Origin of the sequence: Massilia sp. W12 (assembly GCF_037300705.1) — a bacterium.
In the GTDB taxonomy this organism is placed as follows: Bacteria; Pseudomonadota; Gammaproteobacteria; order Burkholderiales; family Burkholderiaceae_D; genus JACPVY01.
In genome coordinates, this window is sequence record NZ_CP147776.1 from 575696 (window position 1) to 691038 (window position 115343).

At 57.5% G+C, this 115343-nt stretch carries 94 protein-coding genes and 6 tRNA genes (2 of these 100 running past the window's edge); 68 read left to right on the forward strand and 32 right to left on the reverse strand.

The features are described 5' to 3' along the window. The 4 genes from V8J88_RS02255 to V8J88_RS02270 all read right to left on the reverse strand — a co-directional run. Positions 1-67, reverse strand: partial view of an aspartate aminotransferase family protein gene (locus V8J88_RS02255; protein ID WP_338847518.1) — the start only. Its footprint begins 1322 nt before the window's first position; 67 of the gene's 1389 nt are visible here — the first part of the coding sequence; it begins with the start codon at positions 65-67; its stop codon lies beyond the left edge, outside the window. A gap of 215 nt (positions 68-282) precedes the next feature. Further along, entirely contained in the window at positions 283-1653 is a 1371-nt protein-coding gene (locus V8J88_RS02260; RefSeq protein WP_338847519.1) for a glutamine synthetase family protein, read from the reverse strand. A 231-nt stretch (positions 1654-1884) separates the two neighbouring features. Beyond that, on the reverse strand, positions 1885-2685 hold the full coding sequence (locus V8J88_RS02265; RefSeq protein ID WP_338847520.1) for a gamma-glutamyl-gamma-aminobutyrate hydrolase family protein: 801 nt from the start codon (positions 2683-2685) through the stop codon (positions 1885-1887). Positions 2686-2857: 172 nt separating this feature from the next. Next, on the reverse strand, positions 2858-4279 hold the full coding sequence (locus V8J88_RS02270; protein WP_338847522.1) for a metallophosphoesterase: 1422 nt from the start codon (positions 4277-4279) through the stop codon (positions 2858-2860). Between the two features lie 298 nt (positions 4280-4577). On the opposite strand from V8J88_RS02270, the gene V8J88_RS02275 reads away from it, so the two are divergent. The 5 genes from V8J88_RS02275 (at position 4578) to apaG (ending at position 8949) form a co-directional block, all read left to right on the forward strand. Then, positions 4578-6263, forward strand: coding sequence for a methyl-accepting chemotaxis protein (locus V8J88_RS02275; protein ID WP_338847523.1), 1686 nt, complete (start codon positions 4578-4580; stop codon positions 6261-6263). 72 nt (positions 6264-6335) lie between these two features. After that, complete coding sequence (locus V8J88_RS02280; protein WP_338847525.1) at positions 6336-7574, forward strand: hypothetical protein; 1239 nt, start codon at positions 6336-6338, stop codon at positions 7572-7574. Between the two features lie 179 nt (positions 7575-7753). Next, positions 7754-7963 (forward strand): YgaP-like transmembrane domain, encoded by a 210-nt coding sequence (locus V8J88_RS02285; RefSeq protein ID WP_338847526.1) that lies wholly within the window; start codon positions 7754-7756, stop codon positions 7961-7963. 107 nt (positions 7964-8070) lie between these two features. Beyond that, on the forward strand, positions 8071-8493 hold the full coding sequence (gene trxC, locus V8J88_RS02290) for a thioredoxin TrxC (RefSeq protein ID WP_338847527.1): 423 nt from the start codon (positions 8071-8073) through the stop codon (positions 8491-8493). An 81-nt stretch (positions 8494-8574) separates the two neighbouring features. Further along, positions 8575-8949: a Co2+/Mg2+ efflux protein ApaG gene (apaG, locus tag V8J88_RS02295; protein ID WP_338847528.1), complete on the forward strand. Its 375-nt coding sequence runs from the start codon at positions 8575-8577 to the stop codon at positions 8947-8949. A 7-nt stretch (positions 8950-8956) separates the two neighbouring features. Here apaG and V8J88_RS02300 read toward each other — a convergent pair whose 3' ends face one another. Next, positions 8957-9112 (reverse strand): hypothetical protein, encoded by a 156-nt coding sequence (locus V8J88_RS02300; protein ID WP_338847529.1) that lies wholly within the window; start codon positions 9110-9112, stop codon positions 8957-8959. 21 nt (positions 9113-9133) lie between these two features. Here V8J88_RS02300 and V8J88_RS02305 point away from each other — a divergent pair, with 21 nt between their 5' ends. Genes V8J88_RS02305 through V8J88_RS02315 form a run of 3 tightly spaced genes read left to right on the forward strand, consistent with a single transcriptional unit; the run spans position 9134 to position 11748 of the window. Beyond that, positions 9134-10375: a murein transglycosylase A gene (locus V8J88_RS02305; protein ID WP_338847530.1), complete on the forward strand. Its 1242-nt coding sequence runs from the start codon at positions 9134-9136 to the stop codon at positions 10373-10375. A 4-nt stretch (positions 10376-10379) separates the two neighbouring features. Beyond that, positions 10380-11186, forward strand: coding sequence for a potassium channel family protein (locus tag V8J88_RS02310; protein ID WP_338847532.1), 807 nt, complete (start codon positions 10380-10382; stop codon positions 11184-11186). A 46-nt stretch (positions 11187-11232) separates the two neighbouring features. Beyond that, positions 11233-11748 carry a GNAT family N-acetyltransferase gene (locus V8J88_RS02315; protein WP_338847533.1) on the forward strand — a complete coding sequence of 172 codons (516 nt, stop codon included), beginning with the start codon at positions 11233-11235 and terminating at the stop codon, positions 11746-11748. An 8-nt stretch (positions 11749-11756) separates the two neighbouring features. On the opposite strand, the gene V8J88_RS02320 is transcribed toward V8J88_RS02315, so the two are convergent. Next, positions 11757-12413, reverse strand: coding sequence for a hypothetical protein (locus V8J88_RS02320; RefSeq protein WP_338847534.1), 657 nt, complete (start codon positions 12411-12413; stop codon positions 11757-11759). Positions 12414-12771: 358 nt separating this feature from the next. Between V8J88_RS02320 and V8J88_RS02325 the strand changes: the two genes are divergently transcribed. Continuing rightward, positions 12772-13188 (forward strand): hypothetical protein, encoded by a 417-nt coding sequence (locus V8J88_RS02325; RefSeq protein WP_338847536.1) that lies wholly within the window; start codon positions 12772-12774, stop codon positions 13186-13188. A gap of 88 nt (positions 13189-13276) precedes the next feature. Here V8J88_RS02325 and V8J88_RS02330 read toward each other — a convergent pair whose 3' ends face one another. Both V8J88_RS02330 and V8J88_RS02335 read right to left on the reverse strand, forming a co-directional pair. Continuing rightward, complete coding sequence (locus V8J88_RS02330) at positions 13277-21403, reverse strand: putative Ig domain-containing protein (RefSeq protein WP_338847538.1); 8127 nt, start codon at positions 21401-21403, stop codon at positions 13277-13279. Between the two features lie 452 nt (positions 21404-21855). Next, positions 21856-22572, reverse strand: a complete 717-nt coding sequence (locus V8J88_RS02335; protein ID WP_338847539.1) for a hypothetical protein — start codon at positions 22570-22572, stop codon at positions 21856-21858. Between the two features lie 566 nt (positions 22573-23138). On the opposite strand from V8J88_RS02335, the gene V8J88_RS02340 reads away from it, so the two are divergent. Further along, entirely contained in the window at positions 23139-23486 is a 348-nt protein-coding gene (locus V8J88_RS02340) for a DUF6444 domain-containing protein (protein ID WP_338847541.1), read from the forward strand. 368 nt (positions 23487-23854) lie between these two features. Here V8J88_RS02340 and V8J88_RS02345 read toward each other — a convergent pair whose 3' ends face one another. Then, positions 23855-33661, reverse strand: a complete 9807-nt coding sequence (locus V8J88_RS02345) for a putative Ig domain-containing protein (RefSeq protein ID WP_338847542.1) — start codon at positions 33659-33661, stop codon at positions 23855-23857. Positions 33662-33939: 278 nt separating this feature from the next. After that, entirely contained in the window at positions 33940-34374 is a 435-nt protein-coding gene (locus V8J88_RS02350; RefSeq protein WP_338847544.1) for a hypothetical protein, read from the reverse strand. Between the two features lie 185 nt (positions 34375-34559). Between V8J88_RS02350 and V8J88_RS02355 the strand changes: the two genes are divergently transcribed. Further along, positions 34560-34757: a hypothetical protein gene (locus V8J88_RS02355; protein WP_338847545.1), complete on the forward strand. Its 198-nt coding sequence runs from the start codon at positions 34560-34562 to the stop codon at positions 34755-34757. Between the two features lie 534 nt (positions 34758-35291). On the opposite strand, the gene uvrB is transcribed toward V8J88_RS02355, so the two are convergent. Then, the gene (gene uvrB, locus V8J88_RS02360; protein ID WP_338847547.1) at positions 35292-37370 is read right to left on the reverse strand and encodes an excinuclease ABC subunit UvrB; all 2079 of its coding nucleotides are present in this window, start codon (positions 37368-37370) and stop codon (positions 35292-35294) included. Positions 37371-37529: 159 nt separating this feature from the next. Between uvrB and V8J88_RS02365 the strand changes: the two genes are divergently transcribed. From V8J88_RS02365 to V8J88_RS02380, 4 genes are all read left to right on the forward strand, one after another. Beyond that, positions 37530-38741 carry an amino acid aminotransferase gene (locus V8J88_RS02365; RefSeq protein WP_338847549.1) on the forward strand — a complete coding sequence of 404 codons (1212 nt, stop codon included), beginning with the start codon at positions 37530-37532 and terminating at the stop codon, positions 38739-38741. Between the two features lie 113 nt (positions 38742-38854). After that, positions 38855-38930 (forward strand) — tRNA-Asn (locus tag V8J88_RS02370). A 49-nt stretch (positions 38931-38979) separates the two neighbouring features. Continuing rightward, positions 38980-39055 (forward strand) — tRNA-Asn (locus V8J88_RS02375). Between the two features lie 132 nt (positions 39056-39187). After that, a complete protein-coding gene (locus V8J88_RS02380; RefSeq protein ID WP_338847551.1) occupies positions 39188-39934 on the forward strand; it encodes a CPBP family intramembrane glutamic endopeptidase in 747 nt (248 codons plus the stop codon). Between the two features lie 36 nt (positions 39935-39970). On the opposite strand, the gene V8J88_RS02385 is transcribed toward V8J88_RS02380, so the two are convergent. From V8J88_RS02385 to V8J88_RS02405, 5 genes are all read right to left on the reverse strand, one after another. Further along, the gene (locus tag V8J88_RS02385; protein WP_338847553.1) at positions 39971-40129 is read right to left on the reverse strand and encodes a hypothetical protein; all 159 of its coding nucleotides are present in this window, start codon (positions 40127-40129) and stop codon (positions 39971-39973) included. Between the two features lie 117 nt (positions 40130-40246). Beyond that, entirely contained in the window at positions 40247-41026 is a 780-nt protein-coding gene (locus V8J88_RS02390) for a hypothetical protein (RefSeq protein WP_338847555.1), read from the reverse strand. Then, complete coding sequence (locus tag V8J88_RS02395) at positions 41019-41189, reverse strand: hypothetical protein (RefSeq protein WP_338847556.1); 171 nt, start codon at positions 41187-41189, stop codon at positions 41019-41021. Before V8J88_RS02395 ends, V8J88_RS02390 begins: the two co-directional genes overlap by 8 nt. Before the next feature lie 3 nt (positions 41190-41192). After that, entirely contained in the window at positions 41193-42401 is a 1209-nt protein-coding gene (locus tag V8J88_RS02400; RefSeq protein ID WP_338847557.1) for an RtcB family protein, read from the reverse strand. A 243-nt stretch (positions 42402-42644) separates the two neighbouring features. Then, complete coding sequence (locus V8J88_RS02405; RefSeq protein ID WP_338847558.1) at positions 42645-42824, reverse strand: hypothetical protein; 180 nt, start codon at positions 42822-42824, stop codon at positions 42645-42647. A 57-nt stretch (positions 42825-42881) separates the two neighbouring features. Between V8J88_RS02405 and V8J88_RS02410 the strand changes: the two genes are divergently transcribed. Then, positions 42882-43436 carry a gamma-glutamylcyclotransferase gene (locus tag V8J88_RS02410; protein ID WP_338847559.1) on the forward strand — a complete coding sequence of 185 codons (555 nt, stop codon included), beginning with the start codon at positions 42882-42884 and terminating at the stop codon, positions 43434-43436. Here V8J88_RS02410 and V8J88_RS02415 read toward each other — a convergent pair. After that, positions 43416-43985 (reverse strand): protein tyrosine phosphatase family protein, encoded by a 570-nt coding sequence (locus V8J88_RS02415; protein ID WP_338847561.1) that lies wholly within the window; start codon positions 43983-43985, stop codon positions 43416-43418. The two genes, V8J88_RS02410 and V8J88_RS02415, sit on opposite strands and share 21 nt — an antisense overlap. 158 nt (positions 43986-44143) lie before the next feature. Between V8J88_RS02415 and V8J88_RS02420 the strand changes: the two genes are divergently transcribed. From V8J88_RS02420 to V8J88_RS02450, 7 genes are all read left to right on the forward strand, one after another. After that, complete coding sequence (locus V8J88_RS02420) at positions 44144-45958, forward strand: ABC transporter substrate-binding protein (RefSeq protein ID WP_338847562.1); 1815 nt, start codon at positions 44144-44146, stop codon at positions 45956-45958. A 103-nt stretch (positions 45959-46061) separates the two neighbouring features. Then, a complete protein-coding gene (locus V8J88_RS02425) occupies positions 46062-46451 on the forward strand; it encodes a response regulator transcription factor (protein ID WP_338847564.1) in 390 nt (129 codons plus the stop codon). A gap of 26 nt (positions 46452-46477) precedes the next feature. Further along, on the forward strand, positions 46478-47182 hold the full coding sequence (locus tag V8J88_RS02430) for a YaiO family outer membrane beta-barrel protein (RefSeq protein WP_338847565.1): 705 nt from the start codon (positions 46478-46480) through the stop codon (positions 47180-47182). Next, the gene (locus V8J88_RS02435; RefSeq protein ID WP_338847566.1) at positions 47148-48212 is read left to right on the forward strand and encodes a HEAT repeat domain-containing protein; all 1065 of its coding nucleotides are present in this window, start codon (positions 47148-47150) and stop codon (positions 48210-48212) included. Before V8J88_RS02430 ends, V8J88_RS02435 begins: the two co-directional genes overlap by 35 nt. Continuing rightward, positions 48209-49606, forward strand: coding sequence for a glycosyltransferase family 2 protein (locus V8J88_RS02440; RefSeq protein ID WP_338847568.1), 1398 nt, complete (start codon positions 48209-48211; stop codon positions 49604-49606). The genes V8J88_RS02435 and V8J88_RS02440 overlap by 4 nt, the downstream gene beginning before the upstream one ends. A 105-nt stretch (positions 49607-49711) precedes the next feature. Continuing rightward, positions 49712-52042 (forward strand): SUMF1/EgtB/PvdO family nonheme iron enzyme, encoded by a 2331-nt coding sequence (locus V8J88_RS02445; RefSeq protein ID WP_338847569.1) that lies wholly within the window; start codon positions 49712-49714, stop codon positions 52040-52042. Positions 52043-52258: 216 nt separating this feature from the next. Next, positions 52259-52813, forward strand: coding sequence for a PEP-CTERM sorting domain-containing protein (locus tag V8J88_RS02450; RefSeq protein ID WP_338847571.1), 555 nt, complete (start codon positions 52259-52261; stop codon positions 52811-52813). An 87-nt stretch (positions 52814-52900) separates the two neighbouring features. On the opposite strand, the gene V8J88_RS02455 is transcribed toward V8J88_RS02450, so the two are convergent. Beyond that, on the reverse strand, positions 52901-53509 hold the full coding sequence (locus V8J88_RS02455; RefSeq protein WP_338847572.1) for a LysE/ArgO family amino acid transporter: 609 nt from the start codon (positions 53507-53509) through the stop codon (positions 52901-52903). A 116-nt stretch (positions 53510-53625) separates the two neighbouring features. Here V8J88_RS02455 and V8J88_RS02460 point away from each other — a divergent pair, with 116 nt between their 5' ends. Then, on the forward strand, positions 53626-54531 hold the full coding sequence (locus tag V8J88_RS02460) for a LysR family transcriptional regulator ArgP (protein WP_338847573.1): 906 nt from the start codon (positions 53626-53628) through the stop codon (positions 54529-54531). Positions 54532-54539: 8 nt separating this feature from the next. Here the strand turns inward: V8J88_RS02460 and V8J88_RS02465 are convergent, their stop codons facing one another. The 9 genes from V8J88_RS02465 to V8J88_RS02505 form a co-directional block, all read right to left on the reverse strand. Further along, the gene (locus V8J88_RS02465; RefSeq protein WP_338847575.1) at positions 54540-55988 is read right to left on the reverse strand and encodes a hypothetical protein; all 1449 of its coding nucleotides are present in this window, start codon (positions 55986-55988) and stop codon (positions 54540-54542) included. An 88-nt stretch (positions 55989-56076) separates the two neighbouring features. Next, a complete protein-coding gene (locus V8J88_RS02470; protein WP_338847577.1) occupies positions 56077-56343 on the reverse strand; it encodes an ATP-binding protein in 267 nt (88 codons plus the stop codon). Then, entirely contained in the window at positions 56288-56524 is a 237-nt protein-coding gene (locus V8J88_RS02475) for a hypothetical protein (RefSeq protein WP_338847579.1), read from the reverse strand. Before V8J88_RS02475 ends, V8J88_RS02470 begins: the two co-directional genes overlap by 56 nt. Continuing rightward, positions 56503-56727 carry a hypothetical protein gene (locus V8J88_RS02480; protein ID WP_338847581.1) on the reverse strand — a complete coding sequence of 75 codons (225 nt, stop codon included), beginning with the start codon at positions 56725-56727 and terminating at the stop codon, positions 56503-56505. The genes V8J88_RS02475 and V8J88_RS02480 overlap by 22 nt, the downstream gene beginning before the upstream one ends. Positions 56728-57067: 340 nt before the next feature. Then, complete coding sequence (locus tag V8J88_RS02485) at positions 57068-57598, reverse strand: metal-dependent hydrolase (RefSeq protein WP_338847582.1); 531 nt, start codon at positions 57596-57598, stop codon at positions 57068-57070. Between the two features lie 3 nt (positions 57599-57601). Then, on the reverse strand, positions 57602-58999 hold the full coding sequence (locus tag V8J88_RS02490) for a hypothetical protein (RefSeq protein ID WP_338847583.1): 1398 nt from the start codon (positions 58997-58999) through the stop codon (positions 57602-57604). Then, positions 58996-61146 carry an AAA family ATPase gene (locus V8J88_RS02495; protein ID WP_338847584.1) on the reverse strand — a complete coding sequence of 717 codons (2151 nt, stop codon included), beginning with the start codon at positions 61144-61146 and terminating at the stop codon, positions 58996-58998. The genes V8J88_RS02490 and V8J88_RS02495 overlap by 4 nt, the downstream gene beginning before the upstream one ends. Beyond that, positions 61143-61793, reverse strand: coding sequence for a hypothetical protein (locus tag V8J88_RS02500; RefSeq protein ID WP_338847585.1), 651 nt, complete (start codon positions 61791-61793; stop codon positions 61143-61145). The genes V8J88_RS02495 and V8J88_RS02500 overlap by 4 nt, the downstream gene beginning before the upstream one ends. 240 nt (positions 61794-62033) lie before the next feature. After that, complete coding sequence (locus V8J88_RS02505; RefSeq protein WP_338847586.1) at positions 62034-62714, reverse strand: glycine zipper 2TM domain-containing protein; 681 nt, start codon at positions 62712-62714, stop codon at positions 62034-62036. Positions 62715-63084: 370 nt separating this feature from the next. Between V8J88_RS02505 and V8J88_RS02510 the strand changes: the two genes are divergently transcribed. From V8J88_RS02510 to V8J88_RS02555, 10 genes are all read left to right on the forward strand, one after another. Beyond that, positions 63085-63762, forward strand: coding sequence for a GNAT family N-acetyltransferase (locus V8J88_RS02510; RefSeq protein WP_338847587.1), 678 nt, complete (start codon positions 63085-63087; stop codon positions 63760-63762). A 90-nt stretch (positions 63763-63852) separates the two neighbouring features. Then, the gene (rlmJ, locus tag V8J88_RS02515; protein WP_338847588.1) at positions 63853-65031 is read left to right on the forward strand and encodes a 23S rRNA (adenine(2030)-N(6))-methyltransferase RlmJ; all 1179 of its coding nucleotides are present in this window, start codon (positions 63853-63855) and stop codon (positions 65029-65031) included. A gap of 98 nt (positions 65032-65129) precedes the next feature. Further along, a complete protein-coding gene (locus V8J88_RS02520) occupies positions 65130-66407 on the forward strand; it encodes an EAL domain-containing protein (protein ID WP_338847589.1) in 1278 nt (425 codons plus the stop codon). Between the two features lie 178 nt (positions 66408-66585). Beyond that, positions 66586-67851 carry an EAL domain-containing protein gene (locus tag V8J88_RS02525; RefSeq protein WP_338847590.1) on the forward strand — a complete coding sequence of 422 codons (1266 nt, stop codon included), beginning with the start codon at positions 66586-66588 and terminating at the stop codon, positions 67849-67851. Between the two features lie 9 nt (positions 67852-67860). Next, entirely contained in the window at positions 67861-69207 is a 1347-nt protein-coding gene (locus tag V8J88_RS02530) for an SWIM zinc finger family protein (protein WP_338847591.1), read from the forward strand. Beyond that, positions 69207-70937 (forward strand): DUF5691 domain-containing protein, encoded by a 1731-nt coding sequence (locus tag V8J88_RS02535; RefSeq protein WP_338847593.1) that lies wholly within the window; start codon positions 69207-69209, stop codon positions 70935-70937. The genes V8J88_RS02530 and V8J88_RS02535 overlap by 1 nt, the downstream gene beginning before the upstream one ends. Continuing rightward, complete coding sequence (locus tag V8J88_RS02540) at positions 70934-72013, forward strand: AAA family ATPase (protein ID WP_338847594.1); 1080 nt, start codon at positions 70934-70936, stop codon at positions 72011-72013. Before V8J88_RS02535 ends, V8J88_RS02540 begins: the two co-directional genes overlap by 4 nt. 1 nt (position 72014) lies before the next feature. Then, positions 72015-74270 (forward strand): DUF5682 family protein, encoded by a 2256-nt coding sequence (locus tag V8J88_RS02545; protein WP_338847595.1) that lies wholly within the window; start codon positions 72015-72017, stop codon positions 74268-74270. Continuing rightward, complete coding sequence (locus V8J88_RS02550) at positions 74267-75451, forward strand: VWA domain-containing protein (protein ID WP_338847596.1); 1185 nt, start codon at positions 74267-74269, stop codon at positions 75449-75451. Before V8J88_RS02545 ends, V8J88_RS02550 begins: the two co-directional genes overlap by 4 nt. A 169-nt stretch (positions 75452-75620) precedes the next feature. Continuing rightward, entirely contained in the window at positions 75621-76829 is a 1209-nt protein-coding gene (locus V8J88_RS02555) for an MFS transporter (protein WP_338847597.1), read from the forward strand. A 13-nt stretch (positions 76830-76842) separates the two neighbouring features. Here V8J88_RS02555 and V8J88_RS02560 read toward each other — a convergent pair whose 3' ends face one another. The 3 genes from V8J88_RS02560 to V8J88_RS02570 form a co-directional block, all read right to left on the reverse strand. Next, positions 76843-77322 carry a hypothetical protein gene (locus V8J88_RS02560; RefSeq protein ID WP_338847598.1) on the reverse strand — a complete coding sequence of 160 codons (480 nt, stop codon included), beginning with the start codon at positions 77320-77322 and terminating at the stop codon, positions 76843-76845. Positions 77323-77448: 126 nt separating this feature from the next. Then, positions 77449-78189, reverse strand: coding sequence for an SAM-dependent methyltransferase (locus tag V8J88_RS02565; RefSeq protein WP_338849985.1), 741 nt, complete (start codon positions 78187-78189; stop codon positions 77449-77451). Positions 78190-78426: 237 nt separating this feature from the next. After that, complete coding sequence (locus V8J88_RS02570) at positions 78427-79041, reverse strand: Maf family nucleotide pyrophosphatase (RefSeq protein WP_338847599.1); 615 nt, start codon at positions 79039-79041, stop codon at positions 78427-78429. A gap of 143 nt (positions 79042-79184) precedes the next feature. Here V8J88_RS02570 and V8J88_RS02575 point away from each other — a divergent pair, with 143 nt between their 5' ends. The 30 genes from V8J88_RS02575 to rfaE2 all read left to right on the forward strand — a co-directional run bounded on the left by V8J88_RS02575 (position 79185) and on the right by rfaE2 (position 102140). Then, positions 79185-79694 carry a YceD family protein gene (locus V8J88_RS02575; RefSeq protein ID WP_338847600.1) on the forward strand — a complete coding sequence of 170 codons (510 nt, stop codon included), beginning with the start codon at positions 79185-79187 and terminating at the stop codon, positions 79692-79694. Between the two features lie 174 nt (positions 79695-79868). Beyond that, positions 79869-80051, forward strand: a complete 183-nt coding sequence (gene rpmF, locus V8J88_RS02580; RefSeq protein WP_338847601.1) for a 50S ribosomal protein L32 — start codon at positions 79869-79871, stop codon at positions 80049-80051. A gap of 162 nt (positions 80052-80213) precedes the next feature. Beyond that, a complete protein-coding gene (gene plsX, locus V8J88_RS02585) occupies positions 80214-81275 on the forward strand; it encodes a phosphate acyltransferase PlsX (protein WP_338847602.1) in 1062 nt (353 codons plus the stop codon). A gap of 27 nt (positions 81276-81302) precedes the next feature. After that, complete coding sequence (locus V8J88_RS02590; protein WP_338847603.1) at positions 81303-82289, forward strand: beta-ketoacyl-ACP synthase III; 987 nt, start codon at positions 81303-81305, stop codon at positions 82287-82289. Between the two features lie 39 nt (positions 82290-82328). Then, positions 82329-83273, forward strand: coding sequence for an ACP S-malonyltransferase (fabD, locus tag V8J88_RS02595; RefSeq protein WP_338847604.1), 945 nt, complete (start codon positions 82329-82331; stop codon positions 83271-83273). A gap of 16 nt (positions 83274-83289) precedes the next feature. Beyond that, a complete protein-coding gene (gene fabG, locus V8J88_RS02600) occupies positions 83290-84036 on the forward strand; it encodes a 3-oxoacyl-ACP reductase FabG (RefSeq protein ID WP_338847606.1) in 747 nt (248 codons plus the stop codon). Between the two features lie 158 nt (positions 84037-84194). Beyond that, a complete protein-coding gene (gene acpP, locus V8J88_RS02605; protein ID WP_338847607.1) occupies positions 84195-84437 on the forward strand; it encodes an acyl carrier protein in 243 nt (80 codons plus the stop codon). Between the two features lie 50 nt (positions 84438-84487). Next, positions 84488-85726 (forward strand): beta-ketoacyl-ACP synthase II, encoded by a 1239-nt coding sequence (fabF, locus tag V8J88_RS02610; RefSeq protein ID WP_338849986.1) that lies wholly within the window; start codon positions 84488-84490, stop codon positions 85724-85726. Positions 85727-85810: 84 nt separating this feature from the next. Beyond that, positions 85811-86236 carry a protein YgfX gene (locus V8J88_RS02615; protein ID WP_338847608.1) on the forward strand — a complete coding sequence of 142 codons (426 nt, stop codon included), beginning with the start codon at positions 85811-85813 and terminating at the stop codon, positions 86234-86236. 80 nt (positions 86237-86316) lie between these two features. After that, positions 86317-86949: an RNA polymerase sigma factor RpoE gene (gene rpoE, locus V8J88_RS02620; RefSeq protein WP_338847609.1), complete on the forward strand. Its 633-nt coding sequence runs from the start codon at positions 86317-86319 to the stop codon at positions 86947-86949. 15 nt (positions 86950-86964) lie between these two features. Beyond that, positions 86965-87666, forward strand: coding sequence for a sigma-E factor negative regulatory protein (locus tag V8J88_RS02625; RefSeq protein ID WP_338847610.1), 702 nt, complete (start codon positions 86965-86967; stop codon positions 87664-87666). 20 nt (positions 87667-87686) lie between these two features. Further along, the gene (locus tag V8J88_RS02630; protein ID WP_338847611.1) at positions 87687-88676 is read left to right on the forward strand and encodes a MucB/RseB C-terminal domain-containing protein; all 990 of its coding nucleotides are present in this window, start codon (positions 87687-87689) and stop codon (positions 88674-88676) included. Positions 88677-88690: 14 nt separating this feature from the next. Further along, entirely contained in the window at positions 88691-90175 is a 1485-nt protein-coding gene (locus V8J88_RS02635) for a DegQ family serine endoprotease (protein ID WP_338847612.1), read from the forward strand. 67 nt (positions 90176-90242) lie between these two features. Next, a complete protein-coding gene (locus V8J88_RS02640) occupies positions 90243-90494 on the forward strand; it encodes a glutaredoxin family protein (protein ID WP_338847613.1) in 252 nt (83 codons plus the stop codon). A 204-nt stretch (positions 90495-90698) separates the two neighbouring features. Further along, positions 90699-92492, forward strand: a complete 1794-nt coding sequence (lepA, locus tag V8J88_RS02645) for a translation elongation factor 4 (protein WP_338847615.1) — start codon at positions 90699-90701, stop codon at positions 92490-92492. Then, on the forward strand, positions 92489-93415 hold the full coding sequence (gene lepB / locus V8J88_RS02650) for a signal peptidase I (RefSeq protein WP_338847616.1): 927 nt from the start codon (positions 92489-92491) through the stop codon (positions 93413-93415). Before lepA ends, lepB begins: the two co-directional genes overlap by 4 nt. A gap of 100 nt (positions 93416-93515) precedes the next feature. After that, on the forward strand, positions 93516-93914 hold the full coding sequence (locus V8J88_RS02655) for a DUF4845 domain-containing protein (protein WP_338847617.1): 399 nt from the start codon (positions 93516-93518) through the stop codon (positions 93912-93914). Positions 93915-93923: 9 nt separating this feature from the next. Next, on the forward strand, positions 93924-94709 hold the full coding sequence (gene rnc / locus V8J88_RS02660; protein ID WP_338847618.1) for a ribonuclease III: 786 nt from the start codon (positions 93924-93926) through the stop codon (positions 94707-94709). Between the two features lie 10 nt (positions 94710-94719). Then, positions 94720-95622: a GTPase Era gene (gene era, locus V8J88_RS02665; RefSeq protein ID WP_338847619.1), complete on the forward strand. Its 903-nt coding sequence runs from the start codon at positions 94720-94722 to the stop codon at positions 95620-95622. A gap of 5 nt (positions 95623-95627) precedes the next feature. Beyond that, positions 95628-96425 carry a DNA repair protein RecO gene (gene recO, locus V8J88_RS02670; protein WP_338847620.1) on the forward strand — a complete coding sequence of 266 codons (798 nt, stop codon included), beginning with the start codon at positions 95628-95630 and terminating at the stop codon, positions 96423-96425. A gap of 5 nt (positions 96426-96430) precedes the next feature. Continuing rightward, a complete protein-coding gene (pdxJ, locus tag V8J88_RS02675) occupies positions 96431-97195 on the forward strand; it encodes a pyridoxine 5'-phosphate synthase (RefSeq protein ID WP_338847621.1) in 765 nt (254 codons plus the stop codon). Positions 97196-97206: 11 nt separating this feature from the next. After that, complete coding sequence (gene uvrC, locus V8J88_RS02680) at positions 97207-99129, forward strand: excinuclease ABC subunit UvrC (RefSeq protein WP_338847622.1); 1923 nt, start codon at positions 97207-97209, stop codon at positions 99127-99129. 23 nt (positions 99130-99152) lie between these two features. Continuing rightward, complete coding sequence (gene pgsA, locus V8J88_RS02685; RefSeq protein WP_338847624.1) at positions 99153-99734, forward strand: CDP-diacylglycerol--glycerol-3-phosphate 3-phosphatidyltransferase; 582 nt, start codon at positions 99153-99155, stop codon at positions 99732-99734. A 173-nt stretch (positions 99735-99907) separates the two neighbouring features. Beyond that, positions 99908-99983 (forward strand) — tRNA-Gly (locus V8J88_RS02690). A gap of 64 nt (positions 99984-100047) precedes the next feature. Beyond that, positions 100048-100123: transfer RNA gene (locus tag V8J88_RS02695), tRNA-Gly, on the forward strand. Between the two features lie 54 nt (positions 100124-100177). Next, positions 100178-100251 (forward strand) — tRNA-Cys (locus tag V8J88_RS02700). 32 nt (positions 100252-100283) lie between these two features. Continuing rightward, positions 100284-100359: transfer RNA gene (locus V8J88_RS02705), tRNA-Gly, on the forward strand. A gap of 142 nt (positions 100360-100501) precedes the next feature. Beyond that, a complete protein-coding gene (locus tag V8J88_RS02710) occupies positions 100502-100714 on the forward strand; it encodes a DUF3717 domain-containing protein (RefSeq protein ID WP_338847626.1) in 213 nt (70 codons plus the stop codon). Positions 100715-100794: 80 nt separating this feature from the next. Continuing rightward, on the forward strand, positions 100795-101661 hold the full coding sequence (locus V8J88_RS02715) for a ferritin-like domain-containing protein (protein ID WP_338849987.1): 867 nt from the start codon (positions 100795-100797) through the stop codon (positions 101659-101661). Further along, the gene (gene rfaE2, locus V8J88_RS02720) at positions 101658-102140 is read left to right on the forward strand and encodes a D-glycero-beta-D-manno-heptose 1-phosphate adenylyltransferase (protein WP_338847627.1); all 483 of its coding nucleotides are present in this window, start codon (positions 101658-101660) and stop codon (positions 102138-102140) included. Before V8J88_RS02715 ends, rfaE2 begins: the two co-directional genes overlap by 4 nt. 4 nt (positions 102141-102144) lie before the next feature. Here the strand turns inward: rfaE2 and V8J88_RS02725 are convergent, their stop codons facing one another. Further along, positions 102145-106464 (reverse strand): response regulator, encoded by a 4320-nt coding sequence (locus V8J88_RS02725; protein WP_338847629.1) that lies wholly within the window; start codon positions 106462-106464, stop codon positions 102145-102147. A gap of 485 nt (positions 106465-106949) precedes the next feature. Then, positions 106950-109091, reverse strand: a complete 2142-nt coding sequence (locus V8J88_RS02730; RefSeq protein WP_338847630.1) for a DUF4214 domain-containing protein — start codon at positions 109089-109091, stop codon at positions 106950-106952. A gap of 271 nt (positions 109092-109362) precedes the next feature. Here V8J88_RS02730 and V8J88_RS02735 point away from each other — a divergent pair, with 271 nt between their 5' ends. From V8J88_RS02735 to V8J88_RS02750, 4 genes are all read left to right on the forward strand, one after another. Further along, a complete protein-coding gene (locus V8J88_RS02735; RefSeq protein WP_338847632.1) occupies positions 109363-111645 on the forward strand; it encodes a UvrD-helicase domain-containing protein in 2283 nt (760 codons plus the stop codon). Positions 111646-111770: 125 nt separating this feature from the next. Then, a complete protein-coding gene (locus V8J88_RS02740; protein ID WP_338847633.1) occupies positions 111771-113042 on the forward strand; it encodes an NHLP bacteriocin system secretion protein in 1272 nt (423 codons plus the stop codon). After that, the gene (locus V8J88_RS02745; RefSeq protein WP_338847635.1) at positions 113039-115231 is read left to right on the forward strand and encodes an NHLP family bacteriocin export ABC transporter peptidase/permease/ATPase subunit; all 2193 of its coding nucleotides are present in this window, start codon (positions 113039-113041) and stop codon (positions 115229-115231) included. The genes V8J88_RS02740 and V8J88_RS02745 overlap by 4 nt, the downstream gene beginning before the upstream one ends. Then, positions 115228-115343: the 5' end (the start) of an ATP-binding cassette domain-containing protein gene (locus V8J88_RS02750; RefSeq protein WP_338847636.1), read on the forward strand. It continues 3157 nt past the right edge of the window; 116 of the gene's 3273 nt are visible here — the first part of the coding sequence; its start codon is at positions 115228-115230; the stop codon falls past the right edge of the window. The genes V8J88_RS02745 and V8J88_RS02750 overlap by 4 nt, the downstream gene beginning before the upstream one ends.

Below are 115343 nucleotides of genomic sequence, written 5' to 3' on the forward strand. Positions count from 1 at the left end.
CGGTGAAGGGGTGCATATAGTGCGCGCTGTCGTCTTGCTGGATGCTGCGGGTATCGTATTGACTCATATTCTTTCCTCTTGCCGGCCGGCGGCGTTATTCATTCGGCTTCCTTTTGCTTGACGCAAAGCATACGTATGGGTTTGATTTTGCCATCCCCGGCAAAATCCATGCGCTGCCTCAGCCCTTGAGTTTGTTGCGGGCGCGCCTTCAGTCGCGAATGCCTGCCCTCGCAAGGGGACAGCCTGGTTCGAGGCTAAAGCCGCTCCTATCCTCATTTTTTCTCACACATGCAGCAGCAAATGTTCGCGCTCCCAGGGGCTGATAACCGTCATGAATTCGGCATGCTCCAAATCTTTAATCGCCGCATACACATCAATGAAACGGTCGCCCAGCACCTGGCGCAAGCGGGTTTCGCTGCGCAAGAGTTGCAGCGCTTGCGGCAAGCCTTGCGGCAATTCATATTTCATGTCGTAGGCGCAACCGGTTGTGATCGGGGTCGGCGTCAAGCCTTCGCTCATGCCCAGATAACCGCAGGCCAGCGTCACCGCCAGCGCCAGATAAGGATTGGCGTCGGCGCCGATGATGCGGTTTTCAATACGGCGGTCTTGCGGCCCGGAATGCGGCACGCGGAAACCCACGGTGCGGTTATCCGTGCCCCATTGCAAATTAATCGGCGCGGCGGAATGCCGCACCAGGCGGCGGTAGGAATTCACATACGGCGCCACAATCGCCATCGCCGCCGGCATATAGCGCTGCAAGCCGCCGATGTAATTCATAAAGGCGTCAGACGGGCTGCCATTTTGATTGCTGAAAATATTCTGTCCGGTTTTGGCATCCAGCACGCTTTGATGAATATGCATGGCCGATCCCGGTTCGCCGCTCATTGGCTTGGCCATGAAGGTGGCGTACATATCGTGTTTCAAGGCGGCTTCGCGCAGCGTGCGTTTGAAGAAAAACACTTTGTCGGCCAGGCCCAGCGGCTCGCCGTGCAGAAAGTTGATTTCCATCTGCCCGGCGCCGATTTCATGAATCAGGGTATCGACATCGAGCTGCATCATCTCGCAGTAATCGTAAATGTCTTCAAACAGGGGATCGAATTCATTCACCGCGTCGATGCTGTAAATCTGGCGGCTGGTTTCCGCGCGGCCGCTGCGGCCAATCGGCGGGCGCAAGGGCAGGTCGGGGTCGCTGTTTTTCGCCGTCAGATAAAATTCCAGCTCCGGCGCCACCACCGGCAGCCAGCCTTTTTCCTCATACAGCTTGAGCACCCGCCGCAGCACTGAGCGCGGGGCGAAATCGACCAGCGAGCCGTCGGCAAAGAAGCAGTCGTGAATCACTTGCGCGGTGGGATCGACCGCCCATGGCACCAGGGCGATGGTTTGCGGATCGGCTTTTAAAATCATGTCGCGGTCGGTGGCGGAGATGGCGCGGTCATAATCCGGGTCATCGGTCGGATAATTGCCGGTCACGGTCATGCCCAGCACGGCCTCCGGCAGGCGCATGCCGCGTTCCTCGCTGAATTTGGTGCGCGGCAAAATCTTGCCGCGCGCCACGCCGGTCAAGTCCGGCACCAGGCATTCGATTTCACTGACGCGGTTTTCATTCAACCACTGATCCATATCTTGATAACTGAAATTTGCACGGATAGCCATCTTGCTCTCTCTTTCTTGCTTGTTACAGGAGTGGGTTGGGGCATGGCGCGCAAGCGCCATGACGGCGGCAGGCGGCAAGCCAGCTAACCGACTCCACGGGCATACGGGTAATATTGATCTGCATCCATACATCCACCTTCTACAGTGTTGCATTTGTTCTGGCCGGCACGCCGGTCACAGGAGCGCAGGAGCGCGGGCGCAGCATCGTTGACGCGGGCGCCCGGCGGGGATTCAACTTGGATTGCTGTGTTGCTGGCCCGGATCGGGCGCTGCGCTGTGCAGTTTGGCGGCCTGGCGCGCGCGGCAAGCCTGGCCGAAGGCGGCGTAGATTTTTTGAGAAACCGGATTTTCGGTGGCGCGCCATTCCGGGTGCCATTGGAAAGCCATGGCGAAGCTGGCCGCGCCTTCGACCGAAAACGCTTCGATCAAGCCATCCGGCGCATGCGCTTCAGCGCGCAAGCCTTGCGCCAGCCGGTTGACGCCCTGGCCGTGCAGGGAATTCACCATGATTTCCGGCGTATGGTTCAAAATCGCCGCCAGCGCGCCGCCGGCGACCAGCCGCACCGGGTGCGCCGGCCCGTATTGCTCTTCAAGCGGGGCGTTATCGTCATCGCGGTGGTCTTGCATGCCCGGCACTTCCTGCACCGCCTGATGCAAGCTGCCGCCCAAAGCCACATTGATTTCCTGAAAACCCCGGCAAATCGCAAACAGCGGCAAGCCGCGTTCAATCGCCATGCGGATCAAGGGCAGGGTGGTGGCGTCGCGTTGCGGATCGAGCGGCAAGGCCGGGTTGTGCACTTCTTCGCCGAAATGCGAAGGATGCACATTGGCCGGCGCGCCGGTCAGCATCACGCCATCCGCCACCGCCAGCACCGCCTCCCAATCGGTGCGCGCGCCAAACGCCGGCAGGATCAAAGGCATGCAATCAGCGGCTTCCAGCACCGCATTCACATATTTCATTTGCACTGTATGGTAGGGATGCGCGCCAAGCTGGCGCGTACAGGCAGGAACGAGAACAATGGGCTTGTGCATGATGCGTATCTGGCTGAATTCATGGCCGGCGGCACGACGCCCCCGGCATGGGGATGACTCTAGCATAAAGTCGGGACTTGCAGCCAGCAGGTGTAGCTGAGTATGTATGCATGGCATGCTTGACGCTGGCGCCAGCCGGAATTCTCCCCGGCGGGCGCAGCGCCTGCCGGGACTACGGCGCACACGTCGAACTGCGATTCTCCATCACGCAAGTGCGCTGCAATTTACCTTCATAGTCATACACCCCGATTTTCCAGCGGTCGGCGCCTTCGCGTTCCATGGTCATGAAGCCATAGCCGCCGTAGGAAGCGTGGCTGTGCACGGCGGCTTCCGGGGCCGGGCGGGTATCTGCCGGCAGCACATTCGGCAGATGCAATTCATCAATCATGCTGCCGCTGTGGCCGGCGATGAAGTGGCTGGGATGGCCGCTGGAGAATGACAGCTGTTGCCAGGTATGCACATGGCCGGCCAGCAGCGCTTGTACGCGCGGCGGCGTCAGCATATACGGATTGTGTTGGCGGAATACTTGCTGCAACAGAGGATTGCCGGGCTGGATCTGGCTCTTGCCGCCGGCTTTTGGTTCAACATAAAAGCCCAGCAGCGGGTGGTGGCTGAGCATGAAGTTATACGTCGCCTGATTCGACAATTTATCCAGCTGGCGATAGTTTTCGGCATAACGCGCGTGGCGCGGATCGGCGGAGGGCGGCAAACCATGCGGCGCGGCGGAAGAATCCCACACCAGCACTTGCGCATCGCCGCCCAGCGGAGTCGCGTACACCGGGCTGAAATCGCCCTGCGCATCGTCTGCGGGACGGATGCAGTCGCGTCCCGGCAACAGCGGGCGCGGGTCAAGCAGACGCCACCAGCCTTGCCCGCCGCGCATGCAGGATTCATGATTGCCGCGCACCATTACCCAGGGCGCGGCCGCCAGCAGCGGGCGGGCCGGGTGCAAAAAGTCAGCGCGCCACACATCTTCGCCAAAGCCATACGGCGAATCCTTGCAACCGGCGCGGCCCTCGGGGCAGGGTGTTTCGCGGTAGTGGTAGTCGCCCACATGCAAGACCAGATCCGGTTTCCATTGCGCCGCCGCTTTCGCCACCAGGGCGAAGGGCCAGGCGGTGGCGTCATTGCAATCCTGCACCGCCGCGCCGCGCAGCCGGCAGCCGGTGTCGCCCAGCACCACAATCCGTTTGACTTCCTGCGGCGGCAGCGGCAATGCGGCCCCATGTAAGCGCACTTGTCTGACGCCAGGCGCTAAGCGTAATTCGCACACATTGGAAGGGAAGGCCGCTGCTTTGTTGTGCGCATCCGGCACACTGGTGTTGCGCAAGGGCAGCACGCCGGCGGCGGCGCGCATTTGCATGGGCTGGCTTTGTCCATCCACGTCCAGCGCAGGACAGGGGCCGGCGCTGAGCGTGCGCGCCACCCGTTCGCCTTGTTCGCCCAGCACCACATACGCCAGATCGGGGCCGGCGCTGGCCGGCGCGGGCGGCGCTGCTTGCCAGCTGGCGCAGGCGGAGAGAGCGAGAGCGCCGCCAAGCAGGCAGCTGAGATGAAGGGCGCGGGGCCGGCGGGGCGGGGGCAAAGTAGGCATGGCTGGCGGATTTTGCAGGTAAAAAAAGCATTGTGCCAGATTCCCGCCGGCGGGCGCGCTTTTGCATGCATTCTGCCGCCGCGCCGCTGGTCGGCGCGCTGCTTGCCCGGCCTTGATATGCAGCAAGACTGATGATCTGGCTTGTCTTGTCCCTCCGCCTGTCACATCGCAGAATGATTGCCGTAAAAAAACTTTTGCTGCGCTGTGCTGGTGCTATCATGAACAACAGCCGCACATTCCGGGGCTAAGCTGTGCGGCGCATATTCAGGGTCAAGCCCCCCACTTGCCAGGGTGCGCAATGAAGAATTTCGCCATCAAATCATTATTGGTGTTTGTGATCGGGTTTATGTCTTTGCTGCTGGTGATGATAGGCGGGCTGGGGCTGTATGGGCAAAGCAGCGCGAATGACGCCTTGAAATCCGTGTATGACGAACGCACCGTCGCCATCGGCAAACTCGACAATATGGTGCGCGCGCTGCTGAATCTGCAATTGGCGGCGGCGTATGCGGTCGGTGCGGATCAGGACATGATCAAGACCAGCCTGTCAGACATCAAAAAATATCAAGACGAAGCTGAAAAAACCTGGGCTCAGATTGCCGCGCGTCCGATGAACGCAAAGGAAAAAGAGCTGGGCCAGCGCTTCACCGCCCACCGCGAGCGTTTTTACAATGAGGGCTTGAAGCCGGCCGTGGCTGCGCTCACCAATGACTATGCGCAGCAGGCCATGGATTTGATCCGGGGGCCGATGAAAACCCTGTTCGCACCGCTGATTCAAGATGTGAATCAAATGATTGAGCTGCAATTGCAGGCGGCGCAGCAGGAATATACGCAGTCGCAGTCGCGCTATGAGGTGGTGCGCAATATTTCCCTGCTCTCGATCACGCTGGGCGTGGCGCTGGCCGGCGTGCTTGGCTGGCTGTTGGTGAATGGCATCACGCGTCCGCTGGCGCAGGCGGCGCGTCTGGCGGAAAGCGTGGCGGCGGGGGATTTGAGCCATGAAATCGAAGTCGATTCCGACAATGAAATGGGCAAGTTGCTGACCGGCTTGAAGCATATGAATGACAGTCTGGTGAAGATTGTCAGCGAAGTGCGGCAGGGCACCGATTCGATGGCGCAATCCTCCAGTGAAATCGCGCGCGGCAATATGGATTTGTCGCAACGCACCGAGGCGCAAGCCGGTTCGCTGGAAGAAACCTCGTCATCCATGGAAGAGCTGACCGCCACAGTGAAGCAAAACGCCGACAATGCGCGTCAGGCGAATCAGTTGGCGGCTTCCGCGTCCGATGTCGCCGTGCGCGGCGGTTCGGTGTTTTCGCATGTGGTTGACACCATGAATTCGATCAGCGATTCCTCCAAGAAAATTGTCGATATCATCGCAGTGATTGACGGCATCGCTTTCCAAACCAATATTCTGGCCTTGAATGCGGCGGTGGAAGCAGCGCGCGCCGGCGAGCAGGGGCGCGGTTTTGCGGTGGTGGCGGGCGAGGTGCGCAGCTTGGCCCAGCGCAGCGCGGCGGCGGCCAAGGAAATCAAGGGCTTGATCAACGATTCGGTGGAAAAAGTCGAAACCGGCAGCCGTCTGGTGCATGAATCGCGCGCCACGATGGATGAAATCGTCGCCAGCGTGCGCCGGGTGACAGACATCATGGGAGAGATTTCCGCCGCCAGCCAGGAGCAGACCGCCGGGATTGAGCAGATTTCCGATGCTGTGCTGGAAATGGATGAGGCGACCCAGCAAAACGCCGCATTGGTGGAGCAGGCGGCGGCGGCGGCGCAAGCGCTGCAAGAGCAATCCGACCGTCTGGCGCGCCTGGTCAGCGTATTTAAATTGAAAGACGGGATGTTGCGCGCACAGGCGCGTCCGGCTGCTGCGGCAGCGCGTCCGCCCAGCAAACCGGCTGCGCGCGCGCTGCCCAAACCGCGTCCGGCCCCGGCTGCACGCCCTGCCGCCAAAGCGGCGGAGGATGGCTGGGAAGAGTTTTAAGGCCGGAACTCGCGTCAACGGGTGTTATGCTCCAGCCGTTGCTGGCAAAGAATCCCACTGATGGAGGCCTTGATGTCTTTCCTTTCTTATTTCCGTTCTTACAGCGCGGCGCTGCTTGCCGGCGCGATTTCCTGTCTGAGCCTGCCGGCGCAGGCGCAATTGCAAGTACACTCGGCGCGCTGGGAAGTTCTGGCTGGCGGCAATGAAAGTTGTGACGCCAGCGCGCAATTGCAGCGCATCTGCAATGGCCGCCGCTTTTGCCAGGTGGCGGTGACGCCGGAAAACCTGTGCCATGGCGATCCGGCCTATGGCAAGCAAAAAGTGTTGGAAATTCAATATTCTTGTGATGGCGTGCGCCAGCAGCACAGCGGTTTCCCGGATGGCGCGATTGCTGCGCTGCGTTGTGAGCGCGGCGGCAATCTGCCACGCATCACCATCAATTCCGCGCGTTGGGAAGCGCCCGGCGCCGGCTCCTGCGATGCGCTCAGGCAAATCGGCCGCGCGTGCAATGGCAAAGATATCTGCGATGTGTTTGTCGATCAGCGTTATGTATGCGGCTCCGATCCGGCGTATGGCGTGGCGAAGCAACTCAATATTCAATATTCCTGTAATGGCCGGCAGCAATCGATGCTGAGTTTTGGCGATGGCCAGCTGGGGCAAATCAATTGCCGCAATTCCCAACGCGCCCCATCCAGCCCGGTGGTCAGCAATCCGCCGCCGAATCGCGCGCCAGTTCATGGCGGTCGCCTGCAGGTGCAAGAAGCGCGCTGGGAAGTGGTGGGCGGCGGCTCCTGGTGCGACGCCACGCGCCAGATGTCAGCCGCATGCGATGGCAAATCGGAGTGCGATGTGCCGGTGGCGGCGAATTATCTGTGCAATGGCGATCCGGCGTATGGCAAGCAAAAACGGCTGGATGTGAAATTCACCTGCAATGGCGTGCAAATGCCGCAATTGGGTTTCTTTGATGGCGGCATTGCGCAATTGCGTTGCAGCGGCTCGGTTTCCAACCCGACCGGCGTGCAGCGCGGCAGCCACAGCGGCGGCAGCCATCACGGCAGCGGTTTGTACATCACCGGCGCACGCTGGGAAGTGAATGGCGGCGGCGCCTGGTGCGACGCCACCCCGCAAATGGGCGTCGCATGCAATGGCCGCCGCTATTGCGAACTGCGGGTGGAGCCGCGCAATCTGTGCGACGGCGATCCGGCCCCGGGGCGCTATAAAACCCTGGAAGTGCGCTACAACTGCAATGGGCGACAGCAGTCTGCGGTGGGGTTCCCGGATGGCAGTATGGCGGCGCTGCGTTGCGAATAAACGGGTGTTGCAGCAATAAAAAAGGCGGCTTTGCCGCCTTTTTTATTTTTAAAAACGCAAGGAGAAAATTAGAATTTTCATTCATTTAAGCATTTAATATAATGAATCGGGCGCAACAGATGTGCCGCCGGTGTTGGCGGCGCCACCCAGCGCTGCCCTTGGTTTTAAGGAGAATACTGATGAAATCCTGGCAAATTGTCCGCATTGTCGCCGCCTGCATGATCTTGCTCAGTCTCTTGCTGGGCGTGCCCGGCAGCCCTTTGTTTCACGCGCAAGCCTGGCTGGCTTTGTCCGCCTTTGTCGCGCTGAATCTCTTGCAAAGCGGCTTCAGTCGCTGGTGTTTGATGGAAAGTCTGTTGCGCCGTCTCGGCGTGCGCGGCGGCTGTTGAGCGCAGAATGCAGCCGCCGGCCTCTTGTCGGCGCTGCGTTTCATCCCCATCTGCCAGCGCATTCGCACACCAATTGAATGTGCGCCGATCCAAACAAGGAGAATCTCATGTTGCTCGCCTGCCCTCAATGCTTAGCCGCCAACCGCGTGCCCGATGAGCGTTTAACTGATGCCCCGGTGTGTGGCAAATGCGGGGCCGAATTGACGCCGGCCCACCCGGTTGAGTTGGGCGACGCCCAGCTGGCGCGCTATCTGGCGAATACGGAAATGCCGGTCTTGATTGATTTTTGGGCCGCCTGGTGCGGGCCATGCCGGCAAATGGCGCCGCATTTCGCCGCTGCCGCAGAGCAAGCGCCGGGTATGCGCTTTGTCAAAGTGGATTCTGATGCGGCCCAGGTGGCGGCGGGGCATTTCCAGATCCGCAGCATTCCCACCATTGTGCTGTGGCATCAAGGGCGCGAAGTGGCGCGGCACAGCGGGGCCATCAGCGCGCCGCAGATATTGCAATGGGCGCAGGCGCAACTGGCTTGAACGCGGGCGCAGCGTCAAACAGGGCGGGGCGGCAGGATGCTATAGAATGTCGCCACCTGCATTCCCGCACAAAGGAAGTCCATGTCGCAATATGAATTGGAAATTACGGTGGAAACCGCTTATTTGCCCGAGCAATCGAAGCCGGCGGAAAACCACTATGTGTTCGCCTACACCATCACGATTAAAAACACCGGCCAGATCGGGGTGCAACTGATTTCACGCCATTGGGTGATTACCGATGCCAATGGGGAAACCATGGAAGTGCGCGGCCTGGGTTTGGTCGGGCATCAGCCCTTATTGCAGCCGGGCCAGCAATTCCAGTACACCAGCGGCAGCAATCTGCCGACGCCGCAAGGATCGATGCGCGGCGAATATTTCTGCGTGGCGGAAGACGGCTACCGTTTTGAGGCGGAAATCCCGGAGTTTGCGCTGGGCTTGCCGCGCACCCTGCATTGAGGCAGACTCATTCCTGTTTGCCGTCAGGGCGCTTGCTTTCTTCTTCTGTTTTGGGCGGTTCTTGCAATTCAGCGCGCGAACCCATCGTCCACCAGACGATAAACACCAGCAGACCCAGCGCCAGGCCGGCTTCCAGAAAAAATACCCATGCTGCATCACCCATGCCATTACCCTGCTTGTGTATATGAAGTTAAATCATTCTTTGCCGCGTACGGCGGCCTTCCTGGCCTGTATTGTATTGGCTGGCTGCCAAAGCACCAAACCGGATGTGCAGGCTAAACCTGCGCCGGCCATCACACCCGCGCCAGCGCCCCTTGCGAATAACGTAAAACCGGCGCCGGCCCCGAATAATGCCACAGTCATCCCGGCGGATCTGCTCAAACCCGCCAGTTTTGCGCAATTGCCCGGATGGGGGCGTGATGATTTGCGCGAAGCCTGGCCGGCGTTTCTGGCCTCCTGCCAGGCTTTGAACAAGAAAAGCGAGTGGAGCGAGGTGTGCGCCATCGCGCGCCAGGTCGATGCCGCCAGCAACAGCGCGATTCGGAATTATTTTGAGACCTTTTTCACGCCGCATCAGGTGAATAACCCGGACGCCACTGATGTCGGCCTGGTCACCGGCTACTATGAGCCGCTGTTGCGCGGCGCGCGCAAGCGCGGCGGGCCGTATCAGGTGCCGCTGTATAAGGCGCCGGATGATTTGATTACGGTCGAGCTGGGCAGCGTGTATCCCGAATTGAAAAATATGCGTCTGCGTGGCCGTCTGGTCGGCAATAAACTCCTGCCGTATCCCTCGCGCGCAGAAATCGATGGCGCGAATCTGCTGGCCGGCCATGAATTGCTGTGGGTGGATGATGCCGCCGAGGCATTCTTTTTGCAGGTGCAAGGCTCGGGCCGGGTCACGCTGGAAGGCGAGAAAAAAGGCGGCAAGCCGGAAGTGGTGCGGGTCGCATATGCGGATCAAAATGGCCATCCGTATAAATCAATAGGCCGCTGGCTGGTTGATAAGGGCGAGTTGAAGCTGGAACAGGCGTCAATGCAGGGCATTCGCGCCTGGGCGCTGGCGAATCCGGGACGGGCGCAGGAAATGTATAACGCCAATCCCAGCTATGTCTTTTTCAAAGAGGAAAAACTGCCCGACCCGAAAGTCGGCCCGAAGGGCGCGCTTGGCGTGCCCTTGCATGCGCAGCGCTCGATTGCGGTTGATCCCACCATGTTGCCGCTGGGCGCGCCGGTGTATCTGGCCACCACCCAGCCGAATGCGGAAACGCCTTTGCAGCGCTTGATGATGGCGCAAGACACCGGCGGCGCGATTCGTGGCGCGGTGCGCGCTGATTTCTTCTGGGGCTTCGGGGCTGAGGCCGCTGATAAAGCCGGCAAGATGAAGCAGCGCGGTCAGATGTGGGTCTTATTGCCAAAGCAGGTGTGAGTCTATGCGCCAGCACGAACCTGGCTTGGCGCAAGACCTGGAGCGGCGCATCCGCCGCGCCCGGCCATTGTTATTGTTAGCCTTGGCGCTCTCGATTCCAGCGTTTTATCTGGAATTGAGCGCTTCAGGCGGCGCTTTGCGCCATGTCGGTCGCGGTTTATACGTGTTGGTGGCGCTGCTGACTGCGTATGAGCTGGGAACCCAGATGCGGCGCGGCGGGCGCTGGTTCGGCGCCTGGCGCAATGTCGAGCAATGGCGCCGTCATTGGCTGGAAGGTTTGATCATCGGCGGCGCACTGTTGAGCGCCTGGCATGCGAATAGCGCCTGGTCGCAATTGGAATGGCTGTTGCGTCTGGGGTATTGCGCATTTGTGTTTGCACGCCTGTGCGCGCTCAGTCTGCGCTTGATCGCGCCCAAGCGCTTATCTCACATTTTGCTGCTGGGCTTGGTGATGCTGGCATTGGCCGGCCTCGGCTTTTATATGCTGGAGCCGAGTGTGGAATCGATTGCCGACGGCGCCTGGCTGGCTTTCACCACCCTTTCCACGGTGGGCTATGGCGATTTATATCCCACCACCCCGCCTTCGCGCGTGTTTGCGGTTTTCACGGTGTTATTGGGGTACGCCCTGTTTTCTCTGGTGACGGCCTCGATTGCCGCCTTGTTTGTGGGCGAAGATGAAAAACGCCTGGAACGTGAGCTGCATGCCGATATCCGCGCGCTGCGTGCTGAAGTGGCCGCCTTGCGCGCCGATTTGCAGCAGGGCCGCTTGGCGCCGCCGCCAGCCGCCACAAGCGAGCTGCCGCCTGATTGAGGGCTCTGCTAGAATTCCTCAGTCTGTCACTATTTTGGGGGATGCGATGCCGGTTTTACAAAGCGCCAGATTGGATTTTGAATTGCTGCAAGAAAGCGATGCAGCGTTTTTCTTTGAATTGGTGGGCGAACCGGGCTGGATCGCCGGGATTGGCGATAAAGGTTTTCGCGATCTGGACGATGCGCGCCGCGAGATTCGCGAAAAATACATCGCCAAGCAAGCTGAGCAGGGTTTTTCACTGTATCGCATCAGCTTGCGTGCGGACGGCAGCCCGATCGGATTATGCGGTCTGGTCAGCCGCCCCAGCTTGCCGCATGTGGATTTGGGCTATGCCTTGCTCAGCCGTTACACCGGCCAGGGGTATGCGCAAGAGGCGGCGCTGGCAGTGCGCGATTTTGCGCGCGATGTCTTGCAATTGCCGGCTTTGATGGGCATCGTCAATCCAGAAAACCGCGCCTCGCAAAAAGTGCTGGAAAAAACCGGCATGCGCTGCATCAGCCGGGCAGAGGTGGATGGCAAACCGACCTGGACGTATTTGCTCGAATTCAGCACTCCGGCCTGAGCCGGTTTTTATTGCGGCGATGGCTGGCGCAATACGTGCAGGCCGATCCAGGCAAACCATACAATCTGACTTAAGCCAAACAGGATCACGCTGTCTTTGAGCGGTGGAATCGCACTCAGTAAGCCACAGACGCCGACAAAAACACCGAGGTAAAGCAGACCTGCCGGCAAGGCTTTGCTGCGCCATGCGGCGGCGCTCAACAGCAGCACCCAGAGCGCGCCGACGATTTCATTGCCGCCGCCTATGCCATCCGCCACCACTTGAATGGTGCGCCAGACGATCACAGCCTGGGACGGGTCTTTGGTTTGCAGCGTGGCGACTGCCTGCAGCCCGATATTGGCGATCATCCCGCTGGCGATCACCAGGCCGGCCCAGATCAGGCCGAAGGGGGTAGCCAGTTTCATCCATTGCGGCGAGCGTTCGCGCCAGCGCTCGTGCAGCGCAACCGCCAGCACTGTCAGCAGCACGCCGAACAAAACGTAAATCACAAAATTCACGCCCATGAACATGGCTTTGCGTTCCAAAATAAAAGCCAGTTTTTGCTGTGCGCTCCAGTCTTGCGCTGCGCCCGGGTTGAGCACCGTGGCCATGGCGGCAAAGCCCAGCACATAAATCAGGGCTTGCAGCAAGGCGGCCAGCCCGCCGGCTTTTTGTAAATCAGTCATGCTGTGATCTCCTGTGATTTGGATATGCAGTATGTTGTGTCTCGTATGCGCAGACTATACGGGAAAACAGCGTTTCCGGCATGTGTAATCTTAAGAAATCTGCAAGTTTTGCATTTGCTCAGCATGACAAAGCCGCGCCCGGCGGCATTGCCGGGTTACAATTGATGCAGCTGCCGCACTGGATTTCCATTGCGGCTCGCAGGGCGCATGCCAGCAGTCCTTCGGGGCCGGTGATGCGCTGCGGAACATCGGCAGCAGCAGAGCGGGCTTGCCGGCTGCAATAGGCCTGGTTTCGCAGCAGATTTTTTCTAAATCCGACAGGCTGCCAAGATGGCGCCCCATTATGTGAGGATGAAAAATGGCAAGTTTTAAACAGGGGGCTTCAGAACTGGCGATCACCTTGCTGGAATATGGCCAGACCGGCAGTCATGCCGACGCCAGATTGCAGGTGCGGGCCACGGCGCACGGTTTTTCCGGCAGCTGTGAAGCGCAATTTCTGTTGCCGGATCTGCTTCATTTCGCCCGCAGTTTGCAAACCATGCAGCGCAGCGGGCAGGGCGAAGCGAGTTTATATTCACTTTCGCCGCATGAAGTCGAATTGCATATCGCCTATAACGATGCGGGTTTGGCGGTGCGCGGCAGTTTCGGCAATCCGGTCGATGGCAGCGCAGGGCGGCAATATTGGCATGCGCTGAGTTTTGGCTTTGATTGCGCGCGAAGCGAGTTGAGCAATGCGCTGGACACGGATTGGTTGCGGGATTTATTGCAGGGTTGAACCGTGGGCGCCATCTCTGAGGCGCATGCAAACGGCATAAAAAAACGGCGGCATCGTGAAGATGCCGCCGTTTTCACATCAGCAGAAATCAGCCAAGACGCGGGCTGCTGTCTTGCAGATTGGCGCTTGCTTGCAAGGCCTGTGCGCTCAAACCAAACTGGCTGTTGCTCAGCAGGGTATGCGCCGGGGTCATCGACAGCGCCGCCAAATTGCCGCTGCCGGCATATTGGTAAGCGAGGTCGCCGCCCAAGGCTGCGCCATCATTGCCGGCCACATGCTGCGCCAGCAAAGCAGTCGAGAGCGCCCAGCTGCTCAGGCTCGGATTGGCGCTGCGGGCTTGATCAAAAGCGGCCACCAGACCATCAAAGTTGAATTGCTGCACCTTCTTATTATTCAACTTATTGGTCGAACTGCTGTTGTAGTCGCTTGTGCCTTCGATCACCACTTGCAGATTGGCCACGCTGCGGTTGGTGCTGCTGGCATACCAATCTTTGAAAGTGATTTGCTCAGTGGCGCCGGTGACCAGGATCAAATCATTGCTGCTCTTCTTGAACAGAAGATCGGCATATTTGATGCCTTTGCCCAGGGACACTGTGTTGTCTTTGCCGCTGCTGGCGGCAATCGTATCCTGGCCATCGCCCTGATTGAACAGGATCACATCCGCACCGCTGCCGGTGTTGATGGTGTCATTGCCGCTGCCGCCAAGCAACAGCTCATTGCCGCTGCCGCCCGTGATGCTGTCATTGCCGGCCCCGCCATCGAACAGATTATTGCCGGCGTTGTCGCTCAGGATGTCATTGCCGGCAAAGCCTTGCAGAATGTCATGTCCGGCGGCGCCGTTCAAGGTGTTCACCGCGCCATTGCCCCACAGCAGATTGTTGAGCGTATTGCCCGTGCCATTGACCGCGTTGGAACCGCTCAGCCACAGCGCCTCCACATTCGCCGCCAGGGTATGCGTGAGCGCGGTGCGCACCTGATCAATGCCTTCCGCACTGTTTTCTGTCACCACATCGCCAGTATTGTCGAGCAGATACACATCGTTGCCCGCGCCGCCAGCCAATTTATCGGCGCCGGCGCCGCCATCCAGCGTGTCGTTGCCAGCTGCGCCGTTCAAGCTGTTGATGGCGCTGTTGCCAATCAGCAGATTGTTTTGCGCATTGCCTGTGCCATTGATGGCGCTGCTGCCGCTGAGTGTCAGATTTTCCAGATTGGCGCCAAGCGTGTAAGTGATGCCTGCTTGCACCAGATCCGTCCCTTCATCCAGGTTTTCGGTAATCACATCCATTGCGTTATCGACCACATAGCTGTCATTGCCGGCGCCGCCGGCCATGCTGTCGTTGCCTGCGCCGCCATCCAGCAGATTCGCTGCGCTGTTGCCGCTGATCTGATTATGCAGGCTGTTGCCTGTGCCGTTGATGGCGTTGCTGCCGCTCAAGCTCAGATTTTCCAGATTCGCCGGCAGCGTGTAGCTGACCGAAGCTTGCACCAGATCCGTTCCTTCCGAGGCGTTTTCGATGATGCCGTCCAGGCTGCTATCGACCACATAAGTATCATTGCCGGCGCCGCCGGCCATGGTGTCGTTGCCTAAACCGCCATCCAGCAGATTGGCTGCGCTGTTGCCGCTTAACTGATTATTCAAGGCGTTGCCGGCGCCGTTGATGGGGTTGCTGCCGGTCAGGAACAGGTTTTCCAGATTCGCTCCCAGCGTCAAGCTGATGCTGCTTTGCACCTGGTCTGTGCCTTCGCCCGCATTTTCGGTGATCTGATCCTGCGCGCTGTCCACCACATACACATCATTGCCCAAGCCGCCGGCCATGCTGTCATTGCCGGCGCCGCCGTCGATGAAGTTGGCGGCGCTGTTGCCGCTGATCTGATTATTCAGCGCATTCCCGGCGCCATTGATGGCGTTGCTGCCGCTTAAGCTCAGATTTTCCAGATTGGCGGACAGCGCAAAGCTGGCGCTGGCTTGCACCGTATCCACGCCTTCATTGGCGTTTTCGCCAATCGCATCCTGGCTGCTGTCAACGATGTACAGATCATCGCCGGCGCCGCCGAGCAGGCTGTCATTGCCGGCGCCGCCGTCCAGCACATCGTTGCCGGCGAAACCGAGCAGGCTGTCGTTGCCGGCCAGACCGCTGATGGTGTCATTGCCGGCCCCGCCTTGCAGGGTGTCGCTGCCGCTGGTCCCTTGCAAGTTCAGATTTTGCAATTTGACGGCAATCTCAAACACATCCGAGACGCTCAAATTGCCAGTGTCTTTCGCCGTCAGTTTGACGCTGACATTGCCAATCGCGCTCGGCGTGCCGCTGAAGGTGCGGGTGGCCGGGTTGAAATTGAGCCAGGCAGGCAGCGGGCTGCCGTCGGCCTGGGTGGCGCTATAGCTCAAGCTGTCGCCGGCGTCCGGGTCGGTGAAGGTTTTGGACGGTGCGGCAAAGCTGAACAAGGCGCCCACATTCGCGGTTTGATCCGCCAGCGGTGTGCTCAAGACCGGCGCATTATTCGGCGCGCCGACTGTCAGACGCACCCCGGCGCCGGCGGAATAGCCGTAGTTATCCGTGCCCCACAACACAAATTGCAGCACGCCAACGTCAGCTGTCCCCGGCGTGCCGCTGAAAGTGCGGCTGGCGGCGTCAAACTGCAGCCAGGCCGGCAGTGCGCTGCCATCGCTCATTTTGGCGCTGTAGCTGACCGAGTCCCAGCTGTCCGGGTCTGTCACGGTGTTTTGCGGTACGACATAAGTGAAGGCCGTGCCGGCGCGAGCGGTCAGCGCAGGCGGGTAGTTGGTGACGGTTGGCGGATGGTTGTTCAAGGCGCGATCCACCACAGTTTGGATCATGCTTTGATCCCACACCGCGCCATTGGCGAATTCGATGCGGTCGATTTTCTGATCCGCTGCCTGTCCATCGATATCTTCGGTGGCGCCGAAGTAATTCAGGAAGGCCACTTGATCTGTCCCGCCTTTTAACAAGATAAACAGATTATTGTCTTGGCGGCGCGCCGAGACATCGTTTTCGGAAATGCCGGCGCCGAAACGCAAGATGTCCACGGCGCTGCTCAAGTCGGTATTGTCAATGGTTTCTTTGCCATCGCCCTTATTGAACAGATACACGTCATCGCCCAGGCCGCCTTCCATATAGTCATTGCCCAGACCGCCGGCCAGCATATTATTACCGGCATTGCCCCACAGGCCATTGTTCAGGGCGTTACCGTTCGCGTTCAGGTGTTCTTCCCCATCCAGCGCCAGGCGTTCCAGATTGTCGCCCAGCGTCCAGCTGACGGTGGAGCGCACCATTTCATAGCCTTCGTTGGCCAGTTCCACAATCACATCGCCGGCGTCGTCGATTTCATAATAATCGTCGCCAGCGCCGCCGACCATGCTGTCAGCGCCTTCGCGCCCGAACATCGAGTCTTTGCCCAAGCCGCCGATCAGGGTGTCATTGCCGCCCAAACCAAGCAGGGAGTTGTCGGCATCGTTGCCGGTGATCAGATTGTCCAGTTCATTGCCGTTGCCATGCTGCACATCACCGGCCAGGGTCAGGTTTTCCACATTGTCATTGAGCACCAGCAAGGTGTCGAAACTGCGCACGATGGTGTCGATGCCTTCGTCGCTGGATTCGGAGATGCGGTCTTCCTCATTGTCGCTGAAGTAAATATCGTCACCCGCGCCGCCGCGCATATTGTCCGCGCCAGTCAAGCCATCAAGAATGTTATTGCCGCGATTGCCTTGCAGCGTATTATTCTGCGCATTCCCGGTGGCGTTGCTGTTGCCTTCGCCCGCCAGGGTCAGGTTTTCCAAGGTTTCGATGCGCAACACATAGCTGTCCGGGGCGACCACTGTATCCCGGCCTTGTTCCTCTGCTTCAATGATGGTTTCCTGCCCACTGTTCAAGACATAGGTGTCATCCCCCGCGCCGCCATCCAGTGTGTCCTGGCCGCCAGCGCCTTCGAGGGTGTTGCCTGAACTGTTGCCGCGCAGCAGGTTGTCCATGCTGTTGCCCTTGATGTTGGCGGAATAGGCGTCTTCTTCCAGCTGCAAATCTTCAATGTGCTGTGGCAAGGTGTAGTTGCTGCGTGCGCGCACCAGCTCATGCCCTTCATCAGCCGCTTCGAGGATTTGATCTTCCAGATTGTCCACCACGTATTCATCATTACCGGCGCCGCCGCTCAGTGTATCGATGCCGCCCGCACCATCCAGCGTATCGTTACCCAAGCCGCCAGTCATATTGTCATTCGTGGCATAGCCGGTCAGCATATCGCTGCTGGCGCCGCCATGCAGCAAGGCTTGCCGCACTTGCTCCAGATCGACGGTGGCGCCGCCGGCGATGCCATATTGGAAACGGTAATTACGGAACAGGCCATCGTTGATCATCACGCCTTTAAAGCGGATGCTGTCGCTGCTGCCCTTGATTTGGAAAATCACATCCACGCCTTCGCGCCGCATTTCGATATTTTCCAGGCCGATTGCAGCCGGGATCAATACCGTGTCTTTGGCTTCCAGCCAATCTTCCAGATTGCGCGTGACCACATCCTGGCCGCCGCCCTGATCCAGAATATAGAAGTTATTGCCGGCCCCGCCAGAGAGCATATCGTTGCCAGCGCCGCCATCGAGCTGGTCATCGCCAGCGCCGCCGCTTAATTGATCCTCACCGGCGTTGCCTTGCAGCACGTCGGCGCCGGCATGGCCGATCAGTGTGTCATTGCCGCCATTGCCCGCCAGTTGATCCGGCGTGGCGTAACCTTCCAGCAAATCATTGCTATCCGAGCTGCTGATCAGGCGCGCTTTGAGATCTGCAAATGACCATTCAACGCCATTATCAAACACCACCCGTTCAATGATGTAAGCATTGTCGCCGCCATTATCGAGTGCGTTTTGCAAACGTATGCTGTCATACACATATTCCTGGCCAACGTTTTTGCCAGGCAGCGAGAGAATAATATCGGTCCGATCGCGTGCAATTTTCACCTGCGCCGGGTCAATCGGGCCTTTAATAAACAGTGTGTCATTGCCGCCAGCATCCGAGGTCTTAATCAAACCACCTTCCCTGATCACATCATGGCCATCGTTCAGGCCAAATTGATAGCTGTCGTCGCCAGCGCCGCCATCCAGATAGTCATGGCCGGCGCCGCCAATCATGGTGTCGTTGCCTTCGCCACCGGAGACGACGTCATCGCCACCTTCGCCTTCCAACACGTCATTGCCAGCAGAACCTTGCGCAGTGTCATTGCCCCCTTTGAGTTTGAATGTATCGTCGCGGCGTGAACCAAGGATTTGATCAGCGCCATCAGTGATGACATAGCTGCGTGAAATCAAATGATCGGCATCCCACACGGTTCGATCCGCAAACTGTACGGAGTCAATCTGCGCAAATTCATCGCCAAGTTGAAAGAAATTGCTGACGGTTATGCGGTCTGCGCTATCGCGAATGATCAGTTGCAAATCATTGCCGCTGCGCACCACATCCACATCCGCCGGAGTGACGCTGGCGTCGTAGACGATGCTATCTGGGTAATGCCCGCTATCCCGGTCATAGTTGTCCACTGTATCCTGTCCATGACCACGGGCAAACAAGTACTGATCAGAACCCGCATTGCCGTACAAGGTGTCGTTGCCTGCCCCGCCATTTATGATGTCATGGCCACTGTTGCCAACCAGACTGTCATTGCCAGCCAGGCCGGTCAGGGTGTCATCTGAATTACCGCCGACCAGGGTGTCGTCGCCAACCAAACCGATCAGCGTTACGTTGACAAGGTACCATGGGTCAAGTCCATAGCCGGTAGTGTTGTTGGCTTGCAATATTTGTGAAATTTCCGGGAGAATGTCTTGCAAACCATTGATCAAAGCACCATACACTGCGCTGTCGAGTTGTTCGAAGGCGCGCAAGGCCCGCACACTGTTCTTGACCAGTTGCAAACCGTTTCCCGGATTCTCCAACAGGGCTTGACGCAGGAAGGCTGTGCTGGCGCTGGCATCCAGGTCAAAGATTTTCCAAACCGGATTCCAGGTCGCTTGCAAACCATCAAACATCGGCTTCAGAAAAGTTTCCGCAGCCAGACGGGCGTAAAACACTTCATAGATGCGTTTGCTGATTTGATTGATATTCTCGGCTGCCATCGGCCCGGGGTTGGGCGTGCCGGCATTGGTGCCGGCGTATTGTATAAATTGCTTACCTTGTAGTGCTTCCACCATATACAGCCAGCGCGCATCGTTGATGAAGGAACCTCGACTGGAGGGGGATTGCTGATCCGCTCCAGTCCAGCGCCACAAAATATCGCGCATGCGGTCATTGCGAATCACGTCGCTGGTCGTTTGCACGAACTCTCTGACCAGGGTTTTCAATACAGGGTCACGTTGCATTGCTTGATGCAATGAGGGCAATTGGCCATAGCCTTCCAGGTTGGGCAGGGCTTGTACTTCCAGACTCAGGCTGGCAGCTTCCACGGTTGAAAATGTATCAGCCGGGTCTGTCACAAACCAAATATCGGCTGCACTGCGTGCGCCGCCGTCAATAGCGGCAAAACTGCCGCGTTGGCGATGTTGATTGCCATATTGGTCAACCACATTGCTGTTGGTGAAAGCCAGATCAACCGAGTGCACTCCGGCTTCTTGCAAGGTGAACAATTCGCCTTCATCGCTGACACCGTTTTGATTCAGGTCGCGCCAAACACGCAATTTTGCAAACGCCGCATCCTGTGCGTCGATTTGCTTGCTCAGATTACTGTCAAGCTCGGCTAAAGCAGTGAAGCCGTGCTCAGCTTTGGCGCCATTCTTGAGCATGGTTTCTGAGCCAAACAATTCCTTGCCGGAATTGATGCGGCCATCTTCGTTCAAATCCAAGGCCAGCAGACCATCGTCGGATTTGACCCAGCCACTTGCTTCCGCAAAGCCATCGCCACTGTGGTCAAAATGTGCGCCAGCTTCAATCCCGACCGTCTCCAGACCATCATTATCCAAATCAAGCACAATCGGCGACGTGAGCGGCGGCGGTTTGGGGTTATCTTCTTTCAGGGTGATGCCCAGCTGACCATTGCCCCAACCTTTAATCGTGATAGCGCTGCTGCCGCGCACGACTTTCAGTGTGCTGCCGCTCCATAGATAATAGGTGTCGAAACCTTTGTCGTAATAGTAAGACTTACCCTCTTCGCGTTTGCCGCCGCGCAGCGTCACGCCGCCCAATTGCACCGTACCGGCGCCATCGCTGTCTTGCAAGACGTCGCCATCTCCGCTCAGGTAGGTGTCAAATCCAGTATCGCCTGCCAATTGATTAGCGCCGAAGCCGCCATCCAGCCAGTCGTTGCCGGCGCCGCCTTCAAGCACATCATTGCCCATGCCGCCAATCAGGGTATCGTTATCGAGGCCGCCGGCAAGTTTGTCATCACCCGTGCCGCCTTCCATCGAGTCATTCCCAGCGTCGCCCTGCATCTGATCATTATCAATGCCGCCGCTCATGATGTCATCGCCTGCGCCACCCCCCAGGGTATCGTCGCCGCTGCCGCCATCAATCGAGTCGTTATCATTTTCACCTTGCAATTTGTCAGCGCCAAAGCTGCCGAGCAAGGTGTCATTGCCATCGCCGCCTTGCAATGTGTCGCCGCTTAAGCCTCCATCCAAGGAGTCATTACCTGCGCCTCCGAATAACTCATCGCTTAAAATATCGCCGCTCAAAGTGTCATTGCCGCCGCCGCCGATCAATGCAACCGAGCCATCGTACAATGTGCCGCGTCCTTGCACTTTGGGCAGTCCGTTCGCTGCGCTCAAATCTCCGTTATTGCTGGGCGATTCCCCGTCGTAATAAACAAAACGATCTTCCGGCGTTTTGTAATCAATGATGCCGGAAGCTGTTACTTGCATCATCAATATGCCAAATTCCATAATCGCGGCAGGGGTCAAGGAATATGAGGCCCATAAACCCAATTTGTCGAGCGAATTGGACAACTCCATGGCGTACCAATCTTCACCAGTCAAGACATCTGTTGACTTCACTTTACCGGTGAAAATGATGGGGACTGTACGACCGATTTTGGATGGATCAATCCGTGATTCTGTCATGAAATTGGTGATGCGCGCGGGCAGGGCATCGCTGGAAAAGTCAAAATTATCATTCACCGGGATAACCGCAATATCGTTGATTTCGCGGCTGCCATCTGGGTTGATGATGAATTTCGCTTCCGGGTTGATTTCAAATTCAGATGACCCGAATACATACGCACGGTTCATGTAGTCCGCATCAGTCATTCCTAAGAAATATTGACGGGCGCCGAGTATGCCTGAGCCGATGCCATATGCTTGTAGCAACTGGTCACGAGTATACGTGCCCTGCTTGAGCGGCTTATAGTCGTGCGCGCCAAGGAAATTGCGGACGTAATTAAAGTTTTCAACTTTAATGAAGCGCCCCCCTCCGCTGGTCATGTATTCGTCTGCGGAAACATACGCTGGCGCATTTCCTGTGCCGGGCGGGCGGATAAATTTATCCGATTTGAGGTCAGATGGTGGGCTTGCTTGTCCGTATAGGTATAAACATAAAATATCAATTGCGGTAGGCATGCTCATTTGCTGCTGTCTCCTGAATGGGACTGGGTGAATTGCTGAATGAAATATGAATTCGTGAATGATGCGTTGATCCCGTTTCAGTCCGGTTATGTCTGGGCTGGCATGGAATGAGGGGGCTTTCAAAACAGATAGAAAATTTCCCCGTTTACTTCTCTGCGCATAATTTCCCCGCAGGCATTGACGGCCATTTGCCGGGGGCGGCTGGAGCGCACGGCTTGCAAATTCGGTTTGATGAACCCGGCTTTGTTCAAACATTGCTGCGCCGGTAGTTGATCGGAGCAGGCCAGGTGAAGGTGACTGTAGGAGAGCAGGCTGAATCTGGCGTAATCAAAGCCCTGCAACCGTTCCAATGTGCTCAAGGATGATGCTGGGCTGGCTTGTTGCGCTTGATCTAGCTGCTGCAAACTGGCGCTTGGCGTAATTTGCACCGCTTGCGCTAAAGGTTTCCATGCCACGATGACCCAATTTTGTGAGAGTTGCTGCTCGCTTAATGCCGCAATGTCAGCCATATCCCGTAATTCGATCGAAGCTGATGCAAACCAATCCAACAAAGCACTTTGTCTTATCCGATCAGCCAACTGTTCTGTGCTCACATCTCCTGCGATCAATAGCAGACGGAAGCTGCTAGCTTTGTCGTGAAACGCTCGCGCGTCTTGCAACAGCATGGACAGGTAATTGCGCAGCACCTGTGTGTGCAGCAGCTTGTGTTCAGGACGCATGGCGCACAACGATGCACTGGCATAAGGTTTGCAAAGCCAGGCGGCAGCAAAAGCGAGAGTCGATCCCAGCAATGCGCGACGCTGCCAGAACTGTGCAGGTTTTGCTTGGTTTTGCATGTTTCACTAAATGTAAGTAATGTTGTTGCGGCTGACAGCGCTGACAGGCATCCCCGATTTGCATTACGTATGACAAGGCGCAAAGTGCGTACTTCGCATACGGGTTCAATCAAAAGAAATGACTTAAAGCGATCTGATCCGAAACAGGGTTGAGGTTTGCAAAAATGCAATGAAATATGTGAGATTAAGACTGATTTTGGCTGTTTTCAGCACGATATCCCACTGAACAAGATATTAGCACAGAAATGCTTGCAATGCTTGTAATGTATATTTGTTCATATATTGTTAAATTTGGTTTTTTTGGGGCGGCTTTGCAGTCGGCTCCTGACTGATGTCAAGCTGCGGTATTCTTCAATTGCCAAAGCATTTCCGCCTTGCCTTGTATGCAGCGCCGGGCGCATGCAAGATGTCTCGTAACCGTTCACTCCCCCACAAGAATTGAGGGAAGCGGCGGCAGATCAGCGCCGACCTGTGCAGCAGCAATAACCTCACTGTGTGACTATTCAGCCCCCAAAACTCTCAACAAGTGCTTGTAAACAAAGTCAAACTCGTGCATCCTGTCAGGCATGAAGAAAAAAGCCAATCCGCCAGAATTGAACAAGATGAGTCACGCAGAAAAAGATGCGTTGATACTGACATTGTTAGCGAGGTTGGAAGCCCTGGAGAACAGGGTGCCGAAGACGAGTCAAAATTCAAGCAAACCACCATCGTCAGATGGATTGCAAAAGAAAACGCGCTCGTTGCGGGAAGCCTCAGGAAAGGCGGCAGGAGGTCAAGCAGGGCATATTGGCAGCAAATTGGAACGGATGGCGCAGGTCACGGAAACTGTACGTAGCCCGCTGCCGCAATATTGCACACGTTGCCAGCAGAGTTTGGCGCATGAGCGGCGCAACTGCATGATAGTCGGCAAGTGATTGATATTCCACTGCTGCCACTGCAAGTGACGGAATACCAAAAAATGCGTGGTCAATTTTCAGTCGGCGCCAACAGCGGCTGCGTTTGATCCAATATTGCAGAACCGGCAGATTGATTTCATGCTGACGGGAATATGCGGTTTGCGTTTGCCCGCTCAAGCGCCACGCCCTTACGTGCGCGAGCCATTCTTCCCTGCGTTGTTTGCGTGATTTGCTGTGCATCGTATGCCTCCTTTTGATGGGCATAGCATGCGCGGGTTTTGATGGGCTGGGCGGTTGGGCGCTTACCCAGCTTCTGAAGCACAGTCAGACCCCATAAAAAAACGGCGGCATCGGAAACGATGCCGCCGTTTTTATTTCAGGCCAAATCAGCCAAGACGCGGGCTGCTGTCTTGCAGATTGGCGCTTGCTTGCAAGGCCTGTGCGCTCAAGCCAAACTGGCTGTTGCTCAGCAGGGTATGCGCCGGGGTCATCGACAGCGCCGCCAAATTGCCGCTGCCGGCATATTGGTAAGCGAGGTCGCCGCCCAAGGCTGCGCCATCATTGCCGGCCACATGCTGCGCCAGTAAAGCAGTCGAGAGCGCCCAGCTGCTCAGGCTCGGATTGGCGCTGCGCGCTTGATCAAAAGCGGCCACCAGACCGTCAAAGTTGAATTGCTGCACCTTCTTATTATTCAACTTATTGGTCGAGCTGCTGTTGTAGTCGCTTGTGCCTTCGATCACCACTTGCAGATTGGCCACGCTGCGGTTGGTGCTGCTGGCATACCAATCTTTGAAAGTGATTTGCTCAGTGGCGCCGGTGACCAGGATCAAATCATTGCTGCTCTTCTTGAACAGAAGATCGGCATATTTGATGCCTTTGCCCAGGGACACTGTGTTGTCTTTGCCGCTGCTGGCGGCAATCGTATCCTGGCCATCGCCCAGATTGAACAGAATCACATCCGCACCGCTGCCGGTGTTGATGGTGTCATTGCCACTGCCGCCAAGCAACAGCTCATTGCCGCTGCCGCCTGTGATACTGTCATTGCCGGCCCCGCCATCGAACAGATTATTGCCGGCGTTGTCGCTCAGGATGTCATTGCCGGCAAAGCCTTGCAGAATGTCATGTCCGGCGGCGCCGTTCAAGCTGTTCACCGCGCCATTGCCCCACAGCAGATTGTTGAGCGTATTGCCCGTGCCATTGACCGCGTTGGAACCGCTCAGCCACAGCGCTTCCACATTCGCCGCCAGGGTATGCGTGAGCGCGGTGCGCACCTGATCAATGCCTTCCGCACTGTTTTCTGTCACCACATCGCCAGTATTGTCGAGCAGATACACATCGTTGCCCGCGCCGCCAGCCAATTTATCGGCGCCGGCGCCGCCATCCAGCGTGTCGTTGCCAGCTGCGCCGTTCAAGCTGTTGATGGCGCTGTTGCCAATCAGCAGATTGTTTTGCGCATTGCCTGTGCCATTGATGGCGCTGCTGCCGCTGAGTGTCAGATTTTCCAGATTGGCGCCAAGCGTGTAAGTGATGCCTGCTTGCACCAGATCCGTCCCTTCATCCAGGTTTTCGGTAATCACATCCAGTGCGTTATCGACCACATAGCTGTCATTGCCGGCGCCGCCGGCCATGCTGTCGTTGCCTGCGCCGCCATCCAGCAGATTCGCTGCGCTGTTGCCGCTGATCTGATTATGCAGGCTGTTGCCTGTGCCGTTGATGGCGTTGCTGCCGCTCAAGCTCAGATTTTCCAGATTCGCCGGCAGCGTGTAGCTGACCGAGGCTTGCACCAGATCCGTTCCTTCCGAGGCGTTTTCGATGATGCCGTCCAGGCTGCTATCGACCACATAAGTATCATTGCCGGCGCCGCCGGCCATGGTGTCGTTGCCTAAACCGCCATCCAGCAGATTGGCTGCGCTGTTGCCGCTTAACTGATTATTCAAGGCGTTGCCGGCGCCGTTGATGGGGTTGCTGCCGGTCAGGAACAGGTTTTCCAGATTCGCTCCCAGCGTCAAGCTGATGCTGCTTTGCACCTGGTCTGTGCCTTCGCCCGCATTTTCGGTGATCTGATCCTGCGCGCTGTCCACCACATACACATCATTGCCCAAGCCGCCGGCCATGCTGTCATTGCCGGCGCCGCCGTCGATGAAGTTGGCGGCGCTGTTGCCGCTGATCTGATTATTCAGCGCATTCCCGGCGCCATTGATGGCGTTGCTGCCGCTTAAGCTCAGATTTTCCAGATTGGCGGACAGCGCAAAGCTGGCGCTGGCTTGCACCGTATCCACGCCTTCATTGGCGTTTTCGCCAATCGCATCCTGGCTGCTGTCAACGATGTACAGATCATCGCCGGCGCCGCCGAGCAGGCTGTCATTGCCGGCGCCGCCGTCCAGCACATCGTTGCCGGCGAAACCGAGCAGGCTGTCGTTGCCGGCCAGACCGCTGATGGTGTCATTGCCGGCCCCGCCTTGCAGGGTGTCGCTGCCGCTGGTCCCTTGCAAGTTCAGATTTTGCAATTTGACGGCAATCTCAAACACATCCGAGACGCTCAAATTGCCAGTGTCTTTCGCCGTCAGTTTGACGCTGACATTGCCAATCGCGCTCGGCGTGCCGCTGAAGGTGCGGGTGGCCGGGTTGAAATTGAGCCAGGCAGGCAGCGGGCTGCCGTCGGCCTGGGTGGCGCTATAGCTCAAGCTGTCGCCGGCGTCCGGGTCGGTGAAGGTTTTGGACGGTGCGGCAAAGCTGAACAAGGCGCCCACATTCGCGGTTTGATCCGCCAGCGGTGTGCTCAAGACCGGCGCATTATTCGGCGCGCCGACTGTCAGACGCACCCCGGCGCCGGCGGAATAGCCGTAGTTATCCGTGCCCCACAACACAAATTGCAGCACGCCAACGTCAGCTGTCCCCGGCGTGCCGCTGAAAGTGCGGCTGGCGGCGTCAAACTGCAGCCAGGCCGGCAGTGCGCTGCCATCGCTCATTTTGGCGCTGTAGCTGACCGAGTCCCAGCTGTCCGGGTCTGTCACGGTGTTTTGCGGTACGACATAAGTGAAGGCCGTGCCGGCGCGAGCGGTCAGCGCAGGCGGGTAGTTGGTGACGGTTGGCGGATGGTTGTTCAAGGCGCGATCCACCACAGTTTGGATCATGCTTTGATCCCACACCGCGCCATTGGCGAATTCGATGCGGTCGATTTTCTGATCCGCTGCCTGTCCATCGATATCTTCGGTGGCGCCGAAGTAATTCAGGAAGGCCACTTGATCTGTCCCGCCTTTTAACAAGATAAACAGATTATTGTCTTGGCGGCGCGCCGAGACATCGTTTTCGGAAATGCCGGCGCCGAAACGCAAGATGTCCACGGCGCTGCTCAAGTCGGTATTGTCAATGGTTTCTTTGCCATCGCCCTTATTGAACAGATACACGTCATCGCCCAGGCCGCCTTCCATATAGTCATTGCCCAGACCGCCGGCCAGCATATTATTACCGGCATTGCCCCACAGGCCATTGTTCAGGGCGTTACCATTCGCGTTCAGGTGTTCTTCCCCATCCAGCGCCAGGCGTTCCAGATTGTCGCCCAGCGTCCAGCTGACGGTGGAGCGCACCATTTCATAGCCTTCGTTGGCCAGCTCCACAATCACATCGCCGGCGTCGTCGATTTCATAATAATCGTCGCCAGCGCCGCCGACCATGCTGTCAGCACCTTCGCGCCCGAACATCGAGTCTTTGCCCAAGCCGCCGATCAGGGTGTCATTGCCGCCCAAACCGAGCAGGGAGTTGTCAGCATCGTTGCCGGTGATCAGATTGTCCAGCTCATTGCCGTTGCCATGCTGCACATCGCCGGCCAGGGTCAGGTTTTCCACATTGTCATTGAGCACCAGCAAGGTGTCGAAACTGCGCACGATGGTGTCGATGCCTTCGTCGCTGGATTCGGAGATGCGGTCGCCTTCCGAATCTGTGATGTAGGTGTCATTTCCAGCGCCGCCTTGCATCTGATCTGCGCCCGCGCCGCCATCCAGCAGATTATTGCCGGCATTGCCTTGCATCCGGTTATCCATGGCGTTACCGCTGCCATCTAAATCCGCATCGCCCAGCAGTTCCAGGTTCTCAATCTGCTCGCCAAGTTGATAATTGATCCAGGCTTGCACCTTGTCATCATCGCCTTCGCTGTCGATGACTTGATCAGCTGCATTATCAACCACATAGCTGTCGTTGCCGCCGCCGCCTTCCATGGTGTCCGCGCCTGCGCCACCGTCCAGCACATTGGCGACTTCATTGCCGCGCAGCAGATTGTCCAAGGAATTGCCGTTGGCGCTGGCGTAACCGGCATCGGGATTCAGGGTGAGCGCCTCCAGATGTTCGCTCAGGGTGTAGCTGACGCTGGCAAACACATGGTCATAGCCGTTGTCTGCGTTTTCCTGCAGCACATCCTGCATATCGTCAACATGGTATACATCATCCCCCGCGCCGCCGCGCAGCTGATCGCGGCCAGTGCCGCCATCCAGGCTGTCATTGCCGCTGCCGCCTTCCAGCGTGTCGCCGCCGGCGCCGCCTGCCATGCTGTCGTCGCCTGCCATGCCTTGCAGCAGATTGGCGCCGTGATTGCCTATCATGCCATTGTTCTGATCATTGCCGACGCCTTGCAAATTGGCGTCGCCGACCAGCAGCAGATTTTCCAGATTGGCGCCCAAAGTGAAGCTGATCCGGCTGTTGATGGTGTCCAGACCTTCGCCCGCAGCTTCCTGCGCCTGATCGCCGGCTTCATCAATCAGATAGGTGTCATCGCCTGCGCCGGCTTGCATGGTGTCATTGCCTTCGCCGCCATCCAGGAAGTCATCGCCAGCGCCGCCGATCAACAAGTCATTGCCTTCATCAGCTTGCAACAAATCATCGCCATCGCCGCCATGCAGGCTGTCATCGCCTTGTTCGCCGAACAGACGGTCGGCATCCGCGCCACCTTGGATGAGATCAGAGCCTTCGTCACCGTGCAGAATATCGACGCCGCTGCCGCCTTCCAGCGTGTCATTGCCGCCGCCGGCATGGATGCTGTCGTTGCCGGCTTCGCCGCTGAGCTGATTTGCGCCCGCATTGCCATGGATCGTATTGTCGCCGGCATTCCCGCTGGCATGTAATGCAGCGTCGCCGCTCAAGCTCAGATGCTCGATATTTGGCGCCAGCGCCAGGCTGATGCTGCTTTCCACGCTGTCAATCCCGCCAGCCGCATCTTCCATAATCACTTGGCTGCTGTCGTTGATGCGATAGCTGTCGTCGCCTGCGCCGCCTGCCATGGTGTCGCTGCCAAATCCTGGATCCAACACATCATTGCCGTCTCCGCCGCTGAGGTTGTCATCGCCTTCACCACCATACAAGGTGTCATTGCCAGCGTCGCCCGCCAACTTGTCAGCACCGCTATCGCCATACAATTTGTCATGATCGAGGCCGCCAGCGAGCTGATCATTGCCGTCGCCGCCGCGCAAATTGTCCTTGCCTGCCTGGCCATCGATCGTGTCATCGCCGCCACGGCCATACACCAGGTCATCGCCGTCCAGTGCAAAGACTTTATCGCCCAGGGATGAGCCGTGCAATACGTCGGCGTGCTCGGTCGGCAGCAAGGTGGCGATCAGCAGGTCATCCAGATTGACTTTTTGCCTGACCCCATTCGGTCTTTGCAAAATCAATCCGGCTTGCGGCACGCCATCTGCGAAGAAGTCGGCCAAAATTATCTGGTCTTTATCACTACTGGTGAAGTCAACTAACAGATTGGCGCCGGAACGGCTGAATTTAAGCTCATCAAGAGATAAATCGTCGATGATGATCAAGGTGTCGTCGCGATAATCTTCATGAATCGTGTCTTTACCGTCGCCGCGCGCAAAGTAGAAGCTGTCTTTGCCGGCGCCGCCATACAGGTGGTCATCGCCACGACCGCCCATCAGCATATCTTCACCGGCCCCGCCATGGATCATGTCATGATCCGCGCCGCCATCAATGGTGTCATTGCCAGCGCCGCCTTCGATTTGATCACTCCCGGACAAGCCTTGAATCAAGTCGCTGCCCAGGCCGCCTTTCAGATTGTCAGCGTATTCCGTTCCCTTGATGCCGCGTTGCGCATCCACCAGGATAGAGATATCGCCGCCCAGTGGCGCCAGTGCTTTGGAGAATGCCGCCAAATCAAATTTGGACAACTCATTCATGCCTTTCAGCGCGCGTATGAATTCGCCCAGGGTTTCCTTGCCTTTGCTGCGGTTATGAATGATTTGGCTGGTCAATTTTTCCGCCACCACGCTTAAGTCGCCGATGATCAAGCCGCTGGCCGGATCTTTGCGATAGCGGATTTGCTGCACCAAGGGTTTCAGCGTGCTCTGCACCACCAGCTGGCTGTAAATCATTTCCGACAACTGATTGAAAGCCTTCAGCAACACAGGTGCAGCGCGGCCGTGCGGATTAGGGTCGCGCGTGCGCCAGCACCACACGCCATACCATTCATTGCCCATGAATTCTTCCAGCGCTTCCAGTTTTCTGGCATCGCCTATCACATTGCCATAAATCTGGCTGGCGGCGCGGCTGGCCGGATCCACATTTTGCACGCCGGTCCAGTGGTAGATAATGTCTTGCACCAGGGCATTGCGCGCCTGCACCGATTCTTCCTGCATGAATTGCTGCACCAGTTGCTTCAATTTGCCGGAGGTGTCGCGCTGCATTGCCTGCTGTAAGTCATACACTTTGCCAAAGCCTTTGACGTCCGGCAGGGCAGCGATTTCCGGGCTGAGCGGCGCTTTGTTTTGCTGTACAGAGAAGGTTGGATTGGAGCGGAACCAAACGTCAGCTGCAGTGTGCATCACACCGCTGAGGTCGATATAACTGCCGATTTGCCGGTGTTCATTGCCGTGAATATCGATTTGTTTATCGTTGATATACGCCACGTTGATGGCCTTTACGCCGACAGATGGCAAATCAAACAATTCGCCTGCATCAGTTACGCCATCGCCATCCTTGTCTTTCCAGACTTTGAGGGAGTTGAAAATGCTGTCATTGGCGTCAATCAAACCGTCGCGGTTGAGGTCGAACTCAGCCAGGGCGTCAAAGCCATTGGCAGCTTTCTGTCCATTCGCCAACAGGGTTTCCGAGCCGAAGAGTTCACGTCCGCTGTCGATTTTGCCGTTTTCGTTCAAATCACGCACCAGCAAGCCATCGTCGGCCTGAATCCAGCCGCTTGCCTCGGCAAAACCATCCCCTCCGTGATCAAAGAAGGCGCCATTGTTGATGTCCACCGTCTTCAATCCATCTCCATTCAAGTCCAATGCTATTGGGGATGGCAGGGTTTCAGCATCATCAAAATCATCTTCGATATCTTCAATGATGTCGTCTTTGCGGGTCTCACCTTCATCATCATTGACGATCTCGCCGTTACGGTCTTCTTCGGGGCCTGTGACGTCATCATCCATCGGCTTGTTATCGAACGGGTCTTTGCTGCTGATGCTGGGATCCCACATTGAAGGAATATCGATCTGCGGCAGATCAGGGGTGCTGTCTTTCGGGCTATCAGGCTTGCTCAGCGGACTGAATGTGCCAGGCCCAAAGGACTGTTCTGTAGTGCCATTCTCAGTCGTGGTAGTGACTGTGCCACTGCCATCCGGGTTGTATTTGATGTTGGTGTTGGAGACGATGCCCTTGCCATCCGGCCCGAACACCGTGATGATGCGCGTGCCTTGACCGTCATCAAAAGTCTGTTTCACTGTGGTGTCGCGATTGACCACGTTAATCCGGGTCACGCCATTCGGTTGATACACCTCTTGCGTGCTGCCATCTTTGCCATAGTTGGCGTAAATGATCAGATTGCCGTGCTCATCGGTCATCTTGCCGCCAAACGCACCCGGTTTAGTCCATTGCGATGAAATGAAATTACCGTCTTTATCGTAGTTAACAGTGGTTGTGCTGCCATTGTTGTCATTGGTGTAGCGCACATATTGGCCATCCGGCTTGTACGCCACCCCGGTGACGCTCTTGTCCGGTGCAATGCTTTCCTGTCCGCGACTGCCGTCTGCACGCTGCCATTTAATGTCAGTGATTTGATTATTCTTGTCAATTTCGCGGATGATGGTATTGCCCTTGCCATCGTCTTGATACACCTGACTGCTCTTATCAGGACGCACAAAGATACCGCTGACAGCGCTGCCGTCATACACTTCGCGCGCCTTGCTGCCATCCGGCCAGCTCCAGTCGCGGCTGATCTTGGTGTTCCAGCTGGTGTAAGAGGTGGCGTCAAGCGAACCATCGGCGCCTTTGATGTATTTGGTGTAATAACCGTCCGGCTTAAAGGCGATGCCGGAACTGCTGCCATCCGGGTTGAAGGTGTCGCTGCCATGGCTGCCGTCTTTTTTATCCCAGGTCGCGCTTTCAAGGCGGCCTTGTGGATTGAACACGGAAATCTGATGATGGCCATCTTTGCCAAAGTATTCCGACGTTTTGACGCCATCGACAACTTTGTCATTACCATAGCTGCCGTCGGCTTTTTCCCAGCTGCGGCTTTGCATCTGGTTATTCGGATCAAATACCGCGCTTTCCTTATTCCCCTTGTTGTCATCGACATAGCGGGTGGAATTGCCCGCGGCGTCATAGCTGATGCCGGATTTTGAGCCATCTTCGGGATTGATTTTGTCCACCCCGCGCGAGCCGTCAAATTTCTCCCAGCGTGTTTCAGTCAGCGAGCCCTGGGTATTGTATTGGCGTAAATCTTTATTACCCATGCCGTCATCGTTCAAAACCTGGCGGCTGCCGTCAGATTGCGTCACATCGCTGGTGCGCCGCCCGGTCTCCGGGTCATATAGATTTTGGCCGAAGCTGCCATCGGCTTTTTTCCATTCTTCCACCAAATGATTGCCGTTGGCATCCATGCGCAGCAGGGTGGTGTTGTTGTTATGGTCATCGGTGGTGATAACCTGACGGCCATCCTTTTGCGTCACACTCTTTACCGTATTGGTCGGCGTGCCATCTTGCGCTGTGTGTTGAACCACTTGTGTGACGCGACCCAGATCGTGCTCAAAGGTGGTGACATCTGACTTCATGCCGCCATCGGCTTGCGGCGTATAAATGCTTTTGCTTTGCACCTGCGCGTTGTCGCCAGAGCCGGTGTAAATGGTGCGGGTTTGTTGTCCGCTGTTGGAGTTCAACTCAATATTGAGCGTGCTGCCATCGGTATTCGGAGCCGACCAGACATGGTCAATTCCGTTGCGCGTACTGCCGTCGAGAGATTCCGCATACAGGGCGCCGCCCGGATATTTCACATACTTCCAGCCATCTTTTTCAAATACCTGGGGCGTAGCGTCTGAACCACCGCTGAGGAAGGACTTGACCATGTCTTCGCCCTTGATGCCGGCGTAAATGCCCAAACCGGCCACCGCCACCAGACCAACCGCAATCCCGACCGGATTGGCCAGCGCCAAGCCGCTCAACACGCCCATGCCAAACGAGGTCACCGCGCCGCCAATCGCGATACCGGCAGCCAGGCTGGTGGTGTTGTCAATCGCCATCTTGATCGCGGCTTCATGGTTGCCGGTGTCATACACAGCCTGTGCTTCTTTGGCGATGTGATACAAGGAATAGCCAATCGCAATCGTGCCCAGCTTGGCGGCGAGGAAGCTCAAGGTGGTGAAGCCGGCTTGCTTCGCGGTGGAAATCACAGCGTTCTCACCTGCCCTGGCTTCCGCCAGCGCGGTCGGGGAGAGTTGGTTGCGCAATTCATACCACTCTTTGATCTTGACAGGGTCTTGCATGGCTTTGGCAAGATTGTCCGCGTTCATTGCGATATATTCAGCCACGCTGCCATTCTTTAAGCTGCCAAAATGAATTTCACGCGCAGCATTCTCAATCGCAATCAATTTGATTGTCTGCAACTCATTCTTGCCCAGCCTGTTCAGCTCTGCAATTGAAATGCCATTCAATAGTTTAGATTCGTGCTTGATTAATTCAGGAAGCTCGGATTGCACAAAAACGCTGAGATCATCCGCACCTTGCGCCACCAGGCGGAAATTACCATTCGCATCTCTGGTGAATGAGCGTGATGCAATATCCCAGAGCGAGTCAGCGTCTTTAATCCGTGGAGCATTCGGGCCAACGCCATTTTTACCATACAGCACTTCATTGAAACGCGCGTTGAGTGCTTCAACTTGCGCCGGGGTAGGTTTGACTGATGTGCTGCCAAGCACATCTAACATCAAGGCTTGTTTTAATGCACTATTAAAACGGGGATCTTTAAGCAAGGACCCCACTTCGCTGCTGACGACATCAACACCACCACCCGCTAATTTAATTTGCGACACCATTTGGCTGGCATATAAGCCATCATCCATCATCCCGGTGTATAAATAGAAAATAGTATCGGCCGTGGCGCCAGGGACAACGCCTGAAGTTTTTCTGACAATATCAAAAATTTCCGCCAAAGTTTTCCCGCTGGCTTCAATTGCGTCGATTGCTTGATTTAAATTGTATGACATTATTGCACCTCAACGAAATTGGGAAGCACAGCGTTTACTGCTATGCCATTGCTATCCAATGGGCCATTGCCGAACTGGCCGAAAACTTCAAACGCTGCTGTAATAGATTGTTGTAACTCAATGATATTTTCTATCTCAGTATCAAGCAGGGGGCGTGTGCTGATGTCCTGTGTGAACATGCCGGCAAGAGTGAGGGAATACCATTTTTTATTTTCAAAAAAAAGATACTCGAATGTGCCGCTAATGGGACGGGCAAGCACGGGGGCGCTTATTAAATAACTGGTTTGGTCTGCGTTGAGTGCAATATTCATGCCCTGGCTGTCCAGGAAATTTTCATGGCGCAAGGATGCGGAAAGCTCTGGTAAAACAGAAGCATCAGCCAAGATCCTGCTTTTGAGTATGGAATCGATTTTCTCTAGATGGTACTTCATCATATCTCCGGTGCGAAAGTTTTAGGTTTGCTTAGGTGCAGCCGTGCAGTTAATTGCCGGCTGTTCAGTTTTGTTGCATCCAAATGCGTTTGTATTAGAATGCAATGAAGATTGCTTTCCTGATATGCCGATGCGGGCGAAAGTCAGAGAAGCTATGAGTATTCTGCTAAACAAGCAGGGTTGATGATATGTCTCTGATGGGTGAGCTTGGCATATATCCGTTTTGGTTGAGTGACTGTTTTGTCTGTTGTTTTTTCCTCTTATCCTTGTTTCATGTGGCAATGGATATTGGTGTAACTGAAAATGTGGGTCATGCTGAAAAAGATTTGAATAATGCAGTTATGTTGCTTGCAATGGCTTTTTGGATGATTCAAATGAGATTGTAATGCAGATAAAGAAAAATAATATATCTGTATTATATAGGCAAGTAATCATCAGCATGTTTTTGAGTGTGAATCTGGATGCGCATTAAAGTTTCTTTGTGTGATGAAGCGAGGGGCAGCAATATTGTTGACGCTATTCTCAACAGGGAAGACCCAAGATGGCGATTGCATTAATAGTAGCTGAGCAATATTATAATTTATTATAAATAGTTAAAATTGAAGTCGATGCAAACCGGTTCACCATATTCAGGTAAAAGAACAAAAAAGGATAAACCTCGTACAGTGGCATTGCGTAAAAAGATGCGCACAGCCGACTGCAGGCGGGATGAAATATTTAAATATGAGGGTTGTTTCACTCAGGAAACATATGCGAGTTTAGCAATGATATTTTGTTCTGTCAATCCAGATGGATTTTTTGGATTTCATTGCTATAAATTCAATTAAAAGAATTTTTAGATTCTGCATTGATGCGTGGCAGCTGTTGATGCAAATACGAGCCCGGCAAGCAGCCGGGCCTGGCAGTGATAAAAAGCCAGCTTAAGCCTGCTGCTCATCCGCCGCCCCATCCGCGCCAAACACCATTTCCTTGAGCATGCGCAACTGGTCGCGCGCCTTGGCGGCTTTTTCAAATTCCAGATTCTTGGCGAAATCCATCATCTGTTTTTCCAGCTTCTTGATTTCCTTGCCCAGCTGTTTTTCCGACATTACCTGGTATTTGACTTCTTCCTGCGCCACCTTGAGCGATTTCTTATCCTGCTTGGCTTGCTGCGGATCGTACACGCCGTCAATCATCTCGCGGATGCTCTTCTTCACGCCCTTCGGAATAATGCCGTGCTCCAGGTTGAACGTGAGCTGCTTTTGGCGGCGGCGTTCGGTTTCATCCATCGCCCGCCGCATCGAATCGGTGATGTGGTCGGCGTATAAAATCGCCTTGCCGTTCAGATTGCGCGCCGCGCGCCCGATGGTCTGAATCAGGCTGCGCTCAGAACGCAAAAACCCTTCCTTATCCGCATCCAAAATCGCCACCAGCGACACTTCAGGAATATCCAAACCCTCGCGCAAGAGATTGATGCCGACCAGGACATCAAATGTGCCCAGTCGCAAATCACGCAAAATTTCGACCCGTTCCACAGTGTCGATATCGCTGTGCAGATAGCGCACCTTGATGCCGTGATCTGACAGAAATTCGGTGAGCTGTTCCGCCATGCGCTTGGTCAGGGTGGTGACTAATACGCGCTCGCCGGCGGCGATGCGCAAATTCGCCTCAGACAGCAAATCATCCACCTGGCTGCGCGCCGGGCGCACTTCCAGCACCGGATCAACCAGGCCGGTGGGACGCACCACCTGTTCCACCACCTGATCCGCATGCTTGCCTTCATAGTCCGCCGGGGTGGCCGAGACAAACACGGTTTGCCGCATCTTGCCTTCAAATTCATGAAACGCCAGCGGGCGGTTATCCAGCGCCGAGGGCAGGCGGAAGCCGTAATCCACCAGATTCACTTTGCGCGCGCGGTCGCCGTTGTACATGCCGTTCAATTGGCCCAGCATGACGTGCGATTCATCCAAAAACATCAGCGCATCGCGCGGCAGATAATCGACCAGGGTGGGCGGCGGTTCGCCCGGCTTGGCGCCGCTCAAATGGCGCGAATAGTTTTCAATCCCCTTGGTGAAGCCAACCTCGGTCAGCATTTCCAAATCGAAACGGGTGCGCTGCTCCAGGCGCTGGGCTTCGACCAGCTTGCCTTCGCGGTTGAAAAATTCCAGCCGCTCGCGCAATTCCTCTTTGATGGTTTCGATCGCGCCCAGCACTGTGGCGCGCGGGGTCACATAGTGCGAGCCGGGATAGACCGTGAAGCGCGGGATTTTCTGTTTCACGCGCCCGGTCAGCGGATCAAATAATTGCAGGCTGTCGATTTCATCGTCGAAGGTTTCCACCCGCAACGCCAGTTCCGCATGTTCTGCCGGGAAGATGTCGATGGTGTCGCCGCGCACGCGGAATGTGCCACGGGCGAAATCCATGTCGTTGCGCGTGTATTGCATCTGGATCAGGCGCGCAATGATGTCGCGCTGCTCTACCCGGTCTTTGTGGCGCAGCACCAGAATCATTTTGTGATATTGATCCGGGTTGCCGATACCGTAGATGGCGGAGACGGTGGCGACAATCACCACATCGCGCCGCTCCATCAGTGATTTGGTGCAGGACAGGCGCATTTGCTCAATGTGCTCATTGATCGCGGAATCTTTTTCAATAAACAGATCACGCTGCGGCACATATGCTTCCGGCTGGTAGTAGTCGTAGTAGGAAACGAAATACTCGACCGCGTTTTGCGGGAAGAATTCGCGGAACTCGCTGTACAGCTGCGCCGCCAGGGTTTTGTTGGGCGCAAAAATAATGGCTGGCCGCCCGGCACGCGCAATCACATTCGCCATCGTATAAGTTTTGCCTGAGCCGGTTACGCCGAGCAGGGTTTGAAACGAAAGACCGTCCTGCAAGCCCTGGCACAAAGAGGTGATGGCGGCGGGTTGGTCGCCGGCAGGCGGGAAGAGTTGATTCAGCTTGAAGGGCGAGCCGGGAAAGCTGATCAGCTTGGCCGCATCATATTCAACTTCATGCATGGGGAGAACAACCTTTCAGAAAAACGAACGGCAATGCTTTTTTGCCAAGGGGGCTTGGAGATTACCCGCATTCGATTACAATATAGTGCACTGCAATATAAATCATATACACAGGGCGAGATAATCCTTTTTGTCAGCAACCAACCGGATATTACCACGATGAACCCGACACAATCTGCCTCCTTCCTTTCCCACATCGAGATGGCCCCGCGTGACCCGATTCTGGGCATTACCGAAGCTTTTGCCGCTGACAAAAATCCGGACAAAGTGAATCTGGGCGTGGGTGTCTATTATGATGATCAGGGCAAGGTGCCGCTGCTGGCGTGCGTGCAAAAGGCGGCAGCGCAGTTGATGGAAAAAAATGCGCCGCGCAGTTATCTGCCTATCGACGGCCTGGCCGCTTACAACCAGGGCGTGCAAAACCTGGTGTTTGGCGCCGGCAGCGAGTTGCTGGAGCAAAAGCGGGTGGTGACGGTGCAGGCGGTGGGCGGCACCGGCGCGCTGAAACTGGGCGCGGATTTCATCAAACGCTTTTCGCCCGATTCCAAAGTGTATATCAGCGATCCGAGCTGGGAAAATCATCGCGCTCTGTTTGAATCGGCTGGTTTCGTGGTCGATCAATATCCTTATTTTGACGCCGCCAGCCATGGCGTGAATTTCGACGCGATGCTGAGCGCGCTGCAAGGCATGGCGGCCGGCTCGGTGGTCTTGCTGCACGCATGCTGCCACAACCCGACCGGCGCCGATCTGACACCGGCGCAATGGGAACAGGTGGTGGCTGCGGTGCGTGAGCGCGGCTTGATTCCTTTCCTGGATATGGCTTACCAGGGCTTTGGCGACGGCCTGTATGAAGATGGCATTGCGGTGCGCCTGTTCTCCGCCAGCGCCGGCCCCTTGCTGATTTCCACCTCTTTCTCCAAATCCTTCTCGCTGTATGGCGAACGGGTCGGCGCGCTGAGCGTGCTGGCGGCCTCGGCGGAAGAAGCGTCCCGCGTGCTGTCGCAAGTCAAGCGCGTGATCCGCACCAACTATTCCAATCCGCCGCTGCATGGCGCGCAATTGGTCTCGACCGTGCTGAATGCGCCGGAACTGCGTCAAATGTGGGAAGACGAGCTGGGCGCCATGCGTGTGCGCATCCGCGCCAACCGCGAAGCCATGGTTGCCGCGCTGAAAGAAAAAGCGGGCCGCGATTTTTCATTTGTCAGCGCGCAAAAGGGCATGTTCTCGTATTCCGGTTTGAGCAAGGCGCAAGTCGAGCGTTTGCGCAATGAGTTTTCAATCTATGCGATTGATACAGGCCGGATTTGCGTGGCTGCCTTGAATTCTCAAAACATGTCGAAAGTAATTGACGCGATTGTGAAAGTGCTTTAAAGTATTGTTCTTTCGCTGGTGGCTGCGGAAAACTTCAAAACTTCCCGCAGCACACCGAAATCCAGCGAAATCTTGACAGGATAAGAAGAGTGGTATAAAATCTTTTCCTCAATTCCCTGATAGCTCAGTCGGTAGAGCGACGGACTGTTAATCCGCAGGTCCCTGGTTCGAGCCCAGGTCGGGGAGCCAAGAATTCCAGCAGTTTGCCTTTGGCATGCTGCGCTGTTGTAAAGTTTATTCCCTGATAGCTCAGTCGGTAGAGCGACGGACTGTTAATCCGCAGGTCCCTGGTTCGAGCCCAGGTCGGGGAGCCAAATAAAAGAGGTTCACGAGAAATCGTGAGCCTCTTTTGCTATGCGCCCTATGAAAACATTCTCCCAGCTTTTGCGTTTATCCAGTGCTTGCGCGCGATTCGCTTGGCCGCTCTGTCTTGGGCGGGGCGCGCGATGAATTTTTTTTCCAATACACAGGAGCGTGACGCTGCCGTGGTCTTGCTGGTGGCGGCCTTGTGTCTGACCGGTTTGGAATATTTCACCCGGCCTGCCTGGCTCGCGCCGCAACTCGAATTTTTATTTGGAGCAACGGCGCGTCAGACCTTTGATGCCTGCTGCGGCACGAAGGCGCAGCCATTGGGGCGGCTGACGTATTGGGCTTTGGTGAATATCGCCTGTTATCTGACGCTTCCTCTGTTGACGATACGCTTTTATTTGCGCCGCCCCTTGCGTGAGTTTGGCGTGCGCACGGAAAACGCCTGGCTGGCCTGGCGCTGGTATGTGCTGATGCTGGGCGTGATGTTGCCGCTGGTGTGGCTGATGTCGGCGACCTCGGGCTTCTTGGCTCTCTATCCTTTTTTGCGCCTGCCGCCGGGCGCACCGTTATGGCCGACTTTTCTGTGGTGGGAATTGCTGTATTTCGCGCAGTTTTTCGCGCTCGAATTTTTCTTTCGCGGCTTTCTTCTGCATGGACTGGCCCCGCAACTGGGACGCCTGAGTATTTTGGTGATGATGTTGCCGTATTGCATGCTGCATTTCGGCAAACCGCTGCCGGAAACCCTGGCCTCGATTCTGGCCGGCATCGTGCTTGGGCACTTGAGTTTGAAGAGCGGCAGCATATGGCTCGGCGCCGTGATGCATTGCAGCGTCGCCCTGGCCATGGATGGCATGGCCCTGTGGCGTAAAGGTTTGTTGTTTTAAGTCCGCAGCGCGCCGTTGTGGCGCGCTGCGCAAGCCTTACAGCAGCTCACGATTGCTTTCGGCGGGTTTGTTTTGCTGTTGGCAGATGCTTGCCGCTTCCTTGACATTCATTTGCCCGGCTTGCAGTTCCGCCAGCCAACCATGGTAGAGCGCGGCGATCATCAGCCCGATGCTCAACAGATATTTATTCATCATTTCCTCCCTGTCCGCCACAGCGATGATTCGTATATGAGTTTGCCGTTTGGCAAGAGTTCACTGTGGCAATAAAAATAAAAAACTTGACGGCGGCGCAGGCGGCAGGCGGTATGCGCATCAGTGCATACGCTGGCCGGCAGGCCGGGGTTTGCCGCATATCGGGCAAATATTCCCAACCTTGGGTTTGCTCAACTGCGTGAGTTTTTGCATTTCCCTGGCGCTCACTTGCTGCTTGTGGGCGGCATAGCGGTACATCTGGTCATGCTTGCGGCTGACATGACGCCGTTGCAGTAAGTCATAACGTTCCTGATCAGCCCCCATTGGCAGTAAAGCAAAGCTGATGCGATACCAGATGCCGTCCAACAAATGCAGCTCAGTCATCTCATCCACAACGCAGATATGCGCACTGGCTTGCGCCAGTTGCTCCGCTTGCGTCTGGCGGCGCTTTTTTTGCGCTTGCCTGTGTTGGCGGTTTTCCAGCAATTGACGGCTGACAGGATGCACATACAGTTGATAGCGGCTGTCGGCCAGCTTGCCTGGTTTGCCGCTGCGCCCATCGGCCAACATGATGTCGCCTTGCTCCAGATACGTACTGCGGGCGACCAAATCATCCAGATGTTGCAACACATGTCTTTGCACGCTGGCGCCAGCATTGATTTGCGCACGGATTTCGGCATACACACGGTCCCAATGCTGGCCGCGCCGGCTCATCAGAAAACGCTCCAGCGGCGCCAGGTTTTCATTCGGGACTTTGCAGCCCCATTTGTAGCCGGCTTTCATGCCCAGGAAATTGCCTGCGTCCTCATCGTTGCGAAACAGCCGGCCTTCGAATTTGAAGTCTTTGCTTTGCCCCACGCGCGGGCGTTCCAGAATCACTTTGAACATATCTTTACGCATCTTTCCACTCCTTCGAGCCGCGCACTAAAGCGCACAATTGCTGTTTTTCGCTGCGGCGCTGTTGGCGCGCCAGATTGTCGGCGCGGTGTGCGCCGGCGTTGCGCTGTTTCGCCAGGGTGGCGAAAGGATTGCGCGGTTTTGCGGTTTTTAATTGAATCTTCATGGCTTATCCCTTGATGCACATCACTTGGCGCAAGGTGTGCACAACTTCGACCAGATCGGTTTGATGCGCCATCACCTGGTCTATGTCTTTGTAAGCGGCGGGCAATTCATCCAGCACGCCGGGGTCTTTGCGGCATTCGATGCCTGCGGTTTGCGCCGCCAGATCGAAGCGGGTGTACTGGCGCTTGGCTTCGCTGCGTGAAAGCCGCCGTCCGGCCCCGTGCGAGCATGAGCAAAATGAAGCCGGATTGCCCTTGCCGCGCACGATAAAGCTTTTCGCCCCCATGCTGCCGGGGATGATGCCAAGTTCGCCTTGCTGCGCCGAGATGGCGCCTTTGCGCGTGATGTACAGCTTTTCACCGCCGTGCACCTCTTGCGTGGCGTAGTTGTGATGGCAGTTAATCGCTTCGCCATCCAGGGCAAAGGGCGGCAGGGCCAGCTTCAACACTTCCAGCACACGCCGCATCATTTCACTGCGATTGAGCCGGGCATAATCCTGCGCCCAGTCCAAGGCTTCGCAATAATCGTCAAACAGCGTGCTGCCTTCGGACAAATACGCCAGGTCGCGATCCGGTAAATGGATCTGATGCCTTTGCATATCTTTTTTTGCAGCTTGAATGAAATAGCGGCCAATCACATTGCCGATGCCGCGTGAGCCGGAGTGCAACATCACCCACACCCGTTTTTCTTCATCCAGACACAGCTCAATGAAGTGATTGCCGCCGCCCAATGTTCCCAGCTGGCAAATCCAGGTGCGGTTGAATTGCTGTTGCATCTTCATGATGCCGCCATGTTTGCCGACGATTTTGTCTAAGCGGTCATTCAGCGGGCGGCCTGTGCGCACATGGGCTGAGCCGCGCACTTTGTCCCACTCGTGCTGGCCAAAGCCGACCGGCACCGCTGCTTCGATGGCGCTGCGCAAACGCGCCAGACTGTCCGGCAATTGTTCCGCCGTCAGCGTGGTGCGCACGGCATTCATGCCGCAACCGATATCCACCCCGACTGCCGCCGGGATGATTGCCTGTTTGGTCGGGATCACGCTGCCGACCGTGGCGCCGATGCCGACATGCACATCCGGCATGGCCGCGATATGGCCATGGGTGATGGGCAGCTGCGCAATATTCAACAATTGTTGCAGCGCATGCGGGTCGATCTCATCGGTGAAAATGTGCACAGGGACATGGCCCTTGCGCAGGGTTTGATAAATGGGCATAACGATTCCTTGATCATTATGCCGGGGCATGCGGGCGGCTTGAATGGCCCTGAAATGCAAAACCCCGGCGGATATACCAGCCGGGGTTGAGAAGAACGACCGGCCTGGTGCGCATTGGCCCCAGGCAGATGCCGGGGCGATTAGTTGAGAATATTGCCCTGACGCGGCATGGTCGCTCCTTTTAAGATAAGTGTTGATCGGATTCTGTGTTGCGCTGTTTGTGTAATGCAACGGATGCGAATTCTAAGTACCCAGCCATTTTCCTGTCAAGGGATGCGGGCCGAAATGTTGCGGAAAAGCCGCAAAAAAAAACAAAAGTCGCGCCAAAAACGACGCAAAGGCACATTTTTTTACAATTGAATCAGGCAATTTACGGCCTGGCAGCTTGTCAAAAAAACGGATGGCGGCAAAAATCAAGGGCATGATTGACTGCGCTGAAGATTGCATATGCAGGCTTGCACACTTTCCCAAAATCGCCAAATGACGGCCTTTGACGGCTGCGCCCAAGTCTGGCTGTTTGCCTACGGTTCGCTGATTTTCCGTCCCGATATCGACTATTTGGAAAGCCGGCGTGCGCGCCTGCCGGGATATGCCAGACGCTTTTGGCAAGCCTCAATCGACCATCGCGGCACGCCGCAGCAGCCGGGCAGGGTGGTCACGCTGGTGGAAGCGCCGGCGCAGGCGGTGGATGGCCTGGCCTACCTGATCACACCGGAAGTATTCGCCTATCTCGACGAACGCGAGCGTAACGGCTATTTACGTTTGGCGCTGCCGCTGCATTTGGAAGATGGGCGCGAAGTCAGCGGGCTGGTTTATGTGGCGCGGCAAGACAATGCCTCCTGGCTGGGGCCGGCGCCGCAAGAAGACATGGCGCGTCAAATCGCCCGCGCGCATGGCCCCAGCGGGCCGAATCACGAATATCTGTTGCGTCTGGCGCAAGCCCTGCGCGAATTGGGCTGCCATGATGCGCATGTGTTTGCGCTGGAACAAGCCGTACTGGGCGAGCTGGCCGCCTCACATCAATTGATAGGCTAAACCGTGGCGCTGTAATTGCGCCTCAATAAATTTGCGCCAGACGGCGTTTGGTTTCCACACCTGGTTGATGGCTTCCTGTGCTTGCTGCGGATCTTCTTTCAAAACAATGCTGCGATACAGGAAGGTGAAGCTGGAAGCGCGGAAATTGACCTGGCAATGCACCAGCACATTGCGCCGGTTTTTTTGCAAGCCCTGCAAGAGCGCGGCGAAAGCGTCAAAATCGGCGTCGCGCGGCTGATTGAAGTCCACAGGCAAATTGATGAACAGCGCGCCCTGTTTGGTGACGATGAGTTGCTCATCGCGCACCGCATCGCCGACCGTCGGCGGGGCCAGATAAATCACCGCATCCACTCCCAACTCTTTCAATTTGCCCAATTGCGCCGCATCGGGCTGGCCTGCGGTCAGCAGCAAGGGCGTGATGCGCACAGGATTCGGGGCGCTGAACGCGGAAGTTTCCACTTTGGGATTTTCATGAGCGGCTGCGGGCGCGAGTGGCAGAGCGGTGGCGCACAGCAAGGCAAGCAGATGTTGCAGACGGAAAGGGCGCATCAGATTCTCCGGAAACAGATGTTATGGATCATGCCATGCGCGCAGCGCAAATTCACAAAAAACTGTGTTTGACTGCGAAAAAATCGTAATCAGGACTGCACCCGGCATGCGCGCTCTGGGCTACAATCGCGCGCTGCACCCCACTTCACAAGCCGAAGATGAAAACACAGTCCCGACCCCGCTGGCTCCGTCCAGCCTGCCTGGCCGCAATCAGCCTGGCCTTTGCCAATTTGATTGCCGCGCCGGCCCTGGCCGCAGCCGATCCCGCCAAAGAATTGCACCTGTCTTTTGAAGCGGCCGATGATGGCTTTGATCTGGCGCGCTCCAACAGCGTCTATACCAACACCATCTCGGAAGCCATCTTTGAGAGTCTGTTGACGTATGACTATCTGGCGCGCCCGCCCAAGCTGATGCCAAACACCGCCGAAGCGATGCCGGAAATCAGCGAGGATGGCAAGACGCTCACCTTCAAAATCAAAAAAGGGATTTATTTCACGCCGCATCCCGCCTTCAAAGGCAAAAAGCGTGAATTGGTGGCGCAAGACTATATTTACACCATCATGCGGCATATGGACCCGGCCACGCGTTCAGTGCAATCCGGCAACTATGACAACAAGATTGTCGGCCTCGATGAGCTGGCCGAAGAAGCGCAAAAAAGCGGGAAATTTGATTACGATCGCAAAATCCCCGGCCTCGAAGCAGTTGATTCGCATACCCTGCGCATCCGTCTTAAAAAGCCGGATCATGTGATGTTGTACCATCTGGCGAAATCGCCCACTGGCGCGATGGCGCGCGAAGTGGTGGAGACCTATGGCGAGCAAGTCAGCTTGCATCCGGTCGGCACCGGCGCGTATATGCTGCATGAATATGTGCCGCGCAGCAAAATCGCCCTCAAAGCCAATCCCGATTACCGTGGTTTCACCTGGGATTTCAAAGGCGAAGACACCGAGTGGGATAAAAAAATTGTGGCCGAGATGAAGGGCAAACAAATGCCGCAAATCGGCAAAGTGGAAATCCGCATCATCGAAGAAGAGCAATCGCGCTGGCTGGCGTTTTCCAGCGGCCAGCTTGACTTTGAAATGCTGGTGCCGCATGCCGCCTCGAAAGCGCTGGACAAGCAAGGCAAACTCTTGCCGGCCTACACCGAAAAAGGTTTTCGCCTGTTCCGCTTTATTGATCCGGGCGTGACGCGCACTTTTTTCAATTTTGAAGACCCGATTGTCGGTGGTTACAGCAAGGAAAAAATCGCCCTGCGGCGCGCCATCGCCATGGCATACGACTTGCCGCGTGAAGTCGATTCGGTTTGGTATGGACAAGCCCAGATTGCGCAAGGCTATGTGCCGCCGGGCGTGATCGGGCATGATCCGTCCTTCCGCCGCACCATAGGCTATAACCCTGAGCTGGCCAATAAGCTGCTCGACCGGTTCGGCTACAAACGCGGCGCGGATGGCTTCCGCACCATGCCGGACGGCAAACCGCTGCTGCTCAAAATCCATTCCGCACCCAAATCACGCGATTATGCGCGTATGGAAATCTGGCGCCGTTCGCTGGGCAAAGTCGGCATCCGCGCCGAATTTCCCGTGGCCGGTTTCGCCGACAACCTGAAATCCGCTTATCAATGCAAGCTGATGATGTTTGGCCTGGGCGGCGTGGCCGGCGTGCCGGATGCGGTTGATTTTTATGACTCCTACTACGGCGCGAATGCCTTGCGCGGGAATATGGGTTGCTATAAATCCGCCGAATACGACAAAACCTATGATCTGGCGATGAGCACCCCGGATGGCCCGGAGCGGCAAAAACTGCTCAACCGCCTGCAGCTGATCATGGAAGCCGATACCGTGCATTCGATGGAACTCAACCGCATCCGCAACTGGATTATCCAGCCCTGGGTGCAAGGCTATAAAACCCATCCGGTGCTGCGCTCAGACTGGCGTTTTCTGGATGTGGATCTCAGCAAACAACCCAAGCGCTGATACATCTGCGTCAACGCGGGCAAAACGCGTTATGATGGGCTGACAGGCTGCGCCAGCGCCGGTCAGCCCAGATACTCCCCTCGCCAATGTTGTGGAGCGCCCTATGACAAAGCCGGAAATTTTCATCGTTGAAGACGATGAGTTGATGCGAGAGTTGTTAATTCATATGCTGCAGCGCGAAGGCTATCCGGTCAAAGCGTATGCCGATGGACGCCAAGCGCAGCAGGCCTTGCAACAGGCGCAGCAGGCCCCCGGCCTGTTCTTACTTGATGTGATGCTGCCGCATCATGACGGCTTTGCTATCGTCAACATGATACGCGAAGAAAAAAAATGGCAGCAACCAATCGTAATGCTGACCGCCAAATCGCAGGAAGCGGAAATCGTGCGCGCACTGGAAGCCGGCGCCAGCGATTACATCGTCAAACCATTTCAAGTCAATGAATTGATGGCGCGTCTGCGCCGTTTTTTGCGCGCCGCGCCGGGGGTGGCATGAGTGCGCGCCTGTGGTGTGGCGCAGGAATGATTTTGTGCAGCGTATGGGCGCAGGCCGGCTCTGGTTTGGAGCTCGGCGTGTCGCATGACAGCTTGAGCGGCGCATATGACGACTGGCGCGGCCTCAGTCTGCAATGGGATTGGCAAACCGCTTCCGGCCATGGCTTTGCCTTGGCGGCGGCGCGGCAGCAACGCTTTGCTTTGATTGATCAGGAATTACGCGCCGCCTGGACGCGTAAATTTGACCAGGCTGAGTTGCGAATTGAAATTGAACACAGCCCGCAACACCGGATTTTGCCGCGCCTGGGGACGCACGTGCATGCCAGCATGGCTGCCGGGCCGGGGCGTTTGTTGTTGGATGGCAGTTGGCGCGAATATCAAACCAGTCGCACCCGCAGCTTCAAAGCCGGCTACGAACAATACGCCGGCGCCTGGTATTGGCAGGGCGGCCTGCAGGTCAGCGATTTATCCGGCGTGCGCGGATATGGCTGGCAGGCGCGGGCTGATTACTATTATCAGGACAACAGCCGCATTGGCTTGCAATGGGGGCAGGGCGATGAAGCTGAGCAAAGCGGCGTCGCGTTGCGCCGCTACCGCGTCAGCACGCTCGGCCTGCAAGGCTTGCACAGTGTGAATCGGGAATGGAGTTTGCGTTGGCGCATAGAGCGGGCGCGCCAAGGCGATTTCTACTGGAAAAATGGAATCAATCTGGGCCTTCGGCGCCATTTCTGACCCGGTTTTGCGGCTCGCGCTGTGGTGTTGCGCCGGCGCTTTGCTGCTGTCAAGCCTGTTGCTGCTGGCGATCGTCGGATTGCGCCTGCACCTGTTGCGCAACCAGCGGCGCGAACAGCGCTTCGTATTGCGCTGGCGTCCCATATTGCTGGAGTGCCTGCTGGCCATGCAATTACCGGCGGCAGCGCCATCCCTGGCCGCCAATGAACAATATTTCTTCCTGCGCCTCTGGCTGCGCCTGCTGGAAACCGTGCGCGGCGACAATAAACAAATCCTGTTGCAGCTGGCGCGCAATGTAGGCTGCGTTGAATTTTCCATGCGCATGCTGGATGGGGCCAACCGTGGCCGGCAGTTATTGGCGATTATGGCGCTGGGCCATTTGCGTGAGCGCGCCGCCTGGGAACATCTGCGCCAACTGGCGCATGCGCCGGATGCGGGGCGCTCCTTTGCCGCTATGCGCGCCTTGATCCAGATCGCCCCCGGACATGCAGCGGAAATGGCCGAATTGCCCCTGTTGCGCGACGATTGGCCCCTGGCGCGCGTCACCGCCTTGCTGCAGCCGGTCAGCGCCGCCTTCAGCCCGGCCTTGCTGGCGGCCTTGCGGCAGCAGAATGATTTGAACAAAGTCGAAAAAAGTTTGCGCCTGCTGGAGCTGCTGCACATCACCCCGGGCCGTGCGGAATTGCTGCCCTGGCTGGCGGCGCGCAGCCCGGCCCATTTGCAGGTGCGCGCCTTGCGTGTGGCGCGCCATCCGCAATTTTTACCGCGCATCCGCGCCTTGTGTCAGCATCAGGATTGGCGGGTGCGGGTGCAAGCTGCGCATGCGCTAGGCGCCACCGGCGGCGAACAAGACCTGGCGTTGCTGGCAACGATGTTAAGCGATGCGCAATGGTGGGTGCGTTATCGCGCCGCATATGCCTTGTTGGAACATCCTGCAGGCGGCATGCCGCTGGCCGCACGCCTGCAAGAAGAATTGAGCGACCGTTATGCGGTCGATATTTTGAAACAGGCGATTGCGGAGCACGTATGAGTCAGACCTGGCTGGTGAACCTGATCTTATGGACAGTATTCATCTATTTCATCCTGCTCAATCTCGGCTATCTGATGTTGAATGTGTTAGCGCTGTGGAATTTGCGCCATCTAAGCGAAGATCTGGTCTTGGATGATTTGCCGCAAGCCTATACCGGGGCCGAATTGCCGATCAGCATCCTGGTTCCGGCCTATAACGAAGAAACCAATCTGGCGGCGGCAGTGCGCTCCATGCTGCAATTGTCGTATGCCGAGTTTGAAATCATCGTCATCAATGACGGTTCGCGCGACAACACCCTGCAAGTGCTGCAGCAGGAATTTGAGTTGCAACCTTTTCCCGAAGCATACCGGGTGCAATTGCCCAGCGCCCCGGTGCGCGCCATCTACCGCTCGCGCCGCTATCCGCAATTGCGCGTGATCGACAAAGAAAACGGCGGCAAGGCCGATGCCCTCAACGCCGGCATCAATGCCGCGCGCTACCCCCTGTTTTGCGGCGTCGATGCGGATTCCCTGTTAGAGCGCGACAGCTTGCGGCGGGTGGTCAAACCCTTCCTGCTGCATCCGCATGTGGTGGCCGCCGGCGGCACCGTGCGGGTGGCGAATGGATGTGAAGTCAGCGGCGGTTTTTTAACCCGCGTCAGCCTGCCGCGCAACTTCCTGGCTTTATTGCAAGTGCTGGAATACTTGCGCGCCTTTTTATTTGGCCGGCTCGGCTGGTCAAATATGAATGCCGTATTGATTATTTCCGGCGCATTTGGCCTGTTTCGCAAAGAAGCCGTGATCGCGGTCGGCGGTTATCGCCGCAACACGATAGGCGAAGACATGGAACTGGTGGTGCGCCTGCATCGCCGCCTGCCGGAAATGGGGCGGCCCTATCGCATCTGCTTTGAACCCTATCCGGTTTGCTGGACTGAAGCGCCGGAAGACTGGGGCACCCTGAAAAACCAGCGCGTGCGCTGGCAGCGCGGTTTAGCGGAAAGCCTGACTTACAACTGGGGTTTGCTGCGCCGCCCCTCTGCAGTCGGCTGGCTGGCCTTCCCATTCTTATTGATCTTTGAATTATTCGGCCCCCTGATCGAATTATTCGGCTATCTGTTCACCCTCTACGCCGCCTGGCATGGCTGGATTTCCTGGAGCGCCTTTGGCATCTTCATCATGACCGCCATCCTGCTCGGCATCCTGCTCTCGCTCTCCGGCCTGTTGCTGGAAGAACTGTCATTCCATATTTATGCGCGGCCACAGGAATTGGGCAAGCTGCTGTTGGCGGCCCTGTTGGAAAACCTGGGCTATCGTCAAATCAACAGCTGGTGGCGCATCATCGGCCTGTGGCGCTGGCTCACCCAGCGCCATGGGCAATGGGGCGAGATGCGGCGCAAAGGACATCAGCAAAGCTAAGCCGGGAGTACGCCCGGCTTTACCGTCCATTTCCACCTGTTCCCATCCAGCTTGCTCGCATACAATGAAACGGTTGTTATTCCGTCCATTTTGTCTGAGCTTGCGATGAGCCAATCCGCCCGCACCAAGATCCGTGAATTGCGCGCCCTGCTGGACGACGGTTTGCTCTCGCCGCAAGAATTTGAACAACGCAAAAACGCCATCCTCGATGCGCAACTCGCGCCCTGGAGTGAAATCAGCAGCGATGGCGGCGACGCCGGCCACCACGGCATGCCGGCGGCCAACCGCGCGCCGATGACTGAACTGGGCTTGCTGGCCGGCCAGCACATCGGCCCGCAGCATCGCCGCTACCGCCTCGAACGCCAGCTCGGCGAAGGCGGCATGGGCCAGGTCTGGGCCGCGCTTGATCTGGCCACCCATGCCGAACTGGGGCAACAGGAAAGAGTCGCCCTGAAAATCCTGTCGCCGCAATTCGGCCAGCAACCCTTGCATGTCAAACTCTTGATTGAAGAAGCGACGCGCGCGCGCAAATTGGCGCATGAAAACATCGTCAGAGTCTGGGAATGGGCGCAAGACCCGGCCACCAGCAGCTATTTCCTGACCATGGAATTATTGGAAGGCTGCGATTTGCACCAATATTTATGCGCGCGCGGCCTGTTAAGCTGGTCTGAAATTCACAGCCTGCTCACACCGGTTGCGCAAGCCCTGCGCTACGCCTGGGAGCGCCACAGCCTGGTGCACCGCGATTTAAAACCCGGCAATCTGTTTTTGACGCGCCAGCGCGAAGTCAAATTACTCGATTTCGGCATCGCCGCCGGGCACGCGCAAGCGCAACGCCTGCCCGGCAATGTCGGCACCAGCGGCTACCGCGCGCCGGAAGCCGCGCGCGCCGACGCCAAACCGGCCCCGCAGCAAGATGTGTATGCGGTGGCGGTCATGATTTATCAAATGCTGACGCAAAAACTGCCGGCTGGCGGCGCCAGCGCAGCCGCCGCCCCGCCCGCGCTCAGCGCCGCGCAATGGAAATGTCTGCAACAGGGCTTAAGCAGCCAGCCGCAACAACGTCCGGCCAGCGTGCTCGAATTATTGCAAAACATGGAAAAAGCGCTGCATGCCGCGCCTACCCTGGTGCTGGAGCACAGCGTGCCGCCGGGCGCGCCGGGCGGCCCCGCCGCAGCCCCGGCGCGCGCCGTGCAAACTGCAATCGCCCCGCGTCTGCCGCTGCGCAATGCGCAAGACAAGCAGCGCGAACAGGAAGAGCGCGTGCGCGCGCGCGAACAGGCGGCGCAAAAATTAAAACGCATCGCCGCGCGCCAGAAAGAGCAGGCCGCCGCCGAACAACAACGACCGGCAAACCGCAAAGCGGCCCCGGTGTTGCCCTTGCATATGAACAAAGGGCAAGCGCAGCCCCTCAGTCTGACCCCGGCGGCGGCGCCATTGCCGGCCTTTCCCATGAGCACGCCGCTGCCCTCGTTTTCACTGGAATTCGGCTTGCCGGCGGACAAATGGCCGGATAAAACCGGCATCGCCGGCTTTGCCGAAAGCCGCCCGCCGAGTGCGATTCCACCCGGGCGACTCAGCGGCCAAGCGTTTTGCGATGCGTTTTTGGATGGCGCGGGTTTTGGCCCGGCCTTGCTGGTGGCCCCGGCGGGGCGTTTTATCATGGGATCGAGCGAAGCCGAGCGCGCCCTGGCCCTGCGCGCCGGCGCACAGGCCAGCTGGCTGGCGCGCGAAACCCCGCAACGCCAAGTCTGCATCAACACCCCCTTTGCGATGGGCAAATATCCCGTCACTTGCGCCGAATGGGAGCGCTTTGCGCAAGCCACCGGCTGGCGCCAGGATGAAAACTGGAGCGCGCCCGATTTTCCGCAAAGCGGCGCTTACCCGGTGGTGGGCGTCAGCTGGCGCGACGCCTGCGCCTACCTGACCTGGCTGTCATTGCAAACCGGCCAGCGCTACCGCCTGCCCAGCGAAGCCGAATGGGAATACGCCTGCCGCGCCGGCAGCAGCAGCGCCTTTTCCTGCGGCGATAAAATCAGCGCGGAACAAGCCAATTTTGATGGCAATTTCACCTACAACGCCTCCGCGCGCGGCCCGTTTTTACGCGGCGCCAGCCCGGTCGGCAGCTACGCCCCGAACGCCTTCGGCCTGTACGATATGCATGGCAATGTGTGGGAATGGGTGTCTGACGCGGCGCATGAAAACTACCTCGGCGCACCCGGCGACGGGCGCAGTTGGGATGAAGGCGGCGACCCTTCGCGCCGCATGTTGCGCGGCGGCTGCTGGCTGTACAGCCCGCGCTATCTGCGCAGCGCGGCGCGCAATGTCTGCTGGATCGAAGGGCGCAATGACATCGTTGGCTTTCGCGTGCTGCGCGAACTGGATGAGCAGGAACTGGCGGCAGACCAGCTCGGCGCCGGCGTGAGCTTGCTGTAACACCGCTGGCGCACGCCGCACAATCTGATTTTTCCGCCATGCCGCGCCAGCCACGGCGACAGCGCCACGCGGCTGGCCGCACCGCATGCCTGAGCGGGCCGGCTTGCCCCTCTAAATTTTCTGTTGACAACTATGCACATGCTTGGAATACTCATGCGCCATAACAAAAACAAGCCATACCCCGCTTTATCAAAAACACTACAGGGATGCACAATTATGCAAATCAAGAAAATCATCGCAGCACTCGCACTCGCTTCCGCTTCTGCTTCCGCTTTCGCCTTCCCGATCGCCATCCCCGGCACGGAAGGGTTGAAAGTGTTCGCCACCGGCAACGGCCCGGTCATCGCCAAATATGAAGGCAATTCGGCTGGCTACAGCAACGACCTGTTCCTGGGCAGCCTGTTCATTTTCAACAACCACGCCAGCCCGGTCGGCTCCACCGTGAACCTGGGTTCTTTCACGCCGGGCACGGAATTGGTGTTCCGCCTGCATGTGAATAACACCGGCGACGATTTCTACACCGGCGACGCGAGCCGCAATATCGACAACCTGTTCCATGCCCGCGTGCAAGCCAACTGGCAGCCGGGCGTAACCCTGGTCAGCTTTGAAGACCTGCGCGGCACGCCGGAAGGCGCGAACGGCTTCAATGATCTGTCGTTCTCCTTCACCAACACCAATGTGACCCCGATCCCGGAAGCGGAAACCTGGGCCATGATGCTGGGCGGTCTGAGCGTGCTGGGCGCCATGGCGCGCCGCCGCAAAGCCAAGTAATACCGGCTTTGGCAAGATGAAAAAAACGGGAACCGCTTGGTTCCCGTTTTTTTGCCGCCTGCGACTTGCATCAAACAGCGTCCAGGCTCAGGCCCCAAACGCCAGCGCTCCCGCCAGACTGAACATCACCCCGCCGCTGGCCCCGTCTATCCATTTCCAGGCCACCGGCTTGGCAAACCATGGCGCCAGTTTGCGGGCGCCGAAACCGATAGCGCAAAACCATACGGTGGAGGCGCAAATTGCGCCCAGCGCAAAAGAAAAACGGTCTGGCGCATCGCTGCCCACCGCGCCCAGCAAGACCACCGTATCCAAATACACATGCGGATTCAGCCAGGACAGCGCGAGCACGCTGAATAAAGCCTGGCGCGCGCTTTGCACCGCAGGGCCGCTGGCGGCATCCAAATGATGCGCGCTGAATGCTGCGCGCAGGCTGCGCACCCCATACCACAGTAAAAAGGCGACCCCGCCCCATTTCGCCGCCGCCATCAAGAGCGGCGCATGCTGCAACATCGCGCCCAGTCCGCCCACGCCGGCGCTGATCAACAGCGCATCGGTCAGAATGCAGACCAGCACCGTCACCCCCACATGCCGTCCCAGCAAACCGGTCTTGATCACATGCGCATTTTGCGCCCCAATCGCCATGATCAAACCGCTGCCCAGGCCCAAACCCTGCCAAAAACTGATATTGCTCAACATCGCCCGCTCCTTGCAAAAACCGCCGCTGTGCGCGGCCTGATGCAATGCATTCTGCCTGCCGGAGAGAAATTGATGAAGTAAAATTAAATTAATTCAACTCACATTAAGAAAAATTAATGTTCGATTCCCGTAAAACTGAAGCCCTGCTGGCGGTGTTCGATACCGGCTCGTTTGAAATGGCGGCGCGCGAATTGCACCTCACCCCATCCGCCGTCTCGCAGCGCATCAGCGCGCTGGAGCAGGAATTGGGCGCGCCCCTGGTCTTGCGCGGCAAACCCTGCCGCCCCAGCGCCACCGGGCAGCGCGTGTTGCGCTATTTGCGCCAGCATCAAATGCTGGAAGCCGAGTTGCGCACAGAATTATTCCCGGCGGCAGAGCAGCCGACCCGCATCGCGCTGGCGCTGAATAATGACACCCTGGCGACCTGGCTGCTGCCGGCCCTGGCCGGTTTTTTACAGCGCGAAGCGATTTTGCTCGATATCTTGCTGGATGATCAGGAGCACACTTTCAAAGCCTTGGAGCAAGGGCTGGCCCTGGCCGGGGTGGCGGCGCGCGCGCAAGCCATGCGCGGCGGCATGGTGCAGCCGCTGGGACGCATGCGCTACCACTTGCTGGCCACTCCCGAATTCGCGGCGCGCTGGTTTGGCGCCGGCTTGCAACGTCAGGCATTACGCCAAGCGCCGTTGCTATCGTTTGACCGCAAAGACATGCTGCAAGCCGATTTTCTGCAACAGCATTTCGGCTTGGGGCAGGGCAGTTATCCGGTGCATTTCATCCCCGCATCCTCGGCCTATTTCCAAGCGCTGCGCTTAGGGCTGGGCTATGGCTTGATTCCGGAATTGCAATCCGGCCCGCTGCAGGAAAGCGGCTTGATTGATCTGGCGCCGGATAAAACGGTGGATGTGATGCTGTACTGGCATGCCTGGAAATTGCAATCGCCGCGCCTGCAAAATCTGGGCAATGCGATCTTGGACGCGGCGCGCCGCGTCTTGCTGCCGCCGCTTGCGCAAACTGAAGAATGATGCCGGGTTTACAGCGCGCTGACCTGGCGTCGTTGCAGTAAATGCGCCGCATGCAAGGCGTCGGCGCGCTGCTGGGTGACTTCATCATGGCGCGCCGCCAGCGCCGCCGCCAGCAATTGCGCGCTTTGCGCGGCGTCTGCGGTGCGTCCCTGTTGCAGATACGCTTGCTGCAAGGCGGCCAATAATTCCGGCGGCGCATGGCTTTGCCCGGCTTGGCGTGAGATGGCCAGGGCCTGTTCCAGACAATGCAAAGCCTGGCCGGCATCGTGTAATAAGGCTAAGCTGGTTTGCGCTTGCAATTGCCACGCCGCAATCTGATCCAATACGCGCCCTTGCGGGGCCGAGGTGGCGCGCAAAATGCAGGCATGCGCCGCTTCCAGTTCTTGCAACATCAGCTGCGCACGCGCCTGGCAGCACAGCGCATCATATAAAAGTTGCGGCGCGCCCAATTGCTTGGCGCTCTGCTCCAGTTCCTGCGCTGCGGCAAGCGCAGTCGCGGCATCGTTTAAGGCCAGGCAATTGCGGCACCAGGCGCCCAGGGTGATCGCATAGTTATAGGAAGATTTCAGCGCAGATTGCAACTGCAGTCCTTCTTGCAGCAAGGGGCGGGCTTGCGCATGTCTTTGCAAGCCGGACAGCACTTCGGCATTGCGCATCAGCGCCGCGCCCAGGGTTTCCGGCCAGGCATTGGGACGGGCCAGCGTCAGAGCGCGGCTGCTGGCGGCCAGCGCCTCCGGATAAGCTTGTAAATGCAGATAGGCATAAGATTGATTGCCGGCGGCGATAATCGCGCGCTGCAGCTGGCCGCTGGCCAGGCTGGCTTGATGCGCCGACTCCCACCACACAATCGCCTGCGGCAGCTGACCTTCCATTTCCGTCAAAATGCCCCAGAAAAACGCGACTCCGGATTGCAGACCCGGATGCAGACCGTCAATGCTGGCCGGCATGCGCAAACGCCAGATCTGGCGCGCCGCCTTGACATCCGCATATACATCGGCAATCGCCATATTGATTTCGGCAAACCGTTTGCGCAAAGGGTCCTGGGCATGTGCGGCGGCATCCGCAAACACCTGTTGCCGCGCCAGCGGGCGGCCGATGCTGCGATACAGATGCGCCAGCAAGAGATAGGCGTCGCATACGCCGTCATTGTCGCGCAGTGCTTGAAAGCCGGCCAGCGCTGCTTGCGCCGCTGCTTGCCCGGCGGCGGTATCGCCATGCAAAACCGCCAACTCGCCCTCAACCAGTAATAGGCGGGCGTGTGCGCAAGGCTGGGTGGCTTCCCCGCATTCACGCAAGCCGGCGCGCGCCTGATGCGCCAGGCTTTGCGCTTCGCTGCAGTTGCGCTGGCGCAGATGCCAGGCCAATTCAATTTGCCGCAAAAGCGCAGGCAAACCTTGCGCCGCCGCCAAGGCTTGGCGGCATGCCAGGATTTCATCTTCGAGCGCCAAAAAAAGCATGGCTCTTTCTCCGTATTGCGTGCGCAGCGCTAAATATTACTGTAAATCTGTCGATCAGCCCCGGCATTTATCGCGCGCCGGCGCCGGCTTACAGGCTGGCGGCGCTCTGAGGCAGCGGCAAATACAGTTGGAAACAACTGCCGGCCCCGGGGCTGGAGCGCACATTCAAACGCCCGCCATGTTTTTCAATAATCCCGAATGCAATCGACAAGCCCAGACCGCTGCCTTTGCCAACCTGTTTGGTGGTGAAAAACGGCTCCAGAATGCGCGCCCGCACCGTCTCGTCCATGCCGCAGCCATTATCCTCCACTTCTGCAAGTAATTCTGTCCCTTGTTGCCGCAAACGTAATTGCACCAGACCCGGCGCGCCGGGCCAGCGCGACTTTTAAATATTTCCCGTTCGGGCTTAACATTAAGAGGCTGAACAGATCCGCCTGCACCAGCGGAAACACATGTTCTTCAATACAGGCGTGAATGCGCGGTAAATCCAGCAGCGCGGTCATTTCCTGCCCGATCACCGCCAGATGTTCCAGCACGTCATTGGCGATTTGCTGGGCTTGCGCCTGCGCCGCCTGCGTGGCCAGGCTAAGCGCAGCATCTGTCCCTCTTCATCGACCAGCAGCAGGCCGAAGAAATTCGCATGCACCAGAGAAAATAAATGTTCTTCAATGCAGGCGAACACGCGCGGCAGTTCCAGCATGGCGGTCAGCTCCTGGCCGATTGCCGCCAGCTGCGCCATGATCTCGCCGCTTAAACCGTATGCCGGACTTGAACCTTGTGCGGGTCCAGATCATCCGGTTTGATGCGTTTGAAAATAGCCATGTTCAAACTCGATGTTGGTATGGGTTGGGCGCATAGCCAGTATTGATGAAAAAGACAGCTTCGTCAAACTGGAATGCGGTTATTTTTGTTGCTTGACGGTGGCGCGCCAGTGTCGCCATACGCGCCTGTTTTGTTGATGCTGTGTGCCGCTGGCTTGTGGCGCAGGGATGAGCGGGGAGGGGCGTTGCGGGGTTTTCTGTCTCAATAGTGCGCCGCCCGGGGAGGGCGGCAGCCGGATGCTGCGTCTTGTGTCGGCTTTACCCCGCTTGGCGCCGGCGCAGCAGATGCGCGCCGCCCCACAGCGCCAGCATGGGCAGCCAAATCCACAGGAATTCCGAGTACAGCGTCTGCACTCCGCGCCAGGACAGAAAACCGCGCCCGATTGGCGAGACTTCAATCGGCGTGACAGGCCAGAATAAACGTTCATGCAGCGCCGGCCACAGCAGCGCCACGCCTTCGCCGCCATTTGTGGCCATATCCAGCAAGCCATGCGAAGCCGCCGCCAGCGCGATAAATCCACCCCACAGCCAGGGGCGCTGCACTTGCTTCCAATACGCCGCACAGCAGCACAGCAAACCCAGCAGGGCGGCGAAGGCGAGCGAGTGGCTGGCGCCGCGATGGCCGAATTGATCGGTGTATGCGATGCCGAATTTGAACGCCAGCACATCCGCATCCGGCAAGATGGCGACTGCCATGCCGAGCATGGCGAGCGGGCGCGGAATCCATTTTTCGGTGGCGATCAAGGCCGCGAACATGGGTACGGCGGCGTGGCTGAAGATAGTGGGCATGGTTTAATTAAGCTTGGTTTGCATCCAGCTGGCGCTGTTCCAGATGAATGTTGCAGCTTGTGCAGCGTCGTTTGGCAATTTTACAGTGGTGCGGGCGCGCGCCTGATCGGGCGGCGTCGGATTTTTTGGGCATTGCAACAGGGCGCAATCTTTGGCGGAAGGCGGGGCCTCAGTCCCAAGAGCTAAACTGCTCAGCACCACAATGCGGGCTGCCGACACTTCAGATAAATTGAAGGCTTGCTGATGCGCCCAGCGCCCTGTATTTGCTTCTCTATCCAAAATCGGGATGAACAGCCAATCCGGTTGCCAGTCGGCGATTAAACTGGTCAAAAATTCCAGCTTGCAATCCTGGCAGATTAAAACCAGGCAACGGCCAAAGCCATCCAGATCGGCGATGGTGATCGCATCGCCGCCCGCATTGTGCTCATAGTGACCGTCTGAGGCCGCCAGCCAGATTTTGCGCTGTCGCCATAGGACTTTGCCGCGATGGTTTAAAACACGGGTTTCATTCCAATGCAAACCCTGCGCGTTTGGGGTTTCGCTATGACCGGAGCCAGCCACCAGCAGGCGCAACGGGGCCGGCGCGGCGCTGAGTTTGTTCTGTAAATCTTGCGCATGCGCCGCACTGACCAGTAATTCCGGCGCCATCGCCAAGTCGAGTTTTGCATGGCTGCGCAAGCCTTCTTGCAAGCCTTGCCAAATCAATTCCGCTGCATGCAGATGGGGGGCGAGGCGGTAATCCATGCTGGGCATCTCACCGATGGCGCCGGGCGTTTGCACTAAATCGCCAGCTTGGCGCGCCAGGGGCATCAAACACAGCACCGGCTGGGGGCTGATATCGAATACCCCGCTATCATTCATGCCATAACAGCATTGTTGCGTGGCAATCTTACGTTTTTGAAATGTATAAACACGCTCAGCCAGGCTCAGATGCGCAAAGCAGGCAGCGGAATCCACTGCGCAGGCATGTTCTTGCAAGCGGCTGTTTTTCAGCAATGGGCCGCGCGCAATCAAGCGATGTGCTTGGCTTTCTGCGTAGAAGCCGTGGTTTTCGCGTTGTTGTTTCATTTCTTTTAGCCAGGGCGCCAAGCTGCTGCGGCTGCGCCCGGCTTTGGTCATTGCATAGCGTGGATGAATGGCGGCGAATTGCGCATCCAATTCCAACAAAACTTCCCATAATGCTTTATCGCGCGCCTGCGCATCCGGCAAGGCTTGAATCCCCTGCCATGTCTTGTCCAGCATTTCAAGGGCTTGCGCGCTGTTGGCGTTTTTCAACTGGAGTTGCAGGCGATCCCGCCAGCCGCAGCAGCGCGTTTGCGCCGCCAGTTGCACGTCCGAACCGTGCTGGAAAAAACGCGCAAACAGTTGCAAGATGCATTGCGCAAGCAGGGGCTGGCTCATGCGCTGGCTTCCGGGGAAATGGGCGGGATGCTTAAGATAGCAGAAAGTTTTTGGCTTAGGGAGGTGTGGCCAAGGGTGAGTGCGATTTTTTGTAGTTTTTGAAAGCTTTCTATGCTATGTGAAACAGAGCGTTTGATATCCTCTTTTGATAGGATTTGAAAAAATGAGTCAAAATGATCAAGCCATTTGTTTGTCTCTTCAATATTGATGGTGTTTAATAAGTCTAAAAAGCCAACAAGAGATTGAAGGTTTTTAATTGCATATTCGGTTATTGAAAATATATTGCCCAATCCGGAGATGTGAGCTGCCTCATGGTAATTTTCTGAAAATTCCACTATCAATGCTTCATTATTTTCCTCTAATAATAAATCTAGGCATCGACTAAAGCTGTCGTCGGCGAAAAATAAAAGATGGTGTGGCGCTTTTATTGATGCAATAACTTTAATTTTTTCAAATGGGCTAATTTTTGTTAAGGAGAATATTTGTGTTAATAAATTCCATTGCTCAAAAATTGCTTCCTCGTCTGCTATGTGCAATTTTTTAATGGCTAATTTAATTATGGTTAATGCGGAAAATTCATTAATGTCTTTTTCTTTGATGAAATTTCTGGTTGCGGTGAATTGGATGGCGAAAATCCAATTACTGCTGTACATGGAGGGAAATTCCCTATTGCTAAGTTTTTCACAAAGTGAATTTAATAGAATTTCAGATGAAGGGTGTTTTTTAATAATTTCCAATGCGTAGAGCAATGAAAGGCAGGAGTATAAAATTGAATCACTTTCTTCTTTTATGCATTCTTTGATTGCACTGAAAATAATTTCTGCCGTACTGTCATTGTAAGAGAATTTGGAAATTTCCGAAAATGTTTGCCACCAAACTTCCGGAGCCTTTTTAACCAGCTCGCGGGCATGGTGAAGGATTTGGTATAACGCCTTCTCTTTAAAATGTGCATCACACCTGGATAGAAACTGGTCAGAAGGAATTTCTTTAATTGCTTTGCTCAAGGCTAGTAAGTATTCTGGGTTAATAAAATCGCTATTATCTTCATCGCAAGCGCTGAAGCTTAAATGTCTTAATTCTCGAATGGAGCGGCTGGTATTTTCCTTTTCCAGGTTTTTTAGATGTTCAATATCAACAAACTTTGCTTTGGCTCTGAGCTGAATTTGCTGCAAGGATTCGCGTGAAAATTCCGGCATCGCCAATGTCTTGTCCAGCAAGACCTGTGACAGCAAATGGTAGCGCAAGCTAAGCGAATCAAATTTGCAATCATCCACTTCCAGCAGCGCCAGGCTTTCCATGCAGGGCAGATGCAAAAATTCCGGTAAAGCATGGCTGCGCATTTGCTGCTGAATTTCCTCGCGGGATATATCCAGCTTGCGGAAAAACTGTGTTTCTGCAATTGCGCGTGCATTGCTGTATTGATCGCTCTCCACTGGCGGGGTGCGCATGGGCAGCAAGAAAAGTTTTGCTTGCGGCAGTTGTTGGCGGATTTGCTGCCCAACTTGCGCGATGCCCTCGATATTTTGCCGATTGTAAATAAAACAGAGTGCGACTTGATCCGGCAATTGCATGGTGCAGACCCCGGCGGCATCGGCCAGGCCGGTGCGGCTGTCGATTAAAATCTCATCATATTGATTGCGCGCCCAAGCTTGCAATTCCTGCAGTAAAAAACCGCCGGCATGTAAATCAAAAAAATCCTGCCAGGAAAATGCGGCTAATTTTTCCGCAAATGAGCGTCCTTGCGCATCTTGCGGCGCGCCCGCGCTGATTAAATCCAAACGGCCGGACATGCCAAGCAGACTTTTTGCATCATCATCAATCAGACTTTGCACGCAACTCGAAAAAATCGAGCCATCTTTGATTTGCTGGGCATATGCATCAAATTGATCCGCATGCTGTGTAAAATTTTCACTCCAGCCATGCAATACATCCAGCACGCCCGGCCTGTGTTGCATCTCTTTCCGGGTGGCCTGGCCATGCAGAAATTGGAAGTAACGGCCCAGGCCGGGCGCTTCCAAATCCCAGTCCATTAACAGCACTTTTTTGCCATTCATGGCGGCGATAAAGGCCAGATTGGTCAGCGCCATGGTGCGTCCGACGCCGCCTTTGTAGGAATAAAAACTGGTGATTTTGCCTGCTTGCGTCATGCTGGCGTCTTTTCGATGAAATTGGGCATGCGTTGGAATTGCGCTAATGTGGCCTGGCTGTATTGCGCACGCAAGGCTTCATGTGCAGCTTGTGGCCCCGGGTTGGCTTCCTGCCACAACTCCAGCGCCAGCGGCGTCATGCTGTTGATCACTTCTTTGCCGATGCGCTGAAAGCTGCATACCCCGGCTTCGCGCAAGTCGCGCAATTTCCGGCTGACGGTTTCCGGCTCATGACCGCTGCAATCTTTTAACTCGGCATTGCTTTTCCCGCCGCTGGCCATGGCTTGCAGATAAACTTGATTATGCGGCGCCTGCAGCGCATCAAGAAAGCTTTGATCGGCGCGCGCCGCCAAACCTTGCGCCGCGATGTGGCAGGCGAAATCGACCCGCGCTAAATTCCACGCCGCGCGCAATGCCGGGCTGGCTTCCGGATCAGCTGCAGTGCGCGCTTCCAGCGGGGCGCGCTGATACATGGCAGAGTACAGATGCGCCAAAGCCGGCGCCAGTGTTTCCAAATCGCTGCGTTTATTCGAGCAAAGGGCATGATCAAGCTCAGAAGCAAGCAAATTCACATCCCCATTCCCCAGCTCGGCGTTCTGCAGGGAGTCGGCAAGTGTGTACAGAATGGGCCAGTTATCCTTGCTCATGTGTACCTCTTTGAAAAGTCAATTGGTGATCAAGTGTTTTCACGCCACCTGGGTGGTTTTGCGGCGTTAAGTAAGATATAGCTCAACTATGCTTTGCAGTGTAGCTGATTTAAGCAAAGAATGCTTGATGTTCACTTGACTTAATTTTTGCCAGGGGATGTGGTTGTCAGTGTTGTGAAACTTGGCGCGCGCGAAAAAGCCGCAGACTCAGCTGCGGCTTTTCCCCATCATGCCAGCGGCTTATCCGCGTGCAGTGATCTGCCCGTTTTCCACCCGCACCGCGTCGCCGGCGCGCCAGGCGGGTTCGCTTTGAAACGGGATCGTGCGCACACTGCCGTCTTCCATCTTCACTTTCACATTCCAGGTGGTGTTGCTGCGGGTTTTCTTTTCGATTTCATTGCCGGCCAAACCGCCGCCAATCGCGCCGGCCACAGTGGCGATTTTTTTGCCATTGCCGCCGCCCACCTGATTCCCCAGCACCCCGCCCAGGACGGCGCCGGCGACTGCGCCCACGCCGCTGGTTTTTTCGATTTCATGCGTCACCGGGCTGATGCTTTGCACCGTGCCGCAGGAGTGGCAGATCTCCGCCTTGGTGATTTTGCCTTCGCTGTGCGAGGCGGTTTTCGGCTGATGCGCGCTGCTCTGGGTTTTACGCATTTGCGGCGGCACAATGCCGCTATTGTGTGCGGCGGAAGAGCCGGATGGCGCGGTTTGCGGGCTTGGCGTGGCCGCCGGCGCCAGGCTGGCGGGTGTGACGCTGGCAGCGGCGCTATGTTGGGCGAATTGGGAATTGACGGTATGCGGGTTGGGGCTGCTGTTGGAGCTGGGCAGAATGCCGGTGATGGCGGCGGCGCCGAGCAGAGAAACCAGGATCACGCTGGCGGCGGCAGCGGCGTGCAGCGGGTGCAGGCGGGAAGTCATATTTTGTCTCCTTGTGTGGTGTTGGTGATGGCGGCTTAACGGCGGCCCGGCAGCCAGCGCCTACGCAAGGAATGTGTCAGTGGCAAGGAATTGTAAAAATGGCATGTGTGATGGGTTTTCCTGTTCAGGTCAGCCGGGGAGTTGTCTGGATTGATTTGCCCCATGCGGTGTTTGGTGTGCGTCTGGCATAAAATTTGACGCGGTTGCTGGATTGCGCCCGCGCGGCAGGCAGAATCAGCGTATATGGCCAGCAGCGTCTGGCGCTATGCCACCGTTGCTGTCAGCGATAGGCAGGAAAAATGACATATGCTGTTCAATATTCCGCCGCAAGCAGCGCGGCTACAACCTTCAGCGCAAACAGGAGACGCGCATGCATCCGCTGGATATCCCGGTTTGGTCGGCCTTGAACACTTATCTGGCGCCGCTGGCAAGCGGCAACGACCGGGCGCTGCGCTTTGCGCCGCAAATCAATCTGTTCGCCGCCTGTCGCAGTGACAGTCCGGCCGATTTGCAAGCCTTGGCGGATTTGTTTGCGCCGGGCGAAACCATGCTCACGCTGCAAGCGCATCAGATGCCGCCAGTGCCCGGCATGGTCTTGCAAAGGGCCGGCCAGTGCGTGCAAATGCTGGCGCAGGATGTGCCTCAGGTGGATTCGTCTTTGCCGATGTACGCCTTGGGCGCGGCGGATGCGGCGGATATGCTGGCGCTGGCGGAATTGACGGAACCGGGGCCGTTTTTGCCGCAAACCTGGCGCATCGGCCAGTTTTATGGCGTGCGCCTGGATGGCCGGCTGGCGGCGATGGCTGGCATGCGGCATCATTTTCCCGGCTATTGCGAAGTCTCCGGCGTGTGCGTGCACCCGGACTTGCGTGGTCAGGGGCTGGCGCGCATGCTTTCGGCCAAGGTGGCGGCGCAAATCCTGGCGCGCGGCGAGCAGCCTTTTTTGCACGCCTGGGAGGACAATCAGGCGGCGCAAGCGCTGTATCACAGCCTCGGCTTTCATATACGCGGCAAAATGTGGGCCAGCGCTTTGCGCAAGGCGGATTGAAGCGGCTGGATCGGCGCGCGTAAGCAGGGCCGCCAAGTTATAATCCCACCTCAGCCGCCATTGGCGCGGCTTTTCTTCGCAGGGCCGCATATGTTCAGTTATCGTCACGCATTTCACGCCGGCAATCATGCCGATGTGCTCAAACACATGGTGTTGCAGCAAATCATCGGCTATATGATCCAAAAGCCGGCCCCGCTGACCTATATCGACACCCACGCCGGCGCCGGCATGTATCAACTGGATGGCGAACACGCCATGCGCAGCGGTGAGGCGAATTCCGGCGTGGCGCGCCTGTTTGCATTGCGCCGCGAGGGCCAGACCCTGCCGCCGATGTTGAATGAATATCTGGATCTGGTGCAAAGCATGAACCCGCCGGCGCGCCTGCGCTACTATCCCGGTTCGCCATTCTGGGCCGACCGCCTGCTGCGCGATGAAGATCGCTTGCGCCTGTTTGAATTGCACAATACCGATATCAAATTGCTGCTCGAAAATATGCAAAAAGCGCAGCAACATGCGCGCGCCCAGGGTGTGCACAGCCGTGGCAAACGCGTCATGGTGCATCAGGAAAACGGCTTTGACGGCGTCAAGGGACTCGTGCCGCCGCCTTCGCGCCGCGCACTGGTTTTAATCGATCCGCCATATGAAGATAAGCAGGATTACCGCTATTTGATGCGTTGCCTGCAAGAATGCGTGAAACGCTTTGCCGGCGGCACTTACGCCATCTGGTTCCCGCTCTTGCAGCGGCAGGAATCGCGCCAATTGGCCGCCAAAATGCAGCAATTGCCCGGCACGGAATGGTTATATGTCAGCTTGAACGTGGCCGCCCCGCGCGCAGACGGCAATGGTTTGACCGGCAGCGCCATGTTTATCATCAATCCCCCCTGGACCCTGGAAGCGGCTTTGCGCGCGCAAATGCCAGAGATCACGCGCTTGCTGGCGCAAGATGCCGGGGCCAGCTTTGAATTGCGCTCCGGCGTTGGCGCTTTTGCCGGCAAACGTCCGCCAGAAGATGAAGAAGTGCAGACAGCGCAGCCGCGCAGCGCTGCGCCGCTCAGACCGCGCCTGGCTGGCGGCGTGAAAGCGCAAGGCCCGCTTTCGCCCACTCTGCGCCGCGTGCGGCAAGCCCTGGGCGAAGGTGATAAGACGGAGCGCAAAACCGGGCCGCAACGCGGCTCCTTGCGTCAAACGGAAGACGCACAGAAGCGGCGGCGCGTTGCAGGCGGCCCGATGCCGGCAAAAGCGCCGGGGCGGGGGCCGCGCAAAGCATGATCCGGGCTTGAAGTGGAAAATCCTGCACAGGTTTTCCAGCTTCATGCTATCGTGTCCATACGGCAACTTTTGTACAGTGTTTGACTCCCCGGTGCGTCATGAATGAGCAAGCAATACAAGATCAGGTGCAGGGCATTACGCCATTGAAAAATTTTTTCCTTGGCCGGCAGCCGATTTTTGACCGTGGGCAAAACCTGTTTGCCTATGAGCTGCTGTTCCGGCGCAGCCAAAGCGCGCAAGCGGACATAAGCGATGATTTGTCCGCCACCGCCACCGTGATTTCCCATGCCGCCGAACTGGGCATGGAAAAAGTGGTGGGCGATGCGCTGGGTTTGATCAATGCTGACGCCGCCGTGCTGCAATCGGAATTCATCCGTATTTTGCCGCGCCAGAAAATTATTCTGGAAATCCTCGAATCGGTGCAAGCCGATGCGGCACTGCTGCAGCAGCTGGCCTTGTTGGGCCGCGCCGGTTTCCGTTTTGCGCTGGACGATGTGGTCAGCATCACACCCTGTGTGCAACAAATGCTGCCGCACGCCACCCTGGTCAAGCTCGACGTTTCACAAATCCCGCCTGAGCAACTCGCGCCCCTGGTGAACCAATTGCACGCCGCCGGCAAGCTGCTGGTGGCGGAAAAAGTGGAGCAGCTGGAACAATACGAGCGTTGCCATGCGCTGGGCTTTGATTATTTCCAAGGGTATTACTTCGCCCGTCCGGCGCTGCTGAGCGGGCGCAAACTGGCGCCTTCAGCACGCGCAGTGCTGGAGATTTTGAATTTGCTGAATGCGAATGCGGAAAACGCTGAAATTGAGCAAGCTATTAAACAGCATGTCAGCCTCGGCTTGCACCTGCTGCGCCTGGCCAATACGGCGGCATTTGGCTGTCAGATGCGCATTTCCTCCTTGTCGCAAGCGCTGATGTTAATGGGGCGGCGACAGTTGCAGCGCTGGTTGCAAGTGTTGCTGTATGCGCAATGCGGGCGCGATGGCTGTGGCAATCAACCTTTGCTGCGCCTGGCTTCCACGCGCGGCAAATTAATGGAATTGATGGTGCGCAAGATCTGGCCGCATGAAAGAGTGCTGGCCGATACCGCCTTCACTGTTGGCATCATGTCATTGATGGACGTGCTGTTTGGCGTGGCGATGGATGAAATTTTGACGCAGATGCGGGTGGTTGATGAGGTCGCCAGCGCGCTTTTATCGCGCCAGGGTGTTTTGGGTGAAATGCTGACCTTGACTGAATCTATAGAACATATAGAAGATGCGGTGCAGCAAGTCAGCACCGTGCTGTCTCATTTGCATTTAAGCGAAGAAGACTTTTATTTGCTGGAGTTGGATGCTTTTGACTGGGCGGACAGGCTATCCGCCCAAGCTTGAATCCGGGACGCATAAAGCGATAGACAGATCGGGCATGCAGGTTCAGAATCGCTGCATACGTCAGTCGCAACGCATCATCCGCTTTTTGTTATGCTGTCGTCTGCACGGCGTAAGGAAGCCGGGTTTTATTGACGCATCTGTGAGTGCAGCTTGAGCTGCTTTTGTCAGGTATGGAAAAATGATGAGCTCGATCCCTGATAGCGCCGCAGTGGCGGCGAAAGAATATTTTCTGGCGCGGCAGCCGATTTTGAACCGGGAACAGGGTTTGTCTGCCTATGAGCTGCTGTTTCGCAGCGCAGCCGGAGCCAGCGCTTCCGGCGTCACCGATGATCTGACCGCCACCGCCTCCCTGATCGCGCATGCTTCCGACCTTGGCATGGAACAGGTGGTGGGCGACAAACTCGGTTTTGTAAATGTTGATGCAGCCGTGCTGATGAGCGACTTTGTGCAGTTTTTACCGCGCAATAAAGTCGTGCTGGAAATTCTGGAGACAGTCAAAGCCACCCCGGAAATACTGGCGCGCGTGATGGAATTGCAAAAAGCCGGTTTTCATTTCGCCCTGGATGACGTGATTGCGGATAACGAAGACGTGCAAAAATTTCTGCCTTTGGTGGAAATCGTCAAAATCGACATCATGGGTATGGAGGCTGGCGCCCTGGCCAAACTGGCGCGCATGCTGCCCGGCAAGCGTCTGCTGGCGGAAAAAGTCGAAACCCAGGCTGAGTTTGAACGCTGTCTGGCGCTCGGTTTTGAATTCTTCCAGGGTTATTATTTCGCCCGTCCGGTGATTTTGAGCGGCAAAAAAATCGCACCTTCCGAATTATCGATTTTGCATTTGATGGGCTTGCTCAATTCCGATGCTGAAAATCATGAAATCGAAGTCAGCATCAAGCAGGATGTCACACTTGGCATCAATTTGCTCAAGCTGGTAAACACCCCCGCGATTGGCGCTAAAACCCGCATCGATTCGATTGCCCAGGCCCTGATGATTCTTGGCCGGCGCCAATTGCAGCGCTGGCTGCAGATTTTGCTGTACGCCAAGCCGGGCAAGGGCAGCCATGGCGCCACCCCTTTGCTGCAACTGGCCACCACGCGCGGCAAACTGCTCGAATTGCTGGCGCAAAAATGCCATCCGCAAAAAAGAAATATGGCCGATACCGCGTTTACAGTCGGCATCATGTCCCTCATGGATGCGCTGTTCAATTTACCCATGACTGAAATTCTGACCCAGGTTTCGGTGGCGGATGAGGTCGAAGATGCGCTGCTCAAACGCGGCGGCTTTTATGGCGAGTTGTTGAAATTGGCGGAAGCGATAGAACACCTTGACCAATCCCTTGACCGCCTTTTGCCCTCGCTCGATGAATTGGATTTGAGCGCGGAAGACTTGAATGAGTTGCAGCTGGAAGCCTTCGATTGGGTCAACAAAATCGCGCAGCAGGTGTGAGCACGCCGCATGCCGCAATACACATCCGAACAAGTGGCGCAATTTGCGCCGGACGCCGCCAGCGCGCAAGCCGGACGGGGCTTGGCGCGGCCTGATAAGTGGCAAAGTCTGCAGCGTAACGGCGCGATGCTGTGGGGCTTATGCAAAGGCAGCGGCAAAGAACCATACCGCACGCAATGTGACTTAAGCGCTCCGGCGTGGCGCTGTACCTGTCCCTCGCGTAAATTTCCCTGCAAACATGGGCTCGCCCTGTTGTTCATGTTCGCTGCGCAGGAAAGCGTTTTTAGCGAAGCGGCCTTGCCGGATTGGGTGCAAGCCTGGCAAGACGCGCGCGCACAGCGCAGCGCCGCCAAACAACAGCAGAGCACAAGCGTCGCGGAGCAGGCGCAGGCAGCCGCGCGCGCGGCGCAACGTGCGCAACAGCGCAATCAAGAGGTGGATGCCGGCTTGCAGGAATTTTCACGCTGGCTGCAAGACCTGATGCGGAATGGTTTGATCGTCGCCCGCAGCCAACCTTATGCCTATTGGGATCAGGCGGCGGCGCGCCTGGTGGACGCCAAAGCCGGCGCGCTGGCGCGCCGCGTGCGCAGCCTGCCGCGCGCGTTTGCCGGCGATGATTGGCAGCAGCGCGCCTTGTTTGAACTCGGCCTCTTGCAACTCATCATTCAAGCCTGGGGACAGTCAGCTGATTTGCCGCCGGCTTTGCAAGAAGATGTGCGCGGCGCGCTGGGCTGGAGTCAGGAGCAGGCGCGCCTGCAACAGCAGCAAGGCGTGGCCGGGCGTTGGCTGGCGTTGGGCTGGCGTGTGGTGGAAGAAGATGATCTGGCGCAGCGGCGTTGCTGGTTGCATGATCTGGACAGCGGACGTATGGCGCTGTTGCTGGATTTCAGCCCGCTGCGTATGCCATTCGCCAGTGCGGCCCCGCTGCCCGGCGTCTTGCATGAAGGCGAAATCGTGTATTACGCCTCGCATTGGCCGCAACGCGCGCTGTGGCGCGGCGCGGCGCCGGCGCCGGGACAGGCGTGGCGCGGACAGCTCACGCACGTCTTGCATGATATCGAACAATTATTGGCCGCCCACGCGCAGGCGCTGGCGCAATTGCCCTGGCTGGAACGGGCCTGCTATCTGCTAAACGATGTGTACGCCGCGCGCGCTGAATCCGGCTGGATGATTTGCGATGCGCAAGGACGCGCCTTGCCGCTGGCGTCTGCCTCCAGCGACGCCCTGTGGCGCGTGCTGGCGCTCAGTGGCGGCGCGGCGCTTTGCCTGGCCTTGGAATGGGACGGACAAAGCTTGTATCTGCTGGGGCTGGCGCACGATGCGGCCTGGCGCAGCTTAAGTCCGCTGGAGTGGTGATGAGTCTGCAGCGTTTTCAAGACGAATGGCGCGCCTTGGCGCAAGCCGCCCTGTCCGGCAGCGCACAGCGTCCGTGGCAAGTCGCCAGCAAGGAAGAGACGGCGCAATCCTGGTGCGGCTTGTTAGAGCAGATTGCGCAAAGCCCGCTCAGTATGGAGCAGCGTATGTTGCAAGCGGCTGCGCTATTGCGCTGGGTCGCCGCGTGCGCCGAGGGCGCGCCGAGTCCGCTTTTGCAATTGCCGCCCCGCGCCGGGGACGCACAAAAAGCCCCGGCCACGGCGCAACAATGCGCCTTGCTGCAGGAACTGTTCAGTCTGGAATTGCATGATTGCCTGGCGCATTGGCTGGCCGGCGCACAGGCCGCGCAAATTGCGATTCCGCCTGTCTTATTGCCGCGCATGCTGGATTGGGGGCGGCAGCACATTCCCTTGCGCCAAGCGATTGCCGCCGCACTGGATGTGCGCGGACAGTGGCTGGCGCGCTTGCATCCGGATTGGCGCTGGGCCTTGCGGGAAGAAAGCAGTGTTGCGCTGGATGCGCAAGTCTGGCTCACTGGCCGGCTGGAAGAGCGCGCCCAATATTTGCGCCAATGGCGTCAGCGCGATCCGGCGGCGGCGCGCGCAGCCCTGCAGGCAGTGTGGGGCGAAGAAAAAGCTCAGGGCCGGCAAACCTTGCTGGCGGCGCTGGAAAGCGCATTGTCGGAGCAGGACGCCGCCTGGCTGGACAGCATATTGCAAGACAAATCCAAGCCTGTGCGGCAGCAAGCTTTGCAGCTGTTGCGCTTGCTGCCGCACAGCAGCTGGCGCCGCCGTATGCGTGAACGCGCGCATGCCGCCTTGCGTCTGGAGCGCAGCAGCCCCAAGCATATACTGGGACGCATGGCGCAAGGCGTGCGCAATTTGATCGGCAGCGAGGCGGCGGCGGATTGGACCTGGCGGCTTGAGCTGCCGGCCAGCTTTACGCCGGACATGCTGCAAGACGGCATGGAGCAAAAGCCGGCGGTGGGCAAGGGCGAGCGCGCCTGGTGGCTGACGCAAATCCTGGCCGCTGTGCCGGCGCGTGACTGGTTTGCCGATGACTGTCCCTTGTTTGGCGATGACAGCGAGACCGCGCGCCAAGCCGCGTATCAAGTCTTGCTGCAATTGTGTCAGGGCCACGAATGGGAAAAATTATTGCGCCAAGCGCTGCAGGAAAACGCCAGCCTGTATCGCGAGCGCGCGCTGGCGCAAGCCTTGCTGGCCGGTAAAACGCTGATGCAATGGCGCGCCGAAACGCGCAGCGAAAGCCTGGACTTTGCCTTGCTGAAACTGTTGCCGCCGGCGCAGCTGCATGCCTTGCTGCGCCAGCATTTGGGCGAATTGTCGCAGGCGGCGCCGAACCGCATCGCGCTCATGCGCGACACTCTGTTCCCCCTGCTGGAAAGCTTGCAGCAGCAGAGCTGGGAATATGAGAGCAGCGCGGCCCTGCTGGAATTTGCCAACGCTGTCTTATTGCAGGAAAAGGAAATGCAAACCCACGCCTTGCGCCACTGGTTATGGCTGCTCGCGCCGCGTTTGGATTTGTCCGCCTTGCAGGCATGGTGGAGCGCCATGACGCCGGATGGGCGCGCCTTGCTGGGCGGTTTCGGCACCCCCTATATTCCGGACAAAATGCCGGTCTTAATCGATTTCCGCAGTCGGCTGGCGCAAGCCTTCGCCGCCGCGCTGCCTCAACCTGGAGAGCTTGCATGAGCGAAGTCTTGCGCCAGCATGGCGAACAACAATATGCCGAAGAATTGGCCGAATTGGCGCGCAGCGACCAGCGCGCCCGGCCTGCGCAATGGCGTCTGTCACCTTGGGCGGTGTGTGACTATTTGCTCGGCTGCACCCTGGAAAATGGTTTTGTGGTGCAGCCCAAATACATTGGCGCGCGCCGTCTGGTGGAAATCGCCGTCGCCACCCTGGCCACCGACCGCGCCTTGCTCTTGTATGGCGTGCCCGGCACAGCGAAAAGCTGGCTGTCTGAACATCTGGCGGCGGCCATCAGCGGCGATTCGACCCTGCTGGTGCAAGGCACTGCCGGGATTTCAGAAGAAGCGATGCGCTATGGCTGGAATTATGCGCGCCTGCTGGCGCAAGGCCCGAGTATGGAAGCGCTGGTGGAAAGTCCCTTGATGCGCGCCATGCGCCAGGGACAGTTATGCCGTGTCGAAGAATTGACCCGCATTCCGGGCGAAGTGCAAGACACCCTGATTACGGTCTTGTCGGAAAAAACCTTGCCGGTGCCGGAACTGAATCTGGAAGTGCAGGCGCGGCGCGGCTTTAATCTGATCGCCACCGCTAACAATAAAGATCGTGGCGTGAATGAATTGTCGTCCGCGCTGAAACGCCGTTTCAATACCGTGGTGCTGCCGCTGCCGGCGGATATTGACAGCGAAGTCGAGATCGTGCAGCGGCGTGTCAGCAGCCTGGCGCAGCAATTGCAGATTCCAGGCGAACTGGCGGCGCTGGAACAAATCCGCCGCGTGGTCACGATGTTCCGCGAATTGCGCGATGGCGTCACCGCAGACGGCAAAACCAAACTCAAAAGCCCCAGCGGCACATTGTCCACCGCCGAAGCGATTTCCGTGATTGGCCATGGTATGACGATGGCGGCCCATTTCGGCGACGGACTGGTGCAGGCGCAAGACCTGGCTGGCAGCGTGGTCGGGGCGATTGTCAAAGATCCGGTGCAAGACCGTCTGGTGCTGGCGGAATATCTGGAAACTGTGATCAAAGAGCGCGACGGCTGGAAAGACCTGTACCGCGCTTGCCGCGAAATGTGTTGATATGAAATCGGCTGCAGGCGCAGTACGCATCTACGGCATCCGGCATCATGGCCCGGGGTCGGCGCGCGCTTTGATGGCGGCGCTGGCGCAACAGCCGCCCGATATCTTGCTGGTCGAAGGGCCGCCCGAAGCTGATGCGCTGGTGGAATTGGCTGCGCATGCTGAGATGCAGCCGCCGGTCGCGCTTTTGCTGTATGCGGCGGAAGACAGTTCGCGCGCCGTGTTTTATCCCTTTGCCGAATTTTCACCGGAATGGCAGGCGCTGCAATACGCCAACCGCGCGGCGATTCCATTACGGTTTTTTGATTTGCCGGCGGCGGTCAATCTGGCAGCGCAGGAAGCGGCGGCCAACCCGGCGCAGCAGGACGAAGCCGGGCCGCCGCCTGCGCCAACTGATCCGCTGGATCATTATGCGCAACTGGCGGGATACCCGGATGGCGAGAGTTGGTGGGACGCGATGATCGAAAGCCGCCAGCATGCCCAAGCCTTGTTCGACACTGTGCTGGCAGCCATGCGCGACCTGCGCGAGCATGTCCCGCCTGCCAGCGGCGCGCGCGCCTTGCGTGAAGCGCGGCGCGAAGCCGCCATGCGGCAGCATATCCGCGCTGCGCAAAAAGAAGGCTTTCAGCAGATCGCCGTGGTGTGCGGCGCCTGGCATGCGCCGGCCTTGTGCGACTTGCCGCCGGCCAAACAGGATGCCGCCTTGCTCAAGGATTTGCCTAAGTGCAAAGTGATGGCGACCTGGATTCCCTGGAATTATCAGCGCTTGAGTATGGAAAGCGGTTATGGCGCCGGGATTGTGTCACCCGGCTGGTATGAATTTTTATTTGCGCAGCGCGCCAATCCGGCTGGCGAATATGCGCCGCAATTGGTGGAACGCTGGATGAGTCATGTGGCTGCGGTCTTGCGGCAGCATGATTTGCCGGCCTCCACCGCCGAAGTGATTGACGCGGTGAATCTGGCGCGCGCCTTGGCGCTGTTGCAGGAACGCAGTGAAGCCGGCTTGCAGGAGTGCAATCAGGCGGCGGCGGCGGTGTTGTGCATGGGCGCGGAAACTCCGCTGCAATGGGTGCGCCAGGAATTGATTGTCGGCCAGCGTATGGGCAGCGTGCCTTTGGCAACCCCGGCGGCGCCGATTGCGCGCGATCTGGCGGCATGCCAAAAAAGCCTGCGCTTGAAGGTCAGCGCCGATCATCAAGATCTGGAACTGGATTTACGCAAAGAAAATGATGTTGAACGCAGCCGCCTGTTGCACCGTTTGCAATTGCTGGATGTGCCCTGGGGCAAACCGGGACAGGGTGGCGGCGGGCGCGGCACCTTCCGTGAAAGCTGGCGTTTGTGCTGGGAGCCGGAATTTGCGCTGCGCGTGATTGAGGCCGGGCGCTACGGCCAAACCGTGGCCGCCGCCGCCGCTGCGCGCGCGCAGGAATTGGCGCTGGCGGCGCAGGATTTGCCAACTCTGGGCGCCTTGTTGTCGGATTTGATGCTGTGTGATTTGCAAGAGGCTTTGCCGGCCTTGCTGCAAAGTCTGGATGCGCTGGCGGCGCGCACCGCAGACCAGTCCCATTTGCTGCTGACCTTGCCGCCCTTGCTGCATGCTTTGCGTTACGGCGATGTGCGCGGCCAGCATCAACGCTGGCAGGGACAGCTTGAAGTGCTTTGCCGCAGTATGTTGGCGCGCATTGCGGTCGGCCTGTGCGGCGCTTGCCGGCATATCAATGCCGATGCCGCGCGCCAATTGCTGGGCGGGATTGTGAAAGTGCAGCAAGCGCTGGCCGTGGCGCAAAACGATGAATTTGACACTGCCTGGCGCCAGACGCTGAACAGCCTGGCGCAGGATCGCGCAGTGCAGCCCTTGCTGTGCGGGCGCGCCAACCGGCTCTTGCATGACTGCGCCGCCCTGCCGCTCGACATATTGGCGCAACGCCTCGCGCTGGCGCTCTCTGATCCGCAGCCGGAACATGGCGCAGACTGGATTGAGGGCTTGCTGGCCGACAGCGCCTTATTGCTCTTGCATGATGAAGCTTTATGGCGGATTCTGGATAACTGGCTAAGCGCTTTGGACGGCGCGCACTTCACTGCCGTTTTGCCGCTGTTGCGGCGCGCATTCGCCAATTTCGCGCCAGCGGAGTTGGCGCAAATCGGCCAGCTGGCGGCGCAGGGCGCGCGTGCGCCTGCAGCTGCGCCTCAGGTGTGGCATGCGGCGCGGGCGGATGCGCTTGTCCCCTTGGCGCGCTTGATACTGGGAGGCGCATGATGCAAAGCGGATGGGAAGAGCAGGATCTTGCGGCGCGCCGTTTGCAACGCTGGCGCCTGGTATTGGGCGGCAGCGCTGAGCAGCAGACGCCTTTAGCCGGCGATGCTTTGCAAATCGACCGCGCGCTGGGCGCTTTATATGATCAGGGCGGGCGCCGTGGCGGTCTGGGCGCATCGGCCCCGAATGTGGCGCGCTGGCTGGGCGATATCCGCAAATATTTCCCGCAACAGGTGGTGCGCGTGCTGCAGCAGGATGCGTTGCAGCGCTTGAATTTGCAATCCATGTTGTTGGAGCCGGAGTTATTGCAATCACTCACCCCGGATGTGCATCTGGCCGCCAATCTCGCAGCACTGGGACATATCATGCCGGAGCAGGTGAAGCAGACTGCGCGCCTGGTGGTGCGGCGGGTGCTGGATGATTTGGAGCGCCGTCTGAGTTTGCCGATGCAGCAGGCGGTGCGCGGCGCGCTCTCCCGCCACAGCCGCAAGCGACGTCCGCGCAGCAGTGAAATTGACTGGGCGCGCACCATTCGCGCCAATTTGCGTCATTATCTGCCGCAGCAAAAACAACTCATTTTGCAAACCCTGCACGGCTTTGGCCGGCGCCAGAGCAGCTTGCGCGATGTCGTGCTGTGCATTGACCAAAGCGGTTCGATGGCGACTTCCGTGGTGTACGCCAGCGTATTCGGTGCGGTGCTGGCGTCCTTGCGCGCGGTGCAGACGCGCATGGTCTTGTTTGACACCCAAGTGGTGGATTTGAGCGATAAGCTGCAAGATCCGGTGGATGTCTTGTTCGGCGTGCAATTGGGCGGCGGCACTGATATCAATCGCGCGCTGGCGTATTGCCAAACGCTGATCACGCGGCCACAGGAAACGGTGTTGATTTTGATTTCTGATCTGGAAGAGGGCGGCGATGCGCGGCAAATGCTGGCGCGCAGCGCGCAATTGCAAGCCGCCGGGGTGCAAATGATTGCGCTGTTGGCCTTGAATGATGAAGGCAGTCCGGCGTATTCGCAGCAGATGGCGCAGGACTATGCGGCGCTGGGCATTCCGGCTTTCGCTTGCACCCCGGATTTATTTCCGGGTTTGATGGCCGCAGCCTTGCAACGTGAAGATATCGGCCTGTGGGCCGCCCGCAATGAATTGCAAACCGCCGCCCCGGTGGCCATGCAGGGAGCATAATCATGTCCCCCACTATGCAGCCGGATTTTGGCAAAAAGTCGCAGGCCGGGTTGCGCGCAGCGATAACCCGGCGTCCGACAGTATGTATGTCACACAGGCGCGGCAGCGAGCGATAAATAAGATTGGCGGCAACCATTCCATGCCATAGCAACACTCAGGTGGAGTAATCATGATGTCCCAAAATCAGAACCCGGCCATGACCCGCTCCTGGCTTGTGATCACGCTCAGTGCGGCGGCGCTGCTGATGGTGACGATGGGAGTGCGCCAGTCCATGGGTTTGTTTGTCTCGCCTTTGAATACGGCCAGCGGCCTGGGGTTGGTCAAGATCAGTCTGGCGCTGGCGATTGGCCAATTCATGTGGGGCGCGATTCAGCCGGTGGCAGGGGCCATGGCAGACCGCAATGGCCCGGCATCGATTTTAGCGCTCGGCCTGGTGCTGTTGGCGCTGGGGTGTGCGCTGGCGCCGTTTTTGCAAACCCAATTCGGCTTGATTGTCAGTCTCGGGCTGTTGATGGCGGCGGGGGCCGGAATTGGCAGTTTTTCGATTTTGATCGGCGCTGCTTCGCAGCACTTGCCGGCAGAAAAGCGCGCCATGTCAGCCGGTATGGTGAACGCCGGCGGCTCGTTCGGCCAGTTTGTGTTTGCGCCGTTTTCGCAATTCATGATCAGCGCGTTTGGCTGGATGGCGGCTTTGTGGACGCTGGCCGGCATCGCCCTCGCCAGTCTGCCGCTGGTGCGTCCTTTGCGTGGTCAGCCCAAGGCCAAACATGCGGATGGCGGCGTCAAGCAGGCCCTGCGCGACGCCTTCCGCAATCCCGGTTATCTGCTCTTGCATCTGGGCTTTTTCACCTGCGGCTTTCATATCGCGTTTTTGGTGACACACCTGCCGGGCGAAATCGCCTATTGCGGTTTGCCGGATGCCCTGGCCGGCAAGGCGCTGGCGCTGATTGGTTTGGCGAATGTCGCCGGCAGTCTGGGGGCGGGCTGGATTATGGGACGGGTGCGCGCCAAATATGTGCTGTTTTGGATGTACGCCTCGCGCGCATTGATGGTGCTGTTTTATTTGCTGGCCCCCAAGACTGAGTTGACCTTTTATATTTTCGCAATCGGTCTGGGCGCCACCTGGCTGGCGACGGTGCCGCCGACCATTGGCTTGACCGGAAAATTATGCGGCATGTCGTATCTGGCCACGCTGTTTGGCATGACCATGCTGACGCATCAGATCGGCGGCTTTCTCGGGGCCTGGCTGGGCGGACTGGCGTTCACCCGTTTCGGCAATTTTGATTGGATGTGGTACGCCGATATCGCCTTGGCGGCGCTGGCCGCACTGGCGCATTTGCCGATCCGTGAAGAGCGGCTGGCGCCGGCGCCGGCTTGAGTTGCAATCGGTATCAGCAGGGCTTGCCAGCGCCAGGCGTGCGAATGAGCGCGCCGGTTTTCAAGTTCACTTCCAGATTTGCGCCAAGCCTGTCTTGAATCTCCAGCACTCCGGCGTGGCCATCAAAAAATGGTGGCGTATGACAGCGCCAGTAGATGGATGAGGCGCTGAATTCAAATTTGCTGATTTCTTCCTTGCTGTAAATATCCGCCAATGCATAACTGCGCACATGTTTGCCTGTCGCGGCGTACAGCGCAATCACATGCTTGCCAATGCCTGCGTTATGCCAGTTATCCAGTGTGACTAACTCGCCGCTATCGGCCAATGCAGCAAACAAGGGTGCAATCGGATTTTGCAGCGTAATGGACAGGGCCTTTTCATATTTTCCAGTGGATTGCATGCGGTAGTAAACCGCGCTTGCCATTTCTCCTTTGGCAGCGCCGCTAAAGCCATACACTTGACTCATATTGTCGCCAGGGATGATGCGCGCCACGATATTGCCTGAAGGACTGATTATGCCTGTGATCTTGGCTTTAGCCCAAGAATCGGCCTGCCCATGCATGCAGCAAGTGAGCAGGTAAAGTGGAAGCAGATATTTCATCATTGAAGCAGAGCTTATTCAAGCCGCCAGCATCAAAAACACGCAGGGTTTTTTCTGAAAATCCGGCAGCGCCATTTTCTTCCATTGCGCTATGGTGTGCGTGCTCACCGTTTCATCCGGCAAACTCAGATGCACTGCGCAGCACAGCAGCGTGCCGGGCTGGCAGTTTTGCAAAAAGGCTTTGAACAGGGCTTCATTGCGGTACGGCGTTTCAATGAAGAGCTGGGTTTGCTTTTCCTGGCGTGAGCGCAGTTCCAGCTCGCGCATGCGTTTGGCGCGCTGCGCCGCGTCTTGCGGCAGGTAGCCGTGAAAGGCGAAGCTTTGGCCGTTCATGCCGCTCGCCATGACTGCCATCAACAGCGAAGAGGGGCCAACCAGGGGACGCACCGTTACGCCTTTTTGATGCGCCAGACGCACCAGCGCGCTGCCGGGATCGGCCACTGCCGGCACCCCGGCTTCTGAGATCAAGCCGCCGTCCTGACCGTCCAGAATCGGTTGCAGCAGTTGCGGCAGCTGCGCCGCCTCCGTTTGCACATTCAGCTCGGCAATGCGGATTTCCTGCAGCGGGCGGGCCAGGGGATGTTGTTGCGACAGCAGTTTTAAATGGGCGCGCGTGGTTTTTGCGTTTTCCGCCACAAAATAGGGCAGGCGCGCCGTCAGCGCTTGCACTTGCTGCGGAATGATCCAGTCCAATTGTTGCGCCGGATCTTGCGCCGGCAAACCGAGTGAGTGCGGGATCAAATATAAAATGCCGGGCATCATCCTGGCTTCCTCAGTTGGGTTGGCCCTGGCACACCGTTTTCCGGCTTCCCGGCTGGGCGCAACGACGGCGCAGACGCATCTCTGCCAGCAGGCGCAAGAACGCTGGTGAGTCGGAAAACAAGGAATCGGGACAGTAGCGCATTCAGCCAATAGATGAATGTGTTGTTTGCAGGAAATTTCAATATATTCATATGGTTATCGAAGCCTAAAAGCGGTCAGCTGAGGAAGCCGGGATCATACATCCAGACCGAAAAAAGGCATGCCGCGCGCGCGCAACATGCTGCATAACGCGATCAGCGGCAGGCCGGTTAAGGCGCTCGGGTCGCGATTATCGATTTCTTCAATCAAGGCGATGCCAAGTCCTTCATTTTTTGCGCTGCCGGCGCAGTCATATGGCTGTTCCAGATGCAGATAGGCATCCAGCTCGGCATCCGGCAAATTGCGCATGCGCACCGTGACCGTGATGTTTTCAGCCTGCACATGGGCCGGCGCACAGCGCGTGTCGAGCAGGCATAAAGCCGTGTGGAATTGCACTGTCTGGCCGCGCATGAATTGCAATTGCGCCAGTGCGGCGGCATGCGCGCCGGGTTTGCTCAGACGCTGGCCATGCAAGGTTGCGACTTGATCCGAGCCGATGATCAGGCTGTCGGGGAATTGCGCCGCCAGATGCTGCGCCTTGGCCTGCGCCAGGCGCAGCGCGGTTTGCTCAGGCGCTTCGCCGGGCAGTGCGCTTTCATCGATATCCGGGGCTTGCGCGACGAAAGGCAGGCGCAGGCGGCGCAGCAATTCAGCGCGGTAAGCAGAGCCTGAAGCCAGCACCAGGCGTGGCAGGGAAGAAGGATTGGACATGGCTTTCAAATGGGAAACAGGGTAGAATCATGCGCTGCATAAAAAAAGCCGGGCAGACTTTGACGCATGCATGGTTTTCCTGTTATTATCGCAGGTTTTCCGGATCTGGCGAAGCCGGCCTGCGTCTCGCCTGGCAAAATACCATGGATGATCTGATATTCGACCCTTATGCTTTTGCACGCCAACATCTGCGGCGCGAAGGCAGTTTCAAATTGCGCGAATTGACGCGCCTGGCGGCGGAGTCTGTGCCGCACACTGATTTGGAGCGCAGTTTGCAGTGGTCTTTGCAGGGCGGAGTGGATAAAGAGCATGATTTGCCTTTGATTTCCATGCAGGTCAGCGGTCAGCTCGAATTGCAGTGTCAGCGTTGCCTGAAGCCGTTTTTATGGACGCTGGACTCAAGCAGCACCCTGGTGTTGGCGCGCGATGAAGCGCATGCCGATGAGCTGGAAGAAATGCTCGATGACGACAGCCTGGATGTGCTGGCGCTTGAGCAGCAAACCCCGATTATGCAATTGATCGAAGATGAGGCGCTGTTGGCGCTGCCGCTCTCGGCGCGGCATGAGGTGTGCCCGGATGGCAACCCGCTCGATCAGTTGGATGATGCGAAAGAATCTCCGTTTGCAGCTTTGCAAAAGCTCAAACAACATTGATAAGACCGGATGCGGGGCGTATGGATCAGCCCCGGCGGCGGCCCCAGGCTACGGGTGGCGCACATCAGGCGCACGCGATGACTGCAAGCGTGTCAGGATTTTGCAGCAGAGAAGATGCGTCAAATGGCGCATTGCTTGTGTTAAAATTTCAAATCTTTTGGATTAGGAGCTGTCATGGCTGTTCAACAAAACAAGAAATCGCCGTCCAAGCGCGGCATGCATCGTTCGCACGACTTCCTGGTGGCTACGCAAACCGCGATTGAGCCGACCACTGGCGAAGTGCATCTGCGTCACCACATCAGCCCGAACGGTTACTATCGTGGCCGTAAAGTGCTGAAGACCAAGAACGACGAATAAGCATTTCTGCGGGCGCTTTATGCGCCCGCCGTCATTTGCAGCCAGGCTTGGCTTGGCGCATTCCCCATCTCAGCGATTGTCCAAGCGCCATGAAGCAGCCTGCAGCCGGTCCGGTTTGTCTGTCCTGTCACGCCTGCTGCGCTTGCATTGCAGAATCAAAATATGACAATCAAAATCTCGATTGACTGTATGGGCGGGGATCATGGCCCCTGCGTCACCGTACCGGCTGCGCTTGCATTTGCCAATGCAGAGCCGGATGCTGAATTGATCCTGGTCGGTAAACAGGATGCAATCGAAGCTGAACTCATCAAGCTTAAAGCCCAATCCCACCCCCGACTCTCCATTCTGCCCGCCAGTGAAGTGGTGGAAATGGATGACACCCTCGAAGTCGCCTTGCGGCGCAAAAAAGATTCCTCGATGCGGGTCGCCATCACCCAGGTGAAAAATGAGCAAGCCCATGCCTGTGTGTCCGCCGGCAATACCGGGGCCTTGATGGCGATTGCGCGGTATGTCCTGAAAACCCTGTCCGGGGTGGATCGTCCTGCGATTTGCAGCGTGTTGCCGAATCAAAAAGACGGCCCGACCTATATGCTGGATCTGGGCGCGAATGTCGATTGCGAACCGCACCATTTGCACCAGTTTGCGATTATGGGAACAGTGCTTGTGCGCGCCATGGAAAATGTGGCGCAGCCTGCCATCGGCTTATTGAATGTCGGCGCGGAAGATATCAAGGGCAATGATCTGGTCAAGCAAACCGCGCGCTTATTGCAAGCGGACCATGAAAAAGGTCTGCTCAATTTCTATGGCAATGTTGAAGGCAATGATATTTTCGCCGGCACGACTGATATCGTGGTGTGCGATGGCTTTGTCGGCAATGTCACGCTCAAAGCATCTGAAGGGTTGGCGCGACTGGTTAAGAGTGTGCTGACTGCCGAATTCAAACGCACCTGGCTGAATATGTTGGGGGCCTTGATTGCGCGTTCGGCATTGGCGGCGATCTCGCGCCGTTTGAATCCTTCGCGTTATAACGGTGCCTGTTTACTCGGGTTGCGCGGCCTGGTATTTAAAAGCCATGGCAGCGCGGATGCGTATTCATTTGAATGGGCGATCCGGCGCGCATATGAGGCAGCCAAATACAATTTGCTTTCGCATATTTCCAGCTCAATCGCCGAGTTGATTCCACAGCCTGCTGCAAATTCCCCGCCTGCGGATATAATCGCGTAATTTCCAATAGGCAAAAAGAGGGACGACATGGCGCGCTACAGCAAAATTCTGGGCACCGGCAGTTATCTGCCAGACAGACGGGTGACCAATCAAGATCTGGCGGCGCAACTGGCGGCAAAAGGCATCGAAACGTCCGATGAATGGATCGTTTCGCGCAGCGGTATTTCTGCGCGCCATTACGCGGCGCCCGGACAGCTGGCCTCCGATCTGGCGCTGCAAGCCGCGCAACGCGCGCTTGCGATGGCGGCGCTGTCCGCCGATCAGGTTGACCTCATCATTTTCGCCACCTCGACCCCCGATTTCCTCGGCGGCTTTCCCAGCACCGCCTGCGTCTTACAGCAAAAACTCGGCATCCGGAATCACTGCGGCGCCTTCGATGTGCAGGCCGTGTGCAGTGGCTTTATTTATGCACTGACCGTGGCTGACAGCATGATCAGAAGCGGTGTGCATAAGAATGTGCTGGTGGTTGGCGCGGAAGTGTTTTCCCGGATTTTGAATTTTGATGACCGCACTACCTGTGTGTTGTTTGGCGATGGCGCCGGGGCGATTTTGCTGGGCGCTTCAGAGCAGCCGGGTTTGCTCTCCTGTCGTGTGCATGCGGATGGGCAGCACACGGATATTTTGTGTGTCCCCGGTCAGGTTTCCGGCGGTGCGCTGGAAGGCAGCGCCTTTTTGCATATGGATGGTCAGGCGGTGTTCAAGCTGGCGGTGACAGTGTTAGAGCAGGTTGCGCATGAAGTTTTGCAGGCGGCCGATATGCAGGCTGCGCAAGTGGATTGGTTGATCCCGCATCAAGCGAATATCCGCATCATGAAAGGCACAGCCAAAAAACTGGGCCTGCCCTTGGATCGTATGGTGGCGATGGTGGCCCAACATGGCAATACCTCCGCCGCCTCGATTCCCCTGGCGCTGGATTGCGCGGTGCGCGATGGCCGCATCCAGCGCGGTCAGCATGTGTTGATGGAGGGTGTGGGCGGCGGCTTCACCTGGGGCGCCGCGCTGGCCCGCTTTTGAGATTCCTGCACAGGAATTGTGTTTGAACGAAGGATGCAGATGAAGAATTTCGCGTTTGTCTTTCCCGGCCAAGGTTCGCAAGCCGTCGGCATGTTGAATGGCTTTGCTGATAATCAGGCGGTGGCGCAAACGGTGGCGCAAGCTTCCGATATTCTGCGCCAGGACTTGGCGCAGTTGATTGCGCAAGGCCCGAAAGAAGAATTGGACATCACCACGAATACCCAGCCTTTGATGCTGACCGCCGGGGTGGCGTTTTTCCGCGCCTGGCAGGCAGCCGGCGGCGCGCTGCCAAATGTGGTGGCCGGGCACAGCCTGGGCGAATACGCTGCGCTGGTGGCGGCTGGCGTATTGCAGTTTGAAGATGCGCTGCCGCTGGTGCGCTATCGCGCCGGCGTGATGCAGGAAGCCGTGCCGCTTGGCGCGGGCGGCATGGCGGTGGTGCTCGGCTTGTCCGATGAGGCCGTGCAGCAAGCCTGCGCCGCTGCGCAGCAAGCCTGTCCCGGTCAGGTAGTGGAAGCGGTGAATTTCAATGCGCCGGCGCAAGTTGTGATTGCCGGCCACAATGAGGCCTTGGATGCGGCCTGCGCCAAAGCCAAAGAGCTTGGCGCCAAGCGTGCGATGCGCTTGCCGGTTTCCGCGCCTTTCCATTCCTCACTGCTGCAGCCCGCCTCGCAAAAATTGCAGGCGTATATGCAGGATATCAGCTTCAGCGCGCCGCAGATTCCCTTAATCAATAATGTGGATGTTTGCGTGGAATTTGATCCGGCGGCGATTCGCGCCGCATTGGTGCGCCAGGCCGCCAGCCCGGTGCGCTGGGTGGAAACGCTGCAGGCCATGGATGCAATGGGCGTGACGCATGTGATCGAATGCGGGCCGGGCAAAGTATTGCATGGCTTGAATAAGCGCATCGTGCCGGAAATTGTTTCGGATGCGCTGTTGGATGCAGACAGTATGGCGCGCATTGCCGCGCTGCTGGCGGATTAATACGGGGGGGAAGTGAATGAATTTGCAAAATGAAGTGGCATTGGTGACCGGCGCTTCGCGCGGCATCGGACGTGCGATTGCGCAGGAATTGGCGCGCCAGGGCGCGCGCGTGGTCGGCACCGCGACCAGCGAAAGCGGCGCGGAAGCGATCAGTGCGGCTTTGCGTGAAGTGCGGCCGGACGCCGGATTCGGCATGGTCTTGAATGTGACTGACGCGGCGGCATGTGAAGCGGTGGTGGCGCGCGTGCAAAAAGAATTCGGCAGCCTCTCAGTGCTGGTGAATAACGCCGGGATTACCGCCGACCAATTGGCTGCGCGCATGAAGGATGATGAATGGGAGCGGGTGATCGCCACCAATCTGAGCGCAGTGGGACGCATGTCGCGCCTGGTGTTGCGCGGCATGATGCGCGCCAAACATGGCCGCATCATCAATATCACTTCAGTGGTGGCCAGCTCCGGCAATCCGGGACAGATCAATTATTGCGCTGCGAAAGCCGGGGTTGAGGGTATGAGCCGCTCGCTGGCGCAGGAAATCGGCAGCCGCAATATCACCGTCAATTGCATTGCGCCGGGCTTTATTGATACCGATATGACGCGCGCGCTGACAGAAGAGCAAATCGCCGCGCTGTTGCAAAAGATTCCGCTGGCGCGCTTTGGGCAACCTGAAGACATCGCCGCCGCCTGCGCTTTCCTGGCTTCGCCGCAAGCCGCTTATATCACCGGCAATACGCTGCATGTGAATGGCGGCATGTATATGGCGTAAATCCGCCTTTAAACACAGTTGCCGCTTTGAAAATGGCGGCAATTGGGCGAACTTGGGCTTGAAAAGGCCCATGTTTGCGAAAAAAGCTGAAAATGGTTTTTCCCTGCGCAAACCTGCTAAAATGCGCGCACTTTCTGTAACATAACTGGAGCATAAACATGTCCGATATCGAACAACGCGTGAAGAAGATCGTCGCTGAACAACTGGGCGTCGCTGAAGTAGACATCAAGAATGATTCTTCCTTCGTCGATGATCTGGGCGCCGACTCGCTCGACACGGTTGAACTGGTGATGGCGCTGGAAGATGAATTCGAGATGGAAATCCCGGATGAAGAAGCAGAAAAAATCACCACGGTGCAACAGGCGATTGATTACGCTACCGCCCACGTCAACAAGGGCTGATTTCCGCCCGCAATTTTTCTCTGTCTTTCCAGGAGAATCGCTTGAGCCGCATTTCTGATCGCCGTGTCGTCGTCACCGGCCTGGGTTGTATTTCGCCGGTAGGCAATACGGTAGCCGACACCTGGCAGGCATTATTGGCCGGGAAATCCGGTATCGACAAGATCACGCAGTTTGACGCCAGTGCTTTCGCCTGCCAGATCGCAGGCGAAGTCAAGGGCTTCAACATCGAAGATTATCTGCCAGCCAAAGAAGCGCGCCATATGGATCGTTTCATTCATTTTGGCATGGCGGCCAGCATCCAGGCCGTGCAGGACAGCGGTTTGGAAGTGACGGACGCAAACGCGGACCGGATCGGTGTGCTGGTCGGCTCCGGCATTGGCGGCTTGCCGATGATTGAAGAAACGCATCAGGAAATGACGAAACGCGGCCCGCGCCGTATCTCGCCTTTCTTTGTGCCGGCTTCCATCATCAATATGATTTCCGGCAACCTGTCCATCAAATATGGCTTGCGCGGGCCGAATATGGCCATCGTGTCAGCCTGCACCACAGGCTTGCACAGCATAGGCGTGGCGGCGCGCATGATTCAATGCGGCGACGCCGATGCGATGTTGGCCGGCGGCTCGGAATCCACTGTTTCCCCGCTCGGGGTGGGCGGTTTCGCCGCCGCCCGCGCGCTGACGCAGCGCAATGATGATCCGGCCACCGCATCCCGTCCCTGGGATAAGGATCGCGATGGTTTTGTGCTGGGCGAAGGCGCTGGCGTGATGATGCTGGAAGAGTATGAGCACGCGAAAGCGCGCGGCGCCCGCATTTACGCCGAAGTCACCGGGTTTGGCATGAGTTCTGACGCCTACCATATGACTTCGCCGCTGGAAGATGGCAGCGGTGCGCGCAAGTGCATGCTGGCAGCGCTGGCGAATGCCGGCTTGGCGGCGGATCAGATTGACTATGTGAATGCGCATGGCACTTCGACGCCCTTGGGCGACGCCGCTGAAACGGTGGCGATCAAGGGTGCGCTGGGCAGCCATGCCGGCAAGGTGGTGGTCAGTTCGACCAAATCCATGACCGGGCATTTGCTGGGCGGCGCGGGTGGCCTGGAATCGGTGGTTACTGCGCTGGCGATTTATCACCAGATCGCACCGCCGACCATCAATATCTTTAACCAGGATCCGGCATGTGATCTGGATTACTGCGCCAACCAGGCGCGTGAAATGCAGATCCGTTATGCGCTGAAAAACTCGTTCGGCTTTGGCGGTACCAACGGCTCCTTGGTATTTGGCCGGGTTTGAAGCGGGCGCAGCGCAAGCTGAACGTTTGTCGATAAAGCGCCGTCCGTGGCGACACGGATGGCGCTTTTTCTATGCGGGGGCGGAATGTTGATCGAATTGCGGCCACGCCGCATTTTGTTATTGCTGCGACTGGCCTTGTCGCTGCCGCCCGCCATCGCGGCCTTGCTCTTGTTGCGGATGGAGTTGACGCCGTTATGGCGCTGGCTTGGCCCGTCCTTGTGCGCTTGCTTATTTCTGATGCAATGCTGGCCATTTGCGCAAGAACGGCGGCGCTATCGATTACAGCTGGCGAATGGCATACTCAGCCTGTGCTGGGCGGGCGCCGATTTGCAATGGAATCAACCGCAAGAAGCGCAATTGCAGCGCGGCAGTTTTTTCTGGCCTGGTCTGTTATGGTTGCGTTTGCGCACTGCGGATCGCAGAATGCATCACCTGCCGGTCAGTTGTTATTGTCTGTCGCAGCCTGAGTTCCGGCAGCTGGCGCGCCATTTGCGCGCGCTGGATGCTTGATGGCGGATTGGACTTGGTAAATATTTTGGGGAACTTCTGTTGGCGTCCAGACTCACAGCAGCAAATGACAAGCATTCTGGATGCTGGCAAAAAAACAAGGGAAGCGGGGAGTGACGAGCGAGCGCGATACGGATTTGTTGTTGGTCAAGCGCGTACAGGAAGGGGATAAGAAGGCCTTTGATTTGCTGGTGTTGAAATACCAGCGCAAGCTGTTGCGGCTGGTGTCGCGCTTTGTGCGAGACCAGGCGGAAGCGGAAGATGTGGTGCAAGACGCCTTCATCAAAGCTTACCGCGCACTGCCTCAGTTTCGCGGCGAAGCGGCGTTCTATACCTGGCTGTACCGGATTGGCATCAACACAGCCAAAAATTATCTGGCCACCCATGGCAGTCGTGCGCCCACCTCGACTGAGGTGGATGCGCAGGAGGCTGAAACTTTTCAGGATGCCGAGCAACTAAGGGATAACAATACGCCAGAGTCTTTGCTGGCGACGAAGCAAATCGCAGCGACCTTGAGCGCGGCGATGGAAGGACTGTCGGAAGATTTGCGCACAGCGATTACTTTGCGTGAAATCGAGAGTTTGAGTTACGAAGAGATAGCGGAATTGATGGGTTGCCCGATAGGAACGGTGCGCAGCCGGATTTTCCGGGCGCGCGAAGCGATCGCACAGAAGTTGCGGCCTTTGCTGAACGTCGGAAATGACAAGCGCTGGTGACCGCACAAGGGGAAAATGATGGATAGCAAGCAGGAAAAAATTTCAGCCCTGATTGATGGGCAACTGGAATCCGAACAAATCGATGCGCTGCTGCAAGAGCTGGCGCAGGACGATGCGCGCGCTGATTGGGATGTGTATCACCGCATCGGCAATTTGTTGCGGGCGGAAGATGAGGTCAACCCGGGTGCGGATTTTTCCGCCCGCATGGCGGCCCGTTTGGCGCAGGAAGCGCCGCACCGGCCTGCGCTTGCAGCGGCGCAAACCGAACCAGCCGTGCAGCCCGCCTTCGTCGCGCCATCCGCGCCGCACGCTGAAAAACGCCGCCGCTGGACGCTGGCCTCGCTGGCTGCAGCCGGCGGCGCTTTACTGGCATCGCTGGGTATCTTGGGCACGCAACAGGTGATGCTGGCGCAAAACAGCGCCAAGCCGGCGCTGCATGAAACCCGGATGGCGGCGCACAATCCGCAGGCGCCGGTGGTCTTGCTGGCGAGTGCCGGCGGCAGCGCGCCGAAAGCAGTGCCGACCACATCCAGCGGTGCGGCGTGCGTGGAAAAGAGTGAACGCGTGATCGCGAACGGCAAAGCGGAAGAAATGGTGATGCTGCGCGATCCGGAAATCGATCAATACTTAATGGCGCATCAGCGCTATTCCAATTCTCTGCACAGCGCGGCGCAATATGCGCGTTCCGCGAATTTTGCAGCCGATGCGCAGAAATGAGGTGGCCGGTGCGAGGTAGCATGTTGGCGACAGCCGCCGTTTTGCAGCGCGTGTTGTGCATTTGCCTGTTTTGTTGCGCATCGCTTGCGTTTGCCACAGAAACCACGCTGGATGCGGCGCAGGCCCAGGAGTGGCTCAAAAAAATCCAGTCCGCTGCGCAAAAACTCAATTATTCCGGCACCTTCGTCTATCAGGAAGGCAGTCAGGTGCGCACTTCACGCATCACGCATGTGGTGGAGGGCAGAAATGAGATGCAAAAGCTGGAAATGCTGGATGGCAAGGCGCGCGAATATGTTCGCAACAATGATGAAATCGCCTGCTATGTGCCGGAAAGCAAGACGATTCTGATCGAGAAAAAAGCGACGCAGGATGTGTTTCCGGCAATTTTTGGCCCCAATCTGGAACTCGTGGCCAACTATCAAATCAAAAAAGCCGAGGTCGATCGGGTCGCCGGTTTTGATTGCCATACGCTGATTTTGGAGCCGAAAGACAATCTGCGCTATGGCTATCGGCTGTGGGTGGAAAAAAACACCGGTTTATTGTTGCGGGTGCAAACCATCAATGAACGCAATGAACTGGTGGAACAGGTTTCCTTCACACAGCTCAAGATCGGCGACATCGAGCGTAACCGGGTGAAATCGGGATTCGCTGACACCAGCGGCTGGCGTATTGAGAATGCGCAGGCGAACGAAACCCCCTTACCGCAGTGGCAGGTGAAGTGGCTGCCGCCGGGGTTCCGTAAAACCCGCGAACTTAAGCGTCAGGTGGCTGACCTGCAAAACGGCGGGCGCCGGGAAGTTGCGCAAATCGTGTTTTCTGATGGCCTGGCGGCGATTTCAGTGTTTATTGAAGCCGCCTCAGCGCCGCGCACTGAAGGTTCGCGCCAGCAGGGGGCGATGAATATCGTCAGCAAAAAGCTGGGTGAGTTCTGGCTGACCGTGGTCGGTGAAGTGCCGATGACGGCGTTGCGCCAGGTAGCGAATACGATTGAATATAAACCTGTCAAATAATAGGTGAAAGCAAGATGAGTTATACAGCCAAGTTCAACAAAACCCTGTCTGCATTGGCGCTCGGTTGCAGCGCTGCATTGTTTGCCCCGGCGGCATTACTGGTGACGCCGCTCGCGGCGCACGCCGCGCCGGCCTCGCAATTGCCGGATTTTGCCGAACTGGTGGAAAAAACCGGCCCGGCGGTGGTGAATATCCGCACCACTGAAAAAGCCCGTGTGCAACAGGGGTTCCCGGGATTTGATGATGACGATGCGCAAGAGTTTTTCCGCCGCTTCTTCGGTATTCCGCTGCCGCGCCAGCAGCAGCCCGGCCCCAATCAGCGCCGCCGCAACCAGCCGCAGGCGGAAGAGGAAGTGCCGCGCGGCGTCGGTTCCGGCTTCATTATTTCCGCTGATGGCTATGTGTTGACGAATGCGCATGTGATTGATGGTGCGGATGAGGTCTATGTCAAGCTCACCGACAAGCGCGAATTCAAGGCTAAAGTGGTCGGGCTGGATAAGCGCACCGACGTCGCGGTGGTGAAAATCGAGGGCAATAATCTGCCGCGCCTGACGATTGGCGACTCCAACAAAATCCGCGTCGGCGAATGGGTGATTGCCATCGGCTCGCCGTTTGATCTGGATAACACCGTGACCGCCGGCATTATTTCGGCCAAGGCGCGCGACACTGGCGACTATCTGCCGCTGATCCAAACCGACGTGGCGGTCAACCCCGGCAACTCCGGCGGCCCGCTGATTAATATGCGCGGCGAAGTGATCGGCATCAATTCCCAGATTTACAGCCGTTCCGGCGGCTATATGGGGATTTCCTTTGCGGTGCCGATTGACGAGGCGATGCGGGTGGTGGATCAGCTCAAATCCACCGGCAAAGTCAGCCGTGGCCGTCTTGGCGTGCAAATCTCGGACGTGACCAAGGAAGTGGCGGAATCGCTGAATCTGCCCAAGGCGCACGGTGCGCAAGTGCGGCGTGTGGAGCCGAACACCCCGGCGGATAAAGCCGGTTTGAAGGCGGGCGACATCATCCTCAAATTCAATGGCGCGGCGATTGAAAAATCAAGCGACTTGCCGCGCCTGGTCGGCAACACCAAGCCGGGCACCAAGAGCACGCTGTCAGTCTGGCGTGGCGGTGCGGCGCGCGATATCACCCTGGTGCTGACGGAAATGGAAAGCGACAAGGTGAATAAGCGCGACAGCGGCAAGAACAAAGGCGAGCATGCCGCCAATGCGCTGGGTCTGGTGGTGTCGGATTTGAGCGAAGCGCAAAAATCCGAGCTGAAGGTGAATGGCGGCGTGGTGGTGGACGGCGTCGATGGGCCGGCGGCGCGCGCTGATCTGCGTCCGGGCGATGTGATTTTGCAAGTCAATAATGCGGAAATCCGTGACGCCAAGCAATTCAATGCCTTAGTCGCCAAGCTTGACACCAAGCGCGCGGCTGCGGTGCTGGTCTTGCGCGGCGGTTCTTCGCAATTCGTCTCGATCAAACCACAAGCTGCGCAATAAACACCGGCTTGGCAAACTGAAAACGGGCAGCCGCGCGCTGCCCGTTTTTCTTCCATGAAGAGGTTGCATGAAACAGCTGATTTTATATTCCCGCTCGTATTGCCATCTGTGTCATGAGATGGAGCAGGCCTTGCGCGCGCAGTTTGACTTAAGCGGGGTGCGGCTTGAGGTGCGCGATGTGGATGCCGATGAACAGGCCGTGGCGCGCTGGGATGAGCTGGTGCCGGTTTTGCTGGCGCTGCAAGCGGATGGACAGGAGCGCGAACTGTGCCACTATTTTCTGGATGCGGCGGCTGTCGCTTCCTGGTTGCAAGAGTAAAATTTCTGATAAGCAGCGCAATTGCCTGGTGCGCGCTGGAAATCCGGCGCCGGGGCGGGATTTCAGCAGGGAAATCGGCTACAATGCCGGCTGACTGTGCGCAGCCGCTGGATTCCCCGCACCCTGAGCGAATGGATGATGCCGGCCACATTGCTGAAATGTGGGCGCGCACCTGATTGGCATTGCAATATTTTCAAATAATTAATGAACAACATACGCAATTTTTCCATCATTGCCCATATTGACCATGGCAAATCCACGCTGGCTGATCGCATCATTCAATTATGCGGCGGCCTGTCTGATCGCGAAATGGAAGCGCAGGTGCTCGATTCAATGGATCTGGAGCGCGAGCGCGGCATCACCATCAAGGCGCAAACCGCAGCGTTGCACTATAAGGCGCGCGACGGCCAGATTTACAATCTGAATCTGATTGACACCCCTGGCCACGTCGATTTTTCCTATGAAGTCAGCCGCTCGCTTTCCGCCTGTGAGGGCGCGTTGCTGGTGGTTGACGCCTCGCAAGGGGTGGAGGCGCAGACGGTGGCCAACTGCTACACCGCGCTTGACCTCGGGGTGGAAGTGACGCCGGTGCTGAATAAAATCGACCTGCCCAACGCTGACCCGGAATCCGCCTGCGCCGAAATCGAAGATGTGATCGGGATTGACGCCAGCGACGCCGTGCAATGCTCAGCCAAGACCGGCATGGGGGTGGAAGATGTGCTGGAAGCGCTGATTGCGCGCGTGCCGCCGCCCAAGGGAGATCCGCAGGCGCCGACGCAAGCTCTGATCGTTGATTCCTGGTTTGATAACTATGTCGGCGTGGTGATGCTGGTGCGCGTAATGAACGGCGTGCTGCGTCCGAAAGACAAGATTTTGCTGATGGCCACCGGCGCCACTTACCAGATTGAAAGCGTGGGGGTGTTTACGCCGAAATCGGTGTCGCGCGAAGAATTATCCGCAGGCCAGGTGGGCTTTGTGATCGCCGGCATCAAAGAATTGAAGGCTGCGCGCGTGGGTGACACGCTGACTCTGGCGGCAAAGCCGGCCCCGGAAGCCTTGCCGGGTTTTAAAGAAGTGCAATCGCAGGTGTTCGCAGGCCTCTTCCCGGTCGAAGCGAATCAATACGACGCGCTGCGCGACTCGCTGGAAAAGCTCAAGCTCAACGACGCCGCCTTGCAATACGAACCGGAAGTCTCGCAGGCTTTGGGTTTTGGTTTCCGCTGCGGCTTCCTCGGTCTGTTGCACATGGAAATTGTGCAAGAGCGCTTGGAGCGCGAATTCGATATGGACTTGATCACCACCGCCCCAACTGTGGTGTATGAAGTCGAGTTGAAAGATGGCACGGTGATGAGCGTGGACAATCCGTCCAAGATGCCTGAGCCGCCCCGCATCGCCGAAGTGCGTGAACCGATCGTGACGGTCAATCTGTACATGCCGCAAGAGTATGTTGGCTCAGTGATCACACTGTGCACGCAAAAACGCGGCGTGCAGATGGACATGAGCTATCACGGCAAGCAGGTCAAGCTGGTCTATGAAATTCCGATGGCCGAAATCGTGCTCGACTTCTTTGACAAACTCAAATCCACTTCGCGCGGCTATGCTTCGATGGATTATGAGTTCAAGGAAAACCGTTCCTCCGACGTGGTCAAGGTCGATATGCTGATCAATGGCGATAAGGTGGATGCGCTGGCGATTATCGTGCACCGCTCGAATGCTCAGCACCGGGGGCGTCAAGTGGCGGCCAAGATGCGTGAATTGATTCCGCGTCAAATGTTTGACGTGGCGATTCAGGCGGCAATCGGTTCCACCATCATCTCGCGTGAAAACGTGAAAGCGTTGCGTAAAAACGTGCTGGCGAAATGCTACGGCGGCGACATCACGCGTAAGCGCAAATTGCTGGAAAAGCAGAAAGCGGGTAAAAAACGCATGAAACAGGTGGGCAGCGTGGAAATTCCGCAAGACGCTTTCCTGGCAATTTTACAGGTGGATGAAAAATGAAAATCATGGCTGTGCTCGGTCCCTATTTTCAGATCGGGCTGTTTGTTCTGATGATCATCACCGGCGTGATTTGGGCGCTGGACCGGTATGTCTTGAGCAAAAAACGCCGTTTGGCGGCAGATGCCGCGCTGGCGGAGTTTGATGCGCGTCAGGCGCATCTGGTCAAAGAAGGCATCAAGGTTGATGGCGATCAGAGCGAAAAGCGGATGGAAATTGAAAAATCCATCATGCGCACGCCGACCTGGGTTGAATATACCGGCGCGTTTTTCCCGGTGATTGTGCTGGTGTTTTTTGTCCGTTCTTTCCTGTTTGAGCCGTTCAAAATTCCCTCCAGCTCCATGGTGCCGACGCTGCAAGTGGGTGATTTGATCCTGGTGAATAAATATACCTATGGCATCCGCCTGCCTATCATCAATAAAAAAATTATCAGCATCAATGAGCCTAAGCGCGGCGATGTGATGGTGTTCAAATACCCGCCGGACACCTCGCTGGACTATATCAAGCGCATTGTCGGCGTGCCGGGCGATAAGGTCGAGTATAAGAACAAGCGATTGAGCATCAATGGCCAGCCGGTTGAGTACAAAGAATTGCCGGACTATCTGAGCAATGAAAGCCTGCGGTATATGCGGCAATTGAATGAGAATCTGAATGGCGTGAGTCATAATATTCTCACCGACGATGCGCGCCCGCCCTATCTTGTGCCGGCGCCGGATAATTTCCCGCAGCATGAGCGTTGTACTTACAATACAGAGGGCTTTGTCTGCACCGTGCCGCCGGGGCATTATTTTATGATGGGCGATAATCGCGATAACAGTCTGGACAGCCGCTGGTGGGGTTTTGTGCCGGACGAAAACATCGTTGGCCGCGCCTTCTTTGTCTGGATGAATCTGGGCGACTTGAAGCGTATTGGCAGTTTCCAATGATGCACAGAGGGCAGGGCGGAGACGCTCTGCCGCTTGTCTGGCGGCGGCATGCTGCTCCATACCTGGCCTCGGCAAGCGGCCAACACACCGGGAGAAAAAAATGAGTTTGCAAGAACGTATGCGCAAGCAGCAGGGTTTGTCGATTGTCGGTCTGATCATCATCCTGTTTATCTTGGGTTTGGTGGCGGTGTTGGCGATGAAGGTCATCCCTGTGGTAAATGAGTTTTTCTCCATCCGCAGCGCGGTCTATAAAGCGCGTGAAGTGGGCGGCTCGGTGCAGCAGATCAAAGAATCTTTCCGTAACCAGTCTGTAGCCGGTTACTTTACCTCGATCACCGCTGAAGATTTAAGTATCAGCCAGGAAAACGGCCAATACGAGGTCAGCGTCGCATACGAAAAGAAAATTCCCTTGTTCGGCCCGGTCAGTCTGGTGTTTGACTTTGAAACCACCACGGCCAAGCTGAACTCCAAGGCGCAGGCTGCCTCGGCCAAGGAGTGACGGGCGATTATGGATTTGGCGCAACTGCAAAACCGGCTGGGCTATCAATTCCGCAATCAGGAATTGTTGCGCCAGGCCCTGACTCACCGCAGTCACAGCGGGCAGCATAATGAACGCCTGGAATTCCTGGGCGATTCCGTGTTGAACTGCGCCATCGCCTCTTTGCTGTATGAACGTTACAACGCGCAGGATGAAGGCGATTTATCACGTCTGCGCGCCAACCTGGTGAAGCAGCAATCCTTGTATGAAATCGCGCAAAGCATCGAGTTGTCGCAATATTTGCGCCTGGGCGAAGGCGAGCTGAAATCGGGCGGTTTTCGCCGTCCCTCGATTCTGGCTGATACCTTTGAAGCGCTGCTGGGGGCGATTTTCCTGGATGCGGATTTCGCCACTGTGTGCCGCGTGATCCACAGTTTTTACATCCCCCGTCTGCAAAGCGTGGACCCGGCCACCCTGGGGAAGGACGCCAAGACGCTGCTCCAGGAATTCTTACAAAGCAAGAAAATTCCCTTGCCGCAATACCAAGTGGTGGCCACGCACGGCGCCGCCCATAATCAGGAATTTGAAATCGAATGCATTGTGCCCAAGCTCGATATCCGGGTGTTGGGCCGGGGCGGCAGCCGGCGCGCCGGCGAGCAGGACGCCGCCAAGCGCGCACTGGATGCCGCGCGCGAAGCCAGCGCCAAAGCGCCGGGCGGCAATAAAAGACCGCGCCGCGCCACTCAGCTCAAATTATTAGGCATCGCCACCGTGCAGAGCGATGCCCCGGCCCCCAAGCCGGAATCCAAAAACTGAAAGCAAGCTCATGACAGAAACTTCCGCAGCCACCCCCTTCCGTTGTGGCTATATCGCCATTGTTGGCCGTCCGAATGTCGGCAAATCGACCTTGATGAATCGTTTGATCGGGGTCAAGGTCAGCATCACCTCGCGCAAAGCGCAAACCACGCGCCATCGCATCACCGGGATTCAAACCACCGAAGATGCGCAATATGTGTATGTGGACACCCCCGGTTTTCAGACCCGCCACACCAATGTTCTGAACAAAGCCTTGAACAAAACCGTCAGCAATACCCTGACTGCGGCGGACGTGGTGTTGTTTGTGCTGGAAGCCGGCGCGTTTGGCGCGCCGGATCAAAAAGTGCTCGATCTCTTGCCGCGCAATGTGCCGGTGCTGCTGGTGATGAACAAGAGCGATCGCATCAAAGAACGCTCCGAATTGATGGAGTTTGCGCGCTCGGTGGCGCAAAAGCGCGACTTCGCCGCCATCGTGCCGGTGTCAGCCAAACAGGGCTTCCAACTCGATCGCCTGCAGGAAGAAATTCGCCGCCATTTGCCGGAAAACCCGCCGATTTTTGAAGCTGATGACATTACTGACCGCAGTGAAAAATTCCTCGCGGCGGAAATCGTGCGCGAAAAACTGTTCCGTTTTGTGGGCGATGAATTGCCTTACACCAGCACCGTGCTGGTAGAGCAGTTTGAGCAGGAAGGCAATCTGCGCCGCATTTTCTGCGCCATTCTGGTGGATCGCGATGCGCACAAGGCGATGGTGATCGGGGCCAAGGGCGCCAAGCTCAAAGAAATTTCCACCCAATCGCGACTGGATATGGAAAAGCTGTTTGGCGGCCCGGTGTATCTGGAAATCTGGGTCAAGGTCAAATCCGGCTGGGCCGATAACGAAGCCGGCTTGCGCGCTTACGGCTACGAATAAGCCCCATGTCTGCCGCAGCGGATAAACCGGCCTCGCGGCGCAAAAGCGCCGGCCCCGGGCGTCATCTGGCTGCGCCGAAAGAGCAGCGCATCGCCGCTGAACCCGGTTTCGTGCTGCACAGCTACGCCTACCGCGAAACCAGCTTGATTATCGAAGCCTTCACCCGCCAGCATGGGCGGGTGGCGCTGCTGGCCAAGGGCGCGCGCCGCCCGCAGTCAAGCTTGCGCGGCGTACTGCAGACTTTTCAACCCTTGCTCCTGTCCTGGAGCGGCAAATCCAGCTTGCGCACATTGACAGCCGCCGATTGGGTAGGCGGTATGTTGCCGCTGGAAAAATCAGCCCTGCTGTGCGGGTTTTACCTCAATGAATTGCTGGTAAAATTACTCGCGCATGACGACCCTCATCCGCGTCTGTTTGAGCGCTATGTGGAAAGCATGGCGCAATTGGCGTTGGCGGAAAATGCCGCGATTGTGTTACGCAAATTTGAATTAAGCCTGCTGCGCGAAACCGGTGTGGCAGCCAGCTTTACGCATTGCGCCGAAAGCGGAGACGCCTTGCAAGAGGGACGCATTTACACCTTCGATCCGGCGCGCGGCGCGCTGCCGGCGCATAGCGCGCAAGCTGATCCGGGCTGGCCGCAAGTGGATGGTAAAACCCTGCTTGATATGCAAGCCGGCTGCTACGAGGATGCGCAAACGCTCATTCAGAGCAAGAGCCTGATGCGCGCACTGTTAGCTCATCACCTGGGGGGCGCGCCTTTGAAAACGCGCCAGATTTTGATGGATTTGATGCTTTATAAATGAGTTCTATGTCTTTTCTGCACCCTGCCGGCCCACACATTATGCTGGGCGTGAATATTGACCATGTGGCCACCCTGCGCAATGCGCGCGGCACGAGCTATCCCGACCCGGTGCTGGCCGCACTGCAAGCTGAGCAGGCCGGGGCGGATTTAATCACCCTGCATTTGCGCGAAGATCGCCGCCATATCCGTGATGCTGATGTGCATGCGCTGCGCGGTCAATTGCTCACGCGCATGAACCTGGAAGCTGCGATCACCGCAGAGATGTTGCAGATTGCCTGCGCCATCAAACCGCAGGATGTGTGTTTGGTGCCGGAACGCCGCGCAGAAATCACCACCGAAGGCGGCCTGGATGTATTGGGCCATCAAGCCCAGGTGCGCGATGCGGTGGCGCAATTACAGGAGCACGGCATCCGCGTTTCGCTTTTCATTGATCCCGAACCGCGTCAAATCGAAGCCGCCGCCGCCGTTGGCGCGCCGGTGATTGAATTGCATACCGGTTGCTATGCCGATGCGGAAGGAGCGGAACAGGCCGCGCAATTGCAGCGCATCCGCATCGCTGCGCAAGAAGGCGTGCGCCATGGTTTGGTGGTGAATGCCGGACACGGCTTGCATTACACCAATGTGCTGGCGGTGGCGGCCTTGCCCGACATTGCAGAATTGAATATCGGCCACGCGATTGTCGCGCATGCTGTGTTTGCCGGCTGGCAAAACGCGGTGCGTGAGATGAAAGCCATCATGCTGGCCGCACGTATGGCGGCTGGCAAACACTGAAGGCGGCGCGCATGGCGGTGGAGCAGGAGCATAGTGAGGATGGCGCTGCAGCCGCCGATCCGCAGCAGGAAGCCGCCGCGCGCCGCGCGCGCGTGCTCGAACAGGTGGCGCAATTGCCGAATCTGCCCGGCGTGTATCGCTATTTCGATGCGCAGGGCGCGGTTTTGTATGTGGGCAAAGCGCGTGATTTGAAAAAACGCGTCTCCAGCTATTTTCAAAAAAACCTGTCCAGCCCGCGCATTGCGCTGATGGTGGAAAAAATTGCGCGCCTGGAAACCAGCGTCACCAACAGCGAAGCGGAAGCGCTGATTCTGGAAAATAATCTGATCAAAGCGCTGGCGCCGCGTTACAACATTCTGTTCCGTGACGATAAATCCTACCCCTATTTAAAAATCACCAATGAAGCCGTGCCGCGCATGGTGTATTACCGTGGCGCGCTGGATCGCAAGCACCAATATTTCGGCCCCTTCCCGAGCGCCTGGGCGGTGCGCGAGTCGATGCAGATTCTGCAAAAAGTGTTTATGTTGCGCACCTGTGAGGATAGCGTGTTTGCGAACCGCACCCGGCCCTGCCTCTTGCATCAAATCCAGCGTTGCAGCGCGCCATGCGTAGGTGAGATCAGCGAGCAGGATTACAAACGCGATGTGGAAAATTCTGCGCGCTTTTTGCGTGGCCGGCAAACCGAATTGCTGCAAGAACTGGAGCAAAAAATGCAGGCGCACGCCATGCAATTGGAGTTTGAGCAGGCCGCCCTGGTGCGCAATCAAATCGCCGCTTTATCGCGCGTGTTACACCAGCAAAGCATGGAAAGCGGCAATGAAGCCGATGTCGATATTCTGGCGGTGAAAGTGGCCGGCGGGCGCGCCTGCGTGAATCTGGCCATGGTGCGTGGCGGCCGTCATTTGGGCGACCGCGCTTTTTTCCCCAGCCATCTGGCCGACGGTTTTGCACTGGCCGGCAATGAAGACGAATTGCACAGCGCCGGCAGTGAGCAGGAAGTGCTGGCGGCGTTTTTGGTGCAGCACTATATCGGCGGCTTTATCCCGTCAACCTTGATTTTGAATATCGAATTTGATCAGCCGGAATTGTTGCAAATGCTGGCGCAACAATGCGGACATCGCATCAATCTGCTGTTTCAACCGCAAGGCCAGCGCCGCCAGTGGCTGGAGCTGGCGCAAAAGGGCGCCGATATCGCACTCGCGCGCCTGCTCTCGGAAAGCAGCTCGCAACAGGCGCGCACCAGCGCCCTGGCGCAAACGCTGGATTTGCCGCAAGACGATTTGGCCGCCTTGCGTATTGAATGTTTTGACATCAGCCACACCCAGGGGGAAGCGACGCAGGCCTCTTGTGTGGTGTATCAACAGCACGCCATGCAAAATGGCGAATACCGGCGCTACAACATCAATGACATCACGCCGGGCGATGATTACGCCGCCATGCGCCAGGTTTTGCTGCGGCGTTATGAAAAAGTGGCGACAGGCGAGGGTGTGTTGCCGGATCTGGTGTTGATCGACGGCGGTCGCGGTCAAGTGGAAATGGCGCGTCAGGTGTTTGCCGAACTCGGCTTGCCGATAGAAAATCTGGTTGGCGTAGCCAAGGGCGAAGGGCGTAAAGTGGGGCTGGAAACGCTGGTGTTTGCCGATGGCCGCGCCGCGCGCGAGCTGGGCAAGGATTCCGCCGCCCTGATGCTGGTGGCGATGATACGCGATGAGGCGCACCGCTTCGCCATTACCGGCATGCGCGCCAAACGCGCCAAAGCGCGCCAAGCCTCGCGCCTGGAGGAAATTGAAGGCATCGGCGCCAAGCGCCGCCAGCGCCTGTTGGCGCGTTTTGGCGGTTTGCGCGGGGTGCAGGAAGCCAGTATCGAAGATTTGGCCTCAGTGGAAGGTATTTCGCATAAACTGGCGGCGGAAATCTACAAACAACTACATTAAAACTGAGCGGCGGACCGAGAGCCATGCCTTTGAATATCCCGATTTTACTGACCTGGATGCGGGTCGCCCTGATTCCCCTGGTGGTGGCGCAGCTGTATTTGCCGGCGCATTGGTTTTCCCAGTTGGAATATGATTTGTGCGCCACCACCCTGTTCATCCTGGCCGCCGTGACGGATTGGTTTGACGGTTTTTTGGCGCGGCGCTGGAATCAAACCTCGTCCTTCGGCGCCTTTCTCGATCCGGTGGCGGATAAGCTGATGGTCTCCGGCGCCTTGCTGCTCTTGATTTATCTGCAGCGTTGCGACGCTTTGCTGGCGCTGGTCATCATTGGCCGCGAAATCACCATTTCCGCCTTGCGCGAATGGATGGCGCAGTTGGGCAAGTCCAAGTCAGTGGCGGTCAGCTCGCTGGGCAAGATCAAAACCGCAGCGCAAATGGTGGCGATTCCCATGCTGCTGTTCAATGGCCGCCTGTTTGGTGTGATTGACACCATGTTCTGGGGCACATTGCTGCTGTGGGTGGCGGCGGTTTTGACGGTCTGGTCGATGTTCTATTATCTGCGCCTGGCGTGGCCGCTGATCCGTGAGCATGATGGTCAGGCTTGATGTTGCAGAAAAAGCACGCCTTTCCGAATTTTTTTCGGGAATTTGTTGAAAATGAAGAATAAAGGCTGATTTTGACAAAAATTGATGACATCTAAGTGAAATTTCCTTGACGTCTCGATTTAAAGGTCTATAATGCACACCTGTTGTTCGACGCAACGCAGCAAAACAGCAAAGCGGGAGTAGCTCAGTTGGTAGAGCGCAACCTTGCCAAGGTTGAGGTCGAGAGTTCGAGACTCTTCTCCCGCTCCAAATGCTGGATTTCTGTAAAAGTGTTGTACAATAGCGTTTTCGATGCAAACACATCGAATGCAATGCGGGAGTAGCTCAGTTGGTAGAGCGCAACCTTGCCAAGGTTGAGGTCGAGAGTTCGAGACTCTTCTCCCGCTCCAGAATTCCGGAGGGAAGCTGATGCTTCCCTTTTTTAATCAGGCAGAAATGCTTGCGGCGGGGTAGCAAAGTGGCTATGCAGCGGATTGCAAATCCGTCTACGTCGGTTCGATTCCGGCCCTCGCCTCCAGTTATCTGCGTTGGCGTATGCCGGCGCACAAAGCGGGAGTAGCTCAGTTGGTAGAGCGCAACCTTGCCAAGGTTGAGGTCGAGAGTTCGAGACTCTTCTCCCGCTCCAAATTTAAAAGGGAAGCTTCGGCTTCCCTTTTTCACATTCAGCTTTGCCATTTCACTGCAGCGCCAGGCTGTGCCGGCGTGCGCATAAAAACCCGTTGCCCCGGGACTGGTGTTGCAGTGCGCAAACACGTACAATGCCTGTTATGAAAATCACCTTGTTTGAGCTTGAAGACGCGATTAACTTCTGGCGCGCGCAGCATCCCGCCTCAGGTGAGGAAAAAGCCTTATCCCCGGAAGTGAACGCCCTCGCCACACTGTATGCCTTGATGATCTACCATCACCAGCGCGAAGTCAGTGTGGAGGCCAAACTTCTTCCCATTTTGCAAATCTGGCGCGAGCAAGTCATCAAGCCGTAGCAGCAAGCGCGGACATTAGCCATATCAGTGAATCTGCAGGAGAAATCATGAGTGAAGCACAAGCGGGCGCGGCTGCGCCAATGTTGTATCCCGAATTATTCCGCAGCATGGAGCAGGTGCGCTGGAATATGGAGCAGGATGTGCCGTGGGATCAATTCGATCCATCCCTGCTCAGTGAAGAGCAGGCGCAGACCATCAAGATGAATGCGATCACCGAATGGGCCGCATTGCCTGCCACAGAAATGTTTTTGCGCGACAACCGGCATGACAGCGATTTTTCCGCTTTCATGTCGGTTTGGTTTTTTGAAGAGCAAAAACACTCCCTGGTGCTGATGGAATATCTGCGCCGCTTCCGTCCCGATCTGGTTCCGAGCGAAGCTGAATTGCACAATGTGCGTTTTGAATTCGATCCGGCCCCGCCGCTGGAAACCCTGATGCTGCATTTCTGCGGCGAGATCCGCCTCAATCACTGGTACCGCTGCGCAGCCGATTGGCATACAGAGCCGGTGATCAAACAAATCTACCGTCTCTTGAGCCAGGATGAGGCGCGGCATGGCGGCGCATATTTGCGCTATCTGAAAAAAGCCCTGAAAACCAGCGCTTCACGCGCAGTGGATGAGGCGCGCGCGGCGTTTGCCAAAATCGGCGTGCTGATGGCGTCCAGCCGGCGCACGCAAAAGCCGCTGCATCCGACCAATTTGCATGTGAATCAAAGCCTGTTTCCAAATGACACGGTGCAATCGCGTCTGCCGGATGTAAGCTGGCTGGAGCGCTGGCTGGACGAACAGATCAAATTTGACGATCAATGGGAAAAGCGCGTGGTGGAGCGGATTTTGTTCAATGTTTCGCAATTGTTTGAGCAAACCTTTGTCAGCGTGCAGGACTTGAACCGTTATCGCAAAGAATTGGCGCAGCGTCTGGATGGCGGCGCACAGGCGGCGGCATGAGCGCACCGCAACTCGAACGCAAACTGGCCACGGCGCAAAATCTGACCCAATTGTTGGCCGCCTTGCCGCGTCCGCTGGTGATGACGAATGGCGTGTTTGACCTTTTGCATCGTGGTCATGTGGCGTATTTGCAGGATGCGCGCGCACTCGGCGCCGCCTTGGTGGTGGCGGTCAACAGCGACGCCTCGGTGCGCCGCCTGGGCAAGGGGCCGGAACGCCCTTTGAACACGGTGGAGGATCGCATGGCTTTGCTGGCGGCGCTGGAGGCGGTGGATCTGGTGTTGGCGTTTGACGAAGACACCGCCGAACAGGCGGTGCTGGCGGTGCGCCCGGATATCTATGTCAAAGGCGGCGATTATCAAGTCGAAAATATTCCTGAAGGGCGCGCCGTGCTCGCCTATGGCGGGCAGGTGCGCGCAGTGCCGTTTGCCTTCCAGCGTTCCACCACGGCGCTGGTGCAAAAAATCCGCAAGCAATAAGGCATTAATTCAATAATTGGCGCGCATGATCAAAATCATAGCGCGCCATCGCTGCCGCAATCATATCCAGGGTGCTGACGGCTAAGCCCAGTTTGTGCTTGTGCTGATTGAAATAGTCCGGCGCATCGCCGCTGGCTTCTTCCAGCAAGTGTTGTAAATGCAGTTTGACGCCAGGATCCGGCTGCGCCGGCGCCCCTGGCAATTGTTCCAGCAAGCGGCTTAAATCCTGTACTCCCTGTTGTAATTGCTGCAGTGATTGACGCAAGGCGCGCGCATCCACATCGCGCAATTCAGCGCCTGCGCTGCATAAAGCTTCCAGTGCGCGGGCGGCTTGTGCAATCTTGACGGCGCCCAGATTCGCCGCCGCGCCATGCGCTTTGTGCGCGCGGATGCCGGCTGTCAGCCAATCTTGATTCACAATCGCCTCGCGCATGAACTGTGCGCAATCGCTTTCCTGTTGCGCCAGATTGCGCAACAGTTTCAGATACAGCACAGGATTGCCGGCGCTGCGCTGCAAGCCGCCATCCACATCCAGCAAAGCGCTGCTGCGCAAGCCTTGGATTTCCTCGATTTCTCTGGATGCGACGGGGGCGCTCAATTCATCATGCGCCGCACGCGCCGGCACCCCCGGCAGCCAGGTTGCCAGCATTTGATACAGCTGCTCCGGATTGACCGGCTTGGTCAGATAGTCTTGCATTCCTTCCGCGATGCAGCGTTCGCGCACATCCTGCAATGCATGCGCAGTCATGGCGATGATGGGCAGCTCGGCAAAGCGCGCGTCCTGGCGTATCGCCAGGGTGGCGGCATGACCATCCATCACCGGCATTTCCAGATCCATCAACACCAGATCATAGGAATGCGGGCCGTTATGCACCAATTTTTCCACCGCTTCCCGGCCGGTGTTGGCCAAGTCCACATCAATTCCCACCACATCCAGCAATTCGACTGCGATTTGTTGATTGATTTCATTGTCTTCCGCCAGCAGCACGCTGATGCCCTGATACTGTTTGGCAGGTGTTTTGCGGCTGACCGGCGTCGGGCAGGTCGGCGCCAGCAGGGCGAACAGGCAGCGCAGCAAGGCCGCCATATTCAAGGGTTTGGTGAGAAAAGCGCGGACCCCGGCTTGATTGGCCGCTTCACGGATATCTTCCCGCTCAAACGCCGTCACCAGCACCAGGGCGGGCTTGTGGTGCAGTGAGCTGTGCAACAGGTGGCGCGCCAACTCAATTCCATCCATTTCCGGCATCTTCCAATCGGTCAACACCAGATCATAAGGGAGTTGCGCATGTTCCTGCAGGGCAATTTTTTCCAGTGCTTCGGCGCCGTTGGCGGCGCTATCCGCTTGCAGATGCAGGGCGGCCAGCATTTGCTGCAAAATGGTGCGCGCTGGCCGGCTGTCATCCACCACCAGCACGCGCATGGCGCGCAGCGATTCCAGCAATTCCGGCGCATCTTCGATTTCCTGGCTGGATAAATGTCCGGATTCAACCACAAAGGGCAGGGTGAAATGAAAAGTGGAGCCTTTGCCGGCCTCGGTTTCAACGTTGATTTTGCCGCCCAGCAGCTGCACCAGATGCTGTGAAATTGACAGGCCCAGGCCGGTGCCGCCATAGCGCCGGGTGGTAGAGCCGTCGGCCTGGGAAAATGGCTGAAACAGTTTCGCGGTTTGTTCCGGCGTCATGCCGATGCCGGTGTCGCGCACCGCAAAATGCACCAGCGCGCGCCCGTCTTCCAGCCACTGTTCAACCAGACAGGACAGTTCGATTTCCCCCTGCTCAGTGAACTTGATCGCATTATTCACCAAATTGATCAATACCTGACCCAAACGCAAGGGATCGCCCTGCAGATGGCGCGGCACATCATGGCCCACCGCAAACAGATATTCAATGCCTTTGTCGGCTGCTTTCTGGCTGGTGACATTCGCCACATTCGCCAGCACATCATCAAACGAAAATGAAGCTTGTTCGACCTCCAGCTTGCCGGCTTCGATTTTGGAAAAGTCCAGAATGTCATTGATGATTCCCAGCAGGGACAGGCCGGCGCGATGTATCTTGCTGACATAATCATGCTGGCGCTGATTCAACTCTGTGCGCAAGGCCAGATGCGCCATGCCGATGATGGCGTTCATCGGCGTGCGGATTTCATGGCTCATATTCGCCAGGAAATCAGACTTCATACGGGTCGCTTCTTCCGCCTTGAGTTTGGCGTGGCGCAAAATTTCCTCGTTGTGCTGCAAATGGCGGTTGGCTTCGACCAATTGATTGGCTTGCGCGCGCACCTGGCTTTCCGCCAGCGACAGCTCATGCAATGTGTGTTCCAGACGGCGGTAAGTATTCGCGTTTTCCAGCGCAATCGCACCATAGGAACACAGGGTGCGGAACACCATTTGCTCACGCTCCCCATAAGCATGGCGTTGCAGGGATTGCACCGTCATCACCCCCAGCACGCGGTCTTCAATCAAAAGCGGCGCATACAGGCAGCTCTGGGTATCCAGCGTGCCGGGGATGGCGTTGTTTTGGGCCACGCCGCCTTCTTGCAAAATCAGGCGGCGTTCGCGCACGCAGCGTGCAGACTGGGATGCGCTATCTTCCAGCGACACCGTGATGGGCGGCAACTCGCGCCCGTTTTCCATACTCAATACGCTGCTCAGGACTTGCTTGTCTTCATCCAGTAAGAAGATGATGAAGGATTCCGCATCCAGCAAGCCATTCACATTGCGCCACAGCGCGCTGCAGACTTCATTCAAATTCAGGTGTGCGGTGATTTCCTGGCCGATGCGGCCCAATTTTTGCAGGGTATCGCTGGTTTGCTGCAAGACTTCGGCGCGGCGCGCTTCCGAAATCGCCAATTGCCGGTGATAAGCGCTCTCGGCCTGGCTGCGTTCGGTTTGATGTTTGATGCGCAGCGCCAGGGCGCGATTGGTGGCTTGCTCACTATGGCTTTTGGCGCGCGCCTGAGCAGCGCGCCGGGTGTAGGTGAAGGCTTGATTGTAATCATTCACAGCGGCCCAGGCGTCCGCCACTTCGTCCAATAATTCTGCGCTCGGGCTGTTGCCTTCGGCTTGCGCCAATTGCAGCGCCTGCATCAAATAATGCAAGCTCAAACTCGGTTCGGTGCTTGTGATCTCGGCGGGCAGTTGATAGGCGGCGTGTATCCGCGCCAGCACTTGCAAAGCTTCAATCTGGCGGTAAGTCTGGCCATTGTATTGCGCCAGATGCAAAGCGCCTTTGATCCAGCTCAGCGCTTCCTCCGGTTTGCCCAGATTCAGCAGGGTGTCGGCCATGCCGCGCCTGGCCCCGGTTTGAAAGTCGTTTTCGCCGAGTTGCTCGGCGCGCTCCAAAACCTGGGCGAAATAATTGCGCGCCTGCTCATATTGACCACGGTCGCGCGCCAATTCCGCCATATACCACAGGGTGATGGCATAGGAGCGTGAGTGTTGCAGCGGCTGCAATACCTGACGCGCTTCCTCCAGTAATTCCTGGGCGCTATCGGTGCGTCCCAGAATCCGCATGGTTTCGGCGGTTTGCAGCAGGCTGTTGCCGAGACTGCCGGGCCAGCCGGTGGGGCGCGCCAGATCCAGTCCGGTTTGCATCCATTCGAGTGCGGTTTGATAGTCATTCAGATGGGCGAAGCTGACGGCGATATTGTTGGCGCAGACAATTGCCCGGCGGATTTGTCCGGTTTGGCGCGCCAGTTCAAAGGCCCGCATCATTAAGGGGGCGGCGGCTTCGGAGTTGCCGCTTAACTCGGCATGCGAGGCGTGCAGATTGCACACCAATGGCGCCAGGGCCGGCGGGTAATCGGTTTTCTCCAGCGGAAAACGGCGTCCGGCGCGCACCATTGCGCCTTTGGCGTCGCGCAACATATTCGCCAGCGCTTGCGTGGCTTCGCAATAGTCGGCGCGCAAGCTGTCGCCGCCAAGCTGGGCCAATAAGGCGGCCCCGGCCAGCGTCTGCTCCATCGCCGTCACTTCGCCGCGCGCCTGCTCAATACTGGCGATGATCAAACAGGCGTCGGCCTGGCCGATGGGGTCGTGCAGCTCGCGAAAACTTTGCAAAGCCTGGTCGGCGAAGATTTGCGCGCGTTCGAGTTCGGCGAACAGATAGCAGGCTTCAGCGCGGATTAAGCAGATCCGCGCCAGCAGGGCCGAATCACTGTTATTCGCCATGCTTTGCTGGGCCTGCTCAGCCAAGGCCAGCGCCAGCTTGGTGTCGCGTTGACGCAAATGCCAAGCCAGAGTTAACAGCAAGAACGGGCGCACATGCGAGTGCGCCAGCTGGGCTTGCAGTGCCTGCACCTGTTCATCTGTGGCAAACAGCTCCATCCGGACTCCTTGCGCCAGCAACGATACAGACATCCTACCGCACTTTGCCGCCCTTGCGCAGCTTAAGGCGGCAGGTGTTGGGATTCGCGCAGACCTCACGCGGCGTTGCGCCGGCGCGAGCCGATCCAGAAAGATATGAGTGATCGAAGCGGAAATCGGCATGCGGCATGCCGCTTAATGCCGCCCTGTTTTCTGCGCTGCCAGACAAATCGGAGAAGAGTCGGGCCGGGCTGGCGCGCCTGCTGCCGGGCAAATCAAGCCAATATTGCAAACCGCCAGCATCCGGCGCACGGTGCAGCACGTTTTGATAAAGCGCGTCGCCAGTTCCAGATTGCCGGGGGGGGGGCATGCAGGGCGCTGAATGCCGCCGATTGCACAAAAGCTTGCGTCAGCAATTCTGTTGCCGCGCCGGAGTTCACAGCGGGAAAGTTGAGACGGCCAAAAAAGAGCCGGCGTGAGCCGGCTCTTTTGTGCGAAGAAATGGATTAATTTCCGGTGTAGGGAATGATTTCAAAACCGAGATCCATAATCCCAACCAGCGCCGCTTTGTTTTCCGTACTCTCAGAAAACGCCACCAGCACATCCGCTTTTGTGCCTTTGTTTTCATTCAAGACATTGGTCCAGAATTGGATGCCTTCTGCCTCACCTTCACGTTGCAGGACGTTGTGGTATAGCTTGCGCACCAGGTTTTCATTGCTCAGGTCGAATCCATACAGGCGGTAAAACTCTGCTGAGCGGATAAAGCCCTCCGCCACTTGGTTCAAGGTCACGCCCAGTTCCAACTTCCTGGCCCAGTAGCCAAGGCCGGTGGCGTCGCCATCGCGCGCCAGAATCGCGCGGTACATGCGGTAAGCCTGTGCCGTGTATATATCATCGCCAAAAGAGAAGGAGGTGTCCGCAAAGGTGAGCAGCTCGACATTTTTGACGACATCTGTGCCATCCGGATTGCCGCGCGTGCCATTGGCTTTGACCGTCCAAATGCTTGGCCCTTCCAGGGTAATTTCATAGTCGGCCCGATTACCCATAAAATACGCGACATCTTTGCCAGCGCCGCCATCGATCGTGTCATTGCCGGCGCCGCCTGTCAGCGTGTCGTTGCCGGCCATTCCCTGCAGTTCATTATTGAGGGTGCTGCCCTGGATAAAATTATTCCCGCTATTGCCGGTTCCTGTCTGCGGAATCTGCTGCCCGTTGATAATTTGACCCAGTGCGCTATTGCTTAAATTCGGACCCCAGTTAAGCGTCAGATTTTCCACATTATCCGGCAGGGTGTAGGAACTGAGCATGGAATAAGCAGTATCCGTACCATTGTCGCTTATTTCGCTGATGGCATCGCTCGCATTGTTCACTAAATATTGATCATTGCCGGCGCCGCCACTCAAGGCATCCGCTCCGCTGGAGCCTGGCAGCGCATCGCTTCCTGCGCCACCGGTGACATTTGAACTTTGGGTAAGCCAATAGCCGGTCTGCAGCCTTTCGCCTTTCAATGTGGTCCACCAATTGGTCAAATTCATATCAAACAATGAACCATCCGTGGTGCTCAACAGCATGCTCTTGCCATCTGCCGATGTGGCGCGCATATCAACGCCGCTGGCAATGCTTGGCTTCTGGCTGTCATGCGTCAAAATCTGCAAGCTTTTGGTTTGATAATCATATTGAAACAGATTCATCCCAACCGTATTGCTTGCCAGCATGGCAGGGGGATACAGCTGGTTGTAGTCATCTATCGCGTACACCAGATTGTTGGCGTCGCTCAGGATGGCGCGTACATAATGGGTGCCTGGCAACTTGTCATTTTGGTCGACCATGGTCAACTCTTTGAGGTCGCTGTCGCCATTGATGCGCAGGATCAAACCTTGCGGGCCGCCGGACCAGAATTGCTTATCGCCAACCGCCTGCAGTGCGCCATTTGGCACGAAACGGTGCTCGGCCGCCGCCGGGCTGACCAGCTGAGTCAGGGAGCCGGAGACGACGCTGCGATATACCAGTCCGCCCGTGAGGGACGAACTGGTATTGGAAGTCAGATTGCTTGCGTAAGTGTGGAAGTACAGCGTTTGCCCATCGCTGCTGAAGGATGGGCTGTAACTATGGTTGTTCGCCTCGGCTCCTGCAGGACTGTATGAAACACGCTCCAGCTTACCGCTTTGCAAATCGCGCATGAAAATGTCGGACATGGTCCGATAATCATTTTTGACCAGATTATCCGATTCACTTGCAAAAGCGAGATAACGCCCATCAGGCGACATACTGTAGTCCTGCTGAATCCCCTTATTGGCAGGCAGGGTGGCGCCATGGCTGACCGCCGTGACTTTCTTGGTGGCGACATCGCTGGCGAATAATTGATACTGGGTGCTTTCGGTTTGCGTGCCTTTATTAATCACCTTTTCCGTCAGATAAGAGATGACGCCGCCAGTCTGGGATATTTTCAAACCGGTCAATACGCTATCCAGATCACTATCGGATACGACCTTGGTGTACACGCCGCTGGCGATGTCTTGCTGATAAATCACCTCAGCCACGCCTTCTTGCACAATCATGGCGATCTTTTTACCGTCTGAAGACAGAACGGCATCAGTGATTTGACTCTTGCCATCGGGGGCAGTGACTAGGGTGGCGGCTTGCGTCATGTGAAAATCTCTGTCTGAATATTGAGGCCGCTGCAACAGGCGGGATAAGCGGGCTGCTGATGCATGCGGCGCAACTGAAAACCGGGTTGTATAGGCATCCGCTGCGGTATGCCGGGTCGATCGATTCTTGCATGTGGCTATCAGGGTGTCAAGCAAACCCCGGGCTTGAATTTTCCAAATTGCAACAGAATGCAAACCGCCTGCAAGCGTAAAGCACAGGTACAATGACGCTTTCGCGCCATCCTGGCCCATCTGTCTATCTCATCTCTTCATGCAAGATCTGCTCGATAATCTGAACCCGGAACAACTCGCCGCCGTGACTTTACCGGCGCAACACGCCATGATTTTAGCCGGCGCCGGCTCCGGCAAAACCCGGGTCTTGACCACCCGCATCGCCTGGTTGATTCAAACCGGCCAGGCCTCGCCCGGCAGCGTGCTGGCGGTGACCTTCACCAATAAAGCCGCCAAGGAAATGCTGGCGCGCCTGGGTTCCATGTTGCCCTTGAATTTGCGCGGCATGTGGATCGGCACTTTCCATGGTCTGTGCAACCGCTTTTTGCGCACCCATCACATGGACGCCGGTCTGCCGCAGAGTTTTCAGATCATGGACAGCAGCGATCAGCTCGCGGCCATCAAGCGCATGTTGAAAGCCCAGCAAATCAGCGAAGAGCGCTACCCGGCCAAGGATTTGCAGCACTATATCAACCACGCCAAAGAGGCCGGCTTGCGCGCGCAGAATCTGAGCGGACACGACCCGCGCACGCGCAAGCTGAATGAACTGTTCGCCGCCTACGATGCGCAATGCCAGCGCGAAGGCGTGCTCGACTTTGCCGAATTATTGTTGCGCTGCTATGAAGTGTTGCTGCGCAACCAGCCCCTGCGCGAACATTATCAGGCGCGTTTCCGCCACATCCTGGTGGATGAGTTTCAAGACACCAATGACTTGCAATACAAATGGCTCAAGCTTTTAAGCGGCGAAGGGCGCGCCGGCGCAGTCTTTGCAGTGGGCGATGATGACCAGAGCATTTACGCCTTTCGCGGTGCGAATGTCGGCAATATGCTCGACTTCACCCGCGAATACCAGGTCAATAATCTGATCAAGCTGGAACAAAACTACCGTTCGCACGGCAATATCCTCGATTGCGCGAATCAATTGATTGCGAATAACAGCGCGCGACTGGGTAAAGACTTGCGCACCGATGCCGGGCATGGCGAGCCGGTGCGGATTTATGAAGCGCAAAATGATTTGCAGGAAGCGCAATGGGTGGTGGAAGAAGCCAAAAACCTGATTGCGCACGGCGCGGCGCGGCGGGAAATTGCGATTTTGTATCGCTCGAATGCGCAAAGCCGGGTGTTGGAACACGCCCTGTTTTCCGCCGGTCTGCCGTATCACGTGTATGGCGGCCTGCGCTTTTTCCAACGCGCCGAAGTCAAACATGCAGTCGCCTATCTGAGTTTGATGGACAATCCGCACAATGACTCCGCCTTCTTGCGCGTGGTCAACACCCCCGCGCGCGGCATCGGCCCGAAAGCGCTGGAACAGCTGCAGGATGCAGCGCAACAGCAAAACCTTTCTTTATACGCAGCCGTGCCGTATGTGGCGGGCAAGGCTGGCGCGAATCTGGCCAAATTCGTGTCCCTGATTGAATCCATGCGCTTTGCCAGCGGTCCCATGCCCTTGCCGGAAATGGTGGAGCAGGTGTTGCAGCAAAGCGCATTGCTGACTATGTATGAAAACGATGAAGAGCATGCCGACAAACTGGAAAACTTGCGCCAGATCATCGGCGCGGCGCGTCTGTTTTTAAGTGAAGAAGGCTATGCGCGCGAACATCCGGCCTGCGCCGGCCCGGCGCTCTCCTCTGATCTGGTGGAAATCGACAACGGCCCGCAACTCGACGACGCCGATAAACCCTTGCGCATGCTGCTCTCGCCGCTCACTGCATTCCTGCAGCACGCCGCGCTGGAAGCCGGCGAAAACCAGGCCCTGCAAGGACAGGATGCCTTGCAATTGATGACCGTGCATGCGGCCAAGGGCCTGGAGTTTGACAATGTGTTTATCACCGGTATGGAAGCCGGCCTGTTCCCGCATGAAAACAGCGCATCGGAACGAGACGGACTGGAAGAAGAGCGGCGCCTGATGTATGTCGCCATCACGCGCGCGCGCGACCGCCTCTATCTGTCCCTGGCGCAAAGCCGCATGTTGAATGGCCAGCAGCGCTACCAGACCCGCTCCGGTTTTTTGGACGAATTGCCGGAAGCCGCATTGAAATGGCTGACCCCGCGCCAAAACGGCGGCTGGTTCGCGCCGCCCAAATCCAGCTGGGATCTGGCGCAAGACCTGGCGGCGGATGATTTACTGGCGCAACGCATGCGCCAGGCCGACGACGCGCGCAGCGGCTGGCGCGCCGGACAAAATGTGCGCCACAGCCGTTTCGGCGATGGCGTGATTGTCAAACTGGAAGGCGAAGCCGGCAATTTGCGCGCCAAAATCAACTTTGGCGCAGAGGGGATGCGCGTGTTGGATTTGAGCATCGCCAAGCTGGAAGTCTTGTAATCAGCGCCGTGTGGCGCGATTTGCCACACGGAAACCAGGTGACTGCCTGTGACAGGCGCAGGCGCTTTCCGCCGCAACAACTTTTGCGGTAAAGTAGCCCACAGCCAACAGCACAGGTTTTTGCCATGTCTTCCGAGATTTTTCGCAAAGTCGCCCTGGAACGCTTGTCCACCCCTGATCAGCTCGATCAGGCGCTGTTGCTGACGCCCGCCAAGAGCCGCCTGGCGTTGTGGCTGGCGGGGCTGCTGGTGTTGGCCATGCTGGTGGCCAGTCTCTTGATCAGCGTGCCGGTGATGGCCAGCGGCAGCGGCATCGTGCTGCAAACCCTGGGGGTGAGCGATGTGGTGGCGGCGCATGGCGGGCGGGTGCGGCGCGTCTTGAGCGCACCCGGGCAAACCATTCAAGCCGGCCAGCTGATCGCTGAATTGTCCCAACCCGAACTCGAAACCGCGCTGCAAACCCAGCATGCCGACTTGCGCGAAGCACAGGCGCAGCGCGCCCGCATCAGCGAATTGCACGCCAGCGACCGCGCCATGCAAAGCCGCCAGCAAATCCAACAGCGCGGTGAATTGCAAGTGCGGCGCGGCGCCGCCAGCCAGCGTCACGCCTGGCTGCAACAGCGCATCAAACAGGATCAACAATTGCTCGCCAGCGGCTTTTTAAGCCGCAACCGCCTGCAAGACACCGAGGCTGAACTCTTGCAGCAGCAGGAAAAACTGGCCGAAATCGAAAGTAATTTGAAAGCGCTCGACAGCGATGCGGCGGCGCGTGAGCATGTGCGCGTGAAGGAATTGTTGGAACAGGATCTGCGCATCAGCAATCTGCAGCACCGTATCCGCGAAGCTGAGCAGCGCTTGCAGCGCGAGAGCCGTCTGCTGGCCGAGGCCGGCGGCGTGGTGGCGGAAATCAAATTCGCAGTCGGCGATGTGCTGTCCGCAGGACAAGCCGTGCTGACCCTGCTGCCGCCAGTCAGCAGTCAGAGCGGACAGCTGGAAGTAATCGCCTATCTGGCCGCCGGCGAAGGCAAAAAAGTCAAACCCGGGATGGCGGTGCGGGTCACGCCGGGCAATGTCAAAAAAGAAGAATTCGGTTCCATCATCGGCACAGTGCAAAGCGTGGCCCCGATCCCCGCCACCAGCGAAGGCATGCAACGCACCTTGCGCAATCGGCAATTGGTTCAAAATCTGTCCCAGAATGCGGCCCCGATTGAAGTCCGTCTGAGTCTGCAGGCCGATCCCGCCAGCGCCTCCGGCTTGCGCTGGACCTCACGCGGGCCGGATCTGCGTTTAGACGCCGGCACCATTGTGCAGGCAGAAGTGGTGGTGAAACGCATCCGCCTGCTGGCGCTGGCCTTGCCCGCGCTGGAAGCCTGGCTGCATCTGGAGCCGATTGCATGACACGGCGCCCGCCATCCCTGTCGCGCGCGGCTGGCTGGCTGGTGGGTGATTATGCGCCCTTGCGCACCGATACCGTATTGCAATTGGAAGTGGTGGAATGCGGCGCAGCCTGTCTGGCGATGGTGCTGGCCTGGCATGGCTGGCATGAAACACTGGAAGAATTGCGCATCGCCTGCGGCGTATCGCGCGACGGCTCGAAGGCTTCCAACATCGTCAAAGCGGCGCGCCAGCGCGGATTGCAGGCCAAAGGCGTGCGCGCAGAGCCGGCTGATTTGCGCGAATTGAACAGTCCGGCCATCGTGTTCTGGAACTTCAATCACTTTGTGGTGCTGGAAGGATTTGCGCGCGGACGCGCCTGGCTGAATGATCCGGCAGCCGGACGGCGCAGCGTCTCGGAAGCCGAATTTGACGCTTCCTTCACCGGAGTCGCCCTGTTATTTGAAAAAGGGCCGGAGTTCCATCCCCATGGCCGGCCGCCCGGCTTGCTCAAACCGCTCTTGCAGCGCCTGCGCGGCAGTGGCGACGCTTTGCGCAATCTTTTTCTGGCCAGCCTGATTCTGACCTTGCCCGGCTTGATCGCGCCGGCCTTCTCGCGCCTGTTCGTCGATTTTTATCTGGTGCAGAAACTGGAAGATTGGCTCGACGCCCTGATTGCCGGCATGCTCTTCATGGCGCTCTTGCGCATGCTCTTAACCTGGTTGCAGCAATGGGCTTTGCTGCGCCTGAATAACGGACTGGCGCTGTCCTGGGCCTCGCGTTTTGTCTGGCATTTATTGCGCATGCCCCTGCCGTTTTTTCAGCAACGTTTCGCCGGCGAAATCGGCGCGCGCGTGATGATGAATGACAAACTGGCCCAGCTGGTGGGCGGCGAGCTGACCATGTGCGCCGCGCAGATGCTGGCGGCGGCTGTGTTTTTATTCGTGATGGCGCAATACAATTTGTGGGTGATGGGGGCGGCGCTGGCGCTGGGTTTGCTGAATCTGTCGATTCTGGCCTGGGCCCAACGCCGCACGCAGGAAGCCAGCCAGCGTTTGCAAATGGATCAGGGCAAATTTGTCGCCGCTCTGCTGCAAGGCACGCAACAGATGGAAGCATTGAAAGTCGCCAGCGCCGAAAATGCCCTGTTCACCCGCTGGCTGGGCCTGCATGCCAAAGTGGTGAATGCTGAACAGAGCCTGGGTTTGCAAAGGCTGTGGAGCAATATCGTGCCGCAAATGAGCGCAGGGCTGTTGCTGGCGGCGGTGCTGGCGGTGGGCGGCTGGCAAGTGATGGGCGGACACCTCAGCCTGGGCATGCTGGTGGCCTTGCTGGCGCTGGCCGCCAATTTACAAGCGCCCTTGCTGTCCCTGGTCGGGGTCGGCGCCAAATTGCAGGAAGCGCAAGCGTATTTGCGCCGGATTGACGATGTCATGCAACACCCCCTGGCGACAGAATTCAGCGCGCCCCAGACCCCGCCGCTGGCGGTGGAACAAGTGGCGGGACGGGTTGAAATCCGCAATCTGTGTTTTGGCTACTCTCCGCTTGATCCGCCGCTGCTGGATGATTTTTCCCTGAACATCGAGGCCGGTCAGCGCATTGCCATCGTGGGCGCATCCGGCTCCGGCAAATCCACCCTGGGACGTTTGCTGGCTGGCGTTTGCGAAGCCTGGAGCGGCGAGATTGTGCTGGATGGCCGTCCCCTGCAACAGTGGCCGCGCTTGCAATTGCGCGCTGCGCTGGCCATGGTGGATCAGGAGATATCGCTGTTTGAAGCATCCATCCGCGACAATCTGACCTTATGGAATCTGGAAATCCCGCAAGGCTGGTGTGTGCGCGCAGCCAAAGACGCGGCGATTCATGAAGTGATTTCGGCGCGCGCCGGCGGCTATGCGACGCAAGTCGCGGAAGGCGGGCGCAATTTTTCCGCCGGTGAGCGGCAACGCCTTGAAATCGCCCGCGCCCTGGTCGGCCAGCCGCGTGTGCTGGTGCTGGATGAAGCCACTTCCGCATTGGACCCCGCGATTGAATTGCACATCATGCAGGCGCTGCGCCGGCGCGGCATCACCTGTTTAATCATTGCGCACCGCCTATCCACCGTGCGCGATTGTGATTTGATTCTGGTGATGGAGCAGGGCAGGGTGGTGGAACAGGGCACGCATGCGGAATTGTTGAGCGCACGCGGGCAATATTGGCGTTTGTTGGAGGCATGATGGGCAGACATCCCACATCCCATCGCGAAGACGATGCGCCAGAGAATGCGGAATTCGATCCGGAAGCCAGTTTGGCGGATCTGGATTTAAGCGAAGTCAGTCAAGCCTTGCG

Bases quoted from the DNA above. Each gene is read 5' to 3' on its own strand.
- V8J88_RS02260 (WP_338847519.1), bottom strand. From the start codon at position 1,653: ATGGCTATCCGTGCAAATTTCAGTTATCAAGATATGGATCAGTGGTTG.
- V8J88_RS02265 (WP_338847520.1), bottom strand. From the start codon at position 2,685: ATGCACAAGCCCATTGTTCTCGTTCCTGCCTGTACGCGCCAGCTTGGC.
- V8J88_RS02270 (WP_338847522.1), bottom strand. From the start codon at position 4,279: ATGCCTACTTTGCCCCCGCCCCGCCGGCCCCGCGCCCTTCATCTCAGC.
- V8J88_RS02275 (WP_338847523.1), top strand. From the start codon at position 4,578: ATGAAGAATTTCGCCATCAAATCATTATTGGTGTTTGTGATCGGGTTT.
- V8J88_RS02280 (WP_338847525.1), top strand. From the start codon at position 6,336: ATGTCTTTCCTTTCTTATTTCCGTTCTTACAGCGCGGCGCTGCTTGCC.
- V8J88_RS02285 (WP_338847526.1), top strand. From the start codon at position 7,754: ATGAAATCCTGGCAAATTGTCCGCATTGTCGCCGCCTGCATGATCTTG.
- trxC (WP_338847527.1), top strand. From the start codon at position 8,071: ATGTTGCTCGCCTGCCCTCAATGCTTAGCCGCCAACCGCGTGCCCGAT.
- apaG (WP_338847528.1), top strand. From the start codon at position 8,575: ATGTCGCAATATGAATTGGAAATTACGGTGGAAACCGCTTATTTGCCC.
- V8J88_RS02300 (WP_338847529.1), bottom strand. From the start codon at position 9,112: ATGGGTGATGCAGCATGGGTATTTTTTCTGGAAGCCGGCCTGGCGCTG.
- V8J88_RS02305 (WP_338847530.1), top strand. From the start codon at position 9,134: ATGAAGTTAAATCATTCTTTGCCGCGTACGGCGGCCTTCCTGGCCTGT.
- V8J88_RS02310 (WP_338847532.1), top strand. From the start codon at position 10,380: ATGCGCCAGCACGAACCTGGCTTGGCGCAAGACCTGGAGCGGCGCATC.
- V8J88_RS02315 (WP_338847533.1), top strand. From the start codon at position 11,233: ATGCCGGTTTTACAAAGCGCCAGATTGGATTTTGAATTGCTGCAAGAA.
- V8J88_RS02320 (WP_338847534.1), bottom strand. From the start codon at position 12,413: ATGACTGATTTACAAAAAGCCGGCGGGCTGGCCGCCTTGCTGCAAGCC.
- V8J88_RS02325 (WP_338847536.1), top strand. From the start codon at position 12,772: ATGGCAAGTTTTAAACAGGGGGCTTCAGAACTGGCGATCACCTTGCTG.
- V8J88_RS02330 (WP_338847538.1), bottom strand. From the start codon at position 21,403: ATGAACCGTGCGTATGTATTCGGGTCATCTGAATTTGAAATCAACCCG.
- V8J88_RS02335 (WP_338847539.1), bottom strand. From the start codon at position 22,572: ATGCAAAACCAAGCAAAACCTGCACAGTTCTGGCAGCGTCGCGCATTG.
- V8J88_RS02340 (WP_338847541.1), top strand. From the start codon at position 23,139: ATGAAGAAAAAAGCCAATCCGCCAGAATTGAACAAGATGAGTCACGCA.
- V8J88_RS02345 (WP_338847542.1), bottom strand. From the start codon at position 33,661: ATGTTAGATGTGCTTGGCAGCACATCAGTCAAACCTACCCCGGCGCAA.
- V8J88_RS02350 (WP_338847544.1), bottom strand. From the start codon at position 34,374: ATGATGAAGTACCATCTAGAGAAAATCGATTCCATACTCAAAAGCAGG.
- V8J88_RS02355 (WP_338847545.1), top strand. From the start codon at position 34,560: ATGTCTCTGATGGGTGAGCTTGGCATATATCCGTTTTGGTTGAGTGAC.
- uvrB (WP_338847547.1), bottom strand. From the start codon at position 37,370: ATGCATGAAGTTGAATATGATGCGGCCAAGCTGATCAGCTTTCCCGGC.
- V8J88_RS02365 (WP_338847549.1), top strand. From the start codon at position 37,530: ATGAACCCGACACAATCTGCCTCCTTCCTTTCCCACATCGAGATGGCC.
- V8J88_RS02380 (WP_338847551.1), top strand. From the start codon at position 39,188: ATGAATTTTTTTTCCAATACACAGGAGCGTGACGCTGCCGTGGTCTTG.
- V8J88_RS02385 (WP_338847553.1), bottom strand. From the start codon at position 40,129: ATGATGAATAAATATCTGTTGAGCATCGGGCTGATGATCGCCGCGCTC.
- V8J88_RS02390 (WP_338847555.1), bottom strand. From the start codon at position 41,026: ATGCGTAAAGATATGTTCAAAGTGATTCTGGAACGCCCGCGCGTGGGG.
- V8J88_RS02395 (WP_338847556.1), bottom strand. From the start codon at position 41,189: ATGAAGATTCAATTAAAAACCGCAAAACCGCGCAATCCTTTCGCCACC.
- V8J88_RS02400 (WP_338847557.1), bottom strand. From the start codon at position 42,401: ATGCCCATTTATCAAACCCTGCGCAAGGGCCATGTCCCTGTGCACATT.
- V8J88_RS02405 (WP_338847558.1), bottom strand. From the start codon at position 42,824: ATGCCCTTGATTTTTGCCGCCATCCGTTTTTTTGACAAGCTGCCAGGC.
- V8J88_RS02410 (WP_338847559.1), top strand. From the start codon at position 42,882: ATGACGGCCTTTGACGGCTGCGCCCAAGTCTGGCTGTTTGCCTACGGT.
- V8J88_RS02415 (WP_338847561.1), bottom strand. From the start codon at position 43,985: ATGCGCCCTTTCCGTCTGCAACATCTGCTTGCCTTGCTGTGCGCCACC.
- V8J88_RS02420 (WP_338847562.1), top strand. From the start codon at position 44,144: ATGAAAACACAGTCCCGACCCCGCTGGCTCCGTCCAGCCTGCCTGGCC.
- V8J88_RS02425 (WP_338847564.1), top strand. From the start codon at position 46,062: ATGACAAAGCCGGAAATTTTCATCGTTGAAGACGATGAGTTGATGCGA.
- V8J88_RS02430 (WP_338847565.1), top strand. From the start codon at position 46,478: ATGATTTTGTGCAGCGTATGGGCGCAGGCCGGCTCTGGTTTGGAGCTC.
- V8J88_RS02435 (WP_338847566.1), top strand. From the start codon at position 47,148: ATGGAATCAATCTGGGCCTTCGGCGCCATTTCTGACCCGGTTTTGCGG.
- V8J88_RS02440 (WP_338847568.1), top strand. From the start codon at position 48,209: ATGAGTCAGACCTGGCTGGTGAACCTGATCTTATGGACAGTATTCATC.
- V8J88_RS02445 (WP_338847569.1), top strand. From the start codon at position 49,712: ATGAGCCAATCCGCCCGCACCAAGATCCGTGAATTGCGCGCCCTGCTG.
- V8J88_RS02450 (WP_338847571.1), top strand. From the start codon at position 52,259: ATGCAAATCAAGAAAATCATCGCAGCACTCGCACTCGCTTCCGCTTCT.
- V8J88_RS02455 (WP_338847572.1), bottom strand. From the start codon at position 53,509: ATGTTGAGCAATATCAGTTTTTGGCAGGGTTTGGGCCTGGGCAGCGGT.
- V8J88_RS02460 (WP_338847573.1), top strand. From the start codon at position 53,626: ATGTTCGATTCCCGTAAAACTGAAGCCCTGCTGGCGGTGTTCGATACC.
- V8J88_RS02465 (WP_338847575.1), bottom strand. From the start codon at position 55,988: ATGCTTTTTTTGGCGCTCGAAGATGAAATCCTGGCATGCCGCCAAGCC.
- V8J88_RS02480 (WP_338847581.1), bottom strand. From the start codon at position 56,727: ATGGCGCAGCTGGCGGCAATCGGCCAGGAGCTGACCGCCATGCTGGAA.
- V8J88_RS02485 (WP_338847582.1), bottom strand. From the start codon at position 57,598: ATGCCCACTATCTTCAGCCACGCCGCCGTACCCATGTTCGCGGCCTTG.
- V8J88_RS02490 (WP_338847583.1), bottom strand. From the start codon at position 58,999: ATGAGCCAGCCCCTGCTTGCGCAATGCATCTTGCAACTGTTTGCGCGT.
- V8J88_RS02495 (WP_338847584.1), bottom strand. From the start codon at position 61,146: ATGACGCAAGCAGGCAAAATCACCAGTTTTTATTCCTACAAAGGCGGC.
- V8J88_RS02500 (WP_338847585.1), bottom strand. From the start codon at position 61,793: ATGAGCAAGGATAACTGGCCCATTCTGTACACACTTGCCGACTCCCTG.
- V8J88_RS02505 (WP_338847586.1), bottom strand. From the start codon at position 62,714: ATGACTTCCCGCCTGCACCCGCTGCACGCCGCTGCCGCCGCCAGCGTG.
- V8J88_RS02510 (WP_338847587.1), top strand. From the start codon at position 63,085: ATGCATCCGCTGGATATCCCGGTTTGGTCGGCCTTGAACACTTATCTG.
- rlmJ (WP_338847588.1), top strand. From the start codon at position 63,853: ATGTTCAGTTATCGTCACGCATTTCACGCCGGCAATCATGCCGATGTG.
- V8J88_RS02520 (WP_338847589.1), top strand. From the start codon at position 65,130: ATGAATGAGCAAGCAATACAAGATCAGGTGCAGGGCATTACGCCATTG.
- V8J88_RS02525 (WP_338847590.1), top strand. From the start codon at position 66,586: ATGATGAGCTCGATCCCTGATAGCGCCGCAGTGGCGGCGAAAGAATAT.
- V8J88_RS02530 (WP_338847591.1), top strand. From the start codon at position 67,861: ATGCCGCAATACACATCCGAACAAGTGGCGCAATTTGCGCCGGACGCC.
- V8J88_RS02535 (WP_338847593.1), top strand. From the start codon at position 69,207: ATGAGTCTGCAGCGTTTTCAAGACGAATGGCGCGCCTTGGCGCAAGCC.
- V8J88_RS02540 (WP_338847594.1), top strand. From the start codon at position 70,934: ATGAGCGAAGTCTTGCGCCAGCATGGCGAACAACAATATGCCGAAGAA.
- V8J88_RS02545 (WP_338847595.1), top strand. From the start codon at position 72,015: ATGAAATCGGCTGCAGGCGCAGTACGCATCTACGGCATCCGGCATCAT.
- V8J88_RS02550 (WP_338847596.1), top strand. From the start codon at position 74,267: ATGATGCAAAGCGGATGGGAAGAGCAGGATCTTGCGGCGCGCCGTTTG.
- V8J88_RS02555 (WP_338847597.1), top strand. From the start codon at position 75,621: ATGATGTCCCAAAATCAGAACCCGGCCATGACCCGCTCCTGGCTTGTG.
- V8J88_RS02565 (WP_338849985.1), bottom strand. From the start codon at position 78,189: ATGCCCGGCATTTTATATTTGATCCCGCACTCACTCGGTTTGCCGGCG.
- V8J88_RS02570 (WP_338847599.1), bottom strand. From the start codon at position 79,041: ATGTCCAATCCTTCTTCCCTGCCACGCCTGGTGCTGGCTTCAGGCTCT.
- V8J88_RS02575 (WP_338847600.1), top strand. From the start codon at position 79,185: ATGGATGATCTGATATTCGACCCTTATGCTTTTGCACGCCAACATCTG.
- rpmF (WP_338847601.1), top strand. From the start codon at position 79,869: ATGGCTGTTCAACAAAACAAGAAATCGCCGTCCAAGCGCGGCATGCAT.
- plsX (WP_338847602.1), top strand. From the start codon at position 80,214: ATGACAATCAAAATCTCGATTGACTGTATGGGCGGGGATCATGGCCCC.
- V8J88_RS02590 (WP_338847603.1), top strand. From the start codon at position 81,303: ATGGCGCGCTACAGCAAAATTCTGGGCACCGGCAGTTATCTGCCAGAC.
- fabD (WP_338847604.1), top strand. From the start codon at position 82,329: ATGAAGAATTTCGCGTTTGTCTTTCCCGGCCAAGGTTCGCAAGCCGTC.
- fabG (WP_338847606.1), top strand. From the start codon at position 83,290: ATGAATTTGCAAAATGAAGTGGCATTGGTGACCGGCGCTTCGCGCGGC.
- acpP (WP_338847607.1), top strand. From the start codon at position 84,195: ATGTCCGATATCGAACAACGCGTGAAGAAGATCGTCGCTGAACAACTG.
- V8J88_RS02615 (WP_338847608.1), top strand. From the start codon at position 85,811: ATGTTGATCGAATTGCGGCCACGCCGCATTTTGTTATTGCTGCGACTG.
- rpoE (WP_338847609.1), top strand. From the start codon at position 86,317: ATGCTGGCAAAAAAACAAGGGAAGCGGGGAGTGACGAGCGAGCGCGAT.
- V8J88_RS02625 (WP_338847610.1), top strand. From the start codon at position 86,965: ATGATGGATAGCAAGCAGGAAAAAATTTCAGCCCTGATTGATGGGCAA.
- V8J88_RS02630 (WP_338847611.1), top strand. From the start codon at position 87,687: ATGTTGGCGACAGCCGCCGTTTTGCAGCGCGTGTTGTGCATTTGCCTG.
- V8J88_RS02635 (WP_338847612.1), top strand. From the start codon at position 88,691: ATGAGTTATACAGCCAAGTTCAACAAAACCCTGTCTGCATTGGCGCTC.
- V8J88_RS02640 (WP_338847613.1), top strand. From the start codon at position 90,243: ATGAAACAGCTGATTTTATATTCCCGCTCGTATTGCCATCTGTGTCAT.
- lepA (WP_338847615.1), top strand. From the start codon at position 90,699: ATGAACAACATACGCAATTTTTCCATCATTGCCCATATTGACCATGGC.
- lepB (WP_338847616.1), top strand. From the start codon at position 92,489: ATGAAAATCATGGCTGTGCTCGGTCCCTATTTTCAGATCGGGCTGTTT.
- V8J88_RS02655 (WP_338847617.1), top strand. From the start codon at position 93,516: ATGAGTTTGCAAGAACGTATGCGCAAGCAGCAGGGTTTGTCGATTGTC.
- rnc (WP_338847618.1), top strand. From the start codon at position 93,924: ATGGATTTGGCGCAACTGCAAAACCGGCTGGGCTATCAATTCCGCAAT.
- era (WP_338847619.1), top strand. From the start codon at position 94,720: ATGACAGAAACTTCCGCAGCCACCCCCTTCCGTTGTGGCTATATCGCC.
- recO (WP_338847620.1), top strand. From the start codon at position 95,628: ATGTCTGCCGCAGCGGATAAACCGGCCTCGCGGCGCAAAAGCGCCGGC.
- pdxJ (WP_338847621.1), top strand. From the start codon at position 96,431: ATGTCTTTTCTGCACCCTGCCGGCCCACACATTATGCTGGGCGTGAAT.
- uvrC (WP_338847622.1), top strand. From the start codon at position 97,207: ATGGCGGTGGAGCAGGAGCATAGTGAGGATGGCGCTGCAGCCGCCGAT.
- pgsA (WP_338847624.1), top strand. From the start codon at position 99,153: ATGCCTTTGAATATCCCGATTTTACTGACCTGGATGCGGGTCGCCCTG.
- V8J88_RS02710 (WP_338847626.1), top strand. From the start codon at position 100,502: ATGAAAATCACCTTGTTTGAGCTTGAAGACGCGATTAACTTCTGGCGC.
- V8J88_RS02715 (WP_338849987.1), top strand. From the start codon at position 100,795: ATGTTGTATCCCGAATTATTCCGCAGCATGGAGCAGGTGCGCTGGAAT.
- rfaE2 (WP_338847627.1), top strand. From the start codon at position 101,658: ATGAGCGCACCGCAACTCGAACGCAAACTGGCCACGGCGCAAAATCTG.
- V8J88_RS02725 (WP_338847629.1), bottom strand. From the start codon at position 106,464: ATGGAGCTGTTTGCCACAGATGAACAGGTGCAGGCACTGCAAGCCCAG.
- V8J88_RS02730 (WP_338847630.1), bottom strand. From the start codon at position 109,091: ATGACGCAAGCCGCCACCCTAGTCACTGCCCCCGATGGCAAGAGTCAA.
- V8J88_RS02735 (WP_338847632.1), top strand. From the start codon at position 109,363: ATGCAAGATCTGCTCGATAATCTGAACCCGGAACAACTCGCCGCCGTG.
- V8J88_RS02740 (WP_338847633.1), top strand. From the start codon at position 111,771: ATGTCTTCCGAGATTTTTCGCAAAGTCGCCCTGGAACGCTTGTCCACC.
- V8J88_RS02745 (WP_338847635.1), top strand. From the start codon at position 113,039: ATGACACGGCGCCCGCCATCCCTGTCGCGCGCGGCTGGCTGGCTGGTG.